Below are 86,700 nucleotides of genomic sequence, written 5' to 3' on the forward strand. Positions count from 1 at the left end.
GACGCTGGGCGTTGAGGCGTCGATCACCGTTGGCCACCAGTACAACCGTGCCATCCCTGAGGGCATGTACGGCCACGTCCAGTACGGCTCATGGGGACGCAAGATCACGTGGAAGAAGTGGGAGTCCACTCCGGACCGCTGCGGCAAGCGGGTCACCCGGACCGGCGTCTTCAACGTTCCCGACTGGGACGAGCTCGGATGGAAGTTTTGGAAGACCTACTCGTGAAGCGAGTCTCGGCCGCCCTGCTGCTCACCACGGTCGCCATAAGCGGAATCGCGGGCTGCTCAGGACCCGATGCCAGCCCCGAGCCCACCGTCAGCAAGTCGGCACCCCATCCGGCTACGCCGAAGCCGACAGCTACCGCCGTCGACAAGGCACTGTCAGACCGCGCCCACGCCGCAGTGAGCACACTGGACACCAACGACCCGGCGTTCGTCGAGTCGGGTGACGACACGGTTGCACAAGGGGTCCACAACCAGTCGCCTCTCCCTGCGGGCAAGACCTACCAAGTGTTGATCGCCTGTGCTGGAACCGGATCTGTCGAGGTCGTGGTTGCCGATTTCAAGCCACACGTTCAGGCCTGCGATGCCAACCCGTCCTCCTACCGTGTAACCAGCAAGTCGAAGGTGCTGGACTTCAGTATCAAGGGAAGGCCTGGCGCCAGCGGCGCCATCGCCTGGCAGATCAGCAACATTAAGACATAGTCACGGGCGGCATCTTTCACAAGATGCCGCCCGTACTGCGTTGGAGCCCGGTCGACGCCGCATCAGAGTCGCGGGCCGACGCCCCCCACGGAACCGGTGAGGACGCGAGAGGCTGCAAGGCGACGGCCTACGGTTGCGCGCTCGCCGCGCACCAGGCGGCCGCAGCGCACCAAGGTCGGAGCGTCACGCGAAGATGGTGGGCGCGGCAAGAACACTCGGACGATGGCTGAACCGGTCATGCCGGCGGAACGAGCATGCGTTCCGTTCCGAGGGTGGTCATGCGGGTGTCGCGGTACATGGTCGTCTCGCCGTCGGACCAGCGGATGACGAGGTCGTTGGCGAGGCCGTCGCCGGTGTACTCGCCGGTGGTCATGATCACGCTGTGGGTCCAGGTCTTATTGGGGCCCTGGACCTGCTTCTGGCTGCCCAGGCCACCGGTGGTCGTGCCCACGTAGTTGTCGAGTTCGCCGCTCGTCCAGCGGACCATCAGGTCCCACTTCTGGCTGCCGGAGAACTGTCCGGACGTCAGGAGCGTGGCGTCCTTCCAGGTGCTGTTGGGTTCTTTGAGCTTGTGCTCCTGGCCGAGGGTGCCGGCGCTGACGTTGGTGTAGAGGGTGAGTTCCCCGTCCGACCAGCGCACCATCAGGTCGGTCACGTAGGTCTGCGCGTTGAAGCGGCCGGCCGCGATCTGTGTGGCGTGGCTCCAGATGGAGCCGGCCGGGGCCATCTGGGTGCCGCTGCCGCCCAGCCCGTTGGTGCCGACATCGCCGTGCAGGCTGAGCCGTCCGCTGTCCCAGCGCACCAGGAGGTCAAACTGGTTGGACCCGGTGAAGTCCCCCGCTGTGATCCCTGCGGCCGTCTTCCAGGTGGCGTTCGGCGCGAGCAGCTGGCGCTCCTTGCCGAAGCCTCCGTTGCCGTCGCCGGGGTAGAGGGTGACCTCGCCGTCGGTCCACAGGACCAGCAGGTCGCTGTGGCCGGTCGCCCGGAAGTCGCCGGACGCGATCTGCTTGGCATGTTTCCAGGTAGTACCGCCGCCGGGGAGAATCGGTCCGTCGCCGGGGCCCTGGTAGGGCTTGGTCCGGTGGACGTTCTTCTCGCCGATGTCGTTAGCGGCGTCGTTGTACAGCTCGAGGGCGTCCTGGCCGTATACCGGGGCGTACGAGATCCAGTGGACATCGCCACCGCCGCCGACGCCGCCGACGTTGCCGATCACCTCGCCGGTGCGGGCGCGGGGGTTGTAGTTCCGGATCCAGGGACCACCGGAGACACCGCCGTAGTAGCCGCCGCACTCCATCCTCATCTGGCGAAAGCCGTAGAGGCGCTTGGTACGGACGTCGCACTGGATGGCCCGGTGAGAGTTGTTGTCCTCGTCTCTCGCCGGGTAGCCAACCACCGTCACGTTGTGCTCGTAGGTGCTGGTCGGCGTCAGGGTGAGGGCGCTGGTGACCTCCTCCACATTGCCCCTGGGGCCCTTGCCGACCAGAACGAACGCGAAGTCGAGGTCGGAGACCGCCTCCCGGCTGTTCTTCTTGTAGCGGTCGTCGATGTACACGTCGGTCAGGGGGTAGACCCCCCAGGGCTGGTCGGCGGACGACTGACCGTAGCGGTACTGCGGCACGAAGATGCGGTGGACCGCACTGCGCAGCGCGATGCCGCAGTGCCCGGCGGTCAGCACCATGTTCTTGCCCTTGCTGCGCACCACACTGCCGCTGCAATACGTGGCGTCACCACTGACGGGCGTCCCCTGGAAGAAGAACGTGCCCACCATGGGCAGACCTTCGAAGTGGGTAGCGGTCGGCGTGCCGGCAGGAGGTCCCTCCTCGGGCCCCTCGCTACCGGCTTCTTCGAGCTGCTCGCTGCTGCTCCTGCGCAGGCTGCCGGCGGTCTGTCCGCGGTCGGCATCCAGGGGCTCGGCCTGGGCCATGCGCTCGGCGGTCCAGAATTCCACTTCCTCGTCCGGCGAGGGTTCGGCCGGGGTCTGGGATGGCGTTGCTGCGGATTCCGATGTAACCGGCGTCGAGGCTTGAGGGGGTGAGGCACTGGGCTGAATGGTTGCCGAAGCGGAAGGGGACGCGGAGGGCGATATGGAAGGGGAGGGGGATTCGATAGGGGTTGCTGTGGGGCTTCCGGATGCAGACGCGGAGGGCGCTGACAGGAGGGCCGCTGCGAGTGCCAGGACACACGTGGCCAGCCGTTTGGAGTGCAAGTAGTTTTCCTTGAAACGAGTGACTCAAAATGCTGCTGTGATGGCCGAGAATGCGGGTCGCGACTGGATTCGCTTCTCGGCGAGGTGGCAGGGTATGCACGTTCGCGAATGATCGTCAACGAGGAGGCAGGGTGCGACAGTTGGTCAGGTGGAGGAATGGACCGGTCTCGGCGGCCGCAGCGGCGCTGCTGATATCGGCACTGGTCGGGGGTAGTGCCACCGCGGCCACGAATTCGGACGCACCAATTCCGATTTCTGCGGGCGCGAAGGAAATTTCCGTGAAGCCGGGAGACCAGATCTCCGTAGATGCTCAAGCGGGGGTCGACTCCGGCGTACGGAACGGCACCCGGCTGACATCCACCGCCTTCGTGCACCCTGGAACCCTGCGGATCCGCGATGACCGGCTCAAGGCGGTAGCCACGATCGCCTGCTCCACTCCGGCCGGGCTCTACGAGGTGCGGCTTGCCCACCCTGCCGACGAAGCGGACAGTGGTGACACGGGCCGATCCTGGGCGTGGATGCGCGTGGAGCCGGATGCGGGGCAGACCCGGCAGCAGTGCGAACGCCGAACCGCTGCCCGCCCGCCGGAATCGCAGGAAGAGCGCTGGGGTTCGGACACTCCCTGGCCCCAAACCCCGTGGGACGTGCGTACGGTGCGCGCCGGCAAGTCGCTGACCGCCTACGACAACTCGCACATGATGGTGTACGGGGAGGTGACGCTGTCGTCGCCGGCATTCGTGGAGCCGGTCGTGATGCGCGGCAGCAAGAACTTGTCGGCTGTCGTGCGGATCCGTTGCGCTGCGCCCCCGGGCCTCTACGCCGTCACCGCCGCCGGCACCGGTATACCCAATACCCCGTGGGCTCGCCTGCGCGTCGAACCGGCTGGGCCGAACTGCCACGACCCGGCCCCCATCCATGCGACGGAGTCTGGTGGCCACGCAGGTTTCTGGCTCGGTACAGCTGCCTTCCTCGCGTTCGCCGCCGTTGCGCTCCTGGTTGCCTACCGGCTGCGGCCAGCTGCGTGAGGTCGCCAGAGGCAGAACGTGCAGCGCAACGAGACGCTTCAGCGAGAGTTCCCGGCATACGAGACTGAGTTCACTTTGCGCCAGCTGGCCTAATGCAACACCGCGCGACACTGCACTTACGCGGACCGTGCTCCTCCCGGTGACTCGAGACACGGCCAATACCTTTCCGCCTGGGCTTCGGGCGCCCGTCGGCTGGTCCATGAAGAACCCGACCGTGAACTTGCGCCGCCGCTGGGCGCTTCCACTCCTTCGTACGGTCCGCCGGGCGATGCATGGGCCGGCAGCCTCGTACCGCGCTGCGGTGCCCACGTGAAACCGTCGACCGGCTCCCGCAGGCCTCCGTCGACAGGGGCTCGACCTGCCTCGTCGAGGTCCCGGAGACCGGCGGGGCACCTACGCCTACGCTTGAGGGGGCCAGGCAACAGGTGTAGGCGCTGTCCTTGAAAGCGGCGGGACTTCGATGTCTGCCGCTCCACAGGCGGTGTGGTGTTGACCGAGCGGCTACTCGCAGGCCATGCCGTCCATGTCTGCGTCCAAGTGGCTGTCGTACCCGTCCTGGCCGCGCTGCAACGGGGCACGCCTGCTGCTCGAACGGCGTCGCAGTTCTCATACTTGTAGGCCAGTTGGTACTGGGCGCCCGGACTGAGCCCGACTTCGACGGTATACCTGATCTTCTGTACCTCAGGCTTGCCTCGGAGCTTGATCGTGTAATCGAACATGTCTGCTCCGCCGAACTGCGGGTCTGGCGTGTAGACGGCCCGGCCGCGGCCCTTCAGCAACCGCACCGTTCCATGCTGGGGCTGTCGGATGATCCTTATTTCAACATCGGCAGAGGTCAGGCCTGTGTCGTCGTCGAGCTCGTCGATGCGGATGCTACGCGCGTCTTCGGCACTCTCGTAACAGCAGACGCAGTTCCGCCTCCCTGTGCATATCGGTCCAGAGTGTCGACCTCTTACCCGAGAAGCCGCCGAAGTGGTGCTCCAGCTGAAGAACTGCGAGAGCGGCCGCTCGGAACCGCGGCGCCCCGCCGCCATGCGTACCAGCAGGTCCTGGGCGACAGAAGGGTCCTCCCCAAAGTTTGGGGAGGACCCTTCACAGCCGGCGAGTGCCGCGCTTCGGCTTGCCCTGCTATGGATGCTGACGGTTGGAATTACAGCAGTGCCGGTTCGGCGGGACCGTCGGGGGCTGCAGTCTCGTCTGCCGGCTGGGGTATGGGTGCCCAGCCACGGCAGGGGGTGAGCGGTTCCAGGCGGGACGCGGTGAGGACGTAGGCGGTGGTTCCCTTGTAGGCGGCCGGGTCCTTGCTGAAGCCCCCGGTCTGGTAGGAGACCAGGAGCTTGTCTCCATTGGCGTGCGGTACCCCGTCCTTGTTGAGCCTGGTCATGGACTGAGATCTGAGATCTGCCGCCCAGAGACCGGAGTCGTCCTGCCACGTGATCAGGTCCCCCGCGATCTCCATCTGGTCGAAGAACTGGCCCTCGCTCACCGTGGCCACCAGGGCGGAGGTCTTCCACCCCTTCTTCCAGGCGTACAGCTTGCGCATGTCCGGCGAGGTCCACGCCCAGGCTCGCCCGTCACTGCTGCCGGTGATGAACGTCGTGCCCTTGACCTTCGCGACCTGCTCCGGCAGGCGCGCACCTCGGCCCGTGGACAGCGAGGCCGCCCGCACCTGCACGGGGGTCGACGCGGAGAACGCCTCGCGCCACACCACCAGGTCACCGGACACGGTCACAGGGGAGACCATCCCGGTACGCACCACCTGGTCGCTGCGAGACTGCAGATCGTAGACATGCACCTGCTTGCGCCCACCACCTCCGCCACCCTGCGCCCATGCTGCCTTCCCGCCGCGGGCGCGCAGGAAGAGGAACGGACCGTTCGCGGTGTTGCGGGTGATCCTGAACGGCCGGCCACCAGCCTTCGCGTCCCATGCATAGATGGCCCAGTCGTTCATGTTCTCGGCATCGAAGGACGCTTCGTAGACGAGCCACCTGCCGTCGAAGCCCCACAGGACGTATTGCTGGAGGCGCTTCGAACGCGCCTGCGGCATCTGGTCGATGAGCGTCTGACCGCCACCGGGTGTGCGCATGACAACCCGTGTGACGCGTCCGTCGGACTCCTCGGCAAAGATCTTCTTGCCGTCCGGGCTGACCACGCCCTCGTAAGCACGAGGATTGGCCGCGGTGGTGTAGGTGGTGCCGGCCCGAGCCTTGCGCCACGGTTCCGGCAAGCTGACCTTGCAGAACGCGCGCCTCGTAGCGGGGGCGGCCAGAGGCCTTTCGCCGCTGGCGGACTGTGAGGGCCCGGGCGCGCATGCCCCTACGCTGAGGGCCGCTACGGCGCAGAGCGAGGCGAGTCTTCTACCACTGATAGCCACGGCCGCCCATCATAATGACCAGATTGTTGGACGGAACAGGGGAGTTGGCCTTCACGCCGGACCACACGCTGGTCGCGGGGTCCTGCACCTGGCTGTCGGCGCCGCTGTTCTTGTAGCCGCGGATGTTGACCCAGTGGTAGATGGTCTGGTTGATCGGGTGGCCGGCCAGGCGGATGCGGCTGCCCTTCGGCTCCAGGACGTTGCCGGCGATGGAGTCCTTGTTTCTAGCGATGTCGATCTTGAGGTGGGCTTTGTACTCCTCCTTGTCGCGGGCGCTGGGGCTGTAGGCAAGGGAGTTGCCCGCGTAGTTGCCGTTCGTGTACGCCTTGAGCGTCCTGAGCATTGCGTCCCAGCTCGTGCCCCCGTTGCCGGGGCTGATGCCGAAGCGGGAGGCGAGGCTGGCCTGCGAGAGGTTGTAGCCCTGGTGTCCCAGCGTCATCTTGGCGGTGGCCGGCCCGCAGTAGTTGTTGTAGGCCTGGGCGACGTGGTTGCTCGCCAGGTAGTACGAGGCCGGCAGGCCCGGCTGCGGCTCCAAGGCGATGCGGCGGTCCTTGTCGGCCGTGTCCTTGGCCGCAGCCTCGATCTGCGCGGCAGTCAGCGGGTCAGCGTCCAAAGCCTGCTTGGCCGCGGCCGCATCGGCCTGCTCCTGGTCGTCTGCCGGCGGCATCCAATCGCCGCCGTCGTCCTCGATCACCGGGGCGATCACCGAGGTGGTTGCCGGGTCCCCGTCGGCGGCGGCGGGAGAGGTTGCGATCGCAGCCGCGGTCAATGTGCATGCAGCGACAAGGGTGATGTTGCGCAGACGAATCACAGTGAAGCTCCGTAGTCAGCGGTGTTCTCGAAAGTTGGAACGATCTTCCACTGACGGAAAGGGCCTGGTCAGGACGTGTCTTTCGGTCACCTCAGCGGACCCTCAAGAAGTAGTCACACACCGTTGTCACCGGTGGCGCTTGTCCCCTATGCCGAAGCGGAGTGCGAAAGCGGAACGCCATCACGTGACGGACGACACAATTGGCGCCCACTTGCTGCCCACCCGGCCACCCTCACAGAACGCGCAGGGGAGCGAAAAATGCACCCTGAATTCCTTGCTCCGGAAGGTCGGCAGGGCTCCAGTCGGCGCTGGAGGAACCTGCAGGAGTACACCCTCGGTACCGCTTGCGCCGCTGTTCCCATCGGTACAGGCGCCGACCCGCAGTGCGTGGCCCTACCCCTGCCCTCACCGAACTCGGACCGGCTCCAGCAGGCGGCCCGGGTCCTACGCGACGAAGCAGTCGCCGTCGTCCTGGCATTCCTCGTCGCCGGGGACGAACTCCGCAGGCCGACCCCCTGCCGGCGCTGACCATACGGGAGCCTGCCCCGCGATTCGTGGCCGCGGGGCAGGCTCCCGACAGCTACCGCAAGCCCAGTTCGTCGGAGGCGCGGATCATGTCGCGTGCGAGCCCCCTGACCAGGCACCGTCGCGCACTGCGGACCCCGTGCAACGTGAGTGCAAGCTGGCGACTGCAACAGGCCCGCGTTGCAGCTCTGACCTGTGAAAACCAGCACTCACACGACTGCGCTCAGGTGTTTTGCACCTCGCCCATGCCCGCCGCAGTGCAGTGGCACCGGTGGGCATGGCGTCCCCTCTTCAGCCCTCCGCCTGTCTGTACGGAGGGCCGAAAGAGGTGGCGGCCGGCGGAGGCGGCGGTGCGCCGGCCGGTGTGTTCCCGATCTTGACGGATTCGGTGTTGAGGCGCATTCGGGCGTGCTCCGCCCGGGTATTGCTCGGGCTGCGGCCTGTGACGTTGCCAGCGGTGCCAGTGTCTTGTCGTGACGAGGTGCGGTCAGGCTGGCGGCGGGCCCATGGGCGGTGCCTGGTCCGCTGGCTGGTCGAGTTGCTGTTGACGCCGGCGCTGCTCGTTGCGTAAGGCTTCCACCCGTTGGGTGAATCGGGCCAATGCTTGCTGTTCCTGGCCGGGCGTGAACTCGCTGTATTCGCCGACACCGAGGCTCACGGCGTTCGCCTCCTCCTCGATCGCATCGGCGGTCTGCTGGAGGAAGTAGCTGCGTTCGCGGAACTTGTAGTACCCGTTGACCATCGATGCCACGGTGATCGCGAAACTGATCAAGAGCACGGCGAGGTTCTGCCAGGTTGGTTCCTTCGCGTCGAGGGCTGCGATGGTGGTGGTGAACGCCGACCCCACCATGACCAGGTTCTGCAGGCTGTTGTGCGTCCGCCGGTACTTCCGTGAGTCCTGCTGGTAGCCCTCGATGAGGGCCTGAACATCCTCGCGGTACAGCGCGCGTTGTTCAGCCAGGCCAGGTCGGACCAGGGCACTGAGGAAGCGCAGCTCGTCCCGGTGCCGATCGAGGCTTCCCTCCATCTCGTCGAGAGAGCTGTCAACGGGGAGTGCCTTGTTGGCAAGGAAGGCGGATATGAGGCAGACCAGGGCCAGCGCCCCACAGATGATGTCCACCTTCAGGAAGCGCTCCCACTCCCAAACAGCGACGCTCCAGGCACCAGCGCCCATCAGCAGGGCGAGCGCGACGAAGAAGGCCGCGTTCCGGACCCGCGTGTGTCTCTTCGCCCCGGCCAGCTCGGACCCGATGTCCCGAACAGCACGGTTGAGCTCGAGCAGCTTCCCCCGCTCCTCGTCGCGCAGGGTTTGCTCAGCTGCGGACAGACGGTGAGGGCCGTCATCGTTGATACCTCTGGCCATGGGTGTGCGGAGCTCCTTGCTCTGCCGTTGGTTCCGTGAAGGTGCACGCCCCTACCGGCGCGCCTGTCGGGTGCGGACGAGGTGCTGCCACCGCAGGCGGACGGACTCGGCGCCATCGAGCCAGGCGACGACAGACGGAGCAGCCAGCGGAAGGTCAGCCATGTAGTGGGCGACATCGGCGTAGTAGGCGTAGTCGCCGCGTTCGGCGAGCTCGTGCAGCCGGTCGATGACGTTGCGGACCTTGTCGTGCTCGCCCAGGACTGCGTGGTGGAGGGCAAGGGCGAGCTCAAGGGCGGCCTCGGCCGTGGTGATCCCCGCGGCGCGGATCTCGGCGCGCAGAGCGCGGGCGCCTTCGAGGTCGGCGAGGGTGCCGGCTTCTCGAGCCAGGGCGGCGACCTGGACGGTGAGAGAGGTGGCGCGTTGGTCGAGTCCGGCCAGCAGCTGCTCGGCGAGGGCGAGCTCGTCGTCGGCGCGGTCGGGGTCGGAGAAGGCGCACGCGAGGGCGAGGTGGGCCTGCGCGATGGCCTGCTCCCCGGCGTTGCCGTGCTGTTCGGCCTCGATACGGGCAGTGGTCAACGCGGCAGCGGCCTGGTCCATGTCGCCGTGGGCAATGTGGATGTCCCCGAGCACGCGGTTCCCGCGCCCGGGCCAGCCGAGAGTACGGGCGGTGGCCAGTGCGGTGGGGAAGTCGCCGGTGGCGCGGGCGAGGTGGGCGAGCCCGCGGGCGGCGGCTGGGGCGAGCCGCCCGCTGCCGTCGGCGACCAGGCGCATGCCGTCGCGGGAGGCGTCGTTCTGGCCGAGGTCACGAAACGCCTTGGCCCGGTAGTAGACGGCCATCTCGGCGAGCTCGGCGGGGAGCACGTCGGCGTTGATGACGCGGGTGAGTCGGGAGGCGGTCATGGACCGGTGCTCGTGTTGGCGCCGCGCCAGCGCGGACAGGAGCTCGGCCAAGGCATCCGCGGCGGTCGCGAGGTCGCCCTCACGGCCGTCCCGGGCCGGCAGGGGGAGGGGTTCCCACACGGAGTCGTCGGTGTAGGCCCAGGCGGCGTCGGTGAGCCAGTCCAGTTCGAGCTGGTGGTTGCGGGCCAGAGCGAGGCCCTGACGCAGGCAGCCGACTAGCAGGCGCCGGTCCGGCCCGGTGCTGGTCTGCCACTGTGCGCCGAGCGCGGCCAGCGCGCGGGCGGCGGCGCGCTGCCAGTCGGTATCGGTCCACCGGTCGTCGGTGGCGTCGTCCGCGGTACTCAGCGTGGAGCGGATTAGAGCGTGCAGGTGGTAGGGCCACAGCGCGAAGGGGTCGTGCCGGACGAAGGGCCGCTCCACGAGGCGGGCGGCTGCGGACAGGTGCGACAGGCCGGCGGCGGCAGCCGCCACGGGCAGGTCGAACGCGTCCAGCAGGCTGACGGCGCGCAGGAGGTGCCGCTCGTCCTGGGTGAGGTCGGCCAGGGTGCAGGTGAGCAGGGCCGGGAAGTCGGTGCCGAAGTCTGCAGGTGCAGGAGTGAGGCCGGCCCGGCGGAGTTCCAGGAAGCGGAGGACAGCAAGGTCGAGGTAGAGGGGCAGGCCGTGGGAGCGTTCGGCGATCACGGCTCGCAGCTCGGCGTTGATGAGGGTTGGCCGTCGCGGGTCAGGCGCCGGGCAAGGTAGTCGGAGCAGTCCTCCGGGGAGAAGTCCCCGATGAGGACCTGACGGCCGGCCCCGGTCGGGGTGCCGGCGGTGCGAGGGCCGGGTACGGCCTGTCCGACGAGCCCGGGCCATGCGGTGGGGCCGGTCCAGTCGAGCTGGCCCTCCAGCGCTGGGTCGGCCCACTGCAGGCGGCCGCGGCCGGTGACGATGAAGAACGTGTTCGGCATCAGCCACACCAGGCGCTGCAGGAGCCGTTCGAGGTCGCGGTGGGTGCGGGTGCCGGTGTCCTCAAAGGTGTCCAGCAGGATGACCGGGGCCACGGCCTGCTCGGCGGGGAGCTGGGCGAGCTCCCAGGCCAGCAGGTGCGGGTAGTAGGAGAGCGCGTCGACGTCGGGCTCGACGTCCAAGAGGTCAGCGAGCCGGGCACAACCGGCCAGGGCCCGGACGGTCTGGCGGCGCTCGCGGATCGCAGTGGTCAGAGCGCCGGTGAGCTGGCCGATCGCGCTGCCAATCGTGCCGGGCAGTAGCAGGGCCTGGGCGACATCGCTGAGTGCGGACTGCATCTGCTGCGGCAGCGCCTTCCCGAAGCGCGCAGCGAGCCCACCGCGGCGCAGGTACTCCTCCAGGGATTCGCCGGGATGCTGGTGCTCCCAGTAGCGGCGCAGCGCGATGTCGAAGGCCGGCAGGGGCCGACCGAGGTGCGCGGCGAGGGCGAGACGGATGATGAGGACGAGGCGTTCGAAGTCGACGCCGGCGGACCGGGCGAGGTCGATCCGGATCGGTAAGAGCGTCGGCCGGGCGGGCCAGACGGGCTCGCCCCAGCGGGCCGGACGGCCCTCGGCGCCGGCGAGCGCTGCCTCCAGGGTCCGCGAAAGTGTCGTCTTCCCAATTCCCCCGACCCCGTGCATGACCAGGATGTTGTTCCGAGGGGCTTCGAGATCCTCCACCGTGAAACCGGCGGCGGTGATACGGGCCAAGTGCTCACCGAGGGCGGCCTGGACGATCTGCCACTGCCCCTGCCGGTTCGTGAAGGCCTCACCGGCCTCCACCTGCCGGTCGTTGGTGCTGAACAACGCCCGCAGATCCCGTCCGGCCATGGCTCCCCCTGGTGATCGCTGTCTTTGTCCTCAACCTATGCCCGACCAGGGCGCAGTGAAGGTGCGTCAGCAAGAATCGGCTGGTCAGCTACTTCAGCACTGCCAGCCTTCTGCGTCTTCGACGTCTCATGCCGCTGGCCAGCAGTCGGCGCAACACTGGGCCGGCGCAAGTTGCGGCCACCGCTTGTGAGGCTCGAGGAGAGCGGCAGCGTTCGGTGCTCGTACCCGAGCGCGCGAAGACATCTTGGGCATCTCGATAAGGAAGAGCGGAGGGAGATCCTCCAGCGGCTACCTCTTCCGCGCTGCTGCCCCGCGAGCACGCCCAACAAGGGCAAATGGCTACAGTAGGCACATTCAAGGCATTAATGGATGAATGCGACATTCTCTGATTCGCGTCACTCCATCGCAAAGCTATCGACTCGCCAACACTAGCGCCCAACATCGGCCATTCACGGATCAGGGAATTCTCGATTCCGCCGACGAGCGCGAACGGAAGGTTTTACGTTTCCGCAGGTGAGGCGGCTGAGTGCGCTTTGTGAGGATTCTTTTAGAGCTTGCGATTGATCTCAGACAACAGCTGCCGACACGCTCGGAAACGCTTGAGTCGACTGTGGACTGTCGGTCAAAGTCGGATCCCGCGTCCGCCCTGAGTGCGGCAGGCGCGACACCGAATCCATCAAACGTGCTACGCGCTGGCCCCAGCCCGCTGAAATGAGGCTGCCCTGCTAAGCACTGATTTAGAAACGAGGAATCGACATGAACCGGTTACTCGCCCGAGGGTCTGTCCTCGCCGCCGCCGTACTGGCGATACCCGGCATCATCGCAGTCTCTCCGGCCTCCGCAGTGGAGACGTGCACCACCACGGGGAACGCCAAGCCCATCTTCTTGCCCGGCACCCGTCCCGACACGATCGTGTCCGTACCGGTCTGCCTCGAGACGCTGTCCGGGGACAAGGCCCGCGGGAAGATCCTCTTCCACTGGGAGCTGATCAACGACGGCCAGTCCGACATGGCGAGCAAGCGGTTCAACTCCTTCCAGGTCATCACGCGCCTGGAGAGCCGCGAGCCCGGCGGCTCGGACACAGTGGTCAAGAGCGCGACGTGCGACTTCACCGACATTCTCAACTCGAACGTTCCCGACGACCCCCGCGTGCCGATCGGCTGCCAGTCGCCATCAGCCGCCCTCGAGCCGGGCAAGCAGTGGTCGGGGGACGCCACTGCCGTCTACGACATCGCCGGCGACGGCCTGGGCCCGATCACCTGGAAGCTCGCCGGCTCGCCCAGCCTGAACCGATGAGGAAGCCCATCGCCGGGACGCTCACCGGCGCTCTGGCCGCGCTCGGCGTCCTGTTCGCGGCGCCAACTGCCCAGGCGGATCAGTTCGATTCGTGGAACCTGTACCAGATGGACGCCTGCTACAAGCCGTGGGAGTCCGGGTTCAAGTTCCACCTCTGGTTCAACTCCGGCCAGAACGGAACATGGCGAAACGTCGGGTACTCGGTCTACGACTTTGACGCTCTCTGGCCCGGCGACGGCCACGCACACCCCATGCGCTTCTGCTCCATACCGCTGGGCAGCACCTACCTGGCCGGGAGCGGCAAGAACGTGAAGAACAACGGGGCCTCCGGCCAGAACGACCACGACTCGTACTGGGCCAACGTCTACTACAGCAGTGGCTACAAGGGCCCCAAGGACGTGATGGCCCCGTACCAGCACATCGACCGGTTCGTGAACGTCTACAACGACAATGCGTCGTTTAAATGGAGCTAAGGAAGTTGAAACCAAAATTGAGGAGGGTCGCCTTACCGGCGGCAGCGGCAGCAACGGTGGCGGCGGTCGCAGTCGTAGTGGGCGCTTCAATGGACGGCCAGCACGGTGCACCCCAGGCCGGCGGCGGTCCGGATGGCGCGGTGCCGCAGGCGGGGCAAGTGGTGAAGAAGGCCGACCCTCGGGATCCCGCGACTTGGACGCTGCCCGTCGAGTCCTACATGCCCACCGCCTCGCAAGCCCAGACCATCACGCGCGCACGGGCGAAAGCCATCGCCAAATGCGTCAACGAGGCCGGCTTCCCACAGTGGACGCCGCCACCCGCCCTCCCGCCTCTGGGCGGCAAGACGCTCACGGACTGGCGCTACGGCATCCACGACAAGAAGCTCGCCGGCCGGCGCGGATACCACCCGGACGCGGCCGAGCAGAAGGCCTACAACACGGCCATGGAGGTCGGCGCGGTCGACCGGACCGGCACGGACGACGGCGTGAAGCGCCGCTGCGCTTCGCTGGCCGAGGCCAAAGTGCCCACCGCACAGCTCCTCGGCTCGTACGCGGAGACGCTCGGCAACAACGCCTTCCGCAAGGCCACTGCCTCGCCGCAGGTCAAGGAGGTCTTCGCCAAGTGGTCCTCGTGCATGAAGGCCAAGGGCTACTCCTACAAGGAGCCCATGGACGCCAACGACGACCCGCGCTTCAACGACCCTGACACCGTCACCCGCCGCGAGATCGCCACCGCCCTGGCGGACATCGAGTGCAGGGACACGTACAACGTGGCCAAGGTCTGGTTCGACGCAGAGGCCGCCCAGCAGCGGCCCGCGATCGCACAGCACAAGCAGCGCCTGGACTCCGACCGCAACGCGACCTCGCAGGCCGTGGCCGACTCCCGGGCGGTCCTGGCCACCCGCTGAGCGTCGGCGCTGAGCGGTAGCGGGCGGCCCTCGATGAGGGCCGCCCGACCCGTTGGGCCCACGCTGTCCCTTGGAGATCTGTTGAGTCCCCGGTGCCGTCCTTCAAAGTCGCCGCTCGCTGGGGGACGAAAGCCGTGTGCGGCTTTGCCGACGGGCTGAATCCGTCAGTTGCCCGTCGCCCCCTGCCCTGAATTGATCCTCAAGCCTCGCGCTACCCCTCACCGGGCAGGTGCCCCAATCTCGCACAGAAAGGAAAGCCCATGCGATTAAGGAAACTCGCCGCGGCCTCCGTGCTGCTGCTCATCGGCACGGTTGGGTGCGGCACCTCGCAGGAGGCAGAATCCGGCGCTCAGAAGGTCGCCGTGGTGCCGATGGAGTCCCTGCCCGACGCCCCTGTCCAGGGCCTCACCAAAGGCATGACCCTGCCCCTCGACGCCTACACCTACACCGCCAAGGACCGCTACATCTGGCAGGTCGCGGTGCAGAATCAGTGGCGCACCTGTATGCGCCGCTACGGCTTGACCAGGTTCAACCCGCCGACAGTCTCGTCTAGGACGGTCGTGGCGAACATCGATGCTGGCATGGGGCGCCGGTACGGCCTCTCCGATGCGAAGAGCGCCAAGTCGGACGGTTACCACCTGCCGCAGATCGCTCCGGAGCCCTCGAACTGGCAGCCGGCCTCCGGCGCGGAAGAGGCGGTGTTCTCCGGTACCGGCCCGGAGGTGACCGACGGCAAGTACAAGGGCAAGAACGTCCCCAAGGGCGGCTGCCGCAAGGAAGCCAGCACGATGTACCCCCTGCCCGATACACCTCAGGCCACCGCGGCGCAGGGGCGTGCGTTCTCCGCCTCACGCTCCGACAAGAGAGTCGTTCAGGCCGTGGCGGCCTGGTCGGCGTGCATGAAGGCCAGGGGCTACAAGGTTGCCGATCCGTTCAAGGCTGCTGGGCTGGTGATGTCCTCGGTCTCCGCCCCCGCCGCCTCGCCCGAGGAGATCCGTCTCGCCACAGCCGACGTGATGTGCAAGACGCAGGTGCGGCTGATCGATATCTGGCACGCGGCCGAGACCGTGCGCCAGAAGCAGGAGATCGCTCTGCACTCGTCGGCACTTACCGCAGACCGGGTGAAGAAGGACAAGGCCGCTGCCAAGGCTGCGGCCGGCTACACGAAGGGAGCCCCCCGGTGATCCTCAGACGGGCAGCCGTAGCGGGCGCCATCGTGAGCCTGTTCCTCGGGGCGGGTAGCGCTGCCGCTGCCACTTCGTACGAGTCCGACGCGTGCAACAGCACGGCGGACAAGTACTGCTTCTCAATCCACTTCAACAGCCGGGGCGGGCAGACCTGGTACTCCGAAAGCCCGTGCTTCCTGTCGAACAGGTCGATACCGGACTACTTCGGCTACTCGCCCAACCAGGCCGCCCTTGTCCGGTACGTGTTCAGGGCCGGGCAGATCGACGGGGACTACAACACCTGCCGCCTCGGGGGCGACGGCGAAGGGCAGGGGGTGAAGAACGAAGCTGCATCGGCCACGAACGCCGAGTGCGGAGCCACGCACCGCGTCTACTTCTCGTCCGGCTACCTCGGGCCGAGCCAGGCGTTCTCCCCCAAGTGCGGAGACTACTGGCCCGGAGAGAACCTCATCTCCGATCTGAAGAACGACAACGGGTCCGCCAAACGCATCTGAACAGGAGACAGCCCGTGCGCTCGACCAGAGGCGGACAGCCGCCCATACCCTTAGCAGCCCTGCTAACTGGAACCCTCGCCCTGGCCCTTGCTGTAGGGGCGGGAACCTCCCAAGCAGTCACCAACCCGCAGACCGCCGCACCCCCCGCCGCGCAGGCCACCCAACCCCTGCAAGAGCCGCTCGGCTCGCCGCAGGTGCCGCCGGCCGACCGGGACGCCGTCACCGGCACCGGATGGCGCATCTCCGGCGACCGAGCATGGACCACCTCTTCGGACGCGGAGGGCTTCCATATCCTCGTCGCGGACAAACGCGACGGCTACACCTGGCGCACGGCGGCCACCCTGGCCGAGCCAGGCTTCGACGCCGATGCGTGGATCGGGAATGCGTGCGTGACCGCGTCCGGCCAGCGGGCTGTGGCGGTGTACGCGCCGCGTACGTTCACCAACAGCCCGCGCCTAATGACGCGAGGCGCCTTCACGGCCGTTGTGGACTTGAACAGCGGCAAGGTGACGAAACTGCCCAAACAGTCGTCCCTGGCCTACTTCTCGCCCGGCTGCGGGCGGGGGGAGCGCGCGGTGGTATCCCAGTTCACCGACGACTCCGCCACCACGCCGGAAACGCGTCTGGTCACCATCGACGCCCTTCGCGGCACGACGGGAACTCCGCTCAAGGTCGCCGGCCAGGTGACTTCCGCTGTCCCGTTCCAGGACGGTATCGCCGCAGCCGACGGCTTCCGCCTCGTGAAGATCGACTCGCGGGGCACGCGTACCGTCCTGGCCAGTACCGGCCAGGTGCCATTTCAACTCCGGGCCGACAGCGACGGGGGCCTGGTCTTCCTCGAAGGCCACGGCGATGACGCCATGGTCAAGCGGTGGACGCGGCCAGGGCTCGCCACACTGGCCACAGGCAGACTGACGGACATCGACCTGACCGCGTCGGCCAGCGGCACAGTGTTCGTCACTGGCAAGGCCAAGCAGGTCGGCATCCTGCCCCGCGCGGTGAAGAACCCCGGCGCCGCCAAGGACGCGACCGCCACGACGTTTGGGCAGGCGCTGGTGGCATCCCGGTGGGCGGACAAGGCACCCACCGGGGACGGGTCGCTCCGCCCCCTTACGGTACAAGTCACCACCCTGGCCACAGGCCGAACCGCCGCCATGACCGTCTCACCCTCCGACGCGCTCCAAGCCGCGCAGGGCAAAGCCCTCTCACCCGCCCTGACTCCCCCGAGGGCGAGGACTGCCACAGGATCCCCCACCAACCCCGTGGAGAGCGAACGGACCTGCGCGGTGCCCCGCAGCGACGTCCACAAACAGGCGATGCAGCCCACCCCACGGCAGGTGGAATGGGCCGTTGACCAGGCTGTCATCAACGGCCTGAACAAGTGGATCAACCGTCCGGCGAACTGGAACAACACGGGCATCAAGCCGTACCAGCCGCAGAAACTGTTCCCACTACGGGTCCTGGCGGGTGACCCGAACGGAAAGATCGACCACGCTGACGACTGGCACATCCCCGCGCAGATCCTGCTCGGCGTGACCGCCCAGGAGTCGAACATGTGGCAGGCCACCCGCTACGCGGTCCCCGGTCTGACGGCCAACTCCCTCATTGGGAACTACTACGGCATCGGATACTCCGCCGACGGCAGCCAGGGCGACCCGTGGGCGATCAACTGGGCCAAGGCCGACTGCGGGTACGGCATCACGCAGGTCACCGACGGGATGCGCAAGTCCGACAGCAGGCTCTCCACCGTGCAGAAGGAAGCCGTCGCTCTCGACTACACCGCGAACATCGCGGCCGGAGCCGACATCCTCGCCGAGAAGTGGAATCAGCTCCGCAATTCGGGGCTGATCCTCAACGACGGCAACCCGAAGTACATGGAGAACTGGTTCTTCGCCCTGTGGGCCTACAACTCCGGCTTCCACCTGAAGTCCGAGGCCCCGAGCAACGCCGGCAAGTGGGGACTGGGGTGGACGAACAACCCTGCCAATCCCCTGTGGAAGGAGAACCGCAACCCCTTCCTCGAAGGCGTCAACGGCGGCGACAAGTACTCCGACGCCGCGACCCCGCAGTACTGGCCGTACCCGGAGAAGGTGATCGGCTGGGCGGCCCGCCCGCCGTCGGCCATGTTCAAGGTCGGTGACTTTCAGCCCGGCTACCGGGCTGCCTGGTGGGCCACCACCGCGGACCGCACCGATGCCAAGCCCCGCACCTCCACGTTCTGCACGAAGGACAACGACTGCAACCCGAGCAAGATCAGCGAGGGGGCGTCCAACAAGACCGGGCAAGGGCCGTGCACCCTTCCCGGCGACCCCAGCGAGTCCGACCCGCTCTACCTCAAGTGCTGGTGGCACGGGAAGGCGAAGTGGAAGGACTGCCGGGGCGGCCAGTGCGGGAACCCGGTGCACCGCTTCGACAGCACCTATCCCGAACAGCCCAACGAGAACTCCTCCTACCCGCCACGGTGCACCCCCGGGCTGCCGGCCGGCGCGTCCGGGGCATTGATCGTGGACGATGTGCCCGACGGCGTCACCCCGGCCGGCCATCCGGGGCGGTCTCGTCCGGGAAGCTGCGGGAAGGTGTCCTCGGCGGGCACGTTCGGCTTCAAGTTCGCCTCGTGGAACGGCACCTACCCCGGCAAGATCGACCTGCACCAGATCGGCGCCGGCTACGGCAATCACTTCTGGTTCACCCACACCCAGCAGGCTTCCAGCCGGTTCGACCGGCTGCAGGTGACGGGCACGTGGACCCTGGGCAAGAGCGTCAACGGCTGGATGCGGGTCCTGGTGCACATCCCCGACCACGGCGCACACACACGCCAGGCGAAGTACCGGGTGATCGGGTCGGACAGCACCAGCAGCGAGCGCGTCCTTCCCCAGCGCATCCGGAAGAACACGTGGGTGAGCCTGGGCGCGTTCCGGTTCAAGGGCTCTCGGCCGCAGGTGTCGTTGTCCAACCGGACCGGCGACGGCACGGGAGACGAGGACATCGCGTGGGACTCCGTCGCGTTCGTCCCGCTGCCGGGCAAGCCCAAGGTGTCCATGGTGGCGATGGGTGACTCCTACGCCTCGGGCGAAGGGGCCTCGGAGGGAAACCGCGACTACTACCCGGAGACGAACTACCTCGACAAGCTGGCCAGAGGGACCCGCAACGCCTGCCACCGCTCCAAGCTGGCATGGGCGAGGCAGGTGACCCTCCCGGGCATGAGCAAGTCCGTGGGGAGCTTGGACGACAAGCTGGACGCGAGCATGGACTACCACATGCCTGCATGCTCTGGGGCCCTCACCTCCGACATCCTCACCGACACCAACTACAACGAGAGGCCGCAGATCGACCAGGGCTATCTCGACAACAACACCACGCTCGTCACGATCTCGATCGGCGGCAACGACGCCCGCTTCAGCTACGTCGTCTCCAGGTGCGCCCTCGACAGGTCCTGCAAAGGAACCCTCTTCGAGAACAAGAAGGACATCGAGGGCGAGGAGAAATTCCAGGGCAAACCCATGAAGGAAGCCATCCCTGGCCTGATCACCGATGTCGTCGCACGGGACATCCGGCTGGTCATTGAGAACATCCACGCCAAGGCGCCTAACGCGAAGATTGTCCTGATGGGCTACCCCCGCGTTCTACCGGAAGACGACGGTGTCTGCATGCCGATCTTCAGTCTGTCCGAAAGGGCGTGGCTGGGACAGGTGGCAGACCACCTCGCTACGACCATGGACGGCGTCGCCCGTTCCCTGCGCACCGGACCAGAGAAGATCAATGTCGTCTTCGGCGACCCGCGGAGCGCCTTCCGCGGCAAGGACGTGTGCGGCAACCCCCAAACCATCCACGGCGCGGTCAAGGACCTGACCGACAGCGACCTACCGCTTGTCGACTGGCCGCTGCTCAGAGACGCCCAGTTCGGCTGGTCGGCCCAGTCCTTCCACCCGAACATCGCCGGAGCCGGCGTCTACGCAGGTGTCCTCCGCTCGGCACTGAGCAAGTGACTGACCGGGCCTGGCCGCCCCCGAAAGGGGTGCGGCCCGGCCCGGTCAGCTGAGTATCCGCACGGATAGACCACCACCCGGCCCGGCCCCGAGGATGGCCCCATGAATGCCTTACGTCCCCTCACGGCGCGCGCCGGTGCAGCCGCCGCCGCGGCGGCCATAGCCCTGGCACTTACATGGCTTCTGCTTCTATTGGCAGGCAGGAGCGGCGTGTACTGGTACGTGAGCACGCTGATCCCGCCGATCACCCTGTGGGCGATCATGCGGCGCGCAGGTCTGCGAGGAAACTACGCCCTTCCGTACGCGGGCGGGATCTTCCTGTACAGCATCCTGGACCCGGTATGGCAGTGGCACGGCGACTCTTCCTGGACCTGGCGCTGCGCCCTCTTCGTGGTCGCCGGCGCTGGCTTGGGCTGGTACGACGGCTGGATGCAGCACAAGCCGGACAGCCCCCGCCCAGAAGGCCGACCGGCGATACGCACCGCCAAGGCCGCCGTCGCCGGAGCCGTCGCCATCGCCTTGGTTGTGTGGATCGACTACGGGCTGACGCCGTGGCTGGCGCAGATCAACCACAAGCGCGTGGAGGACCTCCCCCCGATCGTCACGATCAACGGCACCCTAACGATCCCTCTGGTCCTGTGGGCATTCATGCGCGTGGCCGGTGAGCGGAAGAACCATCTCCTGCTGTGCGTGGCGGGCATCGCCTTCCCTATGGCGTTTGCCCCCCTCTGTCTGAATGTCGGCTGGTCCCGCGACCTGGCGACCGGCGTAGGCTTCGTCGCCCTGTGCGCGCTCCTGGGCTGGTACGGAAGCGCCGACCCACATGGCCAGCCCGCCGCTGCGGCCCGGCAGTAGGCAATCAGCCGGCCGCGACGCAGTTGCGACAGAAGACCACGGCCACCTGGCCCAGCTGGGACGGCGTCGTAGTGAATCGGAGGATCGGTGACGTGGAACGAGTCCTCACCGAGAGCGGCTTGGACACTGCGCCACTGCCCGTGAGCGCCTCACCGACTTCCACCTACTGTCGGTGCTGAACAGCGGTCGCGAATCCCCCCGCCATTGCTTCCCTTGTTGATCGTCTACTGCCCACTCGACCAGTCCCCTCCGACATGCAGTGAAGGTGCGTCAGCAAGAATCGGCTGGTCAAGTACCCAGAACAACCAAGGTGGTACCGCCGTGACCGGCTCCCTCACCCCCGAAGACCCCACGCCCCAGCCGCTCCACCAGACCGGTGGAGACGCAGAGCAGGCCGAGCGGTCGGTGAAGGAGGTGATCCGCTGGTACAACGCCCGCCTCACCGAAGCCCTCGAGCACGGCACGGACGCGGAGACCCTCGACGAACTGCGGGCAGGTCGGGACCAGGCCGTGGAAGACCTGGACCGGCTCGAGGAAGCCGACGAAGACGAGACTGTGCAGATCGCCGTGACCTACGCCGCCCGGCTTAAGGAACTCACGGGCAGCTGAGCCAGTCGGCCGCGGGCAGCGGCAGGCGGGCAGGGCCGCTGTTGTGCTCCACCGGGCGGGCCTGCCATGCGGCGGGCATCAGCGGCTGCGCCTGGGCCGTGATGCCGGCGATCTCCTCCCGCATTCGGGGCAGCACCCGGTGCAGGGCCCGCTGAACGGAGTGGAAGCAGGCGGCCTCCCCGTCGGTGTAAGGGCGGCGCCGGGCAGCGGCCAGGACCCAGGCGGCCCACCGATCCCGGCCCAGCGCCCGGTGGTCGCCGTCGATCACCCGCACCACGCTGATGCTCGGGTCGGCGGCCGCGGCGGCCACGATGTCGGCCGCCACCCGGCAGGCCTGTGCGTGCGCGGCCGGGGTGGGGAGCGCGGTGACCACGTCGAGCTCCAGGGCGCGGGCGTGGTTGATCAGGGTGCGCTGCCGGCTGTCAGCGGCCCGGGCGGCCAGGGCCACGACCTCGACCCGGTAGCCGGCCCGGGCGAACCGGCCCGCGCTCAAGGCGAAGTCGGCGGCGCTGGTGAAGTCGGCCTCGATGAGCAGGTCGCCGCGCCGTTCGCGGACGTACGCCTCGGCCTCGGCCTGCCAGTCCTCGGCATCAGGGCGCACCAGGTCGTCGGCGAGGCGCGGGGTGTCGTCGATCAGTTGGAAGTGGGCCGGGTGGTGGCCGCGCAGCAGGTCGGGATCCACCACGACGGTGCGCGGCCGCATCGCCCGGCGCAGCATCCGCCGCGCCTCCAGCTGCCGTGCACCCGGCTCGCCGACCAGATAGACGACCAGCGGGTCTGGGCGGAAGGTGGCCTTGCGCAGGAAGGTCGGGGCGATCAGCTCGTCGAAGGTCCAGCGGTGTTGGTCTGGGCTGAGGCGGTGGTAGCCGGTGCCCGGCGGGCCGGGGAGCGGGTGCGCGATGCGGCGGACCGGCTCGGCGGCCGCCGCGGCGCGCTCGGCATCGCGGAAGACGGCCAAGCGGCGGTCCGCGGGCAGGCGCTCGTCGTGGACCAGGGTCTCGGCGTGCACCAGGCTCCGGCGGAAGACGCGGGTACGGGGCGCGCTCCAGGGCCGTAACCGCTCCGCGCGCACCGCCTCGGCCGCGGCCGGCGGCCGGCCCCAGATCCCGTCGTCGGTGAGCTCATTGTCGTAGAGCGGCTCCAGCCCGCGGCGGACCACGGTCACCCGGTCCACCAGGTGCTCTGCCTCGATCACCTCGAGCGAATCCAGCAGTCCGTCGGCACAGCGGTCCTGGTTCTCCCAGGCGACGTACCGGCCTTCGGGACCGAAGAACCGCTCCAGGACCCCGAGCTGGCTGTCCGCCTCGGCCACCGCCAGGACGACCAGCTCGACCCGGTAGCCGGCCGCCCGGTACAGAGCCGACACGGCGCGAGCCTCGGCCGCGTCGGCCAGGGCCAGCTCCACCACCACGTCCAGCCCGGCGGCGCGCGCGTACGCCTCGATCTCCGCCTGCCACCAGCGGGTCACCGGACGCACCCCGCCGCCGGCCGTCCGAACGTCGCGTTCCAGCAGCGTCTCGTACTCCCGGTGGGCCCGCTTGTAGAGATCGCTGCCGATCCGGACCGCTCCTCCTCGGCACTGGAGCACGTTGTGGATGACGTCGGCAGCCGTGGACTTGCCGCTGCCTGGCGGACCAGCGACGACCACGACCACCGGCCGGTCCTGCGGGACGGCGCCGGCTGTCCATGTCGGCAGCAGGACGTCGGTCAGGATCTGGCGTATCTCCGCCTCTGACAGGCCCTCCGGCACCGCGTGCTGCATGGACACCTCGCCCTCCCCAGTGATCAGGTTCAAGCCGAGGTTAAATCCATCGCGAATCAAACAGCAAATCTAGAGGTAAGAGAATGCTAGGATGGGTGGCGGAGGTGACCTATGCCCACCGAAGAAGAGCTGTTCGAGGCCGTGGACGCGCTGCTCGCGGGCGAGCCCGAGATGCCCCCGCCAGCGGAACGCGCCCGGCTGCGCGAAGCGGCCGGAATCACTCAGGCCCGGCTCGCCCAGGCCCTGCAAACGACGACGCAGTCCATCAAGAACTGGGAGGCGGGACGCTCCGAGCCGCGGCCGCCCCGCCGCCAGGCGTACCAGCGACTGCTGGACGGCTGGACCGCTCAGTACGGCACTCAGCCTCAGACCGCACCGGCGGCGCCCGCGACGTTCACCGGCACCGCTGCCGCTCCCTCCACCCGGGAGCCGGCCCGACACATTGAGCCCCCGGCGCCCGCAGCGACCGAGCGGCCGCCTTCGTCGTCGCGGCCCCCGGCCGCGAAGAAGGCTGCGAAGAAGCCCGTCGCTCCCACAGCGGCCCCTACCGACCCGCGCTACGAGAACGGCCCGCTCGCCGTGGTCGACGTCGACGGCGACCAGGTCGTGGCCTACTGCGTCGGCGGCCTGGTCCTCGACGTCCCTGCCAGGTCCCTGCCGGCGCTGGTGGACTGGACCCTCACCCACTCCAAGCTCGGCGCGCCCCGGCTGCACCCGCTCGGCAAGGACTCCGATCCGCTGATCGTGCTGACTGCGGCGGCCGCCGTCCGGTACGGGCTGCCCGAGAAACTGAGCGACGAGGAACGCCGGGCGGGCCGACTGCCGGAGGGCCACAAGGTCCTCAAGCAGCTGGCGAAGGCCGACTGGCAGCTCACCCAGCGCGGCTTCGGCCCCTGGGCACGCATCTACCGGCCCGCCGAAGCCGGGCAACGGCGCTGCGTCCAGCTGTGCATCGTCTCCTGGGACGCTCTCGATGTCCGGGAGTGGGGCGACAAGGACAAGGGCCTGCTGCCCGCCACGCTCCCGCCGGCGGAGCTCGCACGGGTCCTCGGCACGTTCGCGAGCCGGGTCCTGACCCCGCGCGGCACCACCGCCGTGACCGGCCTGGAGCTGATGACCGCCCTGCGGCCGCCGTCCCGGCGCGCGCGGGACGAGGAGACCGGCGAGTGGCGCACCGACGCCGACGGCCAGTTCGTACGCGAGCGGACCCCCGGCTCCCTCCCGGAGGGCATCCTGGACGCAATTCCGTGCGAGGTCCCCGACGGCCATCCCCTCCTCGCCGACCTGCCTCGCTTCTACCAGCGGGGCCCGGCCGAGATGCTGATGGAGGAGACCTACGACTGGGGCCGGGCTCTGACCGACGAGGAATGCCTCAAGAGCCACGTCGTCGGCATCGACGTCAACATGGCCTTCGCCGCCGCCTCCAACGGCACCGTCGTCGGCCTGGGCGCCCCCGTCCACGTCAAGCAGCCGGCCTTCGACCCGAAGGTCCCCGGCTCGTGGCTCGTTGATCTCTCCCACGTCGAACTCGACCCCCGGCTGCCCTCGCCCTTCACGCGCACCGGCGAGCGCCCGGAGGGCCCTGCCTGGTACGCGACGCCGTCCGTCGCCTACGCCGTCAAGCTCGGCTACCCGGTGGCACCGATCGAGGCGTACCTGCGCCCCGACAGCGGCCGCTACCTGGACCCCTGGTACACCCGGCTCAAGGACGCCTACCTGGCCACGATGGCCGACCTCGGCGTCACCGCCGACCTGGAAGGCCAGGCGTTCCTCGACGCGATGGCCGCGTCCAAGACGGTGGACCCGGAGCTGACGATGGTGCTCCGGGCGATCAAGGCGACCGCCAAGGGCGGCATCGGCAAGCTCCGCGAGCGGCCGCGCGATACCCCGCTCGGCCAACCCTGGCCAGCGCTGTCGCGGCCGACCTGGCGCCCTGACATCCGCGCCGCGGTCCTGTCGACGAGCCGGATCATCATGCACCGCAAGATCATGAAGATGGCCGCGCGCGGCCTGTACCCGGTGGCCATCAACTCGGACTGCATCGTCTACCCTTCCGACGGCCCCAGCCCGCTGGACTTCCTGCCCGCCACCCCCGGGCCCGGCGAGTTCCGGCTCGGCGTCACCCCCGGGCTGGTCAAGCACGAGGGCAGCCAGACCACCCTGTGGGCCGAGGCCCAGTACGAGCAGGATGGCCCGCACACCAACATCGCCCGCATCATCAAGAGCGGCGGCCACCCCGCCACCGACGACGGAGAGTAGACCGTGGGCAAGCTCGGGGACAGCCTCGACCAGGCGGTGGCGAAGGCGTTCACACGCCCCGCCCCCAAGTCGGCGCAGGCGCAGATGAAGTACCTCGTCAAACAGCTCAAGTCCACCAAGGCCGCAGCCGAAGCCCTGGGCGTCTCCCAGCGCACCGTGGAGCGGTACGTCACCGGCCAGCTCAAGCGGCCCCGCAAGGAGCTCGCAGCCCGCCTCGCGGGGGAGGTGCGTAAGCGCTGGCAGCCCCAGATCCGCGCCAAGGCGAAGAAGGCCACCGCGACCACCGGCGGACTGGTCATCGAGACCCAGGCCCGCTTCGGCTACACCGCCGCCGCTGGCACCACCGATGACGGTCGCCTGCGGCACCTGAACCAGGCGCTGCCTCCGGAGTACGCCACCCGCCTCTTCGAAGCCCAGGAACAGGGCGCCCCGGAAGAGCAGCTCCTGGCCATCGCCGCTGAGGGGTTCCAGGAGATCTACTTACAAGGACCGCGGTCGCCGCGCCAGCGGGCTTCTGGTCGAGTTCACCGACGTCGACCACATCGATGTCCACCTGTGAGTGACTCTCGCGGCCCGTCCTGAACTGCAGGTTGTAACTGAGCGGCCTACTTGGCCCCTGAGCGGCCAGGTTAGCTCCGCTGAGCGTTGTGGTTGGCCCGCCGCCGTAGTTGGCCGGACGGGCCAAGTGAGCCGCTCAGTCACAATAGAGTGCGGAGAGAATGGTGACTCAATTCTCTGGTGCGCCCCCCACCTCCTTGGCACTCCTGCAGGCAGCGCAGGCCAGCCAAGCCGCCCTGACGCACAGCTGGTTGGCCATCCCGGCGTCGGGGCCAGCTGCCTGCGTGCCCGATGCTGTGGCCCATGTCGATGTTGGGACCATGCACCTGCGGGACAGGCTCCGCGAGCTTCTGCTGACCACCGTGTCACCTCGGATCGGGGCTACGGCTCAGGTGCTGTACGACGCCGTGCGGGACGCCGCGGACGTGCAATTCGAACTCCATCGTCGTCACTACGGAAGTCCGGAACGCCTGGCTTCCCTTGACCGCGTAGCGTTCGAGCAGCACAGCCGGGCCGTGGACGACGCGGTGAACGCCTTCGTCGTCGCAGTCCGCAGGGAGGGGAGCATCATGGCGGCGAGCGCATCCGACCGCGCCAAGGTGGGACGGATCGTTGAGGTTCTGCCATCCGACGAGCCCTGGCTGATCACGCTGTCCTGGCGCCAGCCCTTGCACCGGGTCCCCGTTGGGCTCTCCGACGGGGTGCAGGCCACCCTGAACGCCCTCCGCCGGGACGTCGTGGACTTCGAGGACCCCGAACTGGCTGGAGCTCACCAGGCGCTCTTGGACGCGCTCGAATGCCTTGTGGGCGAGTTCGCCGGTACCTTCGCCCCAGACAGCGCCGGGCCACCCCGGTACACCGAGGTCCCACCCGAATGGAAGCGAACCGACCGCGCCCGCTACGACCAGACCCTGCGTGACCTGTCCCGGGCTCGCGATGCTGTGCTCGACCGATACAAGGAGCTGATGAACGCCATGAGCAGCAGAGGCCACCTGCCATCACCGCAGGACCAGCCCAAGGGGCAGTCCTTCAACTTGACCACCGGGGACAACTCTCCCGTCACCGTGAACGCCCCGTACGCCCACGCCACCGACGGCTCGACCGCCACGGCCGGCGCTCCCGGGCCGCAGCCTGCCACGCCAGTCCCCTCACCCGGTACGCCCTGGTTCCGCAGCTGGGCGAAGTGGGGAGTCATCGCGGGCGCCATCGGTGCCATAGCTGGCGTCGCCGCCATCTTCATCAAGTGATCTGGCCGCGCCGCCGCGAACTCCAGCCTTTGGACAGGCTGGAGCAGGGCGTCCTGGACGACACCGCACAGCTCGCTGGCCTGCTGCGCCATGCGCTCATCATCGGAGGCCACGCCTCCTCCCTGCCACTACGCCAGTGGGCTCTGCACGAGCTGAACGGCTACGCCAACGTCGACGCAGAGATCCCCGAGTACCGTCGTCTGCCCGCCCCGATCCGGGTGGACTCCGTATCACCTGCGTGGCAGAAACGCGGCGAGACGATCAGCGTGAGGCACCTTCCGGAAGTCGCGCGCAACGTGATCAAGGAAGAGGTCGTCATCCCCTGGGGTGTCGGCCACATCGAGAACCTGATCGCTCGCACCCCTCCCGGAGAGCACCTGAAGGTGGCACTGCCCGGAGCAGCGGAGCTCCGCACGCTGATGAGTGCGCAGTACCGCCAGCGCGGCATCTCTATCGAGGCCCTCTACTGGTCCATCGACGCCTCCGCCCTCCACGGGATCGTCGACCAGGTCCGCACTCGGCTGACCCAGTTCGTCGCCGAACTCCGATCGGCCATGCCTGCCGGCACACAGGTCCCCTCCCCGGAGCAAGTCCACCGAGCGGTGCAGAGCATCAACATCGTCACCGGCGACAACTCCCCGGTGACGCTCACGGCTCCCGTGGCGTATGCCGAATCCGGCAGCACAGCCGATGCAATAGCCGCCGTGGAACCGGGGCGCTGGTGGCGGCGGCAGCAGTAGCGTGAGAGGCCGTTGTATCCACCGGAACCACCCCGTGGATACAACCTGGCAACCGGCACTCCCCGAGAGGACCCCTGCGTGCACGCGCCCGGATACGACACCAGCGGCTTACCGTCCTGGAACGCCTCCCAGGCCGCCATCGACGCCTACGGCAAGCACCTCCCGGACATCCGGTTCATCGCCTCCCTGCTGGCCGGCTACCAGTCCGACCGCGAGGCCCTAACCGGACGACTCGCCCATGGACGGGACGCCGTCCTCTCCGAAGTGAACCTCCTCGCCATGGAGGCCCGCGACGACCTACTGGAGGCCGGCGCCGTCCTGGACGCCCTGGCCCTCTCCTGCACACCGGGCCCGTATCTGCCGGGCGAGGAACCGTACGACGACGTCCCCGAACCGGTGGACTCCGCAGTGGAGCTGCGCACCGACGCGGCCATGCTCGCGGAGCGCCTGGTCGCCCACGACCGCATCCACGGGGGAGGGAGGACCTCCCGCCCTCCGCAGCCCCGTACCGACGGCGACCGGGATGCCGAGCGGGACTCCGCCCGCGCCTACCTGCGCAGGGAGTGGATAGCCGCCCGCGAACTCCGTCTCGGCAGCCACCGCCTGCCGTAGCCAGCACCGAAACACCCGACCCCGCCCTGCCCCGCCATCCCCAGCCACAGGGCACGGCCAGGGCCTGCGACCTGACCTGGGGGCCCATAGGGTCGGGCCATGAAGAACCCGACCGACCACCCACGCCGTGACCACTTACAACCCCGACCGAGCAAAGCCGCATGGGAGGAGACGGAAGTCACCTCCCGGCTCGCCACGGAAGCCGAGTTGGAAGCCCTGGGATACAAGGGCGCCGTCCTCGTCATGCAGATCGTCCGGACCACGTTCCGAGCCGACGGCACGCCCATCAGCAAGACCCTGACCATCCAGGGCGGAAGCACAGCCCTCGTGATGCATCAGAAACCCGAGGACGTGGAGGACGACGAGGCGCTCCCCGTCCCCGACGAGCCGGCGGTGCCAGCACCCCGGGGCCCGGTCCGCCGGACCGTGCGGACGTACCTCGTCGGCGTAGAGGACTCCCCGCAGACGAAGATCGGGCGGACCACCGGCACCCTCAAGTCCCGGATGGCGCAGCTCCAGACCAGCCACCACGCCAGGCTCCTGCCGCTCCTGGACCTGGAGGGCGACTACGAAGGCGCGCTGCACGAACGGTTCGTCGACTACCGAGTGCGGGGGGAATGGTTCGACCTGACGCCTCTCGGAGATCCCACCACGGTCGTCATTGACGCCCTGGCCGAGCTGGGACTGGATATCCGGACCAGCCACCAGCAAGAGCAGAGCGGAGCCCACGAGGCCGACCGGACAGGCTGCTGACGCCCGGAGCAACAGGACCGCCGGGCTAGGCAGTCCCGCCCGGACACACCCTGGCGGATACGCACCTGGCTGTCCCGTCAGCCTGTGAGGCTCACAGGCCATTTCCCCAGGTGGGCGGGGTGAGCCGTGAGGTTGTGAGGCTGTGAGGTGCCTCGCCAAAGAGTTCCGCAGCCTGCCTGGCACGGCCGCCGCCCGCCGCCTTCCCTCACCCGCTCGGGGGAATGATTCCGTGTGGGTGATAGGCGGCTCCCTCGTGTGGGTGACACGTTGTCAGCGCCCGTTCGTAGCGTCCGGCCGTGACGATTCCACCGCCTGCGGGCGGTGCCCTCCTCAAGGCGGTGCCTTCGGATGAGCCTCACCACCGGACTGCACAGTCCCCGTACCCCGCTGCGCCGGTTCCTGGACCGCGAACTGTCAGCCGGCCCACGGCCGCTGCGCGAGTCCTTTCGCGCCCAGCACCAAACCGACAACCTGCTGCTGCCAGGGCCCGGCGTCGGTACCGAGGCTGGCAACGTCGGCACCGCGATCGACCAGCGCCTGCGCCTCGCCTTCACGACAGCCACGCCCGTGGACCTGGCCACGGAGGCCGGGATCGACCTCACCGGCGGCATCGGCCGGGGAGCGGGGCTGCGGATGCGCGCGGTCGGCAATGAGCTCGCCGCGCGCCTGGCCGAGACCGTGCACCGCCTCGACCTCGAGAACCGCGCGTTGGCGATGGACCGCGCCCACGACGAGGAGGAGGACCTGGCCCGCATGCTGCTGGCCGGCGCCTGGTACCAGGTGATGGCCCGGAACCCGTACGGATTCACCTACACCCAGCTGTACCTCACCGCGCTGGAGGACCCTGGCGGCTTCACCCTCGACCGGCTCTTGCAGCTCCCCAACCAGGACATGGTCGACGACGTCGTCCACCAGCTCTACCTGGCCGCCACCGGCCCCCTGGAGGCGCTGCGCGCCCGCACCCGGCCCCAGGACTGCACCGGCGGGCCCACCTTCCCGGGCATCAGCATCACCGCCGACGCCGACCTCGTGGTCGACGGCCTGCTGCTCGACTTCAAGAGCACCAAACACCCCTTCGCCCGGGGACTGTCCAAGCAGACCGCGAACCAGCTGATCGGTTACCTGCTCCTCGATACCGCCGACCGCTACCGGATCGACACCCTGGGCCTTTACCTCACCCGCTCAGGCGTCCTCGCCAGCTGGCCCGTAGAGGAGTACCTCAGCCTCCTGGGCACCTGCCGCCGCGACCTGGCCGTGCTGCGCACCGTCGTCGCCGAACTCCTTGCCGGCTGCCAGGCCGACGCCATCCCGTACGACCAGGAGGAAGAGGACCAGGCCCACGAGCTCCTGGAGCGCCTGGCCCCCGTCATCGAAGCCGGCCACTGCCCGGTCTGCGCCCAGCCGCTGCCCGCCTCCACCGGTCGCCCCCGCATGTACTGCTCCCGCTGGTGCACCGGGCGCGCTTCCACCATCCGCAAGCGGCAGAACCCGGTACCGGGGCGCTCCGCGGCCGCTGTCCCCCATCCGCGGAAGGAGGTGCTGGCTCCGGCCGAGGACTGGGTGGTTGTAAGCGTCACCCCTCGATTCCGCAGGTAGGTGAGCGCTTCGTGACCTACGGACATGGGATGGGCCCTTCCGGCGTGCGCCCGGAAGGGCCCATCCTGTGGCTCGGGTGGCGGCCATCCTGTGATCAGGCGGCAGCCGTCCCGTGGATCACGTGGCGATGCGGAGCGAGAAGTCGGCCAGCACCCGCCGGATCGCGACGTACGCCACGCCCTCGTAGCACCGGGTACTCGCGGCTGTGCCGCCCGGGATGCAGACCGCGATCTCCCCGTCGCCGCCGCTGATGATGCCACGGGCCTCCATGTCGTGCCCGTACGTCCCGTCCGGGCTGGTGACCACCGGTCCACCGCTATCGCCCTTGCCGCCCGCGACGTCCTGCACGTTGGTGCGCGTGGCCAGGATGGCGGGACCGATGATGTGCCCGTCCACCTCGTCCCGCACCACCGTGTCGGCGTCGTAGACCTTGAGATTGCAGTGGATCCCCGTCATGGCGCCCGAGGTGCAGACGTAGTCCCCCTTGTTGTTGTAGTTGGAACCCATGATGTGCTTGCCGTTGTTGGTGTCCCAGGGACCGTCGTAGTACCCGGGGTCCACGCTTCCGTTCCACACGTCGATCACCGTGGTGTCGCGGTCCGTCCGGGCGGCGGCCACCCCTCCGATCGTCTCGCCCGTCCGGTCGTAGTAGGTCCCGGACGTCCCGCAGTGCGCGGCGGTCAGCAGCCCGGGCCGGCCGTTCGACTGCCAGACGGCGAAGCCCGAGGAGCAGAAGTAGCCGGTCGGCGCCCGCATGCCCGCGCCGGCCCACCAGGGCGACCAGTCGTCCTGCCGGGACATACGCCGGGCGGGATACCGGGGCCGGGCCTGTACGGGCACGCCGGCGATCCGCCGGGCCGCGACGCCCACGGCCTTCGTTACCTCGGCCTCCGCCTGCGCCGGCGCACCCGTGGTCCGGGCGGCCCGCCGGTCGTAGCCGACGACGAGTCCGGTGCCTTCGGCCGGTACGGACAGATGGGTCCATCGCCTGCCGAGGGCCAGCGGGGTGCGGCCTTGGGCGGTCGCCTTGATGAGCCTCTCGCGGGCGGCGACGAGATCGGCCGCCGAGTACGCGGCCGGCCGCAGCCGTACGGTCAGCCCGTGCGGGACGTGCGCGGCGATTTCCCGCACGCGCTGCGGCACGGCCCCCTTCCAGTAAACGGTCAGCCGTCCGGCCGGGCCATCGACGACCACGCCCGCATATCCCGGGATGCGGTAGCGCTCGTCCTCGATCCGGTTCTGCGTGATCTGGGCGGCCACCGCGTCGAGCTTCTGCTGGCGCTGCAGCGCAGCCTTGCTGACGCTCGCCGGTCCGCTCGGCTCGGCGGTCGCCGGCTGCGGCGTGCCAGCCCCCATCAGCCCCGCCGACAGGACCGACACGGCGACGAGCGCCCCGAGGGCGTGGCGGCGCCTCCTCGTTCTGGTCATCCTCGTTCCCCCCTCAGTGATACGCCCCGGCCGCGGCCGCGGTCGGGGATGACGCCGGGTGCGGCGCCGGGTACGACCGTGCCCGGCGCGGCACTGTTTGGCCTCCGGGCTGATCTGCCTGGGCGGCGCCGTGACGTGCCGTATCTTCGCCATCTTGGCCGCGGACTCATCGTGGGGCCGGACATCGGACGGAACTTGGGATTCCGCGCCAGGTCACTTGTCGCTGGGCGCAGTCCTCGCCCGCAGCGCCGCCGCTGCCCCGGCCGCGTACCGGAACTCACGGGGCGGCATACCGTAGGCGGCGCGGAACGCCCGGCTGAACTCCGCCGGAACAGGTCTGTCCCACGCCCGAGCGTGGGGTGGGGAGATTCGTTTCGTCGAGCCCCATCACGCCCGGCGGTAACGTGCCGGCGATCTCCTCCCGCCGTCGGGGCAGCACTCGGTGCAGGGCCCACTGGACGAAGTGGAAGCGGGCGGGGAGCCCCGCCCCGGGCCAACGTGCGACGGGCGCCGGGCGGGCTCTTCCCCGCGTGGGGAAGCAGGCACGGCTAGTGCGTGCTCTGGAGCAGTTCGAGCCGCTTCTGGATAGCTGCCAGTGCTTCACGCTGCCGTCCGGGTACGCCGCGGCGCAGAACAACAAGGCGGGGCGCGAGTGCACGCCCTGCGGCAGGGTCTCGTATCTGGTTCCACTGGTAGTGGGCTCGGTCGACGGCGGTCACGACGTCTTCTGCGTCGGCAGCCTGGTGCAGCCTCTTAAGACGTGCCTCGGCCGCGTGAATCCACAGGGCGCAGCTGGCTTCGGGTTCGCCGGCCGCCGCGGCCAGGTGTGCACGGACCTCGAGCCAGTGCACGGCAGTGGTGCTGTCTGGTCCGGCGGACGAGATCGCGCGCTCCTCGGCGACGGCCGCGAGAGCGGCGGCTTCTTGGTGGCGCCCGGCCTTCGACAAAGCAGCGAGCAGGTCGTGGGGGTTTGCTTCGGCCGCTGCATCACCGGAAGCGGGAGCTGGCGTGGTTGTACGGCTCGCCACTGGTGAGGGAACGGTCGGCGAGAGTAGGGCATGCTCCGGCTCCGTGTGGCCGACTGTCGCCTTCCGCCCTGGGGTGATCAGTAGGCCCGCGGTGGGGATGCGCTCGAGGACTTCGGAGTGGAGGCGTTCGGAGTCGGGGCCGTGCCCGGCGCGCAGCAGGGCAGCCAGTGCCTGGGTGTACATCGGTTGGGTTGTCTGGCGGCGGGGCGGGGGCGGCGCGATGACGCCATACGTCCGGACGCCCTCAGGCAGCGCCAACGGCTGCTGGTCGTGGAGATGCTGCCAGGCATGGGCATCCGCGACTAGGTCGAGGTGCAGCGTGGTGGTGCCCGGGCGGCGCTGCCGCAGGACATCGACCGCCCATGCCCACGGCAGGGCGGTGTAGCGCATGGTCAGGCTGCTGGTGTGGCCAAGCGCCAGGTGTACCGCGTGCTGGCGGCGGTCCAGGTGGAGTTGGCCCACGAGCACGATAGTGAGTGGGCCCTGGCATGCCGCAGCGCCACGGATGCGGGTGAGCACAGCCTGTGGGTCGACAGGGTCGGTGAGCTCAACCAAGGTCGAGGCCTCGGTACCCAGCCATGCCGCGGGCGGGACGGCGGCGAGCGTCGGCATGACACTGCTGGCTTCGATCAGTCTGCTCTTGCCCACGGGGGAGGCCGCCAACAGCAGTGCGGTGCCCGCCCTCCTCTCCCCCGTCATGTGCATATACGCACCGTATCGGCTGGTCGTCAGCATCGCGCCGACGTTCGATGTGCGTGCGATTTCTGGTCCCCGATGCCGAACCATCCCGGATCCTTCGAGAACAGCATTTGGTTTCTGGCCCGTTCTGTACGGAACCGCAGGCAGGGGTGCCCGGGCACACCGACAGCCTTCGTCCGGATACGTAGTCGGGTGGCTGACTTGGCTTGGGAGGCAAATGCCCTCTGACAGTCAGCCAGTGCCTTCATCGACAGGCTTGGCGAAGGCATGCTCAAGCCCTGCTAGTCGAGGCCGCTTCTTGAACTACCCGCTCAAGATCACAAACCTGCCGGGGCGGTCCAGTCCCGTCCGCGTTCGACCCTCGTGCCCAGTGTCTGAACGTGGAGCGCATCTTCAGTCCCTCTCAGCTGAGTCCCTCAGCATTTTCCCAGGTCAACTGGACTTCCTCAGGTAGAGCAGGGACTCAAGGGACTCATTTTTGGTACTTCCACGCTTCACGTGTGTGTGGGTATACGCGTACGCGGACATGCTCATCTTCATGTTCAGCACATAACTGCAAACTTTGGTCCCTTCAGTCCCTGATCAGTCGGCGAGAGGCCCGCAACCTGCAGGTTTGTCAGTGACTGAAGGGCGGGGACTGAGGTAGGGACTGAAGGGATTCAGTCCCCGTGGAGTCTCGGCCTGCCTTGCGAGGGCCGGCTAAGGGTGAGCTGGCGTGGCGGATCTTGGCTCTTCAGTCCCTTGGCCTCGACGGCATGCAAGTTCCCTTCGGGCATACCAGGTGTGATGCACGCATAACACCCCACGTGTAGTGGGACTGAGGGACTGAAGGGACTGAAATCCCTAACTCACCCGAGGAATCTGCACGGTACGGCGTGTCGCCTGCGCTAGGCTCCGAGAGTTGGGAAAGTTCAGTCCCTTCAGTCCCTGTGGGACGGTCAAGGAACCATCTGAACCGTCATGAACCGGACCCAGCCTGACGACAGCTACGCGCCCGCCAAGGAACGACGTGCCCTCCCACTCTGTACGCCCGCCACGAGCTGCTGATGCCGCAGCCGAACGCAGGCTCGGAGTCGCGCTCTGGCTCGCCGCCCATGGATACCCGGTTCACCCCCTCAAGCCAGGAGCCAAGACCCCGGCCGCGAACTGCGAGTCCTGCCGCCGTGAAGCCCACCAGCCGGCCGACTGTCCGTGTCTGGCACATCGTCGCTGGTGCCACGGCTTCCACGCCGCGACCACGGACACGACCCTGATCCAGGACTGGTGGAGCTACGAACCGGGTTTCGGAGTCGGCGTTTCCTGCGGCCCGGCCGGACTCGTCGTCATCGATGTGGACGCCCACACCGACGTACTGCCCCCAAGAGACCGACTTCTGCCGGGTATCCCCATCGACGAACGGGTTGACCTCACGGGGCTGAGCTCCGGCTACGACACCCTCGCGCTCCTGGCCGCCTACCGCGGGCGCCCGGACCCCACAAACGACGCGACCACGCTCCGTGTGCGCACGCCCTCCGGAGGCCTACACATTTGGTATCGCACGTCTCCCGGCACCCCTGCCTTCCGCTCCTCCAGCGGCACCAGCACACGAGTCGCGCTCGCCTGGCAGGTTGACGTACGCGCCACCGGCGGCTACATCATCGCCCCCACCACCCACACCGCGGCCGGCACCTACGAAGCCCTGCCTGGGTCCCGCACGCCAGCCCTCCTGCCCCTGTGGCTAAGCGCCGAACTGACGCGCACTGGCCACGCCCTCATCTCCGAGCCGACCCGACCCGCTCGGGCCCCGCACCGCAGCCACAGCACTGCGCCGCAGCAGAGCGATGCGCACCGCATTCTCGGCCTGTTGCTCGATGAGGTTCGGCAATGCGCGCAGAACCCGACCGGAACCGCCTTCAGCGAGAAACTCAACCGAGCGGCCTTCACCGCTGGCGGCCTGGCCGCAGGAGGCCACCTCACCCAGCACGAGACCCTCGACCTGCTGACCGCCGCTGCCGACGCAGCACGTCCCCAGCAGCCACGTAGGAACAGGCACATCATCGACTCCGCGCTCCGAGCCGGCAGCACCCGCCCGATCCACCCCAAGGGACGTTCATGAGCAGCGCAGGCAGCACCGAGTTCAACGCGCGCGCCGCCGCCGATCAGCTCGCCGCCTTCAACGCCGAGCCGCCGCCTGCCGCTGCCCACCTTCCCGCGCAGCAAGGCAACCAAGGCCCCACCGTCTCCCGCCCCGGCGACTTCGTCCAGACCGGCCTGCTGACGAACCTGTCCGACCGCGGCAACGCAAAGCTCTTCGCGTACCTGCACAGCCGCCGGTTCCGCCACGTCGAAGGCCTGGGCTGGTACACCTGGGACGAGTACCGCTGGAAGCGCACCGGCGGAGAGAAGGCCGCGATCTGGGCCGCCGGCGACATGGCCGAGGAACTGCCGGTACACGACCCGCGCGGCATCTTCACCGACCGAGAGCTGGCCCAGCACCGCCGCCGCTCGATGTCCACCTCCGGCGTCAAGGCGATGCTCTCCCAGGCCAAGGCATCCCCCGAGCTCGCCCTGGACCCCGACGTCCTCGATGGCGACAAGTACGCCCTGTGTACCCCCGCCGGCCCGGTCGACCTGCGCACCGGCGAACTGCACAAGCCCGACCCCGCACGAGACCTGCACTCCCGTGCCACCTACCTGGCCCCTGAGGCCATGCCCACTCCCCGCTTCGAGCGGTTCCTCCTGGAGACCTTCGGGGACGACGACAAGGGCAAGGAGATGATCAACTTCCTGCATCTCCTGCTCGGCTACTCCATCACCGGCGACGTCGGCGGCCAGGTCCTCCCCTTCCTGTTCGGCATCGGGGCCAACGGCAAGTCCGCCCTCATGGACATGGTCATCAAGATCCTCGGCGACTACGCCGACGTCGCCCCGCCCGGCTTCCTCATGGAACGCGGCAAGTTCAACGAGCACTCCACCGAGCTCACCGAACTCCACGGCCGACGCCTATTCGTCTGCAGCGAGCTCAAACCGCACGACAAGTTCGACGAGGCACGCGTCAAACTCCTCACCGGCGGCGACCGCCTCAAGGCCCGCCGCATGCGCCAGGACTTCTTCAGCTTCGAGCCCACCCACAAGCTTTGGCTCCTCGGCAACCACCGCCCCGAGGTGGGCACCGGCGGACACGCCTTCTGGCGCCGCATCCGCCTCATCCCCTTCGAGCGCGTCGTCCCCGACCACCGGAAGATCGACAACCTCGCCGAAGAACTCGTCCGCGACGAAGGCCCCGGCATCCTGCACTGGATGATCAAGGGAGCCCAGGCCTACCTCGCCACGAAGCCGGCCCTGACCGGCCCCACCGTCGTACGGTCCGCCACCCAGGCCTACGCCACCACCGAAGACCACATCGGCCGCTTCCTCGCCGAATGCTGCACCAACGGCGCCGAACTCCCCGAACCCCGCGACCTCAAGGTCGAGCAGGGCGCCCTCTACCGCGCCTACAGCGAGTGGTGCCAAGCCGGCGAAGGCCTCCGACCCGCGACCACCCGCGCGTTCGCCACCCGCATCCGCGCCGAGGTCGGCATCCCCTCACCCAGCGAGATGCTCCGCTCCAACGGCCAGAAGTTCTACCCCGGCCTCGCTCTCCTCGCCGACGAGGACGGCCCCACCTGACGCGGCGAACGGAGGGCCGCCGACGCCAGGCAACCAAGGCCTCCTGTCCCCGCTCCAACCCGCCACCTACGATGGACAGCGACACCATGACCGCAACGCACGACGCCGCGCCGCCACCGGCCATAGCCACACGGCCGCACCCCACAGCTCGCACCACCGAACATCACGCACCACAGCCACAGCAGACCAAGGAGGGACGAAGGCCATGAGCTCGCTACTGAGGGCAAGCGACCTCGCCCACGAGGACAAAGTGGTGTGGCTGGAGGACCCCGCAGACCTCGACTACGTGCGCCAAGCCCTCGACAAAACCCCTCGCCGGCGCGGCAAGCCCCGCTACGCGCGTGACGGACGCATGGTCGGCTTCACCGAACTGAACGAGACCGCGGAAGCCGATCCCGACAGCGGTCTGCAGAAGCGCCGGGTCTTCTACCTCCTCCCGCACGACCGCGACGCCGTGCCCGACGGCCCGTACAAGACCGGCGCCCCAGGCGAGGCGGTAGACCCGCGCACCGTCGAACCAGGCACAGTCGGCAAGAAGACAGAGCGCTCGCAACGCGGACTGGCAGTCGCGCCGACAATTGCATAACTCGGTCCCTTCAGTCCCTGTCGCCGGCGCAGGGCGCTTCTGACTTGTGGATTCGTGCAGGTCTGAAGTCGGTTTGGGATGCAACCCCCTGGCCAGCGATGAGTGTGAAGGTCGCGTTGCCCGGCAGCCCCTCGACCCCGAGCATGCCTGACGGGCAGACTTGCACTGACAGAAGAACGAGGGAGCGCCCCCATGACGGCACAGCCGATCCACCAAGAGCGCCCTGACCGGGTGCCGCGCAACGCGGACGGCATCGGCGCGGCACTCGACTCCGGCAAGCGGCTGGAGTTCTTCCGGCAACTACTCGCAGCCGCGCCCGAGCAGGCGGAGCAGGTCCTACGCCGCTGGTGGCTGGAGGCGATGATGGACACTGACCCGGACGCTGACGCGCGCGCCGACGCCGCGCTGGCCGGCACGATGCCCACCGTCTCGCTGGACGACCTGATGGCACGGCGCCGCGCGGCGGGGCTGCCCGTTGAGTGACCCGTACGACGAAGGCCTGCCGTGCGTGCTCTCCGAGACGGTCGCGCAGCTGATGATGGACCCCAGCCTCCCTCCGGAGGTCTTCGGCGCGATCGTCGCCGCCATGGTCACCATCGGCGAGGCCGCCGGTAGGGTGCCGGGCAGCACCGCCTCCCCGCGGCGGCCCCAACAGCGCCGCCTGGCGCTCGGAGCCGAGGGCGAGCTCGGCATCGCCGAGTACGTCATCAGCCGCGACGAAAACCCACCCCAGATCGTCATCACCCACGTTCTGGTGTACTGAGTGCTCTTCCGTGGCCCGCCTTCGTAGCGGGCCTGGAGCAGAACCGAGAGGGTTGGTGCTGTTGAGCGCCGCAGCAGTGCGGACCGTCACCCTCGCCGGGTGGCGGCCCGCACTGCTGCGGCGCTCACTGCTCGTCGGTATCGGGGCCCCAGACGGCTGGCCCGCCCCCACGCCACTCGATCAGGAGCGGGTCGTCGAGGCGGACGACGTCGGGGTCCAGCCCGGCCCGCCGCAGGAATTCGAGGAGATCGCCGGGGCCGCGGGCGCGGCCGAGGATCTCGCCGTCGCAGCGGACACGGCGCCCGCCCTCGGCGTCCGGCGGATACACGACCACGCGCAGGTCATCGCTCATCCCCCCACCGTGCCGGTACGCGCTCACTCCAGCACTCCCAGTACGGTGTCCAGGCGGCAGTGCGGGCAGGCGGGTACGTCCTCGGCGAGGAGGTGCCGTACCTGTTCGGCGGTGGCGGGGACGGAGCGTTTGCCGGTGTCCCAGCAGCCGCCGACGTGCAGCCGGATCGCGGGCCGGCCGGTGCCGATACCGCGCCCGATCAGCCACGCCAGCGGCTCCCGCGGCGGCCAGCGGACGGCTTCCTGGACCTCGGCCTCCTCGGCGGCCGCCAGGGTGCGCTCCGTGCGGGCGAGTTCGCCGCGCAGGTAGGTGACCAGGGTCCGCAGCCGGGGCAGGTCGGGAGGCAGGACGGACATGCTCAGCCTCCGTACTGCGCCTGACGTGCGGCCTTTCAGGACGCGCAGAGCGGGTTTGCCGGAGCGGCGTACCGCGCGCAGGGCTGGCGTGTTGCCTGCACTTCCTCCGGGCCGCCCGCGGGCCGAGCAGGTGCCGCCGCTCCCGGATGACGCAATCCCAGCACATAACGGAGCGTAAAACAGCCCTAGGCATCAGGCCGCAGATACGGTCTAAAGGACTGTCCAGTACCCCGGCGGGCGAGCTACGCCGGTTACGGCACCTAGCGGTGTCGGATTGTCCGATCCAGCGTGAGGGTGCCCTAGCGATGGACCACATCCGACGCTGCGCACTGATCCGCCGGGATCATTAGACAGCCCTTGAGAAGGATCTTGAGGCGAGGATCGGAGTCGTGGCTGACATGAGCAAATCCGTCTTCATCAGCTATGCCGGCCGGGACCGCGCACACGCAGAGTGGGTCGCCTCGACGCTTAAGCAGGCAGGTCACCACGTTTGGTTGGATCTTTGGGATATCCACCTAGGCGACAACTGGCTGCAGCGCATCCAGGAAGGCTTGGCGCGGGCCTCCGTGGTTGTAGCCATCTATCCCTCCTCCGCCGGGCGCGACAGCGGGGTCGTCGTCGAATGGCACCCTGCTTTGCTAGCGAGCACCGCTGCTAGGAAGCCAGGCGGCCCGCGTCTTGTGCTGCTCGCCTTGGAGCCACTGGAGCCAAACGTCATTCCGCACGACCTGCGGTCAGTTCAGTGGGTCGATCTCAGCGGTCTGCTTGAGTTTGTTGCTGCTGCTCGACTGCGACATGCCGTCGGAAGCGCCATGCAGGCCTCCACTACTTCCGCCCCCAGTCACACGGATCGGAACAACGCCCCTCGCTTGCCAACCGAAGAGGGACTTCCCTCGGTTTGGAACGTCAGCCGCACAGGCCCTGAGGTAACCGGGCGCGACTCGCTGATCAACGAAGTGCGACATGATCTAATGGAGCGGGGTATCGCGATCCTTCAGCAGCTACGCGCCCAAGATGATGTCGGCAAGGACGAGATCGCTCAAGAATATGCTTACCGCTTCGCCAGCCAGTACGACATTGTTTGGTGGGTCGAAGCAGGGCATGTCTCAGACATCCGCGATGGCTACACGCGGCTTGCTCATGAACTCTCCCTCAAAGGCGACGTTAGATCCACGAGCAACGTCGATTGGCTGTTCAGCCACCTCCGACACCGCTGGCTTGTCATCTTCTCTGACGCAGGCAACCCAAATGTGATTGACCCATGGCTCCCCCCGAGGGAGGGTCATATCCTCATCACGTCGTATGACCCCGCGTGGCTTGAACGAGACGTCTTCCGGCCCCAGTTTTCCCGGCACCGGAAGGGGCGCACGGCGCCAAAAAGGGCACCCCGCCCCAAACCGCGCCATGCACGGCCCCGAGTGCTGGCAGTCGCCACCGAATGGGAATCGGGACGCGGAGGCCTCTCCACCTTCAACCGCCAGCTGTGCCAAGGCCTCGCGGCCTTGGGATCAAAGGTCTTCTGCCTCCTCCCAGATGTAGGAACTGAGGCCATAGAGGCAGCCGCTGAAAGCGGCGTAACTCTCCTCAAGGCTGCACGGCTTCCGGTTTGGTCGTCAATCGACGCCCTATACCGCAAGCCAGCACTGGCGCCCAAAGACCATCCCGACATCATTATCGGCCACGGGCGTGTGACAGGCATGGCCGCCCAACTCCTGGCCGAGGACCACTTTCCCTCAGCCAAGCGACTGCACATCATCCATGTTGCTCCAGACGAGCTCGAGTGGCACAGACCAGGCAGGGTCGATGACGCTGGCGAACGTGCCTACGCGCGCACGTGGATCGAACTCGAACTCGGCCGCACAGCCCACCGGCCAGTCGTGGTGGGTCCCCGTCTGTACAGCCGATATCTCACCGAGTTCGAGGCGATCGACGCGCCGCTGCCGCTCCGCATCGACCCGGGATTTGAATCGGTGGACATGAGGACTCGCGAGCCTTCATCCGGCGCACCCTTGAAGATCCTGCTCTTGGGGCGGGCTGAAGACGAGGACATTAAGGGCCTCGACTTGGCGGCACGTGCGATGGGGCTGGTCGCAGAACGCAGGGGTGTATCCGTATCCGCACCCATCGAACTCGTTGTCCGTGGCGCGCCGCCTTCTGGTTCCGAAAATCTCCGGAACAAATTGCGGAACTGGTCGGGCAACCCCTCGCTCAGTATTCTCGTTCGTCCGTACGTCACCCAAGCTAGTCAGTTGGCTGCAGATCTCCGTTCCGCCAGCCTAGTGATCATGCCGTCCAGGGCGGAGAGTTTCGGGCTTGTGGGAGCGGAGGCGATCACGGCCGGAACGCCGTTGCTCGCCAGCGGCGCCAGCGGTCTGGCTGCGCTACTCAAGGAGACGCTCGGCCTCCAAGAGGCGATGCAGTTCATCGTTGAGCTCTCGGGTGACGCCACGGAGGACTCAGAGCGCTGGAGCCGGGCTGTCGAGGTGGTTCTGGCAGACCGTGTGGCCGCCTTCCAGCGGGCGGGTGACCTACGGAATCGGCTAGCTAAGGCGTACACATGGGCGGGCGCCGCGGCGAAACTGCTTGCCGAGATCGACTGATGCCATCACTCCAATTAGATCATATGCTCGAATTTAAGCGCGAGTGTGGCGCGCCCCATCCACCCGATCATCCGTAGGTCTGCCGGCACAGGGCGGTGCTCGCGGGGCTGGTGACGCCGTGGGCGGCGCGGCAGAGCTGCGCCATGTCCGGGCCGCCGGGCGCAGGGGCCGGTCGTACGGGCTTGCGGGGCCGGCTGCGGCCGCGCCTTCGGGCGGTGCTTGCTCTTGGGCTTCGCTGCGCCGCGCGCGACCGGCTTGGTTGCCGTCCGGTGCGGCCGTGCGTTGTGGGTGGCGGGGCGGCGGGGTTCGGCGTGCTGGTCGAGGCGGGGTGCTCGGCGGGCCGTAGGCGCTTGGGCGGTCCGGGCCAGCCGCGTGCCGTGCGGGGAGGGCGCTTGTGGGGGGTGCGGGGTCGGTCTCGGGCAGGCGGGAGAGCGGCAGTGTCGTGCTACTTGGCAGGGGGACCGAGCAGGCCTCGGCCGGGCGCTTGTCGTCCGCCGGCTCGACGGCGGACGCGGCGGGGGAGAGGCAGGGTCCAGCGGGGCATGCCGCCCACCGTGCCGCACGCAGGCTCCCACGCGGTCCAGTCGGCCCCGGTGTGCCCCTCGGACGGATGACCCGCACCGCCCCGGGCTCGGCCGGCCACCGGGGACGGCGGACCCTGGAAAGGAGGGGGGTGACCTGTGAGGGAGGCGCCGAGGTGACATTGCGACCGCCCGTTGAGCCGATGCTCGCGCAGGCTGCCGAGTCGGTACCGGGCCCGGCCGCCCTGCGGGCGGGGGTGGCCTACGAGCAGAAGTTCGACGGCCACCGCGCGCTGCTGTTCACCCCGACCACCCCGGGCGGCCAGGTGCTGGTGCAGACCCGCCGCGGAGCGCTGGTCCAGGACCGCTGGCCGGACCTGGTCGCAGCCGCTGAGCAGCAGTTGCCGCCCGGCCTGGTTCTCGACGGTGAGCTCCTCGTCTGGGACGTCGAGGCGGGCCGGTTGTCGTTCGAGGGGCTTCAGCGCCGGGCCGTGGCTCGCGCCCGCGGCGCCAGCGCCCTTACCGCCGCGTGGCCGGCGTACTTCGTCGCGTTCGACGTGCTGCAGCAGGACGGCGCCGAGTTGCTGACCCTGCCCTACGGTGAACGCCGCGCCCGCCTTGAGGCCTCTTCGCCGATCACGCCCTGACCGCCCCGTGGACGCTGTGCCCGATGACGGCGGACCTGGCCACGGCGCGGGAGTGGCTTCAGTCCTGGACCGACGTGTCCGGCGTCGAAGGGATTGTGGTCAAGGGCTTGTCCACCCGCTACCTGCCCGGCTACCGCGGCTGGACCAAGATCCGCCGCCGGGACACCATGGAGGTGATCATCGGAGTCATCACCGACACCCCGTCCAGCCCCGGGCTCCTTGTCCTGGGGCGCTACGACAACGCCGGACTGCTGCACGCCGTCGGCCAGACGGTCCCGTTGCGCCCGCAGGCGGCCCGGCAGGTGGCCGAGCACCTGTCGGAAGCCGGCTCCGAGCACCCTTGGACGGGGGTGCGGTTCGCTTCCGCCTGGGGCAGCCGCGACGCCCTGGACACCACGCTGGTGCGCCCGGAGACGGTGGCCGAGTTCAGTGCGGACCGGTCCGTGGACCGAGGCGTGTTCCGGCACCCGGTCCGCTTCAAGCGCGTGCGTCTGGACGTGATCGCCGCCTATGTCCCCCGGTTCGATGCAGGGCCGACCGCGGCGGCCAGCTGAGCGCGGGCGAGGGCGCAATCGGGCGCTGAGCCGTGGCCGCGAGGGGCTACTCAAGGCGGCCGTGGGTCGAGTGGCGGGGCCCGCCGGGCGGGCGGCCAACTCGTGCGCGGCGGTTCGGCCCGGAGGCGGTGTAGCACGGCTGTACCGAGGGGATGGTGTGTTTGTCGTTTGAGCGTGCCGGAGGCGTGTGTGGTCAGTACGCTCGCTGGGTTCTGCGGCCAGTTCGGAACAGGGAGGCCGCCGCCCAAGCGGCAAGGGGCGCGCCCGTTCGGCGGCCTTCTGGCGGGTCAGCCGGTGGGTGCGTGCCCGGGGCCCAGACGGCGCCGACCGCTCGTCGCGGCCGGGGAGGCCGCCGCGGTGGGTGCCTTGGAGAGGGCGGCCAGCTCGGCGGCGAGACGGGCTGGTCGGTCCGTCGGCGCCTGTGCCGGGGGAGCGGCGGGACGGGGGCCGGTGCCCAGAGGGCGACGCTCGATCATCCCACCAGTGTGGGCCCTGGCGTTCCCAGGCGCTGCTCCCTGGAGATTTACGAGTTCCGACGGCACTTGGGCCTTCCTTGCGGGCCGATTGTGGCTGTCACTCGCCCCTGGTCAAGGTCGTTCGCCCTTGCTGCGCTTGGGGCGCTCCACCGCTATATCGGCCGGTTCCTGGGGCGAGGACCCGCTCGCCCCGCCGCGGCCCGCCGTGCGCGATGGCGTCGCCGACGCTGCCCTTTCGGCCACCCCGAGGGCTTTGCCTGAGCGACGCGCCCGGCCGCATAACGGGTCAGTGGACAAGAACGTACCGGTCCCCGTCCGCAGCGAGGTCGTCGCCCCGACGGGCCCCGACCACCGGGCGGCGCTGCCCGAGCCCGCGCATGGCCTGGCGCGGTTGCTGGCCCTCCAGCGGCTCGTCGGTAACCAGGCCACGGCCCAACTCCTCACCCAGGCACGAGAGCAGCCGGTACAGGCGCTGCCGGGCGTGCTGCAGCGCGACGAGTCCTCTTTCGAACTCGAGCAGGTCACGCCTACCGAACAGGCCGTCCTGGAGCGGCGCGGAATCCGGTTGCCTGTCGCCTCGGCCGCTGCCAGCGACCCGCGGCGGCACGGCGACTACATCGACAACCGGGTCACCGCCGTCGGCTACGGCATCTACCTCGGCGGCTACCTCGTCTACTGCGAGGGTCTGCCGCTGCCGCTTTTTGTGTCCGAGTCGGACGTCAACTTAGGCCTGGCGGCCGCCGACACCCCTGACAACGCCGTCTACCCCAGCCGCGACGAAGCCGCTGCGGCCGTCCCGTACGGGCCGCCAGCCCCCGGCCATGGGCTCGCCGTCACCTTCTACCGCGGCGCCGGCGGCGCGGTCGTCGCACCGACCGTGTTGTCGCCGGCGACCACCCCGCAGATCGTGGAGTGCGCGCTGCGGGCCCGCAGGGAGCTGGCCGAACAGGTACAGCACGACCTGGCGGTGCTCGCCATCGGCCTGGTGGCGGGCATGGCCCTGCGAGCGCTGCTGAACCGAGTGGCGCGGATCGGCGGCGGTGACCCCGAGCCCCTCACCTCGCCCGTACTGGCCGAGACCGGCGAAGAGTTCGGCGCCCGCCTGGCGCGGGAGATGAGCGAGGCGGGCTTCCGCGGCAACCCGTTCCGAGAGTTCATGCGGCGGCTCAACGCGCTGCCGCGCAAACTGCCACCACAGGAGGCCGCCATCGCCATCAGGACCGCCACCCGGCAAGTCAGCAACGGGACCATGGGCACCATGAACCCCCTCCAGGTGGGCGACGTCCTCGTGGTGCCGTCCAGGGCGCCCATCCCCAACGCCCCGGTCATGGGCATCAGAGCGGACGGCTCAGTCATCATTGGCAGGGTGCCGCGGATCGAGATCGTCACCACCACCCCCCAGGGCGCACCGCTCTTCCCGCCCCAGACCAGGCTGCACGGGGACATCACCTGGGAGTGACGCTGCTCCGGTCGCGCAGCCCGAAGAGCAACCTGTCCCACCACAGGCGCGGCCTACAACGTGTGGATCGTCAGATGCGCCTTGATCTGGGCGAAGAGCCGCTACTCAGACTTAAAGATCAACTTGGGGCCCCTTCGGCACGTATCTGGATCAACCCCGTCGACGGAGGCTGGCGGCAGGGTGCCTCCCGTTTTCCTGAACAGAACCAGTCAGCCGTCCCAGCAGGCCGGTGAAGGCACGACGGTCGAAGTCGGCTGGCCTGATGTGCCCGTAGGAGCCTGGTCTGCTCCCTACGATCGGCTGCATGACTGCTGAGTTGGGTGTGCGGTTCGTGTCGTTGGACGGTACGGCGCTGGCAGGGACGGTGACCGCGCCCGTGGGCGGGCGGGCGCCGGCGGGTGCGGCGGTGCTGGTGCACGGCGCCGGCGTGACCCGGCACGAGGGCGGGTTCTTCACCCGTCTCGCGGCCGGCCTGGCGGCGTCCGGGGTGTGGTGTGTGCGGTTCGACCTTCGGGCGCATGGCGAGAGCGGTGGTCGGCCTGCGGAGATCACGATGGCGGGGGTGGCCAACGACATCCGGGCGGCCGGCGGCTTCGCCCGCGCCGAGTCCGGCTACGAGGGTCCGGTGCATGTGATCGCGGCGTCGTTCTCTGGCGGTGCGGCCGCGCTGCACGCCGGGTCCCGCTCTCAGGACGTGGACCGGCTGGTGCTGCTGAACCCGCGCCTGGACTACAAGGACCGCTACGTCGACAGCCGCCCCTACTTCGACGGCGACTACATCACCCCCGCGGCGGCCCGGGATCTCGACGAGCGCGGGTTCACGGAGCTGTCGCCGTTCGAGCTGGGCCGGGCCCTGCACAACGAGGTGTTCTACCTCGACCCGGACGTCTACCTGCGTGCGGTGCGGGCGCCGGCGCTGCTGGTGCACGGCACGAAGGACACCTTCGTGCCGGTGGAGTCCTCCCGCCGCTACGTCCGCGTGCTCGGCGGGCCGGCCGAGCTGATGGAGCTCGAGGGCGCACAGCACGGGTTCGCGGTCCATGAGGATCCCGCGTATGTGCACCCGCAGTCGCAGGCCTGGCAGGCGCAGGTCATCGAGCGCGTGACCGCTTTCCTGACCGCCGCTGGCTAGTGCCGCATCAGGCAACGTTCGCCCTGTCGTCGACGGCGCGGCGCCGGCCGTCGGCGGGGCGGCTTCGCCAGAAGATGTAGCGGCCGTCATGAGCACAATGGGGGCACTCGCCCCCTGTGCCGAACCGAAAGCGACTCCATGAACCGCCTTCCCGCGGACCCGACGGTGCTTCACCCGTTTCCCGACCAGCCGCGCGTGGTTTTGCTGAAGCCGTTGGTGACCTCGCCGCTGGTCGAAGTCGGGGAGTACTCCTACTACGACGACCCCGACGACCCGACCGCGTTCGAGACCCGCAATGTGCTCTACCACTACGGTCCGGAGAAACTGATCATCGGGAAGTTCTGTGCGCTGGGCACCGGAGTGCGGTTCATCATGAACGGCGCCAACCACCGTATGGACGGCCCCTCGACCTTCCCGTTCCCCATCATGGGCGGCTCCTGGGCTGAGCACTTCGACCTGCTCAGAGACCTGCCCGGCAAGGGCGACACCATCGTTGGCAACGACGTCTGGTTCTGCTACGACACCATGGTCATGCCCGGAGTCCACACCGGGCACGGCGCGATCATCGCCTCCGGCGCCGTAGTCGCGGACGACGTCCCCGACTACGGCATCGTCGGCGGCAACCCGGCCAGACTCATCCGCACTCGCTACAGCGACGACGAGATCGCCCGTCTCCTCGCTCTCGCTTGGTGGGACTGGCCCACAGAGCACCTCACCGAACACATCCGGGCGATCATGGCCGGCACCATCAACGACCTCGAAGAGATCGCACCCCGAACCTGAGCCGACCCCTCACGAACATCGCCCGGGGTAGGGCGACCGCTGCCTCATGCGGCACTAGGCGGTCAGGGCGGTCAGGGCCTGGCGGAGTTCGCGTACGGCGGGCCGGCGTGCGTAGGGCCGCAGCTGTCCGGCGGTGTGCCGTAGCTCGGTGAGGGCCTGGCCGAAGCCGGGGCCGGCGGCGAGACCCAGAGCAGTCAGGCCTGTGGCGGCGGCCTGGTCGGGCTCGCCGGCGGCGGCGAGGGCTCCGGCGAGGTGGGCAGTGAAGAACGCCTGGTCTCGCGGCGCGAAGCGGGCGTGGGGCAGGCGGGAGCGGAACAGTGCGACGGCCTTGTCCGGTTGTCCGGCCTCGCGGTAGCTGATCGCACTCTGCACCACCAGCCGGTCCGTCCCGTATCCGGCGCACAGCGGCCCGGTACAGGTGGCCGGCTCGGGCGGCGGCGCGGCCTCGAGTTCGGCGTGGGCCTGGTCGAGGGTGCGGGCGACGTCGTCGGCGGGGGCGCCGGTCAGGGCGAGGGCGCGGGCCTGCTGCTGTAGGGCCTCGGCGCGGGCCCGCGCGGGGAGACGGAAGGGGCCGTGGGCGGCTGCGGCGGCGAGGTCGAGCATCCGGTCGGCGTCCTCGCGGCCGACGGCCTGGGCTTTGCGCAGCAGGACGTAGGCGTGCATCGGGCCGTCGTCGGCGAGCATCGCGAACTCCGCGGAGCGGTCGTGGAAGAACAGCACCGTCTGGGCGGGGGCGCCGCCGTCGCGGTGGAGGAAGGCAGTGAACTCCGCCGCCCGCGCACCCAGCGCGAACAGCTCGCTCCTCACCGGTGCGGGGCTCTCGCGCAGCAGCGCGCCGACGACCTCAAGGACCTCCAGCGCGGCAGGCAGCGCGTGGCGCGGACCAGTACGGCCGTCGGCCCGGGCGGCCTCGTCGAGGGTGGCTCTGAGGTGGGCGACCAGGGCGCGGTCGCTGTAGCGGCGCGCGTCGCCCAGCGCCTTGTCCAGCCGCTGCGCTGCATCGGCACCCAGGAGCGGCGCGGCGCCGACGACGCCCTGCAGGAAGGGACGCCTGCGCACGGACTTCTCTTTGCTACCCACCTCCCCGCCGACCGCGCGGGCGGGACTGTGCCGGTGGGTGCGGGGCGGGGTGAACCCGAGCTCGGCGAGGGGGACGGCGAACATGGCGCGCAGGACCCGGCGGGAGAGCGTGTTCGGCCAGCCCGGCGTCGCCGATTCCCACCGGCGGACCTGCCGCACCGTGATGGACGCGTGTTCGCCGAGCAGGGCGGCGTGCTGGGCGTAGGCGTCGGCGACGTCGGACTGGGTGCTCCAGCCGCGGGCGAGGCAGGCGGCGGTGAACTTCGCGTTTGGCGACTCGGGCATCGAAAACCCCCGTGCGCCGCCACCGGTTCGGGGTGCGGCGTGGACCGTGGTCGATTGAGGTCGTGGCCTGAAGGTACTCCTTCCCGAGCGGGTTGGGATGTCCGCCGATGTGTCCTCCTTCAGGCTTCCGGCCGCGCCTACCGTCGAGGTGCTGGACCTGGGCCGGGAGCCCGACTCGCCAGCGCCGCGCTGCCGCCGGGGGCTGCCGCGAAGCGGGCTCCGCCCTCCGGGCCGCGGGCGTCTATGCCCGGTCCTTCCTGCTACTCGAACGAGAGGGGCACCGTCATGACCACCGCCACCGTGGAGCGGACCGAGCTGGCCCGCTTCCTGACCATCGCCGGCGAACGCCACCGCGCTGGGCAGAGCCTGCCGCAGATGTTCTCCGGCGCGGTCGACGCCTTCTGGCACGACCAGCTCACCACCCCCGCCTACGCCGCCTTCTCCCTCGAGTACGCGGGTGCGGTCGTCGGACACAGCCCGGTCTCTGGCTCGGGCCCGATCGACTGGATCGACGCCTACCTCGAGGCGTACGGGCCGCTGCCGGCGATCTGGTTCACCGACGAGCGCGGCCGCCTGGACGGCGAGTCCTTCGCCGCCTACATCGAGACCGGCCGGGTCGAGGCGTCGTGGAACTGCGGCCCGGAGTTCACCGAGGAGCCCGCGCAGTGACCCTGGCCGCGCTCCCGGAGCCCTCGCCCGCCCGGGCGGGGGCTCTGCGCGTCACCGCAGACCGCACCACCACCCCCGCCTTCACCGAGTACCTCGATGCCGTCGCCGCGCACTGCCCCTACCTGGCCCCGTCGGTGCGCTACGGGCTGACGTACTGGACGACGTACGCGATCGAGCCAGGTGTGGAGCTGTTCGACGTCGAGGCCGGCCTGTTCAGTGCTGCTGTGGCCGCGGCGGAGCGGGTGCGGCTTCTGGCCAAGGGCGCACGCGGGCACCTGGTGTGCGAGAACCTGGTCGTGGCTGGGGCCGCGCGCCGGCACCTGGACTGGCCGCACTGGGCCCTGAAAAACCTCTATGGGCCGGTGGGGCTGATGTTCGGCAAGTTCTGGGAGGGCGAGGCGGACACCAGCCGGCACGGCGCCGCCCTCCCGGTCCCGCCGGTCACGTTCCTGTCCATCCGGCCCGCCGTACGCCCCCGCGACCCGCGGTTCCTCCGCAACACCCCCGACCTGGCCGAGGCCGTCCGCGACGCCGCAGACGACGGGCGCAGCGTCTTCGACACCCTCGGCCGCGACTGGGCCGCCGTCCGCTCCTGGGCCGCCCGACTGCCCAGACCCACAAAGGAGAACACCCCATGAGCACCGAGCCCCCGATCCCGACGGCCGCCACGGTCGCGGTCGCCGCGCACTGCGGCCCCGGCCTGACCTTGACCGAGGTCACCGACCGCCGTGGCTCCGCGGTGTGGAAGGCGGCCGGCCGCAGGGGCACCGCCGCCCTCAAGGTCGGCCGCGGCCCCGGCTACCCCATCACCGCCCGCGAAACGGCCGCCCTGACCGCTCTCGAGGTCGACTACCTCCTCGGCGGCGGGGTGACCCCCGATGCCGCGTGGCTGCTCACCCAGTGGCTGAGCGGGCCCACCACGTACGAGGTGTTCGCCCCGGTCCGCGAGAGCGGCGGCGGTGCCGGGCTCGAGGATGCGCGTGCGTCTGCGGTGGACTTGTGCGTGGCCGTCGCCGAGCTGCACGCGGCCGGCTGGGTGCACGCCGACCTCCAGCCTGCCCACGCCCTGCATACCGAGACGGGGGTCAAGCTCATCGACCTGGCGTGGGCCTGGCGGCCTGGCTGGGACCAGGGCGAGGACTTCGCGGGCGGGATGACGCACCTGCTCGCCCCCGAACTCGCCGCCGCCGTCCTGACCGGGGACAAGCCGGTCGTGGTCACGCCAGCTGCCGACGTCTACGCACTCGCGGCCGCGTTGTGGACCTGCATCACCGGCACTTGGCCTCTGGACTACCAGGCTGCCGGCATCGACCCGAAGGTTGTGAGCGCCCACGAGCTTCGCGAGCACATCGCCACCAGCTCCATCCCCCTCACCCAGGCCCGGCCCTGGCCCGACCTCCAACAGACCCTGCTGCCCGTACTCCTTGCCGGCCCGGCCGACCGGCCCACCGCGGACGAACTCGCGAAGGCGCTGGCCACGTAGCTGGCGGCGACCAGACGGCAAGGGTGCGGCGATGCGCTCAGCCCGCAGGAGGTCGGGCCTGCGATGCGGGGGCGCAGTCATGGTGGTGCTCCGGCGCACACTCCGTGGTGAACGGCAGGCGTTGTGCTCAATCGGCTGATTCTGATCGCCTTGCGTTTCCGTGGTGTTCGTGTGTGCTCGCTGGTTTCGTCATCATCTTCAAAAACGGGCGTAATACTTTTTCTTCCTCTTCCCTCTACACAGATCGGCCCCTTGCGGACCCTTAACCGGTGAAGGCGCTCGCCTTCACCGCCGTGGTGTGGGGGCCCGCGACGGGCCGAATCCGCTTGTTGGAGGGAATGTGCCGCACAGCGCTGGGACGTGGCTCGAGATCGTGTTGGCTGTTCGGGTGCTCGGCCCCGACGCCGTACGCGTGGGCCGCCGGCTGCTGACCGCCGGGGTCCGGATGGGGATCTCCGACATCACCACCGCCAGCCCCCGCCCGGGCGGCCCGGACGATGGCCGCCACGAGGTGGACAGGTGAGCGAAGGTGGCCCGGAGGAGCCGGGCGGCGCCGTCGGCCTGCCCGACCGCCCGCGCTCCATAGACCAGCTCCCGCCGGGGCTGCGCGCGGCCTGCTGGGACTTCCACGAGACCTCCTACGACCAGTACTGGGACTTCGCCTGCGACTGCTTGGGCGGCTCGCACGCGGATGCGGACGAGGCCGTGGACGCGGCGTTCAGCGCCATCGGCGACGAATGGCTGCGCATGCAGACCATGGCCAACCCGCCCGGCTTCGCCTGGCGGATCCTGAAGTTCCGGATCGAGAACGTGCGCCGCAAGAAGCGTCCCGAGCCGATGGATCCGATTGACCTGACGACCTTCGAGACCTCCGCCGACGAGGCCGCCGAAGACCCCTACCACCAGCTGACCCGCCGCATCGCGGCGTACCAGGCGATGCAGCACCTCACCGAACGCCAGCGCGACGTCCTGATCATGACGACCCGACTCACCGACACCGACCAAGAGACCGCGGAGCGCATGGGCATCACGCCCGCCACGGTCCGCACCACCCGCAGAGACGCCAAGCAAAAGCTGAGGCAGCTGCTTGCCACTGAGACAGACCACTCGGATGGGATGACATCGTGAGCGAAAGGACCGAAACCGACCCCCTCGACGACCTGCTCCGCACCGCCGGGCCCCGGCGCCCCGCCCGCCGCTCCCACGCCGACCGGGAAGCAGCCCGCGCCCGCCTGATGGCCCGCCCCGCCCCCCGCCGCGAGGAAGACGCCGCCCCCGTGCCGTTCTGGCCCGACCCGGCCGCAGTCGACCCCGTGCACCCCGAACGCGCCGAAGCAGCGCTCACGGCGTTGACCGTCGCCGCTGTGCACGCGGTGAAGTCCGCCTCTCGGCTCGCGGTCTTCGCCTCCGACCGAACCCTGACCGCAGGCGCTCTGATCTTCGCGTGCGTCCTACACCTCGCCGACGACCAGCACGGCGCCCGCTTCTGGTGGCAGTACGCCGCCGGCGCGGACAACCGCACCGCCGCCTACTGCCTCTTCCTGCACCACAGCGCAGGCGGCGACTACGCCGACGCACAACGCTGGGCCGACCTGGCCGCCCCCGAAGGCGCTCCGTTCACCCCCGAGGCGTGGTGGGGCCACGGCGCCGCTCAGCCCCCGCACCCGGCCGCCTACATCCGCATGGCCCAGCACACCGGCCTGGCCAGCCACGCCGAGCTCGGCGACATCCCCCTGCCCGCCCCCCGGATCGCCAAGGACGTCCTCGCCGTCGCACCCCCACCCGCACCCTGGGACTACCCCCTCATCCCTGGGGGCTGGATGGTGCACCGCGGAAGAAGGGAAAAGCCCACCCCACTGACTGCTCCGAATCGCCGCCGCCGAAAGCCTCGCACCCCACACACTGCCCCCTCCGTGCCGCAGCTCGTCACCGGCGCACCCCCCTCACCACCGAGCGCCCCGGGAACGAGCCAGGCCCTCAAGGAAGCACGCCGGGCCCTGGCTGTGGTCCGCGTCTTGCAAGACCACCGCCTTGGCGTCGAGACCCGGCAGATCAGCCAGGAGACCGGCCTACCCGAGGCGACGCTTACACCCATCCTGGAGATGCTGTGCGAGGAGGAGTTCGCCGACCCCATCACCGACACTGTCTTCGCCCCGGGCCTCGCTCTCGACCGCCTCGCTCTGCCCGTCGGCGCTGGCGTCGCCGCGCAGCTCCAGCGCACCCTGGCCATCACCCGCCAGGAGATCGGAGCCGCCATCTACCTCGGCCAATACGCCCAGGGAGACATCCGCATCACCCAGGCCTCCACCGCCGACACCACACCACCGGTCCACGAGTACATCCCGTTCCGCTACGCCGGCCACGCCACCGCCGTCGGCAAATGCCTCCTGGGCCAGCTCGACCCCGCCGGCCAAGCCGACCACGTCTCCCGCTACAAGACCGAAGCCTTCACCGAACGCACCATCGCCAGCCCCCGCGTCCTCCTCGAGCGCCTCAGCCGCCTGCGGCCCGGCGCCCCGGTCTACGACGCCTTCGAGTACGGACCCGACTGGTGCTGCTCCGCCGTCCCCGTCAGCATCGGAGGCGAAGCCGGATCCCTGGCCCTGTCCCTGCCCGCCGAGCACATCCACCGCCTGGGCGACACCACCCAGCAGCTACGCCGCAAGGCCGTCCCCATCATGCTCACCCTGCTGCTGACCGGCGAGATCCCCGCCGAAGGACCAGCAGCGGAAGCCGACTCCTCGCCCCTGGTCCGCACGACGGATGACGGGATCGTCACCGCGGGCGGACTGATGCGCCTGCGCCGGATGTTCACCAAGGCGGTCATCAACGCGGCTGCCGTCCGTACCGCCGTGCAGGTCTGGTCGGGACCGCACCTCGTCACCGATGAAAGCTCGCTCAACGTCTACTACTTCGACGCCGCCCCCGGGCCGACCCGGACAGGCACGACGATCACCCTGCCGCAGACCCTCACCGTCCCACCCTCCACCGACCGGAGCCGGCTCGAGTCGCCCTCGGGCTGGGGCCGGCCGACCGCACACGCGCTGGGGGAGCTGACCGTGTACCGAACATGAGCACGGAGGCACGCCTGGCCCAGTCGCGCAAGACGTACATGAACCCCTCCTCGAAGGGACAGGGCACTGCTGAGTCGGCCGGAGGGCGTCGGCCATCGGGCGGCCGCTGCGTGCTTCCTCTCAAGGAAGAACAGCATGGGCCGGGCCGGCTGCCGTTGCCCGGAGGAGGTTGGGGGAGAGGTCGAGGCGGGTAGGGTCGGCCCGGAGTGTGTTGATCAATCGGATTTGGGGTGGGTTGTGCATCGTCAGATGCAGGTGCTGGCTGGCTTGATGACGGCAGGTCTGCTGACCGCGGGGTCGGTGGGCTGTACGGATCAGGAGACCAAGTCGCTGCCTGGCGGTGACGCCAAGCGCCCGGCGACCCGGTCCGCGGCCGCTTCTGACCAGCCGGCGGTCTCTCCAGCCCCGGGCGGCGGCCTGGCGGGGGCCAAGCAGCTCCCGGGCCTGTCCACGGCCGCGGTTGCCAAGAAGCAGCTGGCCGGGCTGACGGTGGCCGAGCAGCACGGGATGAAGGGCTACTCGCGGGCCCGGTTCAAGCACTGGATCTCCCAGGGGGAGTCCTGCGACACCCGCGAGACCGTCCTCGAGCGGGACGGCACCGGCGTCAAGCGGGACACCGAGTGCAAGGCGACCTCCGGCACCTGGGTGTCGGTGTACGACAACAAGACGGTCACCGACGCGGGCAAGCTCGACATCGACCACATGGTGCCGCTCGCCAACGCCTGGCGCTCCGGCGCCGACACCTGGGACGACGCCCGCCGCTCCGCGTTCGCCAATGACCTGGTCCGGCCGCAGCTGCTGGCCGTCTCGGCGGCCACGAACCGGGCCAAGGGCGACCAGGGCCCGGACGAGTGGCAGCCGCCGGCCGCGACCTACTGGTGCACGTACGCGACCGCGTGGACGAACGTGAAGTCCCACTACGGCCTGACGGTGACCGCGGCGGAGAAAGACAAGCTCACCGCGATGCTGAAGACCTGCACCTCATGACCACCCCCCACCCGGACGAGCGGGCGCTGACAAGTGAGGTGAAGGCGGGGCCGGGCGGGGCGATGACCGACGAGGTGGGTGTCATTACCGGCGAGGTCACCGTACGCACCGAGCCGGCCCCGGACGGTCTGGCCCGCGTCTTGGTCCAGTACACAGGGGCGGAGGAGTGGTACACCCTCACCGGCAGCCCGGCCCCGGTCCTGGCCGGTGGGCTCGAGGTGCTCCACGCCCGCGTCTTGGACGCGGTCCGGGCTGGGGCGGCTGCTGAGGTACCTCGAGACTGAAGCCCCGGGGCCCTGGCCGCGTCGGTGAGGAAGGTCTGGGGGAGGTTGAGGCCGAGCCGAGCCGAGGCGGCGGGCGCCCATCGCGCGCGACGACCGCGGCCGCGTCGTCCACACCGAGTCGTGGGGCCGGCACCACCGCCGCTGAGCGGACGACCGGGCCGGCCGCCGTCGTTGAGGGGTAGCCGGGGGCCGGTCGTGGGGGAGTCGGTGTGCCGGGCGGCTGGGGAGGCCGTCCGGCACACGCCCATGTCCGCGACTGGTTACACCCAGCGGCACCCGCACCGCGGTGCGGTGTCGGTGGGGAGGTTGGCGTGGTGGCCTATCGCGGCTGTGCGCATGGTCCGATCCCCGGCGTACAGACCGCCCGACCCGGCTGGCGGAGCGTCCGGGTGGTTAGTTCGGGTCGTCGGCGTGATCGGTGGGTCGATTGCGGTGGTGGCAGCTGCGCCATGCCTTTGCTTTGCGGAGGGCGAGTGTGGTGGTGGTCAGGAGAAGGGCGGAGAGGAGGTTTCCGGCGACGTCGTGCAGGAGGAAGTCATACATCGTGCACCGCTGCGGTGTGGCGGGTGCTGGGAATGTGCTCGATCGTGCGCGGTGCGCGGGCAGGTTTGGCCATGCTGGTCTCCTCACGCAGGCGAGGTGATGTCGGGTCACCGAGTCATCGGGGTGGCTCACCCAGCGTCGAGGTCTGATTGTTGATCCGCTAGATGGAACAACCGCAGGTCAGGGCGGATTTACTGGCGTTTTGGCCTGGGGGTGGGGGGAGGCGTGGATGGCTGCCGGGGCAGAGGATGGAGGGCCGGGTGGTGGGCGTGGTGCCGGCGGAGGGCGGCCGCGTAAGCCGTTGCCGGCTGAGGGGATGGGCTTAGCGAGGCGGGCCTTCGTCGTTGCTCTTCGGGAGATCTTCTTCGACCGGATGAAGGAGCACGGTCGGACCTTCAGAGAGCTCAAAAAGGAGACGGGGTTCGGCCAGGCGACGCTGAGCCGGATCGTCAATGGCGAGAAGCTTCCCAACCGGGACGAGCGTGATGTTCTGCTGCGGGCGTTGGAGAGGGCCGAGGGCCGCCCCCTGACCTGGCAGGTCCACGAGCACCTCAGGGAGTTGTTTCACCGCGCATGGGAGGAGAAAGATCCCGAGAGGAGCGTTTTGTACCGCTTCAAGGATGAGCAGGCGGAGATCGAGGAGCGACTGCGTGCCGCGCGCGAGGCTACGGCTCGTGCGCTGACGCAGGGTCCGTCGGAAACGGCGGATGCCGCAGACACCGCGCTGGCAGTACGCAACGAAGCCGCCGACCTCGTACGCCGCATCGCTGAAGCCGGCGTCATGCTGCCGCCCACCCCGCCACCGCCCCCGGGCCCAAGCAGCGGCCGACAGACCACCGCACAGACGGCGCTGGCCCAGGCCGACCAACTCCTGCGCTACGCGGATCAGGCCTTGGAGCGCCAGATCGCGTTGGCGGAGTCCACCGACGACCAGTTCGAGGACTTCCAGTACCCCACCGCCGAGTCGCCGCCGTCGTACGACGCCCCGCCCCCGCCGCCGTCCCCGGCAGCCCCAGCCCAGCCGCACGTCGATACGCCCCCACCGGCGCCATCACCCGGGCAGGAGGGCCGGCGGCCCGAAGCGGGGACGCTGGGCCCAGCGGGAATCGTGGCCGTAGTGCTGTGCGTCGTGCTGCTGGCCTACTTCGCGGTGGACCGGTTGAACTCCAAGGACGACGCCGCCGGCCACAACCCGAGCGCCTCGCACGACCCGAGCAGCGGCGGCGAGCCCGCATCCCCCACCACGACCCGCTCGCCCCAAGACGACCCTGAGGGTCTTCGACCCACCTTCGACCCTCGCCCGGACCCCACCTCCCCTGCGACCGGCACTCCCCAGCGCCACCCCTCCGACGACGGGAACACCGAGAGCATCACTCCCACGACGCCTGAGACCAGCAAGATCTCCCAACCGCCGACAGGCCCGCTGCTGGGCGGGACGGGCGTGAGTGTTCAGCCGCGCAGCGGCCAGGTCGACTGCACCCAGCCGATCGTCTTCACCTTCTCGGCAGCCGCGCTCGCCGCGGGCACCGTGGAGTACAGATGGCTCCCGGACGACCGTCTCCTCGCCCAGGGCATCACCGCCCGATCCGGCAGCATGACCTTCACCGTCCCCAACGAGCAGCACGAGGAGTACGAGGTCCGCCTCTCCAACGCCCGTCCTGGCGATCGGATCCAAGGCCAGATGGTTGTCGAAGTCACCTCACCCGAAGCCGACCGAGGCACCAACGGCGATGCCTTCGATCTCGACTGCGTGGTACCGGGCGAACCCGGCTAAGCGCGCCGCCCTGCCACGCACGTCCACCCTCGCCATAGGAACGGCGGCCCAGCGGGTCAGGTGGTGGACAGCCGCATGCCAAGGCGGCTGCTGAGGGCGCGGGCGGTGGTGCGTACTTCCTCGCTGGTGTTGCCGTCGGCGATGGCGGTGAGGATGGCGAGGGCGAGTTCGGCTTCGCGGTGGGTGAGCATCGGCAGCCGCACCGGGGCGGTGTCGGTGTCGAGTTCTTCGGTCACGATGTTGGTGTAGAGGTCGTCGAGCGTCACGCCGATCCCAACGCACGGTCGCGTTGTCGGTTACTCCGGCTGACCGCGAACTGCCCCGGGGGCCACCCGGTCCGTGTGTGGTGGGGTCAGTCGGGGGTGTGTGCCTGGCTCGCTGTGTGGGCTAGCTGGTCCGGACGGGTGCGCGGGGCGTCGAGTAGCCACGGGAACGGATGGGTCGCACCGGCGGCTGCGTGCACGCGGGTCGCAGCGTCGGGGACGGATCCGGGCCAGACCGTTGCCCCGGTGATTGAGGCGAGCATGCGGGGCCCGTGGATCTCGCACGCGTCGGACTCGGTCCCGTGCTCGTCGCGGATCGTGACGGCATCGTGTGGTCCGGCACAGGGTGTCTCGTCGTCGTCGTGCGCGGCGGGGCAGCGGTCGTCGGTCATGCGGGGGCGTTCCTTCCGTACAGGGTCGTCCTTGTTGTATCCGGTGCGGGCGGGCGCCGGGCATGGAAGTGCGTTGTGTGGCTGAGCGGGTACAGGCTCGGGTTCACCTACCGACGTCTGGGGTGCGGCGGGCACCGCGCCTGCGCCGTCGCGTCGGTGATGGAGCGGCACCCCAGACCCGGAGGTCCGAAGCGATGCCAGGCCGCCGCCTACCCGGGCGCACCTGGATTCCAATCCGGGTCGACGATGGCGAGGGCAGCGGCGCGCCGCTCCACGCCTACCGGTTCCTTGCCGAGCCAGCCAGCCCCCGTGCCGGCGCACGTACGCACCGCTAGCACCCTCACGCGAGAGCAGTCTCCCGTCCAGGGGCGCGCGGAGGTGGGCCTGGACGAGGGTGAGCGCGGCCGGCGGCGTAGAGGGGTTCCATGGCCCTCGGTGGCGGCGTGGGTCCGGGGCCGCACAGGCACAGGCCGCTGCGGGCGCGCAGGAAGGTGCTGCGGTCGACGCGGAAGGGGTACGGGGTCATTCGCTGCCCAACAACGCCCGGGGTGCGGCGGCGCGTCGGCGGCGCATGGCTGCGGCATGCGGAGATTTATGCGGTTTTAGTAGATCTGTGCGAAGAAACCCGCAGAACAGTTATTACGGAATCAACTACTCCGGATGGTGGGGTGGGTGGTTTTGTGCGCCGGGTGGTGCGCCGGTGCGTGATGATCGTGGGCGCCGTTTGGGTGGCGGGTGGGTGCATCAGGCATCGGATGTCAGGGCCACGTACGAGCGAGTTGCGTGCACCATGCAGGCGACCGTGACGGAAATATCCACGTCCGGTAACAGCCCTGGTGGGCCCCTACAGCCGGCGTCGTCCGGGGTCGAGTATTTGGCTCCTCGGCACCACCAAGGGGTCGGGCACCCAGGCCGCTACGCACCTTGTATCGGCGGGTGAATGCCTGTTCTTGAGGGAGCATCACATGACGTTTGCGTCGTCCACCCGCCGTATCGCCGCCACCGTCCTTGCCGCGGGTGCCGTCGTTGCCGCGGTGGCCGTGCCGGCCTCTGCTGACGACGGTGACCGCCGGCACCAGCAGCGGCCGCAGGTGGAGATCAGCCGGGTCCAGGCCGACAGCCCCGGCCGCGACGACGGCTCGAACCGCTCCCTGAACGGCGAGTGGGTGGAGATCACCAACAACTCCCGCCACGGCGTCAACCTCAAGGGCTGGACCCTGAAGGACGAGGACGGCAACCGCTACCGCTTCAAGGACATCCGCCTCGGCGGTCGGGACACCATCCGCATCCACACCGGCCACGGCCGCGACTCCCGCACCGACCTCTTCCAGGACCGCGACGACTACGTGTGGGACAACCGCTCCGACACCGCGACCCTGCGCGACGACCGCGGCCGCGTCGTCGACACCGCCTCCTGGGGTCGCCACCACCGTCACTGAGCGGACGGCCGGGCTGGCCGTCGCTGTGGAGGGGTAGCGGGGGTCGGTCGTGGGGGAGCCGGTGTGTGCCGGGCGGCAGGGGAGGCCGCTCGGCACACACCCATGCCCGCGACCGGGTACGCCCGGCGGCATCCGCCGTGCCGAGCGGTCCGGTCCGGGCCGCCGCAGCGGCGCCGCCGCCTGAGGGAGCGGAGACGCCTCGCATCCGGGCGGATCCGTGCGCCGAGTTGGCGGCCACTCCGGCTGCGCGCGCGCTCCGGGCCGGCAGGAGACGGAACGGCGTCCCTCCGGCGGCACTCGCAGGCCCGACAGCCTCGGGTCCCCAGGCCGCCGACCCAACAACCGTGGTTGTTGGGCCGTTGACCGGTGCGGCCCCGCCGCGGCGGGGGAGGCTCGGGGGTGGGACGGCGTCGGGGTCGGCCCGGGGGTCGTGCAGCAGCTGCGTGAGGGGATTCAAGGTGGAGCGGGACGTATGGGCGACGGACGAGTTCGGTGTCTCGCACCAGGGGGCGGTCGGCGTGCTCCTGGCGGACGGCACCGTCCCTAAACCGGTGTACTTCGACAGCGCTTCGGGGACCGGCGGGCGGTCGGTGTCGCAGTGGAGTGTGTACGACGGCCGCCAGGGCCGGCCGCGCGCGGCGGTGCTGCGCGCGGTGTGCTCGTGCGGCTGGGCCGGCCCGCGCCACCACTTGGACTGGGACGTGATCGGCGGCGACGAGCTGGCAGAGGCGGGGGACGGGCAAGCGGCAGCGTGTGAACGAGACTGGGACGGACACACCGCCGACGTCGCTGCCAAGGCCGTGCCCCTGCCCGAGGCGGTCACCGTCCTGCTGGAGCAGCTGGAGGTGGAGATCGACAAGCTGACCGCCACGTCTCCGGTCGCCGCCCTTAGGGCCGTACGCGGGCTGGAGGTTCTGGCCGGGCGCCTGGGCTACTGGGCTGCGCGCGGCAGCCGCAGCGATCACGACGCGGAGCAGGCCGCAGCGGCCCTGGGGTTGAGCGAGCGGGAGGCGCGGCGCCTGATGGCCCGCCTGGGAGGCTGGACCTCCCACGCCTGAGCCCGAAGGCCGGATCGCGATCGCGCGGGCCTCTACCTCGGCGGTGTGCAGTGGCGTTTCGCCGGTGAATCGTCCGCCCCGGGGGAGTGAACTGCTGCTCCAGGCCCTGTTGCCGGTCCCACCGGGGTCGGTAGAACCGCTGCGTGATGATCACGATCGTGCGGGCCGCCACCGCGGCGACCGCCGCCCTCGCCCTGTCCCTGCCCGCCACAACCGCCCACGCCACCGAGCAGGAAGGCCGCGCGGCTGCGCAGGTCCTCCCGATCGGCGCCGCGGTGTCCGCCCTGCCGCTCGCGGTCGAGGATCGTACGGGCTACCAGCGCACCAGCTTCAAGCACTGGAACGCGGGCGCGAACCCGACGGACGGCTGCAACACCCGCCAGGAGGTCCTCATCGCGGAGGCCGTCGAAGCCCCAGCCGTCGGGCCGGGCTGCACCCTGACGGGCGGGGCCTGGTGGTCCTACTACGACGAGCAACTCGTGACGCCGGCCGGCGCGCTGGACATCGACCACATGGTCCCGCTTGCCGAGGCGTGGGACTCCGGGGCCTCGGCGTGGACGGCTGCGCGCAGGGAGGCGTACGCCAACGACCTCGGCCAGCCCTCCTCGCTGGTTGCGGTGACGGCGCGGTCGAACCGGTCGAAGGCGGACCAGGACCCGGCCCAGTGGCTGCCGCCGTCGGCGGAGGCCCTGTGTCGGTACGGCGCGGAGTGGACCGCGACGAAGCTGCGCTGGGGCCTGGCGGTCGACGAGCTGGAGCGGGACCGCCTGCTGGACATCGCGGCCGGCTGCGGCGGCACCGAGGTGGAGTTCACACCCGCCCCGTAGCAGGTGAGGCCGGTCTGTCGTCCCCAGACGGACAGAGCGCTGGTGTGGCCCGGCTAGCTTGCCGACGCGCACCGCGTATGGAGACGCGTCGTACACCCTGATCCGTTGGTCGGGCCACGACCACCACGCCCCTGGGCGTACGGTGTGGCCCTCGACGATCGAGGGGGGCGGCGATGGCTGAGGCGCAGGGGCCGGACTGGATGAGGGGTCTGGTGGCGGTGGGCTTGCTGCTGTTCATCGGCGGTTGGTTCATCGCCTGGCCGCTGGGCGTGGTGGGCTTTCTGACGCTGGTGTTCGTGGGCGTCTCCACGGCCGGCCAGCGTCGTGCGAGCGGTAAGCCGCCGCAGACGCTGCTGCGTCCAGGCGATCGGCCTTGGCGCCGCGACCAGGACTAGAACCTTCTTCCTGGCCTTGCTGTGCTCGAGGTAGGGGCGGACCCGGTTGCGCAGCCGCCCCCCGCGGGTGTGCCTTGCGGCTTCTTCGAAGGGTCCCCCTCGCCTTGGCAGCGGCGATACGGTGGGAGGACACGCCAGTTCTGCCCTCTGGAGCCTTCGATGAGCGAACAGCAGGTCCCCGCCGCGACCGAATCCCGGCTGCAGTTGGAGCCCGCGGCTGCCGAGGGCCTGCGCGCGTTCGCGGCCAAGACAAGGGCCGACGCCGACCGCCTAGCCGCCGTCCTGGAGGACGTCGCCACCAACGGCCTGCCCGCGGTGGAGGACTGCACCCCGTGGGAAGAACTGCGCGCAGCCCACCTGGACCGCCTCGCCGCCCAGCGCCCGGCCGTCGCCTGATGCCCACCTCTCACGGCCCTCGACGCGCCCGTATCGCCTTCTCCGACTCCGCTGCCAAGCAGCTGGAGGACATCACCACCGAGGCCGAGCTCCACGCCGTCGACCGCGCTCTCGTCGTCCTCTCCGTCGACCCCGACATCGGCGAACCGATCCCCGGCGACACGGCCGGCCCCCAGCTGCGCCAGTACACCGACGAGGTCGAAGCCGTACGCATCCTCTACTTCGTCACCGCCCTGCGCACCGTGGTGGTCGTGGCTTACATCGAGGTGTGACAAAGCCGGAGCCCAAGGCACCGCCCGCGGCCGGCGGCTCCCCCGGTCAGCTGCACCCGCGCGGGGCACACGGTGCGCGCCCGCGTGGCCGAACCGGCCCTCCCTACCCCCTGGAACATGATCGTCTGCTCGGACGGCCCCGTTCTTGACGCGCCACCCACCCCGAACCGTCCGCAGCCCCACTCCTGCTGCGCTCCTCGCCCCGACGCCGGCCTTGACCGCCGAGCGGGGGCCGGTCGCCTCTGCCCACCATGCTCGTTCCCGACGAGCACCGTGCCGCGTGGCCGGTGCTATGGGTCGTGCGCGCGGCCGGGGACGCGCCCACCGCCGGTCGTCCTCGTGGACCGCCTTGAGGAGCAGCTGGAAGCGGAGTACGGCCCGAGCCACTCCCGCCTGCGCGTGGCTGACGCTGATCCAGCGCACCGACCATCGCGGCACGGCCGGCGGCGGTGACGAGGGACAACGGAAGGGGAGCGCGCACGGCGGTCGGGCTGGCCGCCGTCGGGACCCCGGCCGGCGCGGCCTCGGGGGCGGCGTTCGCGGCGGGGGCCGTGGTGAAGAGGGGCAGGAGGCCGAGAGCGAGGGCGGGCAGGCCGCGCGTCGTCAGGTTCTTGATCACAAAGGCCGATGTAGCGAGCCCGGCGACGGTCCCGATAGGCGCGCGGGGCCAACTCACCGGGCCGGGCGCCGTGATTCAACGCAGAAACGCGCCTGCGTCGTCGTGGCGGTCCCCCCTCGCGCCCGCCGTCGTACGGGGCGGGCCGCCGAGCGGGTGCTTGCCTGGGCTGTCGGGCGGTGCTGCTCGGAGGTCGCGTCCAAAGGGCCTCCACCGGATCGACTGCGTCGCCTACGTTGAGCTGAATGGCCGTCAGAGCCGAGTGACTGTTCGTCGCGGACTCAGGGCGACTGGGCGGAGTGGTTCGCTCCGCCGGGAATTCGTTCCGACGCCATTCCTTGATCTTGTAACCGGTTCTAGGCTGACGGTGTGGCGACCAGCGGCGAGCGTTCAGGTTCAGATCCTCGAAGCGTGATGCGCTGGTCGCTGAGCCTGCACGTTGCGGCTGTACTCTTCCTGTCCGCCTTCACAGTTGGCATCGTCGCGGCAGTGCTCTGGCGGCTTCTGGGTGCACCTCGGCTGCACGTGGCCGGACCCCTCAAGCCCGGAGACATTTACGACGGCATCAAGATCGCACTGGCGATCGTCGCCGGAGCCGGCGGTGTAGTGGCTCTGGTCGTGGGCTACCGGCGCCAGCATCTCAATGAGGTGAGTGAGGAGCGTGAGCACGGCAGGGCCTTCACCGACCGATTCGGGGCCGCAGCCGATCAGCTCGGGGCGGATCAACCAGCGGCCCGGATGGCGGGTGCGTATGCCATGGCCCGACTCGCCGACGAGTGGCGCCAGGAGCGTCAGACCTGCATCGACGTGCTCTGTGGCTACCTGAGGATGCCCTATGCGCCGGATCCTCCGACCGACGAGCCGGCCTTCGTTGCCTGGCAACGCGAACGTGAGATACGCAAGACCGTCCTCCGGCTCATCGCCGCCCATCTGCGAGACGACTCGCCTGAATCCTGGCAGGGGTACGATCTCGACTTCACCGGCGCCGTGCTCGACGAGGCGTACTTCCGCGGCGCCCGCTTCATCGGCGGCGACATCATCTTCGTCAAGGCGCTCTTCGTCGGTCACGATCGAGACCAGGTGGTCTTCGACGAGGTCGAATTCGCCGACGGGAGTTGTGTCTACTTCCGCCTCGCCGAGTTCCGCAGCGGCTCCGTCCGCTTCGACCGGGCTGTCTTCAGTGGCGGCTGGGTCACCTTCGACAGCGCCCGCTTCACCGGCGCCCGTGTGAACTTCCGCGACGCCGCCTTCAGCGCAGCAGAGATTCGCTTCGAGGACGCGGAGTTCTCCCACGGTCTCACCGACTTCGCCGGCGCCACCTTCACCGGCACCGTCGTGGACTTCGGCGAACATCGCCTGGAGAGCCTCCACGTCACAGTCCCGCCCGCCCGCTTCACTGGCGGTACCGTCGATCTTTCCCGTACCGCAGCGTTCACCCACCCCCCTCGCTTCGGCCTGCAAACAGCGCCCGCAGGACTCCTGCTACCACCCGGTACCAATATCTCCGACCTACCCTGATAGCTCCTAGGCGGTGTGTTTCCGCCCAGAACTGTGGTCACTCGATGGAGTGAAGCAGCAGGTGCTCATCAGCCCTGGGTGGGGACGCTCGATCCCTGTTCACAAAATCACAAATGGCTCCCGAACTCGCCGCCCCACTGGCCCTCATTCATCCCGCCGAAAACATTGGGGGCGAGGTCGAGGCGAGTAGGGTCGCCCCGGAGTGTGTTGATCAACCAAATTTGGGGTGGGTTGTGCATCGTCAGATGCAGGTATTGGCGGGCCTGGTGACAGCTGGTCTGCTGGCTGTGGGGTCGGTGGGCTGTACGGATCAGGAGACCAAGTCGCTGCCGGGCGGTGACGGGAAGCGCCCGGCGACCAAGTCGGCGGCTTCCGGGCAGCCAGTGGTCTCCCCGGCCCCGGCCGGCGGCCCGGCGGGGGCGAGGAAGCTTCCGGGCCTGTCGACAGCCGTGGTCGCCAAGAAGCAGCTCGCCGGGCTGAGGGTGGCCGAGCAGCACGCGATGAAGGGCTACTCGCGGGCGAGGTTCAATCACTGGATCTCCCAAGGGGAGTCCTGCGACGCCCGCGAAACGGTCCTCGAGCGGGACGGCGCGAACGTCAAGCGCGACGGCGAGTGCAAGGCGACCTCCGGCACGTGGGTGTCGGTGTACGACAACAAGACGATCACCGACGCGGGCAAGCTCGACATCGAATGGTGCCCCTGGCCACCGCGTGGCGCTCAGGCGCCGACACCTGGGACGACGCCCGTCGCTCGGCCTTCGCCAACGACCTGGTCCGACCGCAGCTCCTGGCGGTGTCCGCGGCTACGAACCGGGCCAAGGGAGACCAGGGCCCGGACGAGTGGCAGCCGCCGGCCACGACGTACTGGTGCACGTATGCGACCGCGTGGACGAACGTGAAGTCCCACTACGACTTGACCGTGACCGCGTCGGAGAAGGACAAGCTCACCACGATGCTGGGCACCTGCACCTCATGACCACCCCCCACCCGCACCAGCGGGCGCTGACAGATGAGGTGAAGGCGGGGCCCGGCGGGGCGATGACCGACGAGGTCGGCGTCATCACCGGCGACGTCACCATACGCACCGAGCCGGCCCCGGACGGCCTGGCCCGCGTCTTGATCCAGTACACAGGCGCGGACGAGTGGTACACCCTCACCGGCAGCCCCACCCCGGTCCCGGCCGGCGGCCTCGAGCTGCTCCACGCTCGTGTACTGGAGGTGGTTCGGGCCGGGGCGGCCGCCGAGGTACCTCGGGTTTGAAGCTGCCGCTGGGCCCTATCAAGGCCAGATCCTTCAGGCCCGGTGCCAGCGGTTGCGGCCGTCGGAGCCGGGCCCGCAGACCATCGGGGTACCTGCGGAGGTGACGCCGGTCGCGCCGCTGGGGGAGCAGAACGAGCCGGGGTGGACGACGCGGGAGGATCCCCCGCCGCCGAGACTGAAGCCCCGGGCCCTGGGCGGGGCGGGGGGATGGTCAGGTGGCGGGTAGGCGCATGCCGAGGCGGGTGGTGAGGGCGCGAGCGATGGCGCGTACATCCTCGTTCATCTCGCCTTCAGCGACGGCGCTGCACAGGGCGAGGGTGAGTTCGGCTTCGCGGTGGGTGAGCATCGGCAGCCGCGGCGGCGCGGTGTCGTTGTCGAGTTCTTCGGCCACGATGTCGGTGTAGAGGTCATCCAGCGTCACGCCGATCCCAACGCGCGGTTGGCCTGGTGGTTACTCCGGCTGGGGGCCTGCTTCGGTGGCCGGCGCGCCGCTGCGGCTTTCGGCCCGCAACGACCCCCTACAGCCAGATCCGCTCGCTGCAGATCGGGGGACGTGTGTTGGTACAGGCCTGATAGGAGGCGACGCGGCTCGCCCCGGTGGCCCACCATTCCCCGCAGCCCGCCTCGGACCCGTTGGGGTCAGCTACCCAGCCGCTCTCGCCGTTCGTCAGCCACCACTGGGTGAAGAACCCCTCGCCGTTGGCGTACGTGTCGCAGGCGAAGACCCGCAGGTTGTTGTCCGTCACGCCCCCGTAGCCGCAGCGCTTGTTGAGCCAGGAGCCGCAGTAGTACACCGAACGCGAGCTGTCCGCGGCCGCCGCAGGCGCCAGCCAGAGCCCCACACCCGTCACTGCGGCAAGCACTCCGCTCACCACCGCTGAACGCCTACCTCTGCGCATGATCATGTATTCCTCCCCAGGACAGGCCGACAGCTGCGTCGGCCGGCCGGCGATCGGCGGGTCCAAGCCTCGGCCCGTGCAGGGTTGTTGCGCTGCCGCTATCGGACGATGAAACAAAGCGTCCGCGGGTCTCGAGCACGGCTGCGAAGGCTGCTTGTTCTGCGGGTGGGGGCGTGTTGGGTGCCTCATCGAGGGGGAGTCGGGCGGGCACACCTCAGGCGGTCCCACCCTGCCTCGGATCTGGGTGGATGCACCCGAGCTGGAGGCTACTCCGGCTGAGCGCCGCTCCCGGCCGGCAGGAGGCGGAGTGGCGACTCCGGCGGCCCCATCTGCACGACAGCCGCGAATCCGCTGGCCGCCGACCCAACAACGGTGGTTGTTGGGTCGGTGACCGGTGGGTGGCCCGCTGCGGCGGGGGAGGCTCGGGCTTGAGGCCGCGTTCGGGGCCGGCTCGAGGATCGTGAGCAAGAGGGGACTCCAGGTGGAGCGGGACGTATGGACGACGGAGGAGTTCGGTGTCTCGTACCAGGGCGCGGTCGGCGCGCTCCTGGCGGACGGCACCGTACCGGCCCCGGTGTACTTCGACAGCGCTTCGGGGCCCGGCGGGCGGTCGGTGTCCCAGTGGAGCGTGTACGACGGCCGCCAGGGCCGGCCGCGCGCGGCGGTGCTGCGCGCGGTGTGCTCGTGTGGCTGGGCCGGCCCGCAGCACCGCTTGGACTGGGAGATGATCGGCGGCGACGAGCTGGCCGAGGCGGGAGACGGGCCGGCGGCGGCGTGTGAGCGGGACTGGGACGGGCACACCGCCGAGGTCGCGGCCCAGGCCGTGCCCCTGCCCGAGGTGGTCACCGTCCTGCTGGAGCGGCTGGAGGTGGAGATCGACAAGCTGACCGCCACTTCCCCGGTCGCTGCTCTCCGGGCGGTACGTGCGTTGGAGGTTCTGGCGGGGCGGCTCGGCTACTGGGCTGCGCGCGGCACTCGCAGCGATCACGACGCGGGGCAGGCCGCTGCGGCCCTGGGGTTGAGCGAGCGCGAGGCCCGTCGGCTGATGGCCCGCCTGGGAGGCTGGGCCTCCCACGCCTGAGCGCGAGGCTGGCCCCGGCGGCACACGGATTGCTGCCTCGGGATTCTCCGGTGGGTCAGGCCGTCGATGGTGACGCCCCTGCAGATGCTTTCAAAAGAGGCCTGGGCTATGCCTGCTGCTTGGCATCGATCTCGGAGATCAGGCCCTCGTGGCGGCGGCACCGTGGCCGTGCCGGGCGACCCAGTCTGCCCCCTGCCCGCAGTGTGACCGCGGACATGTAGAACATTGCCCCTGGTTGCCCGGCGGCCGCGGCCTCTCCGGGCCAGTCAACGCCCCGGCTTGCCGGATGTTGGGGCATCGTTTGCGGTCTCTTTCGTGGGTGCCCCCGGCCGTGTCTGACGGCCGGGGGCGTTGCATTTCGGGGATGGGTCAGCGTGTGATGCTGACGCTGACGTCGTCGCTGGTGGTGAGGGTGCCGGGGATCGCCTGCCAGTTTGATGCGTCGCCGGTTGCGGTGTTGACGGAGGCGGTCGTGATCTTCCCGTCGTCTCCGGTGGCGAAGAGGCTGACGGTGGCGCCGGTGACGCTCGTGGTCAGGCGGGTCAGGTGTGCGCCGCCCACGCGGGTCCAGGCGGGGTTCCAGTGTCCTTCTGCGTAGTCGCCGACCTGGGACCAGACCGCGCCGTCGCCGCCGATGATGTGGAGTTGGACGGTGGTGCCGGTGATGCTGGCGGAGATGTCCTGGACGCCGGCGGCGCCGCCGGGCACTTCGCCCCAGCCGCCCCAGCGGCCGGTGGTGGTGTCGAGGTCCTGGCTGTAGACGCGGACGCCCGCGACGCCGTAGACGCGGACGGTACGGCCGGAAGCGACGCTGGTGACGTCGGTCAGCTCGCTGCTGTCGACCCGGGACCAGGTGGGGTTCCAGCGGCCGGCGGTGTAGTCGCCGACCTGGGTCCACAGGGCGCCGTCACCTCCGATGGCCTGGAGGTGCACGGTGTTGCCCACGATGCTGGCGGAGATGTCCTTGACACCGCCTCCGCCGCCGGGCACTTCGCCCCAGCCGCCCCAGCGGCCGGTGGTGGTGTCGAGGTCCTGGCTGTAGACGCGGCCGCCCGCGACGCCGTACACGCGAACGATCCGACCGGAGGTGACGCTCGTCAGACGGGTAACGGCAGCACCGTCCACCCGCCCCCAGGAATCGGCGAACGCCCCGCCGTTCACGTTCTTGGTCTGGCCCCACATCGTGCCGGCACCCGCGGCCAGCAGCGAGAGCTGGGCGCTGCGGTGCGGTGCGGTGCTCCATCGCTGGTGGGCTCCGCCGTTGCAGTACCACAGGCTGGCGGGGGTGCCGTTGGTGGTGCCTTCCCCGCGGGCTTCGAGGCAGAGGCCGCTGGTGGCGTCGGTGATGGTGTTGTCGGCGTTGAGGTTCCACTTCTGGTTCGCGCCGCCATTGCAGTGCCACGCGATGATGTCGGCACCCGCCTTGACGCCGCCGGAGGCATCCAGGCAGAGGCCGCCCACGCGCAGCTCCTTGGCTTCGGTGGTGGTGAACTGCTGGTTGGTGCCGCCCCAGAAGTCCCATGTGTGCACCGGCGCGCCCGCCGTGGCCGTGCCTGCGACGTCCAGGGCTCGTCCGGAGCCCTCGTTGCGCAGGAAGACGGTGGAGTCGATGGTCTGGGCGATCCAGGTGCGGATGTCGTCGGTGCGTGATGCGTGGGCCTCGCTGCGGGTATCGTCCGCGCCGAGGCAGCCGTCCTGCCATGAGGTGCTGGTGATGCCGGCCAGTTCGAATTCGCCGTCCATGGTGCGAAGGACGGGGCCGCCGGCGTCACCCTTGCACACGGTGTCCGTCCCGGTGGCCTTGCCGGTGAAGGTGAGCGTGGCGGTGTCGACGGCGGTGACGTTGAACGACCCGCGGTGTGCCTTGGTCGGCATCCACTCGGTCGCGGTACGTCCGAAGCCCGCCGTTACCAGCTCGCCGGTCTGGGCCGGGGCGCTGCGGCCGATCTTGACGGGGGTGATGCCCGTGATGGGGCGCGCGAGCCGGGCCAGGGCCAGGTCGCGGTCGGCGCGGGGGACGATCTCGTCGACGGCGACGACCGTGCCGTCGCTGAGGGACGCTGTGGTGTCCATCGCGGGCTTGCCCGCGGGTACGGGGTCCCCGGGCTTGTTGGCGAAGCAGCTGGTGGCGGTGGCGAGCCAGAGCTCGTCGACCACGGTGGCCGAGCAGTTCCGGCCGCCTTCGGTGTCACCGATGTGCAGCCTGGAGGTGAAGGCTAGGTCCGGATCTGCCGACAGGCGGGCAGGCGGGGCGGTGGCGGCGATGCGCAGCTTCAGCAGGACGGCCTGCTTCGGGTCGGTGGGGCTGGCCTCGCCGAAGGCCTTGCTGGTGTCCTTGGGGATGTCGAGGCCCGTGGTTGTGCCTGCGATGGAGATGTCCGCGTGCAGGTCGCGGTCGTCGGTCTCGATGCGGTAGGCGCGGGGGATGTTGACTTCGAGGTAGCCGGTGGTGGCTGCTTTGAAGCAGATGCGGGAGTCGCTGGTCTTGAGGTTCCGCGCCCAGACCATGATCTGGTGCGGACCGGAGCACGACGTGTGGGTGATGTTGCCGTCGCCGGCGATCAGGTCGGCCCCGGTGGCGGTGAGAATTGCGGAGCGGAACGGGTAGGCGCCGTCCTCGATGCTGAATGGCGCGTCTGTGTGCGTCGGCGTCGGCGTCTCAGCCGAGGCGAGCGGAGCCGGCGCGGCGATGGCGAGGGATGCGGTCAACGTGGCTGCGGGCAACCATCTGCGAATACGCAAGAGTTCGTCTGGCCTTCCAAGGCAACCCCAACGTGCGGAAGACGAAGGGGGATGGACTGAAGCGACCACACCGCGTCGATGCGGAGGGTCACGAGTGCCTGGGGGGCCGCGGAGCAGCATACCCGCACTCTTGGCCAACACTTCCCGCCTGGCTCGGTCCGGCCCCCGAGCCCAACCTGCCTTACGCGCAGGGGGCTTGGGAGGAGGCCTGCTGCATGGTTGTGGCGGCGGCTCGCGGTGTCGAGCCCGGTGCGGGGGCGCATCGGAAGTCCTGACGCACGTCGTGACTCCAGGCGAACCTTAATTCTTAAAGAGAGGGTAAAGACGCATTCGGGGTGTACAACCCTGCTGCCATCGAGTTGATCTTCGCTGGTGATCGACCAAGAACTGCGCCGGACCGACGGTCCGGAGCGGGACCCGCCGTCCTCTGGCCTGGGGAAGCCGAATCACAGGAGGGCGGCGGGCCCCGTCCCGCGCACAGGCAGGACGTCAACGACGCCACCGGCCCCCTTCCATCACAGCCAGGGAGCCGGCCCTGCCCCGTGTACGGGCACGCCACACCATCACAGGGGGGAACGTTTCGTGCGTCACAACCCAGTGCGGCGGAACAGAGCTTGGGGGAGGGGATCCGCTACGGCCTTCACGGCCGCACGCGGCCTGCTTCCTCTAGCGCTGCTCGCCGGACTCATCTCGGCCGCACCAGCCGCAGCCGACGACCCGCCCACATCACCACTGACCCCGCGCCAGCAAGTACTCCAGCACTGGAAGGCCGGAGGCCCGGCGGTCAAGTCGGCCGCGGGAGCGGCGCTCGCCGGAACGGACGAGCAGGTTCGCGCCTACTTGGCCGAAGGCCAGAAGGTCGCCGAGGACCTCGACCTGCGCGAGGCCGCGCTCAAGCTCATCACCGACGCAGGCCCCGGCCTGCGTGAAGCCGCCCAACAAGCGCTGGCCAGCACGCCCGAGGCCCTAGCCGCTTTCATGAAGGATGGCTGGAAGGCCCCGCTGGCCCAGGACGAACAGGTCGAGGCCGCCCGCATCACCGAAGCCGGCGGAGCAGGGGTCCGCGAGGCCGGGGATAAGGCGATGCGTGGCACCGCCGAAGACCTCCGCTCCTTCCTCACAGAGGGCCAGTACCGCCAGCGCGACGACGACGCCCGCGTGCGCGTCGCCCAACTCGAAGCCACCGGAGGCCCAGCGACCAAGCGCGGTGCCGCCGCTGCCCTGAAGGGCTCCATCGACGACGTTCGCGACTTCCTGACCTACGGCCAATACATTGCCGCAGCGCAGGACCAGGAACACGCCACCATCGCCGACCTGGCCAAACAGACCGCAGCCGCCGGTGTGGCAGCCGAAAAGGCCAAGAAGAGCGCGCAGGAGGAAGCTGACAAGGCCAAGGACGCCGCCCGCCTGGCCAAGGAGGAGAGCGCCAAGGCAGCCGCCGAGACGCAGGCCGCCCAGCACGACACGGCCAAGGCGCAGGACGCTTCCCGCCGTGCTGCCGAGTCCGCACGCCGCGCCGCCGCAGCCGCACAGTCAGCGATCGCCGCCGCCAGGGCAGCCAACGCCGCCGCCCAGACCGCGATCATCGCCGCGCACAACGCCTCCACCGCCGCGCTCTACGCATCGGAGGCCTCCGCCAAGGCGTGGCAGGCGGCTGCTTCCGGCAGGGTCAACGAGCAACTTGCCGAAGACGCGACCGCGGCGGCGGACCAGGCCGAGAAGGTCGCCGACTCCGCCGACGCGATGCTCCAGACCCTGACGCACGCCAACGTCGCCCTGACCGCAGCGCTCAACGCGGCCGACGACATCACGGAATCCGCGATGCACGCGCAGGATTCAAGCGGGTGGGCCCAGAAGGCCGGGGCCGATACCGACGAAGCCGTCGCTGCAGCGGACGCGGCCCGCCGACACGCGGCCGAGGCCAAGCGTTCCTCTGCCGCCGCGCAAACCCACGCCGCAGCAGCCGCCACCCAGGCCCGCGAGGCCCGTGACGCCGCGCGTTCGGCTGCGGCCCACGCGCGACGGGCCGCCACCGCTGCCCGCCACGCCGCCGACTACGCGAACGACGCGCAGAAGGCCGCGACCCAGGCCAAGGCCGACGCCGACGAGGCACTCAACGCAGCCGGCATGGCCGACGCCGCGGTCAAGAAGGCCCAGGAGATCCAGGCGGCAGCCCGGGCCACCGAGGCCGAGGAAGTCGCCGCCCGCACCAAGACCCAGGTCAACCAGGCCCGCGACACCAAGGCGAAGTACGACAACGCCAAGGCCGAGGCGGCACGCCTGAAGCAGCAGACCGCCAACCTCGACACCCAATTCAACACCCTCGCCGACCAGGCCGCCCAGCCCGGGGCGAGCACCCAGGACATCGCGGCCACCGGCCGCACCATGGCCCTGACCGCCCTCGACATCCGCGGCCCATGGGGCCGCTCCGCCGCCCAAGCCGCCCTCGCCGGCGACGACACGGCCGTCGTCTCCTACGTCCTCATCGACTGGAGGAAGGCCGAAGAGCAGGACGATCGCGACCTCGTCTTCCGCCTGTCTCAGGACTCACCGCTCCAGGACGTCCGCACCGCAGCGACCACTGCCCTGGCTGGCAACGCCTCGGCCGTCCACACTTTCGCGACCACCGGTCAGTACCAGGTCGCCGCTCCCGACAACCGCGTCGAAGTCGCCAAAATCGCCGAGGCCGGCGGGACCGGAGTCAAGGAGGCCGCAAAGGCCGCCCTCGACAACCCCGACCCCAAGGCCCTGGCCGCCTTCCTCCTGACCGGCCAGCACCAGGCCCGCATCGAGGACGACCGCGTCGAAGCAGCCCGCCTCGCCGAAGGCGGCAGCCCCGAGGTCAAGGCCGCAGCGGAGGTTGCGCTCGCCAGCCCGGACACCGCACTTCGCTCGTTCATCACGACCGGCCAGTTCCGCGCCCAGCGCCGCGACCAACTCAACGCCGCCCACGTCGCCGAAATCCAAGCCATCATCGCCGACGCGGCCAAGACCGCGGCCAAGGCCAATCAGGACGCCTACGAAGCCGCCAGGATCGCGGCCACCGCCCAGGGATACGCCGACCAAGCCGCCGGCCACGCCCAAACGGCCGCCACCTATGCAGACAAGGCCGCCGGATACGCCGAGGACGCCAAGAAGGCCGCAGATCGCGCTGGCGCATCCGCCAGGGCGGCAGCCACATCCGCGACCAAGGCTCGCAGCGCCGAAGTCGACGCCGAGAGCAGTGCCCAACGTGCCGGCACCGCCGCCGCCGACGCCCAGGCATTTGCCGAGGTCGCGGCAGAGTACGCCGCGAGCGCCTACCGGGCTGCCGAGCAGACCTACACCTCGGCCGTCAACGCCGGCGTGAGCGCCGAGCAGGCCCGTGGCAAATACGACGCCACAGTCCAGCGCTACATGCACGACGAGTACATCAAGGCCGAACAGGAACGCTTGCGCTTCGAAGCCGCTCAGAAGAAGCAGGAGAAGAGCTGGTTCATCTACGGCGTGGCAGTCGTGAGCTTCGTCGTCCAAGGGCCTCTCGGCCCGGTGCTCGTGCTCGCGCCCGAATTCGGCGTCCACCCCATGGACGTCATCCACGCCGAGCTCGACCTACTCGGCCTGTTTCCGGGCCCCGGCGAAGTCGCGGATCTGGCGAACTGCGGAACGTATGCGCTGGAAGGCACCATCGAGCACTTCCTGCCCACCGGCCGCGAAGGCATGTGGCAGGACGCAGCACTGTCCTGCGCAGCAGCTATCCCCGTCCTCGGCTGGGGGGCGGCGGCCGTCAAGTTCGCAAAGTGGGCCGACAAGTACGGCCCCAAGGCCAAGGAACTCTACGAGCGGCTCGCCAATCTCTGGAAGACCACCCCCTGCGTGGGGAAGAACAGCTTCCCGGCCGGCACGCGCGTCCTGATGGGCGACGGCACCACCAAGCCCATCGAGAAGATCGCGGCCGGCGACCTCATCCAGGCCACCGACCCCGAGACCGGGACCACCGGTCCGCGCGTCGTCGAGGCCAAGATCTACACGCCGGACGATCGCGACTTCACGGACATCGAGCTGCGGGGCGACGCGTCGGCCGCCCCGCTCACCTCGACAGACCACCACCCGTACTGGGTGCAGAACCGTAAGCGCTGGACCGACGCCGCGGACCTCCGCGTAGGCGACGCCCTGCGCACCCCTGTCGGCACCACCATCCAGGTCGGCAAGGTCAGCCACTGGAAGGGCCTCCAGCCCGCCTACAACCTGACCGTCAACGATCTCCACACGTACTACGTGCTGGTGGGCACCACGCCGGTCCTCGTCCACAACTCGTCGTGCGACACGGAATACCTCAACGACTACGGGGGCACCAGCGCTGGCGGCCTCATGGCGTCCATCGACAAGGAGGGCGTTCTCAATCTCTACATCAAGGCGGTAGACGGGAAGACGCCCACCGGAGCCGAGATGTTCATCGAGGCCATGGCCGCGCTCGGTGACAAGGCGAAGGGAGTCCGTGGAACCTGGGTCGGCGGCGGAGTCTGGGACGACTCGCAGGATATAGCCGACAACCTCCGCAGCTTCAATGCGGGAATCCAGAGCCTCAAGCTCTCCCACGAAGAGGCTGCTCGGCTCACTTTCACGGGAAAGATGGCGGGAAAGTACGGCTTTACTGGGAGAATCGAGATCGAGAAACGCGAGGGAACACCCGGAAATTACGACAAGGTGACGGTGGTGTTCTTCCGAGAATGAACAGTCAAGTGCTGGGAGACGGGGTAAGAGAGCAGGCCCTGCGGGGGGTCGACGTCGTCGACATCGCCCGGTGGGTAGTGTCGCAGCTGGGGGAAAGCCCCGCTTTCTTCCCCTTTGCCGCTGCTTTCTTTCGGGGCTTGAAAGTGCCCGTCGAGACGCTTTATCAAATGGTTGGATGGAACGGGGTCGGAGGATCGGGCGACGTCTCTGACAACGATCTCCGTGCGGTCCTCGCACCGTACGCCGAACGGTTGACCGCGGAGAAGTGAGCGGCATGCGGCGGGCGCCGACGATCGGTGCCCGCCGCCAAACAGCGTTCTGTATCCCGGACAGGTCAGCCGCTGTGAGGGCTCGATGCTCTTACGGGCGATGCGGTAGGAATCCCACGCCGGGGGTGCCGTGGCGGCTCTCAGGCTTCTGGCGGAGGTGGTGGAGGCCCCCCGCCCGTGGCACACGCAGCCGAACCGCGCGCAGGCGAAGGCCGCGCCGCAAGGATGCATCACAGCCTTCGCCACCCACCCACGCCAACACCCTCCCAGGCCACCGCACCGGAGCCCGTGGCCGGGAATGCCGCACAGGTGCAATGGTGTCCTCCGCCAGCTGGGCCATCAGCGTGGACGCCAGCGCGCAGGAGACGTACGCGAACGACCAGGGTGTGATGGCCTCGCTGGTGGCGGTCACGGTCACCACCAACCGGGCCAGGGCGACACGGAGCCCTCGCAGTGGCCCCCTCCGGCGCCGCACGCGTTGTTCCGGTACGGCGCGGAGTGGACGGCGACGAAGCTGCGCTGGGGTCTGGCGGTCGACGAGCTGGAGCGGGTGGCCGCCTGCTGGACGTCGCGGCTGGCTGCGGCGGCACGGAGGCGGAGCTCATTTCGGCTACGTAGCCGCCCGACCGAGTTCTGCCAGCCGCCCGACGCCGGCAGGGCCATGCAGCGGGTACCCCGAGCTGGGCCCCCGGCGGGTCAGCGGTACTTCGGGCGCGGTCAGAAGCCGCGGAAGACGCCGTCGTCGTGGGCTGCTTCGACGAATTCCTCGTAGTCCATGTTGCCGAGGGTGAGGTTGTTGTCGATGGACCAGAGTTGGTCGGCAGTGACGCGCAGCGACTGGTGTGGTTCCTCGAAGCGGTCGATGACGAGGATGGGTAGTTCGTCGGAGGTGAGGGTGGTGGTGTCGGCGAGTGCGACGAGGCGGTCTGGCTGGTCTGCCGCCAGTCGTTGAAGGACGTGTTCGGGTGGCAGGTCGCGGTAGGCGGGGTCGTCGAGGGTGACGGTGTCGGCGAGGAAGCCGTCGGTGTTGGGGGTCTGCACGGTGGTGAGCAGGTTCTTCCACGCGTGGGGGTGGGTGTAGTCGGTGCGGACCAGCAGCGTCGTCACGTGTGCTTCTCCAGTCGGCGGGGTCCGGGCCGGCAGGCCTCCCTGCGGTCCGGGTGAGGACGGTGGGGGAGGCCTTGGCCGGGCCGGTCTCTGGGCGGGGGTGTTGGTCAGGCTTTGACCCAGAAGGGGTCGTTTTCCAGGACGCGGTTGGTGCGGTAGAAGGAGCTCAGCAGGCCGCCTTGGCTGTTCTGCTCGGCCCTGGGTACCCAGGCCACGCCGCGGTAGAACGAGCCCAGCGCGGTGCCGCCTTCCTTGGTGGATGCGAAGGGGTACTCGTCGCAGGACAGGCCGGATGAGGGGGGTTGGCCGACGACGCGGCGGCTGCAGACGGCGCGTCGGTTGCCGTTGATGGTGGCTTCGCGGGTGATGCGGTGCAGGGCGCGGGCGTCGTCGCCGGGGACGCCGTAGCCGCCGCGGGCCTGGATGCCGCGGATGTTCTCGGCGATCTTGGGCAGGCCCGACATGTCCACGGTGGGGGTTGCGTCCTTCACGATGCAGCCGGCGCGGACGCCGCGCAGTTGGTTGTCGCAGCGCATGGTGGTGCGGGAGTCGCCGCTGCCGGCTACGGCCTCGTAGTCGGGGGGCAGGATGGGTGTGGTGGTGAAGACGGGGGTGTTCTGGTGCTGTTGGTTGGTGGCGACGGCGTCGGTGAAGCTGAGGACGCCCTCGTATTCCACTCCGGCGGCGGCCCCGGGGCCTGAGATGAATCCGGATGCGGTGCAGGTTCCGGTGCAGGAGGCGGTGGTGAGGTCTGAGATGCCCACCGCGGTGCCGGCGGCGGACACGTACGTGATGTGGATGGTGACGGTGAAGGTGCGTTCGCGGGCGTTGGTGTGCCAGGCGGCGAACATGACCGCGTCCGATACACCCGTGATCACGCCGTCTTTGATCATGTCGCCGTGGATGGTGTGGGTCTCGCAGTTGGCGGTGCGCGACAGTTCCGGACAGTCGGTAGCGGCCGCGGCGGCGGCCGCCGCGAGGGCCGGGGACTGGGTTGGCGGATCCCAGGTGGTGACCATGCGAGAGCCCACCTCGCCATCTGATGCGGCGAGCGCCGGGACGGGCGAACCGGCTCGGGTGGGCGGGGTGGTGGCGGCGGCGGGCGGGGCCAGCAGCCCGCCGACGGTGGTGGCCAGAGCGGCCAGGGCGGTGACGATGGCGCGTGTGCGCAATGCGGCCTCCTGAGGGCGAGCGGCACGACCGTCACAACACGTACACGACGACTACCTTGCGTATTCGTTTCTGCGTGCCCGGCGTCGCCGAGGATCCGCCGCATGGGCCCGGCCGAACGCACCGCGCAGCGGCCGGCGCAAGGCCGGTGTGACCGCCTTCTGACCGTCGCCTTGGCCTCTCCGCCGCCCCCGGTCGGGGCGCGGCCCAGGGCGGCATGGTGCGTGGAGGGGCAGCCGGCGGCCATCGCTCTGGCAAGCCAGCCAGCCCGGGGCTGCGGCTTACCGTTTCTGTCGGCCGGTCGAGGGGTCGGTGCTTCCCTGACCAGCAAAATGTCACAACTCCGGTGCCCCGCCACGGTGTCGGTCATCGAGCGTCACGCCGACCCCGACGAGTAGACGGCCGGTCCGCGGCTACGCCGTTCGGGGGACCTTTGCTCGCTGACTACGCTCGCGGCACGTGGTGGCAGCCGGGGCCGTCACGATCTTCCCCATGACGACTGCGAACCTCGCGGATGATGCACTGATCGCCGCGATCGAGATCACGCGGCTCGCGGGCGAGGAACTCGCCGTGGGCTGAAGGAGTACAGCCTTCTTGCCTCCGGCGCACACGAGGTCGTCTCCCGCCTGGGCGAGCGGCACCCCGATGCGCACGAGGGCCTGGTCGTCGCCGAGGCGATCGGAGCTCTCGGCCGCCTGTGCGCCCTCTTGGTCACGGAGTCGGCCCAGCAGCGGGGCACGAGCCCTCAACGCCTCCTGGACGAGATGACCCTGATCCTCCTGGAAGCCCAGGTGTAGGCCCCAGGGCCGCATCTGGCGCCCGGGCTGGCGACGGCCCAACAGATGCTGTTGCTGGGTCCGCGACCGGTGGCCAGCCGGCTCGGCGGGGCAGGATCGGGTGCGGCTCCGGGGGCAGCCTGGGGATCGTGCGAAGCGTGGAGGAGTTGGGCGGGTGGAGCGGGAGTCGTGGGTGACGGATGAGTTCGGTGCCTCGCACGAGGGCGCGGTCGGCGTGCTCGTGGAGGACGGTACTGTCCCAGACCCCGTGTACTTCGACAGTGTCTCGGGCCCGGGCGGGCGGTCGGTGTCGCAGTGGAGCGTGTACGACGGCCGCCAGGGCCGGCCGCGCGCGGCGGTGCTGCGCGCGGTGTGCTCGTGCGGCTGGGCCGGCCAGCGCCACCGCCTGGAGTGGGAGATGACCGGCGCTGACGAGCTCGCTGAGGCGGGGGACGGGCAAGCAGCGGCGTGTGAGCGGGACTGGGATGGTCACACCGCTGAGGTCGCGGCCCGGGCCGTGCCCCTACCGGAGACGGTCACTGTGCTGCTCGAGCAGGTGGAGGTGGAGATCGACAAGCTAACTGCGACCTCCCCGGTCGGCGGCGTCCGGGCGGTACGCGCGCTGGAGATCCTGGCTGGGCGCTTGGGTTACTGGGCCGCGCGCGGCGCCCGCAGCGATCGCGACGCGGGGCAGGCCGCGACCGCCTTGGGGCTGAGTGAGGGGGCAGCACGGCGGCTGCTTGCCCGCTTGGGAGGTTGGAGCCCCCACGCCTGAGCCCGGCCCGGCCGACGCCGTAATGAACTGGCAGCCGGCCGGCGAAGGAGGGGCAGCGCGCGGCTGACTGCGGGGAGGCGGAGCCGGCAGGCTGAGTACGAGCCACTTGCCCGGGCCAGAGCGGTGAGCGCCAGGAACCGCTTCTCAGCGCAGGCGGTGGGAGGTCGGGAGCGTCGTCGGGACCGGCTCGAGGGCAGCCTCGACTTTGACGTCGCGTGGCTCTTGCGAGGAGCAAGACGGTTGGAGTCGACCGGGCAGTTGGCGGCCGCCCGTCAGTCGTGCGGCCCTTCCACGGTGGTACCTCGTGGCGACCTGGGTGGGGAGGGGCGAGGAAGGAACCTGGGCAAGGCGAAGGGCCGGGCTCCCCGTTGGGGATCCCGGCCCTTGGGCGTGCTGAGGGCCTACTCGGCACGCAAAATCCCTGGTCAGCCTCATTGGAGCGGTACAGGGCACCCGCATCGTGACAGGGGAGCGGGTGATGGTCTTCTTGACTGCGGTCGTGTCGCTGCCGCCTGTGTAGATGGCGGGGCTGGAGTACTTCGTCTTCCTGATGTGCTTGACCGTGTTCGGGTTGTCGTCGTAAGGACCGCTGGTGACCTTTCCGTCGTTGTACTGATACGCGTCGTCACCGGCAACGGCCTCTCCGCCGACGGTGGGTTCGTCGCCGTCGTTGATGAGGGCAGGGGCTGTGGTGGGCGCGGTGGTGTGGGGGGTGGTGGGGGCGGCGAATGCGGTGGAGGTTGCCGAGAGGGTTCCTGCGGCCAGCGCCGTGGATGCGGTGAGGAGGATCAGGCGCCGGGTGGGGATGCCGTTCATCGGGAGTGCTCCTTGCGAGGCCGGGGGCTGGTGTGGCTGCTCTTCCATTACGCCCTGGTCCGGGTGGCGGGTCATGGCACGGGACGTCGTGACGTGACGGCTCCGTGACTCTGTGGACCAGCCTTGCGGCCCCGGCCCGGCCCAGCCCTGTGAAGGGTGCAGCGTCGCTATGGGTGCGCGCGCCGGCTGCCAGGACTCGCGGCTGTGCGGTGCTCGCGGGTCTCGTGGCGTCGGGCAGGTTCAGAGGGTGCCCGTGCCGTCCGCGCGGTCCGTGCCGGGGCGGCGGCGTTGGTCGCTGGAGCGGCGGAGGTGGTCGGTGTGCTGGACCAGGGTGTCGATGCGGTCCGCCAGGGCGGGGTCGCCGGGCCGTACGTGTGCCTGGGCCGCAGTGAGTGGCCCGATCAGGTCGGCGGGGTCGCTGCTGGCGAGGGCTTGGCGGACGTCGCCGATCGAGGCGCGGCCGGATGCGTCGAGGGCGGTGAGGGCGGTGATCTGTCCGGCGAGTTGGCGCAGGTCGGCGGCGTGGTCGCGGGCCCAGGCGTCGATGGTGCGCTGGGCGGCACGGGAGTCGCGGGTGGCCTGGACGCGTTCTTCGCCGGTGGTGCCGGCGCGGCCGGGGCGAAGGCGCAGGTAGCGGCGTTCGGCGGCCTGGCGGCTGGCCACGCCGAGCGGGCCGGCGAGGTCGGCCCAGCTGGCGCCCGCGGCCCGGGCGGTCTCGATCAGACCGGACTCCCAGCCGGCGAGCTCCTCGCGGACCTCGCGCAGCAGCAGGAGCGCGGCGAGCGCTTCTTGAGGGTCAGCAGGCTTGGCGCCGACCGCGCCGTGGGCGTCCTCCAGTTCCCGTCCGATGGCGGCCAGGGCGGCAGCGGCGGCCAGGAAGGAGGCCGGAGAGCTGGCAGGTCTTTTGTCAGAAGCAGGGGCCACGGTGCCTCCGGGGGCAGGGTTGGGACGGCCAGGCGGCGGCAGTGCGCGGATCGCTCCGACCTGTCGTCCATTGGATACCAGAGAGAGTTGTCATCGTTTCGATGACATGTTACAACGGTGGTACCTGAAGCGCACTGGCACCCACACATTTCAGGAGGCTCCGATGCTGATGCGCACCGATCCGTTCCGCGAGTTCGACCGTCTCACCCAGCAGTTGATGGGTCCGGGCACGTGGTCGAAGCCGTCCCTGATGCCGATGGACGCCTACCGCGACGGCGACGCATACGTGATCACCCTCGACGTCCCCGGCGTCACCAAGGACGCGATCGACATCGACGTCGAGCGGAACATGCTCACGGTCAGGGCCGAACGCCGGCCCGCCGCACGGTCCGAGCAGGCTCAGATGGAACTCTCCGAGCGGCCGCTCGGGGTGTTCTCCCGGCAGGTCATGCTGGCCGACACGCTCGACACCGAACGCATCACCGCCGACTACGAGGCGGGCGTGCTGACCCTGCGCATCCCGATCGCCGAGCGTGCCAAGCCGCGCAAGATCGCCATCGGCGACGGCATCGGCGGCAGCGTCAAGCAGATCAGCAGCTGAGCGGGCCGCTCGCGACCCTCGCAGAAGTCCGCAGACCAGGACGGGAGGGATTCCCCCGCCCCTCCCGTCCTCCCCCTCACGGACCCCGACGCCGCTCTTGGGGAGACGACCGCCATGACTCTGAGATGGGACGCTTTCGTCGAACACGTGCAGGAGCGCGGTGAGTACGCTTCCCGGGAGGAGGCCGACCGGGCCGCCCGGGTGGTCCTCGCACTCCTCGGCGCGCACCTCGTGGGCGAGGACCGCGTCGAGGTCGCGGCCCGCCTGCCGGAGACGTACGCGCTGATCCTGCTCAACCCCCTGCGCGCGTCCGAGCCGCTTGACGCGCAGCGCTTCGTCCGCGCGACCGCAGCGTGGATCGACGGTGCGACCGAAGCCACCGCGCCCTGGGACGTCAGCGCCGTGCTCAGCGTCGTCGCCGAAGCCATCGACGACGACCTGCTCCAGCGAGTCCTACTCCAACTCCCACCCGGCTACGACCTGCTCTTCGGCCGCCCCCAGGCGGCCTGACCACCCCTCCCGCCCGGCGCCCCGGCGGCCGCGCCGGGCCACCCCCAAGCACCCGTCTGACATGAAGGGCACAGACCGTGTTCGACCAGGCCGAACTCCAGCGGCCCGCCCCGGCCGTGACGTACGAGCAGATGCTGGAGGCCGTCCGCTACGAAGGCGCCTACCCCGACACCGCACGCGCGGCAGAAGCCGTCCACCACGTCCTGGCCGGCCTCGGCCGCCGCCTGACCGGCGACGAACGGGTCGACCTCGCCGCCCGACTGCCCGCAGAAGCCGCCCTCACCCTGACCGCCCAAGTCCCCGCGTTCGACAAACTCACCGGCTGGGGCTTCGTCAAGGACCTCGCCGCCCGCGCCGGAACCAGCCAGGCCATCGCCCGATGGGACACCGGCGCCGTCCTCTGCGTCGTCGCCCGCATCGCCGGACCCGACCTCCTCGCCCGCATCCTGCGCACCCTCCCCGGCGGCTACGCCATCCTCTTCGGTCAGGCCGACCTCACCGCCGGCCGCACCTGCCACACCCCGTAGAGGGCTGCGGCACCCGATCAGGGTCGTCGAGAGGAGACCAGGAATGCACGGGGACGAGATCAACGGCAGCGGCATCGATGTCGAGCCCCGCGGCAGCACGACGGTGGTCCGTCCGTCCGGAGAAATGGACATCGACCGCGCTCAGCACTTCCGTGACATGCTGCTGGCGGTCTTCTCCGCCGAACCGCGCCCGGACGCTGTCGTGGTCGACCTCCAGGGCCTGTCGTTCTGCGACTCCTCCGGTCTCAACGTTCTCCTGAACGCGCGGACCGTTGCGGCTGAGGGCGGCCAGTCCTTCTCCCTGGCCGCACCGAGGCAGCAGCTGCTGCGACTGATGGAGATGACAGGTGCGGCCACCCTGTTCGCCATCGAGCTGGCTCCACCGTCCTGAGCCTCTTCGGGGAGCTGACGGCGGGCCTGCCCGCTTGTTGCCAGCATCGTGCCGTCCGTTCCTGCTTGCTCCGTGGGAGTCCACGGCCACGGCAGACACCGCCGCGCCCCGAAGCTGGCTCCTGACGGCGGCGCAGCAGCAGCACGATCGCGTCCAACGCTCTCTTCTTTCGTTGCGCAGGAGGGCAGCCGGTCCCCGCGGTGTGCGTCGCAGGCCTTCCCGGCGGGGCGGCCGCCTCGCGCGCAGCTGGGACGCGTCACCCGTGTCGTGGGACATCCGGCCGACCGCCCGGCCGCCACGCTCGTGGTAGCTGGGGCCGACCCCAAGTGGGCGGGCTCGTCCAACCCCAAGGCCCCTAGCAAAGATCTGCTGGACGGGCGCCGCCCCGGCCAACCTTAGTGAGGGGCCGGCGCCGTCCACCGTTTGCCGCGCCAGGGTGTGCGAGGGCGGGGTCCCCCCGTTACGCCTGCCTCACCCTTTCCGGCGGCCAGGGGTGTTCATCAGGTGTCGGGATCGGAGCCCCACACGGCCGGCCCGCCTCCGCGCCACTCGATGAGCAGCGGGTCGTCCAGGTGGACGACGTCGGGGTCCAGCCCGGCTCGCCGCAGGAACTCAAGAAGATCGGCGGGGCTGCGGGCGCGGCCGAGGATCTCGCCGTCGCAGCGGACACGGCGCCTGCCCTCGTCGTCCGGCGGATACACGACCACGCGCAGCTCAGCACTCATGCCCCCACCGTGTCGGTACCAGCTCACTCCAGCACTCCCAGCGCGGTGTCCGGGCGGCAGTGTGGGCAGGCCGGCACGCCCTCGGTCAGCAGGTGCCGTACCTGCTCGGTGGTGGCGGGGATGGAGCGTTTGCCGGTGTCCCAGCAGCCGCCGACGTGGAGCCGGATGGCGGGCCGGCCGGTGCCGATGCCGCGCTCGATCAGCCACGCCGGCGGTTCCGGCGGCAGCCGGCGGACGGCTTCTTGGGTCTCGGCCTCCTCGGCGGCCGCCAGGGCAGCCTCTGTGCGCTTGAGTTCGCCGCGCAGGTAGGTGACCAGGGTCCGCAGCCGGGGCAGGTCGGGGGGCAGGACAGACACGTTCAGCTCCCGTACTGCGCCTGACGTGCGGCCTTGCAGGACACGCACAGCGGGTTGGCCGGAGCGCCGTAGCGGGCGCAGGGCTGGTGGCACTTTGCGCACGGCCCACTCTGGCTCGGCGCCCAGGTGGCGGGCTGGGGTCTGGCGGGGGCTTCGGGGACGGCCATGGCAGGCTCCTGGGCGATCGGAAGACATCACTCCAATTAGATCGCATGTTCGAATTCAAGCGCGAGTGCGGCGCGCCCCCATCACCCGTAGGTCTGCCAGCACAGGGTGGCGATCGCGGGACGGCGACCCATTGCGCGGCCCGGCAGCGCTGCGTCATGTCCGCGTCGCCGGGCGCGGGCGCCGGTTGTATGGGCCGGTGCCGTCGGCCGCAGCCGTGATGTTGTGCGGTGCTTCGTCTTGGGCTGGCGTTTGATGACCGGCAGGGCCTCCTGCTCGGCGGGTGGGGCGACGGCGTTGGCGAGGTCGGCGGCGGCCTTGCGGGCCAGCGCGGTGTCCCTCGGGCCCAGCTCCCACAGCCCGTGCGGACGCTGCATGGCACCTTCCTTTACCCCTTGACGGGCCAGGTGGCTGCCGGCTTGCACAAGATCAACGCCTCTTCAGCGGTACGCGGCCGGTCGCAGGTGCGGGCTGGTTCAGGTGTGGATGCGGCTGGTGGTCCGGCCGGAGACGGTGGCGGAGGTGAGCGCGGACCGCGCGGTGGACCACGGCGGCGTCTACCGGCACCTCCTGCGCTTCCAACGGCTGCGCCTGGAGGTGACCGCCGCCGACGTCGTGCGGTTCGGCGCCGGGCCGGCCGCGGCGGCCGGCTGAGCACCCGGCGGAGGTACGGCCGCTACGCCGATACCTCGTCACACCGCATACAGGATACGAAGATTCACCCGAATTCAATGCATACGTGCGAAGGAATGCGCAGAACGCTTGTTACGGAATCAACCACTCCGAATGGCGTATGCGCATGGAATGTGCGCCGGGTAGTGCGCCGGAGCGTGCTGACCGCGGGCGCCGTTGGGGTGGCGGGTGGGTGCATCAGGCACCGGATGACAGGGCCACGTACGAATGAGTTGCATGCGCCATACAGGCGACCGTGACGGAAATGTCCACGTCCGGTAACAGCCCTGGTGGGCCCCTACAGCCGACGTCCTCCGGGGCCGAGAGTTTGGGTCCTCGGCACCGCCAAGGGGGTCGGGCACCCGCACCGCTACACACCTTGTATCGGCGGGTGAATGCCTGTTCTTGAGGGAGCATCACATGACGTTTGCGTCGTCCACCCGCCGTATCGCCGCCACCGTCCTGGCCGCTGGGGCTGTCGTTGCCGCGGTCGCCGTGCCGGCCTCTGCCGACGACGGTGACCACCGGCACGCGCCGCGGCCGCAGGTGGAGATCAGCCGGGTCCAGGCCGACAGCCCCGGCCGCGACGACGGCTCGAACCGCTCCCTCAACGCGGAGTGGATCGAGATCACGAACAACAGCCGCCACGGCGTCAACCTCAAGAGCTGGACCCTGCGCGACGAGGACGGCAACCGCTACCGCTTCAAGGACATCCGTCTGGGTGGCCGGGACACCATCCGCATCCACACCGGCCACGGCCGCGACTCCCGCAC

Annotated in this window: 81 protein-coding genes and 2 pseudogenes (1 of these 83 cut by a window edge); 56 read left to right on the forward strand and 27 right to left on the reverse strand. The window is 69.7% G+C overall.

What is annotated here, in order from left to right; translation table 11 throughout:
- Together ACIQCH_RS13150 and ACIQCH_RS13155 are read left to right on the forward strand one after the other, a co-directional pair.
- A protein-coding gene (locus ACIQCH_RS13150) for a hypothetical protein (RefSeq protein WP_402580747.1) crosses the window boundary here: on the forward strand, positions 1-226 show its 3' end. 389 nt of this gene lie to the left of the window's left edge; only the last 226 of its 615 coding nucleotides appear in the window; the start codon falls outside the window, past its left edge; it ends in the stop codon at positions 224-226.
- A complete protein-coding gene (locus tag ACIQCH_RS13155) occupies positions 199-705 on the forward strand; it encodes a hypothetical protein (RefSeq protein ID WP_402580748.1) in 507 nt (168 codons plus the stop codon). The genes ACIQCH_RS13150 and ACIQCH_RS13155 overlap by 28 nt, the downstream gene beginning before the upstream one ends.
- A gap of 235 nt (positions 706-940) precedes the next feature.
- Here ACIQCH_RS13155 and ACIQCH_RS13160 read toward each other — a convergent pair whose 3' ends face one another.
- Entirely contained in the window at positions 941-2,653 is a 1,713-nt protein-coding gene (locus tag ACIQCH_RS13160; protein ID WP_402580749.1) for an FG-GAP-like repeat-containing protein, read from the reverse strand.
- 536 nt (positions 2,654-3,189) lie between these two features.
- On the opposite strand from ACIQCH_RS13160, the gene ACIQCH_RS13165 reads away from it, so the two are divergent.
- Positions 3,190-3,936: a hypothetical protein gene (locus ACIQCH_RS13165; RefSeq protein WP_402580750.1), complete on the forward strand. Its 747-nt coding sequence runs from the start codon at positions 3,190-3,192 to the stop codon at positions 3,934-3,936.
- 501 nt (positions 3,937-4,437) lie between these two features.
- Here the strand turns inward: ACIQCH_RS13165 and ACIQCH_RS13170 are convergent.
- The 7 genes and pseudogenes from ACIQCH_RS13170 to ACIQCH_RS13200 form a co-directional block, all read right to left on the reverse strand.
- Positions 4,438-4,506 (reverse strand): excalibur calcium-binding domain-containing protein, encoded by a 69-nt coding sequence (locus ACIQCH_RS13170; RefSeq protein WP_402580829.1) that lies wholly within the window; start codon positions 4,504-4,506, stop codon positions 4,438-4,440.
- Between the two features lie 140 nt (positions 4,507-4,646).
- Positions 4,647-4,970: pseudogene (locus tag ACIQCH_RS13175) on the reverse strand (hypothetical protein); the annotation flags it as partial.
- A 116-nt stretch (positions 4,971-5,086) separates the two neighbouring features.
- Positions 5,087-6,163: a hypothetical protein gene (locus ACIQCH_RS13180; RefSeq protein WP_402580751.1), complete on the reverse strand. Its 1,077-nt coding sequence runs from the start codon at positions 6,161-6,163 to the stop codon at positions 5,087-5,089.
- Positions 6,164-6,293: 130 nt separating this feature from the next.
- Positions 6,294-7,121, reverse strand: coding sequence for a C39 family peptidase (locus ACIQCH_RS13185; RefSeq protein WP_402580752.1), 828 nt, complete (start codon positions 7,119-7,121; stop codon positions 6,294-6,296).
- Between the two features lie 1,012 nt (positions 7,122-8,133).
- A complete protein-coding gene (locus ACIQCH_RS13190; RefSeq protein ID WP_402580753.1) occupies positions 8,134-9,009 on the reverse strand; it encodes a DUF4231 domain-containing protein in 876 nt (291 codons plus the stop codon).
- Positions 9,010-9,060: 51 nt separating this feature from the next.
- Complete coding sequence (locus tag ACIQCH_RS13195; RefSeq protein WP_402580754.1) at positions 9,061-10,590, reverse strand: hypothetical protein; 1,530 nt, start codon at positions 10,588-10,590, stop codon at positions 9,061-9,063.
- Positions 10,587-11,726 (reverse strand): hypothetical protein, encoded by a 1,140-nt coding sequence (locus ACIQCH_RS13200; RefSeq protein WP_402580755.1) that lies wholly within the window; start codon positions 11,724-11,726, stop codon positions 10,587-10,589. The genes ACIQCH_RS13195 and ACIQCH_RS13200 overlap by 4 nt, the downstream gene beginning before the upstream one ends.
- Before the next feature lie 756 nt (positions 11,727-12,482).
- On the opposite strand from ACIQCH_RS13200, the gene ACIQCH_RS13205 reads away from it, so the two are divergent.
- The 8 genes from ACIQCH_RS13205 (at position 12,483) to ACIQCH_RS13240 (ending at position 21,534) form a co-directional block, all read left to right on the forward strand.
- Positions 12,483-13,022 (forward strand): hypothetical protein, encoded by a 540-nt coding sequence (locus tag ACIQCH_RS13205; protein WP_402580756.1) that lies wholly within the window; start codon positions 12,483-12,485, stop codon positions 13,020-13,022.
- The gene (locus ACIQCH_RS13210) at positions 13,019-13,495 is read left to right on the forward strand and encodes a hypothetical protein (RefSeq protein WP_402580757.1); all 477 of its coding nucleotides are present in this window, start codon (positions 13,019-13,021) and stop codon (positions 13,493-13,495) included. Before ACIQCH_RS13205 ends, ACIQCH_RS13210 begins: the two co-directional genes overlap by 4 nt.
- A gap of 158 nt (positions 13,496-13,653) precedes the next feature.
- Positions 13,654-14,403 carry a hypothetical protein gene (locus ACIQCH_RS13215; protein ID WP_402580758.1) on the forward strand — a complete coding sequence of 250 codons (750 nt, stop codon included), beginning with the start codon at positions 13,654-13,656 and terminating at the stop codon, positions 14,401-14,403.
- A 290-nt stretch (positions 14,404-14,693) separates the two neighbouring features.
- Positions 14,694-15,587, forward strand: a complete 894-nt coding sequence (locus ACIQCH_RS13220; protein ID WP_402580759.1) for a hypothetical protein — start codon at positions 14,694-14,696, stop codon at positions 15,585-15,587.
- Positions 15,584-16,084, forward strand: a complete 501-nt coding sequence (locus ACIQCH_RS13225) for a hypothetical protein (RefSeq protein ID WP_402580760.1) — start codon at positions 15,584-15,586, stop codon at positions 16,082-16,084. The genes ACIQCH_RS13220 and ACIQCH_RS13225 overlap by 4 nt, the downstream gene beginning before the upstream one ends.
- A gap of 14 nt (positions 16,085-16,098) precedes the next feature.
- Positions 16,099-20,070 carry a transglycosylase SLT domain-containing protein gene (locus ACIQCH_RS13230; protein ID WP_402580761.1) on the forward strand — a complete coding sequence of 1,324 codons (3,972 nt, stop codon included), beginning with the start codon at positions 16,099-16,101 and terminating at the stop codon, positions 20,068-20,070.
- Positions 20,071-20,280: 210 nt separating this feature from the next.
- Positions 20,281-20,925: a hypothetical protein gene (locus ACIQCH_RS13235; RefSeq protein ID WP_402580762.1), complete on the forward strand. Its 645-nt coding sequence runs from the start codon at positions 20,281-20,283 to the stop codon at positions 20,923-20,925.
- Between the two features lie 321 nt (positions 20,926-21,246).
- Entirely contained in the window at positions 21,247-21,534 is a 288-nt protein-coding gene (locus tag ACIQCH_RS13240; protein ID WP_402580763.1) for a hypothetical protein, read from the forward strand.
- Here ACIQCH_RS13240 and ACIQCH_RS13245 read toward each other — a convergent pair.
- On the reverse strand, positions 21,521-23,329 hold the full coding sequence (locus tag ACIQCH_RS13245; RefSeq protein WP_402580764.1) for a zeta toxin family protein: 1,809 nt from the start codon (positions 23,327-23,329) through the stop codon (positions 21,521-21,523). The genes ACIQCH_RS13240 and ACIQCH_RS13245 overlap by 14 nt on opposite strands.
- Positions 23,330-23,407: 78 nt before the next feature.
- Here ACIQCH_RS13245 and tap point away from each other — a divergent pair, with 78 nt between their 5' ends.
- The 7 genes and pseudogenes from tap (at position 23,408) to ACIQCH_RS13280 (ending at position 31,061) form a co-directional block, all read left to right on the forward strand.
- A complete protein-coding gene (gene tap, locus ACIQCH_RS13250) occupies positions 23,408-25,555 on the forward strand; it encodes a telomere-associated protein Tap (RefSeq protein WP_402580765.1) in 2,148 nt (715 codons plus the stop codon).
- 3 nt (positions 25,556-25,558) lie between these two features.
- Positions 25,559-26,114 (forward strand): annotated as a pseudogene (gene tpg, locus ACIQCH_RS13255) (telomere-protecting terminal protein Tpg).
- Between the two features lie 319 nt (positions 26,115-26,433).
- On the forward strand, positions 26,434-27,360 hold the full coding sequence (locus ACIQCH_RS13260; RefSeq protein WP_402580766.1) for a hypothetical protein: 927 nt from the start codon (positions 26,434-26,436) through the stop codon (positions 27,358-27,360).
- The gene (locus ACIQCH_RS13265; RefSeq protein ID WP_402580767.1) at positions 27,357-28,100 is read left to right on the forward strand and encodes a hypothetical protein; all 744 of its coding nucleotides are present in this window, start codon (positions 27,357-27,359) and stop codon (positions 28,098-28,100) included. Before ACIQCH_RS13260 ends, ACIQCH_RS13265 begins: the two co-directional genes overlap by 4 nt.
- 78 nt (positions 28,101-28,178) lie before the next feature.
- Positions 28,179-28,712, forward strand: a complete 534-nt coding sequence (locus ACIQCH_RS13270; protein ID WP_402580768.1) for a hypothetical protein — start codon at positions 28,179-28,181, stop codon at positions 28,710-28,712.
- 99 nt (positions 28,713-28,811) lie between these two features.
- Entirely contained in the window at positions 28,812-29,465 is a 654-nt protein-coding gene (locus ACIQCH_RS13275; protein WP_402580769.1) for a GIY-YIG nuclease family protein, read from the forward strand.
- A gap of 348 nt (positions 29,466-29,813) precedes the next feature.
- The gene (locus ACIQCH_RS13280) at positions 29,814-31,061 is read left to right on the forward strand and encodes a hypothetical protein (protein WP_402580770.1); all 1,248 of its coding nucleotides are present in this window, start codon (positions 29,814-29,816) and stop codon (positions 31,059-31,061) included.
- A 117-nt stretch (positions 31,062-31,178) separates the two neighbouring features.
- On the opposite strand, the gene ACIQCH_RS13285 is transcribed toward ACIQCH_RS13280, so the two are convergent.
- Together ACIQCH_RS13285 and ACIQCH_RS13290 are read right to left on the reverse strand one after the other, a co-directional pair.
- On the reverse strand, positions 31,179-32,489 hold the full coding sequence (locus tag ACIQCH_RS13285; protein WP_402580771.1) for a hypothetical protein: 1,311 nt from the start codon (positions 32,487-32,489) through the stop codon (positions 31,179-31,181).
- Positions 32,490-33,037: 548 nt separating this feature from the next.
- On the reverse strand, positions 33,038-34,252 hold the full coding sequence (locus tag ACIQCH_RS13290; protein WP_402580772.1) for a hypothetical protein: 1,215 nt from the start codon (positions 34,250-34,252) through the stop codon (positions 33,038-33,040).
- 973 nt (positions 34,253-35,225) lie between these two features.
- Between ACIQCH_RS13290 and ACIQCH_RS13295 the strand changes: the two genes are divergently transcribed.
- From ACIQCH_RS13295 to ACIQCH_RS13315, 5 genes are all read left to right on the forward strand, one after another.
- Positions 35,226-36,311, forward strand: coding sequence for a bifunctional DNA primase/polymerase (locus tag ACIQCH_RS13295; RefSeq protein WP_402580773.1), 1,086 nt, complete (start codon positions 35,226-35,228; stop codon positions 36,309-36,311).
- Positions 36,308-37,864 carry a phage/plasmid primase, P4 family gene (locus tag ACIQCH_RS13300; RefSeq protein WP_402580774.1) on the forward strand — a complete coding sequence of 519 codons (1,557 nt, stop codon included), beginning with the start codon at positions 36,308-36,310 and terminating at the stop codon, positions 37,862-37,864. Before ACIQCH_RS13295 ends, ACIQCH_RS13300 begins: the two co-directional genes overlap by 4 nt.
- 205 nt (positions 37,865-38,069) lie before the next feature.
- On the forward strand, positions 38,070-38,450 hold the full coding sequence (locus tag ACIQCH_RS13305; RefSeq protein WP_402580775.1) for a DUF6009 family protein: 381 nt from the start codon (positions 38,070-38,072) through the stop codon (positions 38,448-38,450).
- Positions 38,451-38,642: 192 nt separating this feature from the next.
- Positions 38,643-38,933 (forward strand): hypothetical protein, encoded by a 291-nt coding sequence (locus tag ACIQCH_RS13310; protein WP_402580776.1) that lies wholly within the window; start codon positions 38,643-38,645, stop codon positions 38,931-38,933.
- On the forward strand, positions 38,926-39,213 hold the full coding sequence (locus tag ACIQCH_RS13315) for a hypothetical protein (RefSeq protein ID WP_402580777.1): 288 nt from the start codon (positions 38,926-38,928) through the stop codon (positions 39,211-39,213). Before ACIQCH_RS13310 ends, ACIQCH_RS13315 begins: the two co-directional genes overlap by 8 nt.
- Before the next feature lie 124 nt (positions 39,214-39,337).
- Here ACIQCH_RS13315 and ACIQCH_RS13320 read toward each other — a convergent pair whose 3' ends face one another.
- Entirely contained in the window at positions 39,338-39,565 is a 228-nt protein-coding gene (locus ACIQCH_RS13320) for a hypothetical protein (protein ID WP_402580778.1), read from the reverse strand.
- Positions 39,566-39,588: 23 nt separating this feature from the next.
- Positions 39,589-39,921 carry a DUF6233 domain-containing protein gene (locus ACIQCH_RS13325; RefSeq protein ID WP_402580779.1) on the reverse strand — a complete coding sequence of 111 codons (333 nt, stop codon included), beginning with the start codon at positions 39,919-39,921 and terminating at the stop codon, positions 39,589-39,591.
- A gap of 398 nt (positions 39,922-40,319) precedes the next feature.
- Here ACIQCH_RS13325 and ACIQCH_RS13330 point away from each other — a divergent pair, with 398 nt between their 5' ends.
- From ACIQCH_RS13330 to ACIQCH_RS13340, 3 genes are all read left to right on the forward strand, one after another.
- Positions 40,320-42,521, forward strand: coding sequence for a TIR domain-containing protein (locus ACIQCH_RS13330; RefSeq protein ID WP_402580830.1), 2,202 nt, complete (start codon positions 40,320-40,322; stop codon positions 42,519-42,521).
- A gap of 724 nt (positions 42,522-43,245) precedes the next feature.
- Positions 43,246-43,689, forward strand: a complete 444-nt coding sequence (locus ACIQCH_RS13335) for a hypothetical protein (RefSeq protein WP_402580780.1) — start codon at positions 43,246-43,248, stop codon at positions 43,687-43,689.
- A gap of 23 nt (positions 43,690-43,712) precedes the next feature.
- Positions 43,713-44,243, forward strand: a complete 531-nt coding sequence (locus ACIQCH_RS13340; protein ID WP_402580781.1) for an ATP-dependent DNA ligase — start codon at positions 43,713-43,715, stop codon at positions 44,241-44,243.
- Between the two features lie 287 nt (positions 44,244-44,530).
- Here ACIQCH_RS13340 and ACIQCH_RS13345 read toward each other — a convergent pair whose 3' ends face one another.
- Positions 44,531-44,719 (reverse strand): hypothetical protein, encoded by a 189-nt coding sequence (locus ACIQCH_RS13345; protein WP_402580782.1) that lies wholly within the window; start codon positions 44,717-44,719, stop codon positions 44,531-44,533.
- 289 nt (positions 44,720-45,008) lie between these two features.
- Between ACIQCH_RS13345 and ACIQCH_RS13350 the strand changes: the two genes are divergently transcribed.
- The 3 genes from ACIQCH_RS13350 to ACIQCH_RS13360 all read left to right on the forward strand — a co-directional run bounded on the left by ACIQCH_RS13350 (position 45,009) and on the right by ACIQCH_RS13360 (position 48,093).
- Positions 45,009-46,178 (forward strand): hypothetical protein, encoded by a 1,170-nt coding sequence (locus ACIQCH_RS13350; RefSeq protein ID WP_402580783.1) that lies wholly within the window; start codon positions 45,009-45,011, stop codon positions 46,176-46,178.
- A 304-nt stretch (positions 46,179-46,482) separates the two neighbouring features.
- Entirely contained in the window at positions 46,483-47,310 is an 828-nt protein-coding gene (locus tag ACIQCH_RS13355; RefSeq protein WP_402580784.1) for an alpha/beta hydrolase, read from the forward strand.
- Between the two features lie 138 nt (positions 47,311-47,448).
- Entirely contained in the window at positions 47,449-48,093 is a 645-nt protein-coding gene (locus ACIQCH_RS13360; RefSeq protein ID WP_402580785.1) for a CatB-related O-acetyltransferase, read from the forward strand.
- A gap of 54 nt (positions 48,094-48,147) precedes the next feature.
- On the opposite strand, the gene ACIQCH_RS13365 is transcribed toward ACIQCH_RS13360, so the two are convergent.
- On the reverse strand, positions 48,148-49,458 hold the full coding sequence (locus ACIQCH_RS13365) for an XRE family transcriptional regulator (RefSeq protein ID WP_402580786.1): 1,311 nt from the start codon (positions 49,456-49,458) through the stop codon (positions 48,148-48,150).
- A gap of 285 nt (positions 49,459-49,743) precedes the next feature.
- On the opposite strand from ACIQCH_RS13365, the gene ACIQCH_RS13370 reads away from it, so the two are divergent.
- From ACIQCH_RS13370 to ACIQCH_RS13410, 9 genes are all read left to right on the forward strand, one after another.
- Positions 49,744-50,127 carry a hypothetical protein gene (locus tag ACIQCH_RS13370; RefSeq protein WP_402580787.1) on the forward strand — a complete coding sequence of 128 codons (384 nt, stop codon included), beginning with the start codon at positions 49,744-49,746 and terminating at the stop codon, positions 50,125-50,127.
- Complete coding sequence (locus tag ACIQCH_RS13375) at positions 50,124-50,765, forward strand: hypothetical protein (protein WP_402580788.1); 642 nt, start codon at positions 50,124-50,126, stop codon at positions 50,763-50,765. Before ACIQCH_RS13370 ends, ACIQCH_RS13375 begins: the two co-directional genes overlap by 4 nt.
- Positions 50,762-51,610, forward strand: a complete 849-nt coding sequence (locus ACIQCH_RS13380; RefSeq protein ID WP_402580789.1) for a hypothetical protein — start codon at positions 50,762-50,764, stop codon at positions 51,608-51,610. Before ACIQCH_RS13375 ends, ACIQCH_RS13380 begins: the two co-directional genes overlap by 4 nt.
- A 340-nt stretch (positions 51,611-51,950) precedes the next feature.
- Positions 51,951-52,133, forward strand: coding sequence for a hypothetical protein (locus tag ACIQCH_RS13385; protein WP_402580790.1), 183 nt, complete (start codon positions 51,951-51,953; stop codon positions 52,131-52,133).
- A complete protein-coding gene (locus tag ACIQCH_RS13390; RefSeq protein WP_402580791.1) occupies positions 52,130-52,738 on the forward strand; it encodes a sigma-70 family RNA polymerase sigma factor in 609 nt (202 codons plus the stop codon). The genes ACIQCH_RS13385 and ACIQCH_RS13390 overlap by 4 nt, the downstream gene beginning before the upstream one ends.
- Positions 52,735-54,684, forward strand: a complete 1,950-nt coding sequence (locus ACIQCH_RS13395) for an IclR family transcriptional regulator C-terminal domain-containing protein (protein WP_402580792.1) — start codon at positions 52,735-52,737, stop codon at positions 54,682-54,684. The genes ACIQCH_RS13390 and ACIQCH_RS13395 overlap by 4 nt, the downstream gene beginning before the upstream one ends.
- Before the next feature lie 270 nt (positions 54,685-54,954).
- Complete coding sequence (locus tag ACIQCH_RS13400; RefSeq protein WP_402580793.1) at positions 54,955-55,671, forward strand: HNH endonuclease family protein; 717 nt, start codon at positions 54,955-54,957, stop codon at positions 55,669-55,671.
- On the forward strand, positions 55,668-55,955 hold the full coding sequence (locus ACIQCH_RS13405) for a hypothetical protein (RefSeq protein ID WP_402580794.1): 288 nt from the start codon (positions 55,668-55,670) through the stop codon (positions 55,953-55,955). The genes ACIQCH_RS13400 and ACIQCH_RS13405 overlap by 4 nt, the downstream gene beginning before the upstream one ends.
- A gap of 859 nt (positions 55,956-56,814) precedes the next feature.
- Positions 56,815-58,272 carry a hypothetical protein gene (locus ACIQCH_RS13410; RefSeq protein WP_402580795.1) on the forward strand — a complete coding sequence of 486 codons (1,458 nt, stop codon included), beginning with the start codon at positions 56,815-56,817 and terminating at the stop codon, positions 58,270-58,272.
- A 56-nt stretch (positions 58,273-58,328) separates the two neighbouring features.
- On the opposite strand, the gene ACIQCH_RS13415 is transcribed toward ACIQCH_RS13410, so the two are convergent.
- Both ACIQCH_RS13415 and ACIQCH_RS13420 read right to left on the reverse strand, forming a co-directional pair.
- Complete coding sequence (locus ACIQCH_RS13415; RefSeq protein ID WP_402580796.1) at positions 58,329-58,538, reverse strand: hypothetical protein; 210 nt, start codon at positions 58,536-58,538, stop codon at positions 58,329-58,331.
- Between the two features lie 86 nt (positions 58,539-58,624).
- A complete protein-coding gene (locus ACIQCH_RS13420; protein WP_402580797.1) occupies positions 58,625-58,927 on the reverse strand; it encodes a hypothetical protein in 303 nt (100 codons plus the stop codon).
- Between the two features lie 965 nt (positions 58,928-59,892).
- Here ACIQCH_RS13420 and ACIQCH_RS13425 point away from each other — a divergent pair.
- From ACIQCH_RS13425 to ACIQCH_RS13465, 9 genes are all read left to right on the forward strand, one after another.
- A complete protein-coding gene (locus ACIQCH_RS13425; protein WP_402580798.1) occupies positions 59,893-60,366 on the forward strand; it encodes a lamin tail domain-containing protein in 474 nt (157 codons plus the stop codon).
- A 443-nt stretch (positions 60,367-60,809) separates the two neighbouring features.
- The gene (locus ACIQCH_RS13430) at positions 60,810-61,424 is read left to right on the forward strand and encodes a hypothetical protein (protein ID WP_402580799.1); all 615 of its coding nucleotides are present in this window, start codon (positions 60,810-60,812) and stop codon (positions 61,422-61,424) included.
- A gap of 146 nt (positions 61,425-61,570) precedes the next feature.
- Positions 61,571-62,251 carry an HNH endonuclease family protein gene (locus ACIQCH_RS13435; RefSeq protein ID WP_402580831.1) on the forward strand — a complete coding sequence of 227 codons (681 nt, stop codon included), beginning with the start codon at positions 61,571-61,573 and terminating at the stop codon, positions 62,249-62,251.
- Between the two features lie 173 nt (positions 62,252-62,424).
- Positions 62,425-62,646: a hypothetical protein gene (locus ACIQCH_RS13440; RefSeq protein WP_402580800.1), complete on the forward strand. Its 222-nt coding sequence runs from the start codon at positions 62,425-62,427 to the stop codon at positions 62,644-62,646.
- Positions 62,647-62,805: 159 nt separating this feature from the next.
- Positions 62,806-63,042, forward strand: a complete 237-nt coding sequence (locus ACIQCH_RS13445) for a hypothetical protein (RefSeq protein WP_402580801.1) — start codon at positions 62,806-62,808, stop codon at positions 63,040-63,042.
- Entirely contained in the window at positions 63,042-63,314 is a 273-nt protein-coding gene (locus tag ACIQCH_RS13450) for a hypothetical protein (RefSeq protein WP_402580802.1), read from the forward strand. The genes ACIQCH_RS13445 and ACIQCH_RS13450 overlap by 1 nt, the downstream gene beginning before the upstream one ends.
- 985 nt (positions 63,315-64,299) lie before the next feature.
- The gene (locus ACIQCH_RS13455; protein WP_402580803.1) at positions 64,300-65,448 is read left to right on the forward strand and encodes a pentapeptide repeat-containing protein; all 1,149 of its coding nucleotides are present in this window, start codon (positions 64,300-64,302) and stop codon (positions 65,446-65,448) included.
- 691 nt (positions 65,449-66,139) lie between these two features.
- Positions 66,140-66,424, forward strand: a complete 285-nt coding sequence (locus tag ACIQCH_RS13460) for a DUF1524 domain-containing protein (RefSeq protein ID WP_402580804.1) — start codon at positions 66,140-66,142, stop codon at positions 66,422-66,424.
- The gene (locus tag ACIQCH_RS13465) at positions 66,421-66,708 is read left to right on the forward strand and encodes a hypothetical protein (protein WP_402580805.1); all 288 of its coding nucleotides are present in this window, start codon (positions 66,421-66,423) and stop codon (positions 66,706-66,708) included. The genes ACIQCH_RS13460 and ACIQCH_RS13465 overlap by 4 nt, the downstream gene beginning before the upstream one ends.
- A 211-nt stretch (positions 66,709-66,919) precedes the next feature.
- On the opposite strand, the gene ACIQCH_RS13470 is transcribed toward ACIQCH_RS13465, so the two are convergent.
- Together ACIQCH_RS13470 and ACIQCH_RS13475 are read right to left on the reverse strand one after the other, a co-directional pair.
- A complete protein-coding gene (locus tag ACIQCH_RS13470) occupies positions 66,920-67,129 on the reverse strand; it encodes a hypothetical protein (protein WP_402580806.1) in 210 nt (69 codons plus the stop codon).
- 97 nt (positions 67,130-67,226) lie between these two features.
- Complete coding sequence (locus ACIQCH_RS13475; RefSeq protein ID WP_402580807.1) at positions 67,227-67,571, reverse strand: hypothetical protein; 345 nt, start codon at positions 67,569-67,571, stop codon at positions 67,227-67,229.
- Between the two features lie 496 nt (positions 67,572-68,067).
- Here ACIQCH_RS13475 and ACIQCH_RS13480 point away from each other — a divergent pair, with 496 nt between their 5' ends.
- Positions 68,068-68,688 (forward strand): hypothetical protein, encoded by a 621-nt coding sequence (locus ACIQCH_RS13480; protein ID WP_402580808.1) that lies wholly within the window; start codon positions 68,068-68,070, stop codon positions 68,686-68,688.
- 369 nt (positions 68,689-69,057) lie between these two features.
- Here the strand turns inward: ACIQCH_RS13480 and ACIQCH_RS13485 are convergent, their stop codons facing one another.
- The gene (locus ACIQCH_RS13485; RefSeq protein WP_402580809.1) at positions 69,058-71,397 is read right to left on the reverse strand and encodes a ricin-type beta-trefoil lectin domain protein; all 2,340 of its coding nucleotides are present in this window, start codon (positions 71,395-71,397) and stop codon (positions 69,058-69,060) included.
- Between the two features lie 630 nt (positions 71,398-72,027).
- Here ACIQCH_RS13485 and ACIQCH_RS13490 point away from each other — a divergent pair.
- Complete coding sequence (locus ACIQCH_RS13490) at positions 72,028-76,143, forward strand: polymorphic toxin-type HINT domain-containing protein (protein ID WP_402580832.1); 4,116 nt, start codon at positions 72,028-72,030, stop codon at positions 76,141-76,143.
- A 986-nt stretch (positions 76,144-77,129) separates the two neighbouring features.
- Here ACIQCH_RS13490 and ACIQCH_RS13495 read toward each other — a convergent pair.
- Both ACIQCH_RS13495 and ACIQCH_RS13500 read right to left on the reverse strand, forming a co-directional pair.
- Positions 77,130-77,519: a DUF6924 domain-containing protein gene (locus ACIQCH_RS13495; RefSeq protein ID WP_402580810.1), complete on the reverse strand. Its 390-nt coding sequence runs from the start codon at positions 77,517-77,519 to the stop codon at positions 77,130-77,132.
- A 107-nt stretch (positions 77,520-77,626) separates the two neighbouring features.
- Positions 77,627-78,691 (reverse strand): NucA/NucB deoxyribonuclease domain-containing protein, encoded by a 1,065-nt coding sequence (locus tag ACIQCH_RS13500; RefSeq protein ID WP_402580811.1) that lies wholly within the window; start codon positions 78,689-78,691, stop codon positions 77,627-77,629.
- 967 nt (positions 78,692-79,658) lie between these two features.
- On the opposite strand from ACIQCH_RS13500, the gene ACIQCH_RS13505 reads away from it, so the two are divergent.
- Positions 79,659-80,240, forward strand: a complete 582-nt coding sequence (locus tag ACIQCH_RS13505) for a hypothetical protein (RefSeq protein ID WP_402580812.1) — start codon at positions 79,659-79,661, stop codon at positions 80,238-80,240.
- Positions 80,241-80,384: 144 nt separating this feature from the next.
- On the opposite strand, the gene ACIQCH_RS13510 is transcribed toward ACIQCH_RS13505, so the two are convergent.
- Together ACIQCH_RS13510 and ACIQCH_RS13515 are read right to left on the reverse strand one after the other, a co-directional pair.
- Positions 80,385-81,056, reverse strand: a complete 672-nt coding sequence (locus ACIQCH_RS13510; RefSeq protein ID WP_402580813.1) for a hypothetical protein — start codon at positions 81,054-81,056, stop codon at positions 80,385-80,387.
- 240 nt (positions 81,057-81,296) lie between these two features.
- Complete coding sequence (locus ACIQCH_RS13515; RefSeq protein ID WP_402580814.1) at positions 81,297-81,980, reverse strand: HSP18 transcriptional regulator; 684 nt, start codon at positions 81,978-81,980, stop codon at positions 81,297-81,299.
- A gap of 163 nt (positions 81,981-82,143) precedes the next feature.
- Here ACIQCH_RS13515 and ACIQCH_RS13520 point away from each other — a divergent pair, with 163 nt between their 5' ends.
- From ACIQCH_RS13520 to ACIQCH_RS13535, 4 genes are all read left to right on the forward strand, one after another.
- Positions 82,144-82,581, forward strand: coding sequence for an Hsp20/alpha crystallin family protein (locus ACIQCH_RS13520; RefSeq protein ID WP_402580815.1), 438 nt, complete (start codon positions 82,144-82,146; stop codon positions 82,579-82,581).
- A gap of 114 nt (positions 82,582-82,695) precedes the next feature.
- Entirely contained in the window at positions 82,696-83,091 is a 396-nt protein-coding gene (locus tag ACIQCH_RS13525; protein ID WP_402580816.1) for a DUF2267 domain-containing protein, read from the forward strand.
- Positions 83,092-83,222: 131 nt separating this feature from the next.
- On the forward strand, positions 83,223-83,618 hold the full coding sequence (locus ACIQCH_RS13530; RefSeq protein WP_402580833.1) for a DUF2267 domain-containing protein: 396 nt from the start codon (positions 83,223-83,225) through the stop codon (positions 83,616-83,618).
- Between the two features lie 43 nt (positions 83,619-83,661).
- Positions 83,662-84,009: an STAS domain-containing protein gene (locus ACIQCH_RS13535; protein WP_402580817.1), complete on the forward strand. Its 348-nt coding sequence runs from the start codon at positions 83,662-83,664 to the stop codon at positions 84,007-84,009.
- A 500-nt stretch (positions 84,010-84,509) separates the two neighbouring features.
- Here the strand turns inward: ACIQCH_RS13535 and ACIQCH_RS13540 are convergent, their stop codons facing one another.
- The 3 genes from ACIQCH_RS13540 to ACIQCH_RS13550 form a co-directional block, all read right to left on the reverse strand.
- Positions 84,510-84,734 carry a hypothetical protein gene (locus ACIQCH_RS13540; RefSeq protein ID WP_402580818.1) on the reverse strand — a complete coding sequence of 75 codons (225 nt, stop codon included), beginning with the start codon at positions 84,732-84,734 and terminating at the stop codon, positions 84,510-84,512.
- Positions 84,735-84,757: 23 nt separating this feature from the next.
- Positions 84,758-85,090, reverse strand: coding sequence for a DUF6233 domain-containing protein (locus ACIQCH_RS13545; protein WP_402580819.1), 333 nt, complete (start codon positions 85,088-85,090; stop codon positions 84,758-84,760).
- A gap of 248 nt (positions 85,091-85,338) precedes the next feature.
- Positions 85,339-85,632 (reverse strand): hypothetical protein, encoded by a 294-nt coding sequence (locus ACIQCH_RS13550; RefSeq protein ID WP_402580820.1) that lies wholly within the window; start codon positions 85,630-85,632, stop codon positions 85,339-85,341.
- Positions 85,633-85,741: 109 nt separating this feature from the next.
- Here ACIQCH_RS13550 and ACIQCH_RS13555 point away from each other — a divergent pair, with 109 nt between their 5' ends.
- Positions 85,742-85,909, forward strand: a complete 168-nt coding sequence (locus tag ACIQCH_RS13555) for a hypothetical protein (protein ID WP_402580821.1) — start codon at positions 85,742-85,744, stop codon at positions 85,907-85,909.
- 438 nt (positions 85,910-86,347) lie between these two features.
- Positions 86,348-86,700, forward strand: a 353-nt coding sequence (locus tag ACIQCH_RS13560; RefSeq protein ID WP_402580822.1) for a lamin tail domain-containing protein, incomplete at its 3' end; no start/stop codon positions are given.

Source organism: Streptomyces sp. NPDC093225, assembly GCF_044753805.1.
Taxonomy (GTDB): domain Bacteria; phylum Actinomycetota; class Actinomycetes; order Streptomycetales; family Streptomycetaceae; genus Streptomyces.

What these genes read in the sequence shown, in the direction of transcription:
- ACIQCH_RS13465 (WP_402580805.1), top strand. Translation starts at nt 66,421, where the DNA reads ATGACCACCCCCCACCCGCACCAGCGGGCGCTGACAGATGAGGTGAAG.
- ACIQCH_RS13410 (WP_402580795.1), top strand. Translation starts at nt 56,815, where the DNA reads ATGGGCTTAGCGAGGCGGGCCTTCGTCGTTGCTCTTCGGGAGATCTTC.
- ACIQCH_RS13200 (WP_402580755.1), bottom strand. Translation starts at nt 11,726, where the DNA reads ATGGCCGGACGGGATCTGCGGGCGTTGTTCAGCACCAACGACCGGCAG.
- ACIQCH_RS13330 (WP_402580830.1), top strand. Translation starts at nt 40,320, where the DNA reads ATGAGCAAATCCGTCTTCATCAGCTATGCCGGCCGGGACCGCGCACAC.
- ACIQCH_RS13340 (WP_402580781.1), top strand. Translation starts at nt 43,713, where the DNA reads ATGACGGCGGACCTGGCCACGGCGCGGGAGTGGCTTCAGTCCTGGACC.
- ACIQCH_RS13285 (WP_402580771.1), bottom strand. Translation starts at nt 32,489, where the DNA reads ATGACCAGAACGAGGAGGCGCCGCCACGCCCTCGGGGCGCTCGTCGCC.
- ACIQCH_RS13435 (WP_402580831.1), top strand. Translation starts at nt 61,571, where the DNA reads ATGATCACGATCGTGCGGGCCGCCACCGCGGCGACCGCCGCCCTCGCC.
- ACIQCH_RS13300 (WP_402580774.1), top strand. Translation starts at nt 36,308, where the DNA reads ATGAGCAGCGCAGGCAGCACCGAGTTCAACGCGCGCGCCGCCGCCGAT.
- ACIQCH_RS13440 (WP_402580800.1), top strand. Translation starts at nt 62,425, where the DNA reads ATGGCTGAGGCGCAGGGGCCGGACTGGATGAGGGGTCTGGTGGCGGTG.
- ACIQCH_RS13400 (WP_402580793.1), top strand. Translation starts at nt 54,955, where the DNA reads ATGACGGCAGGTCTGCTGACCGCGGGGTCGGTGGGCTGTACGGATCAG.
- ACIQCH_RS13205 (WP_402580756.1), top strand. Translation starts at nt 12,483, where the DNA reads ATGAACCGGTTACTCGCCCGAGGGTCTGTCCTCGCCGCCGCCGTACTG.
- ACIQCH_RS13310 (WP_402580776.1), top strand. Translation starts at nt 38,643, where the DNA reads ATGACGGCACAGCCGATCCACCAAGAGCGCCCTGACCGGGTGCCGCGC.
- ACIQCH_RS13405 (WP_402580794.1), top strand. Translation starts at nt 55,668, where the DNA reads ATGACCACCCCCCACCCGGACGAGCGGGCGCTGACAAGTGAGGTGAAG.
- ACIQCH_RS13510 (WP_402580813.1), bottom strand. Translation starts at nt 81,056, where the DNA reads ATGAACGGCATCCCCACCCGGCGCCTGATCCTCCTCACCGCATCCACG.
- ACIQCH_RS13550 (WP_402580820.1), bottom strand. Translation starts at nt 85,632, where the DNA reads ATGCAGCGTCCGCACGGGCTGTGGGAGCTGGGCCCGAGGGACACCGCG.
- ACIQCH_RS13190 (WP_402580753.1), bottom strand. Translation starts at nt 9,009, where the DNA reads ATGGCCAGAGGTATCAACGATGACGGCCCTCACCGTCTGTCCGCAGCT.
- ACIQCH_RS13535 (WP_402580817.1), top strand. Translation starts at nt 83,662, where the DNA reads ATGCACGGGGACGAGATCAACGGCAGCGGCATCGATGTCGAGCCCCGC.
- ACIQCH_RS13360 (WP_402580785.1), top strand. Translation starts at nt 47,449, where the DNA reads ATGAACCGCCTTCCCGCGGACCCGACGGTGCTTCACCCGTTTCCCGAC.
- ACIQCH_RS13425 (WP_402580798.1), top strand. Translation starts at nt 59,893, where the DNA reads ATGACGTTTGCGTCGTCCACCCGCCGTATCGCCGCCACCGTCCTTGCC.
- ACIQCH_RS13345 (WP_402580782.1), bottom strand. Translation starts at nt 44,719, where the DNA reads ATGATCGAGCGTCGCCCTCTGGGCACCGGCCCCCGTCCCGCCGCTCCC.
- ACIQCH_RS13380 (WP_402580789.1), top strand. Translation starts at nt 50,762, where the DNA reads ATGAGCACCGAGCCCCCGATCCCGACGGCCGCCACGGTCGCGGTCGCC.
- ACIQCH_RS13520 (WP_402580815.1), top strand. Translation starts at nt 82,144, where the DNA reads ATGCTGATGCGCACCGATCCGTTCCGCGAGTTCGACCGTCTCACCCAG.
- ACIQCH_RS13450 (WP_402580802.1), top strand. Translation starts at nt 63,042, where the DNA reads ATGCCCACCTCTCACGGCCCTCGACGCGCCCGTATCGCCTTCTCCGAC.
- tap (WP_402580765.1), top strand. Translation starts at nt 23,408, where the DNA reads ATGCCCACCGAAGAAGAGCTGTTCGAGGCCGTGGACGCGCTGCTCGCG.
- ACIQCH_RS13445 (WP_402580801.1), top strand. Translation starts at nt 62,806, where the DNA reads ATGAGCGAACAGCAGGTCCCCGCCGCGACCGAATCCCGGCTGCAGTTG.
- ACIQCH_RS13370 (WP_402580787.1), top strand. Translation starts at nt 49,744, where the DNA reads ATGACCACCGCCACCGTGGAGCGGACCGAGCTGGCCCGCTTCCTGACC.
- ACIQCH_RS13305 (WP_402580775.1), top strand. Translation starts at nt 38,070, where the DNA reads ATGAGCTCGCTACTGAGGGCAAGCGACCTCGCCCACGAGGACAAAGTG.
- ACIQCH_RS13365 (WP_402580786.1), bottom strand. Translation starts at nt 49,458, where the DNA reads ATGCCCGAGTCGCCAAACGCGAAGTTCACCGCCGCCTGCCTCGCCCGC.
- ACIQCH_RS13325 (WP_402580779.1), bottom strand. Translation starts at nt 39,921, where the DNA reads ATGTCCGTCCTGCCTCCCGACCTGCCCCGGCTGCGGACCCTGGTCACC.
- ACIQCH_RS13290 (WP_402580772.1), bottom strand. Translation starts at nt 34,252, where the DNA reads ATGCTGACGACCAGCCGATACGGTGCGTATATGCACATGACGGGGGAG.
- ACIQCH_RS13530 (WP_402580833.1), top strand. Translation starts at nt 83,223, where the DNA reads ATGCTGGAGGCCGTCCGCTACGAAGGCGCCTACCCCGACACCGCACGC.
- ACIQCH_RS13335 (WP_402580780.1), top strand. Translation starts at nt 43,246, where the DNA reads ATGCTCGCGCAGGCTGCCGAGTCGGTACCGGGCCCGGCCGCCCTGCGG.
- ACIQCH_RS13275 (WP_402580769.1), top strand. Translation starts at nt 28,812, where the DNA reads ATGAAGAACCCGACCGACCACCCACGCCGTGACCACTTACAACCCCGA.
- ACIQCH_RS13460 (WP_402580804.1), top strand. Translation starts at nt 66,140, where the DNA reads ATGGTGCCCCTGGCCACCGCGTGGCGCTCAGGCGCCGACACCTGGGAC.
- ACIQCH_RS13280 (WP_402580770.1), top strand. Translation starts at nt 29,814, where the DNA reads ATGAGCCTCACCACCGGACTGCACAGTCCCCGTACCCCGCTGCGCCGG.
- ACIQCH_RS13540 (WP_402580818.1), bottom strand. Translation starts at nt 84,734, where the DNA reads ATGAGTGCTGAGCTGCGCGTGGTCGTGTATCCGCCGGACGACGAGGGC.
- ACIQCH_RS13260 (WP_402580766.1), top strand. Translation starts at nt 26,434, where the DNA reads ATGCACCTGCGGGACAGGCTCCGCGAGCTTCTGCTGACCACCGTGTCA.
- ACIQCH_RS13355 (WP_402580784.1), top strand. Translation starts at nt 46,483, where the DNA reads ATGACTGCTGAGTTGGGTGTGCGGTTCGTGTCGTTGGACGGTACGGCG.
- ACIQCH_RS13155 (WP_402580748.1), top strand. Translation starts at nt 199, where the DNA reads ATGGAAGTTTTGGAAGACCTACTCGTGAAGCGAGTCTCGGCCGCCCTG.
- ACIQCH_RS13525 (WP_402580816.1), top strand. Translation starts at nt 82,696, where the DNA reads ATGACTCTGAGATGGGACGCTTTCGTCGAACACGTGCAGGAGCGCGGT.
- ACIQCH_RS13420 (WP_402580797.1), bottom strand. Translation starts at nt 58,927, where the DNA reads ATGACCGACGACCGCTGCCCCGCCGCGCACGACGACGACGAGACACCC.
- ACIQCH_RS13210 (WP_402580757.1), top strand. Translation starts at nt 13,019, where the DNA reads ATGAGGAAGCCCATCGCCGGGACGCTCACCGGCGCTCTGGCCGCGCTC.
- ACIQCH_RS13555 (WP_402580821.1), top strand. Translation starts at nt 85,742, where the DNA reads ATGCGGCTGGTGGTCCGGCCGGAGACGGTGGCGGAGGTGAGCGCGGAC.
- ACIQCH_RS13320 (WP_402580778.1), bottom strand. Translation starts at nt 39,565, where the DNA reads ATGAGCGATGACCTGCGCGTGGTCGTGTATCCGCCGGACGCCGAGGGC.